We start from the raw sequence: 112,161 nt of genomic DNA, 5'->3' as shown, positions 1-112,161 counted from the left end.
GGACGGTAAAACGGCCGAAGATCTTCATCGACATGCTCGCCGGCCTGCAGGATTGCTGTGGTTCGCCGGGCACCGGCAACTTCGGGGAAATGATCAAGCTCGCGGGTGGCCGGAACATCGCCGACGGGCGCATTCCCGGCCCGATCGGCACATTGAACGTCGAATACATTCTGTCCAGCGATCCGGATGTGTACGTCGCCACCGGCGTATTCGGCCACGGCCAGGGCGGTGTGACCCTCGGCTATTCGGCCACGCCGCAGCAGGCCAACGACAGCCTCAAGCAAGTGTCCCAGCGCGCGCCGCTGAATGAACTGCGGGCGGTACGTGAAGGCAACGTGCATGGCCTCTGGCATATTTTCTATGACTCGCCGGAACACTTGATCGCAGTGCAGGCCCTGGCCAAGTGGCTGCATCCTGAGTTGTTCGCCGACCTGGATCCGGAACAGACCCGAGCCGAATTGTACCGGCGCTTTATGCCAATTCCGGCCAGCGGCGTATTCACCACGAGCCTTGTGCCGTGACGCAGGTGCAAGCCTGTGCGAGCGCCGATGGCGCAGGTGAGCGCTATCGCCACCGCCATGGACGACGGGTATTGCTGTTGTCGGCGCTGGCGTTGGCATTGGTGGTTTCCCTGGCGGTGGACATCACCACCGGGCCTTCCGGCATGAGCCTGACGCGCCTGTTGCAAGTGCTGTGGGACCCGGCTTCGATGCCGCGGGTGGAGGCGGTGATCGTATGGAATGTGCGCCTGCCTTACGCGTTGATGGCGGTACTGGTGGGCGCGGCACTGGCCCTGGCCGGCGCCGAAATGCAGACGGTGCTGGATAACCCGCTGGCCAGCCCGTTCACCCTCGGCGTTTCCGCCGCCGCCGCCTTCGGTGCAGCCCTGGCCATTGTGCTCGGGATGGGCATTCCTGGCGTGCCGGCGCAGTACCTGATTTCGGCCAACGCCTTTCTGTTCGCACTGGCATCGGTGGCATTGCTGTATCTGTTGGCACGCTGGCGTGGGTTTGGTGTGGAGAGCCTGGTGCTGTTCGGGATTGCCCTGGTGTTTGCGTTCAATGCGCTGGTGGCACTGCTGCAGTTTGTGGCGAGCCAGGACAGCCTTCAGCAACTGGTGTTCTGGACCCTGGGCAGCCTGGCCCGGGCGTCCTGGGAAAAGCTCGCGATCCTCGCTGCGGCGTTGCTGCTGTGCCTGCCGTTTTCCCTGCGTCAGAGTTGGGCGTTGACTGCCCTGACCCTGGGCGAGGAACGCGCCCGCAGTTTCGGGATTGATGTCGGCCGCCTGCGGGTGCTGTCGTTGCTGCGCATCAGCCTGCTGTCGGCGCTGGCGGTTTCGTTTGTCGGCACTATCGGTTTTATCGGGCTGATTGCTCCGCATATCGCGCGGCTGTTGGTGGGTGAAGATCACCGCTTGTTCCTGCCAGCGAGCGTGCTCAGCGGTGGCTTGATCCTGTCGATGGCGTCGATTGCCAGCAAGGCATTGATGCCCGGCGTGTTGATTCCGGTGGGGATTGTCACCGCACTGGTGGGAATTCCGTTTTTCATGGCGATTGTGATGCGTAACCGCCGAGGTGCTCTGTGACCGGATTAAGCACACAAGCATTGAGCATGCACTACGGCAGTCGCAGCGTGCTGCAGGACATTCATCTGCCGGCGTTGCTGCCCGGCACCATCACCGCGCTGATCGGCCCCAACGCTGCCGGCAAGTCGACCTTGTTGCGTGGCATCGCCGGACTGCACAAGGCGCACGGCCAGATCTGGCTGGAGGGTGTCGATCTCAATCGCCTGCCGCAAGTCGAGCGCGCGCAACAAGTGGTGTACCTGCCTCAGAGCCTGCCGGAGCGTACGCGCCTGTGCGCCTTCGAAGCGGTACTGAGTGCGGCCATGGCCGGCCATCGCGGCGCGGGTTTTGCGCCTGGGCGGCCGAGCCCGACGGTGCTCAAGGGCGTGGAAAAAATCCTCGCCGACCTCGACCTGACCGCCCTCGCCGACCGCCCGATCGATGCACTTTCCGGTGGCCAGCGCCAACTGGTGGGCCTGGCCCAGGCCCTGGTGCGCCAGCCTCGGGTGTTGCTGCTGGACGAACCCACCAGCGCCCTGGACCTGTATCACCAGTGCCAGGTGGTGGAAGCCATCACCCAGGCCACCCGCGAACGCAACCTGATCACCCTGGTGGTGGTGCACGACATCAACCTCGCCCTGGGCTTCAGTGATCAGGTGGTGGTGTTGCACAACGGTCAGTTGGCCGCTGCCGGGCCACCGCAAGTGGTGATCAATCAGGCGTTGCTGAAAAACGTCTATGGTGTGAGTGGCCGCCTGGAACAGGTGCATGGCCGCCCGCTGGTGATGGTGGATGCACGACTGCCCTTTTCTCCTGCCCTTGGATAACCGATGAACAGCTCCCAAGACGCTGCACTCGCGACTTTGCACACTGACCGCCCATTCAACCTGAGGCCGCTGCTGTTGGCCAACATGGCCTGCACCATGGCGATGATGGCATTTGTCTCGCTGATTGGCCCGATCGCTCGGGTGCTTGGCCTGGCCACCTGGCAGGCAGGTGCGGCGGTCACCGTGTCCGGGGTGATCTGGATGCTTCTGGCTCGTCCATGGGGCCAGGCCAGTGACCGACTGGGCCGGCGCCGTGTGCTGCTGCTGGGCACCGGTGGTTTCACCCTGGCCTACTGGGCGCTGTGCGTGTTTATCGATGCGTCCCTGCAACTGCTGCCATCGGCCATGTTGGCGTTTATCGGGCTGATTCTGGGTCGTGGCCTGATCGGCGTGTTCTACGCTGCGATACCGGTGGGCGGCTATGCGCTGGTGGCCGACAACATTGAGCCTGAGCACCGCGCCAAGGCCATGGCTTCCCTGGGCGCCGCCAACGCCTGCGGCCTGGTGCTGGGCCCGGCGATTGCTGCGCTGTTGGCGCGTCACAGCCTGAGCCTGCCGTTTTATGCGATGGCGGTGTTACCGCTGTTGGGATTCTTGTTGCTGCTGGCCAAATTGCCGCGCCAGGAGCTGCACCTCAAGCAGCCGCCCAAGCCGGTCAACCTCTCGGACCCACGCCTGCGTCGACCGTTGGTGGTGGCGTTTGTCGCGATGCTGTGTGTGTCGATCGCGCAGATAACCGTGGGGTTTTTCGCGTTGGATCGCTTGAAGATGAACCCGGCCGATGCGGCACAAACTGCCGGTATCGCCCTGACCATGGTCGGGCTGGCGTTGATCTGTTCGCAACTGGTAGTGCGCAAACTGGAGTGGCCGCCGCTGCGGATGATTCGCATCGGTGCGGTGGTGTCAGCCCTGGGATTTGCCGGCAGCATGTTCGCTGATACGGCCTGGATCCTGTGGCTGTGCTTTTTTGTGTCCGCGGCCGGCATGGGCTGGATCTTCCCGTCTTTCGCGGCGCTGGCGGCGAATGCGGTGGATGCGTCGGAGCAAGGCGCCACGGCAGGTTCGGTGGGTGCGGCCCAAGGCCTGGGCGTGGTGGTCGGGCCGTTGGCCGGGACCTTGATCTACGCGATCGAACCTCGCCTGCCCTACTTGGTGGCGGCGGCGCTGCTGCTATTGATCGCGTGCTGGCCGGCGGCACGGCAACCAGGTAACACCCCAGGTTGAGCTACCTGTTATTTCTGACAGTAGACGTCCATCCCTGAAAAGCCTCTGATAAAGCGCGTGGCCACAGCATTAGCTGAGGCCACCTACCTTTTCTGGAGACAAGCACCATGAGCGACGACCTGAATGACTTGACGACATTTACTGACAGAAATTGGAATGGCTGGCACCCGGACCGCCCAGACACCGCAAAGCTTGAGCCACGGACGCCTGGGAACGATCACGAGTTCTACCTCACCAATGCATCCGATGCGGTTCATGAGATGGGTATCTCCAAGTCCTACTCATTCATAAAGGGCACTGAATACACAGTGATCTTTGAATACCGGACCCTATCGGAAACGGACATCATCGTGTTGGCGGGAGGCTTGGAGCAAGCATACGGGCCACATCCACCGTCTCCCGGCTGGACGCGCCTGACTGTCCCTCTTCCGTACGTGAAAGAGGACGGAGGCACTCACCCAATCTCAATCAGACTCTGGTCAAGAAGTGCAGGCAGCGAACCCCATCGCTACGACTTGGACAACATTCTTGTCAGGTCGATTCCGGATTAACCTGCAAGGTCACGGGCCCTACAAAATCCGATACAGCAAACGCTCGATCCGCACCCGGCTGACCCGGCGCAAGAACTTGCCGACGGCCGCCGGGTACTCCACCAGGGTTTCCAGCTGCTGGTAGCGCTCAATACGCGAGGTGTGCTGGAAAATCTCGGCAAGCTCGGTGCGCCGAGGCCCTACCCACTCCCCCTTCGGATCATCGATCAGCAAGGCGTTTTCCAGGTCGAGGCGAAACGCTCGTGGGTTGATGTTGTTGCCGGTCAGCAGGGTGTAGCGCTGGTCGACCCACATGCCCTTGAGGTGGTAGGTGTTGTCGCCGTCGCGCCACAGGTGCAGGTTCAGCTGGCCGCTGTCGATCATGCGCTGGTGGCGCTTGGCGAAGCGACGCAGGCTTATTTCGTAGAGATACGGTAGCGCGGCGATGACCTTGAACGGCTCGCTCGGCGGGATGTAGAAGTCGTTGGCAGTCTTGTCGCCAACAATGATGTCAATCTTCACCCCGCGGGCCAGGGCGCGGTTGATTTCCCGGGTCACCGGCAGCGGCAGGTTGAAGTACGGCGTACAGATAGTCAGCTGGTGCTGGGCGCTGGCAATCAGCTCGCAGATCACCCGGCTCAGGGGGTTGTTCTTGCACACGCCCAGCAACGGACTGACCGTCAGGTTGCCGTTGGGCAACTGCCCCGCCGAGGTGTCATACACCGCGTGTTTGAGGCGGCTGCGCAGGTCGCCGATGTCGTTGCGCAGGCTGCGGGTGGTAGGCGGGTTGGGCAGGTCCAGGCGATGCACCGCCTTGGCGGCCACCAGGCCGTGCTCCACCAGGTGCTGCATCGAGTCGGCCAGCGCCTTGTTGTGGATCAGGTGATAACGGTCATAGCGGTACTTGTCGAACTTGTGCAGGTACACGTTATTCAGGCTGGCGCCGCTGTACAGCACGCTGTCATCGATCACGAAGCCCTTGAGGTGCAGCACGCCGAACAGTTCGCGGGTTTGCACCGGCACCCCATACACCGGCACTTCGGTGCTGTGGGACTCGGTCATTGCCTGGTACCAGGCGCTGTTGCCCGGCTGCTTGCCGGCGCCGATCAAACCGCGCTGGGCCCGTAGCGAGTCGACCACCACCACGATATCCAGCCCGGGCCGGGCGGCCTTGGCAGCGTGCAACGCGTCGTAGATCTCTTGCCCCGCCTCATCCTGCTGCAGGTACAACGCTACGATGTAGATGCGCTGGGTGGCCTGGGAAATTTTCTCCAGCAGGCAACGGCGGTACTCGGCGGCGCCGGACAGCACCTCGATCGCGTCGGGCGTGAGGGGAAAACCGCGCAGCTTGGGCAACAGGGAGCGTTTGAATAACGACGGCATAGGGCTCGCAATGGGTCGAATCCGAAGGACTCCAGAGCTTACACCATGGGCTGGCTCAGGTCTTCCCGCCCAGGGTTAAAAATAATTAATTGACCAAGGAGAACGATCGTTCTACTGTAATCTCCATGAACGATATCACTCGCGACATTATCCTCGACGTTACCGAAAAGTTGATCTACCGAAATGGCATCGCTGCCACCGGCATGGATCTTCTGGTGAAAACCGCCGGCGTCTCCAGAAAGAGCGTCTACCGCTACTTCGCCAACAAGGACGAACTGGTGATTGCCGCCCTGCAACGCCGCGACGAGCGCTGGATGCAGTGGCTGCGCAACGAAGTTGAACACCACGCCACCACAGGCGAGCGCCTGCTGGGTGTGTTCAGCGCGTTGAAAACCTGGTTCGGCTCCGATGACTTTCGCGGCTGCGCCTTCATCAACACCAGCGGCGAGACCGGCGACCCGCACAACCCGGTGCGCCAACTGGCCAAGGCCCATAAACAGAAACTGTTCGAGTACGCCCTCGAACTGTGTCAAGCACATGGCACCCCCGACCCGGAACGCCAGGCCGCGCACCTGCTGATCCTGATTGATGGCGCCATTACCGTTGCCCTGGTGATGGGCGACACCACCGCTGCCGATAATGCGCAATCCATGGCGCGAACCCTATTGCAACTTTGACCTGACTTTTAAACCTGTTAAGGAGCCGTCCCATGTCATCCAACGCAGAAATACGCCCGCCGTTGCCGCCGTTTACCCGTGAGTCGGCGATTGAGAAAGTTCGCCTGGCCGAAGACGGCTGGAACTCCCGGGACCCGCAACGGGTGTCCCTGGCCTATACCCTGGATACCCAATGGCGCAACCGCGCCGAGTTCGCCCACAACCGCGAAGAGGCCAAGGCCTTCCTGACCCGCAAATGGGCCAAAGAGCTGGATTATCGGTTGATCAAGGAGTTGTGGGCGTTTACCGGCAACCGCATTGCGGTGCGCTATGCCTATGAATGGCATGACGACTCCGGCAACTGGTTCCGCTCCTACGGCAACGAGAACTGGGAGTTTGACGAGAACGGCTTGATGGCGAACCGGTTTGCCTGCATCAACGACATGCCGATCAAGGAAAGCGAGCGCAAGTTCCACTGGCCGCTGGGGCGGCGTCCGGATGAGCATCCGGGGTTGTCGGAGCTTGGGTTGTAGGCTCGACGCTACACAACTGTGGGAGCGGGCTTGCTCGCGAAGGCAATGGCTCAGCCAACATCTCCAGCGACTGACCCACCGCTTTCGCGAGCAAGCCCGCTCCCACATTGGTATTTGCCGTATCCGTCAGTCCTGGTTCAAACCCACCCGATACAACACGCCGTTATCTTCATCCGTGAGCACATACAGGTAACCATCCGGGCCCTGGCGCACATCGCGGATCCGCGCTTTCAGGCCGCCCAGCAGTCGCTCTTCGTGGATGACCTTGTCCCCATCGAACTGCAAGCGAATCAACTCCTGGCTGACCAATGCCCCGATAAACACGTTGTGCTGCCAGGCCTTGAACCGGTCGGCGTCGTAGAACGCCATGCCGCTCACACCCGGGGATTTTTCCCAGACGTGGTGGGGTGCAACGGTGCCTTCGACTGTCTTGCCCTTGGCCTCGGGAATCGGCGTCAGGGAATAGTTGATGCCATGGGTCGCCAGCGGCCAGCCGTAGTTTTTCCCTCGTTCAATGATATTGATCTCATCCCCGCCGCGCGGGCCGTGTTCGTTTTCCCAGAGTGTGCCGCTCCACGGGTTGAGTGCCGCACCCTGGGGGTTACGCTGGCCGTAGGACCAGATTTCCGGCCTCACGCCTTCCTGGCCGACAAAGGGGTTGTCTTCCGGTATACGACCATCCGGGAAGATCCGCACCACTTTGCCTTGCAGCTTGTCGAGGTCCTGGGCGGTGGGCCGGTCGTTGTTTTCCCCAAGGGTCACAAACAGGTAACCATCGCGGTCAAACACCAGCCGCGAGCCGAAGTGGTTGCCCGTGGACAGCTTGGGCTCCTGACGCAGGATCACCTTGAAGTCTTGCAGGCCGCTCAGGTCATCGCTCAAGCGCCCACGCCCGACTGCGGTGCCTGCGGTGCCATTCGTGCCGCCGCCCTCGGCGTAGGACAGGTACACCAGGCGGTCCTCCTTGAAGTCCGGCGACAGCACCACGTCCAGCAGGCCGCCCTGCCCTTTGGCAAACACCTTCGGCACGCCACTCAGGGGCGCGGACAGTTTGCCTTCCGGGCTGACAAACCGCAGGTTGCCGGGACGTTCGGTGACCAGGAAGCCTTGCTTGTCCGGCAGGAACGCCACCGCCCACGGGTGATCGAGACCCTTGGCAATCGGGGTGACGGTGATACTCCCTTGCTCGCTGGGAAACTGTTGGGGGGCGGCCGCCGAGACAGGCAGCGCCAGGGGCAGCAAGGCAGCGGCGCAGAAGGTCGCTAGAAGGGTTTTGCGTAACAGCATACGGTGGGTTTCCTTGTCGTCTTTACACACTCAATCGCCGCGATTGCCATTGGCGTCACGGGTGGGAGTCTTGGGCTGGATAGCCGGCGGGGTCTGCGCGCCGTCACGGCGCTGGACGCTGTTGCCGATACCGCCGTTTTGCAGGGTCGGCGGCCGCTGTGCCGGCGGAATATAGCTGCCTCGCGCTGCCGGCGCGTTGGGCTGGGTGCCCTGCATGCTGTTGGGGTTGGCCTGGTGGATGGGGCCGTTGTAGGGGTTGTTGCTGCTGCCGGGCAGGTTTTGCGCCTGTGCCAACGAACTCAAGGCCAGGCCCAACGCCAATACGGCAAGGTTGCGCAAACGGGTGTTCATGACAAAGCCTCTCTGGGCGCAAGTAATACGTGCTTTCGATAACACGCTACGCCTTGGGTTCGGCTTTGGTAACTAAATAGTTTCTCATCAGGTGTAACACGATCTGTCTGAAACCCTGGTGCCAGCCGGCTGGCCAGGGAAACTTTTGCCGAATCCGCCCTGTCACCTGAAGACCACACACTTCAGGAATACCGACATGCCACGGGCTATCTGGAAAGGCGCAATCAGTTTTGGCTTGGTGCACATCCCCGTGTCACTGGTCTCGGCCACGTCCTCCCAGGGCGTCGACTTCGACTGGCTGGACAAACGCAGCATGGACCCGGTGGGTTACAAGCGCATCAACAAGACCACCGGCAAGGAAGTCACCAAGGAGAATATCGTCAAGGGCGTGGCCTACGAGAAAGGTCGCTACGTGATCCTCAGCGAAGACGAAATCCGCTCGGCCCACCCCAAGTCCACCCAGACCATCGAAATCATCGCGTTTGTGGCCAGCGACCAGATCCCGTTGCAGAACATCGACACGCCCTACTTCCTGGCCCCCGACAAGCGCGGCGGCAAGGTCTATGCCCTGCTGCGCGAAACCCTGAAGAAAACCCGCAAGGTCGCCCTGGCCAACGTGGTGCTGCACACCAAGCAGCACCTGGCGGCACTGATGCCGCTGGAGTCGGCGCTGGTGCTGGTGATGCTGCGCTGGCCTGCCGAAGTGCGTGGCCTGGACGAGTTGGAATTGGGCAGCGACGTGACCAAACCGACATTGGCCAAGGGCGAACTCGACATGGCCAAGCGTCTGGTGGAAGACATGAGTGCCGACTGGCAGCCGGACGAATACCGCGACAGCTTCCAGGAAAAGATCATGGCGCTGGTGGCGAAGAAGGCCAAGGCCGGCAAGATCGAAGACGTGGAATCCAGCGAAGGTGTCGACGAGCGCAAATCTGCGGACGTGATCGACCTGACGGAGTTGCTCAAGCGCAGCCTGGCCGGCAAGCCCGCGACCAAGGCTGCAGCCAAGAAACCTGCCGCGAAAAAGACCAGCAAGGCTTCATGAGGTAGACCGCCATGGCCAAGCCCCTGAGTGAATACAACGCCAAGCGCGACTTCGACGTGACCGCCGAACCCGCCGGCAGTGCGCCTCGCGCCAGGAACCGGGCGCATGCCCTGTCGTTCGTGATTCAAAAGCACGATGCGCGCAACCTGCATTATGACTTTCGCCTGGAGCTCGACGGCGTCCTCAAAAGCTGGGCGGTGCCCAAGGGCCCAAGCCTCGACCCGAGCCAGAAGCGCCTCGCGGTGCATGTGGAAGATCATCCATTGGGCTACGGCAGTTTCGAGGGCAGCATTCCGGCAGGCCAATACGGCGCTGGCGATGTGATCGTGTGGGATCGCGGTGTATGGCAGCCCCACGATGACCCGCACAAGGCCTACGCGGCCGGCAAGCTGAAGTTCAGCCTGATCGGCGAAAAACTGGCAGGCGACTGGACGCTGGTGCGCACCCGACTCAAGGGCAGCGGCGACAAGGAGCAGTGGTTGTTGATCAAGGAGAACGATCAGGAGGCACGCCCGGTGGCTGACTACGATGTGGTCCAGGCTGAACCGAAAAGCGTGCTGAGCGACGCAACGGTAGGGGCTGCGAAAAAGCCCGCAGCGCCGAAGAAAGCCAGGCGCAAGCCCTCAACCGCCCTGCCCGATCAACTCGCGCCACAGCTGGCGACACTGGTGGACCGTGCACCGGAAGGCGATTGGGTGTACGAGATCAAATTCGACGGCTATCGCATCCTCGCACGGATTCGCGATGGCGAAGTTCGGCTGTTCACCCGCAATGGCCATGACTGGACCGATCGCCTGCCACGCCAGGCCAAGGCCCTGGAAGCCCTGAAGCTCAAGGACAGTTGGCTTGACGGTGAGGTGGTCAGCCTGAACGCCGACGGGCTGCCGGATTTCCAGGCGCTGCAGAACGCTTTTGATATCGGCCGCAGCCTGGACATTGTCTATTACCTGTTCGATGCGCCGTTCCTCGATGGCCGCGACCAGCGCGAAGCCGCTGTCGAAGAGCGCCGCACCGCGCTGAAGGACGCGGTTAGCCGCAGCAAGAGCAAGCTGCTGCGCTTCTCCGAGTCCTTTGCTGCCAACCAGCGGGATATCTTCGAAAGTGCCTGCGACCTGGCGCTGGAGGGCGTGATCGGCAAACGTGCCGGCAGCCCGTACGTTTCCAGGCGCAGCCCGGACTGGATCAAGCTCAAGTGCCGCCTGCGCCAGGAATTCGTGATCGTAGGGTTCACTCGCCCGCAAGGTTCGCGCAGCGGGTTTGGCGCGCTGTTGCTGGCGGTCAATGATGACAGCGACCTGGTGTATGCCGGGCGCGTAGGTACCGGATTCGATCAGGCCGCGCTGAAAAAGATCAGTGCACAGTTGAAGGCGCTGGAACGCCAGACTTCACCGCTGGCCAAGCCCCTGACCAGTGCCCAGGCACGCGGCGTGCACTGGGTCGAGCCGCAGCTGGTGGGCGAAGTGCAATTTGCCGAATGGACCCGCGAAGGTGTGGTGCGCCAGGCGGCGTTTGTCGGGCTGCGCACCGACAAGCCGGCGGAGCAGATTGTGCATGAGCAGCCGCGGACGGCCAAATCGCTGAAGGAAAAACCCCGCAAAAAGACGGCGGGCACCGGCGCCGTGGCTGGGGTCAGGATTACCCATCCGGACCGAGTCATCGATGCCCAGAGCGCTACACAGAAACTGCAACTGGCACAGTTCTATGAGGGCATCAGCGAATGGCTCCTGCCCTTTCTGCGCAACCGGCCGGTATCCTTGCTCAGGGCACCGGAAGGCATTGCCGGCGAACAGTTTTTCCAGAAGCACTCCGAGCGCCTGGCGATCCCGAATATCAAGCAACTGGACCAGGCCCTGGACCCGGGCCATGCGCGGCTGATGGAAATCGACAGCCCGGCTGCGCTCATCGGTGCCGTGCAGATGGGTACCGTCGAGTTGCATACCTGGGGCGCTACCGCTGACAAGATTGAAACCCCGGACCTGTTTGTGCTCGACCTCGACCCGGACCCGGCACTGCCGTGGAAAAGCATGCTTGAAGCGGCGCAACTGACCTTGTCGGTACTCGATGAACTGGGGCTTGAAGCGTTCGTCAAGACCAGCGGCGGCAAAGGCCTGCACCTGGTGGTGCCGCTGGCGCGCCGCGATGGCTGGGACTCGGTAAAAGCCTTCGCCAAGGCCATCGCCCAGTTCATGACGCTGCAGTTGCCTGAACGCTTTACCGCGACTTCGGGCCCGAAGAATCGCGTGGGCAAGATCTTCATCGACTACCTGCGCAACGCCCGGGGCGCCAGCACGGTAGCCGCCTACTCGGTGCGGGCGCGGCCCGGCCTGCCGGTATCGGTACCGGTGAGTCGTGATGAGTTGAAGAGTTTGCACAGCGCCCAACAATGGACGGTGGCTAACCTGCACGAGCGTTTGCAGGGTTTGAAGAAGGACCCGTGGGCGGGTTATGCCAATCGGCAGAAGATCAGCAAGAAGATGTGGGAGAAGCTGGGGGCGCATCCGCCAGGCTGATGCGCTCCGCTGCCCGGTTCAGATGAGGATGAAGATCGCGGCCAGGCCGGCAAAGATCGCCCATTTTTCCAGGTAGTAACGGGTGCGGTTGCGTTTCTTCAACTCCTTGCCCCGCAGGCGAATCTTGTACAGGCGGGTAAACGCACGGTTCAGGCCGCCGGTCTTGTCACCGGCATCGTTGGGCGAACCGGCCGCAGCCATCACGTTGCGGCTGAACCAACGGTTGAACGCGGCCGCCCAGCGGTACTTCATCGGGCGTTCGATATCGCAGAACAGAATGATCCGGTTCTGCTCGGTGGTGTTTTCGGCGTAGTGGATGAAGGTCTCGTCAAACATCACCGGCTCACCATCGCGCCAGTAGTAGTTTTCACCGTCCACGTTGATGTAGCAGCCCGGAGAGTTGGGCGTGTCCAGGCCCAGGTGGTAACGGTAGGAACCGGCATACGGGTCACGATGGCGTACCAGCTTTGAGCCCGGTGGCAGCTCGGCAAACATCGCGGCCTTGATCGAGCCGATGCTTTGCACCAGCTCGGTGGTGCGCGGGCACAGCTTCATCGCCGAAGGATGGCTGTCGCCGTACCACTTCAAATAGAAACGCTTCCAGCCCGACTTGAAGAACGAATTGAAACCCACGTCATTGTACTGGTCGGAGCGCTTGATCTCGCCTGCGCGCAGCAGGTTCTGGCCTTCCTCGCGGATCTCTTGCCAATGCTCCTGAAGCGGGCTCAGGTCGGGAAAGTCGCTGGGGGACAGGTACGGTCGGCTGGGCAGTTTGGAAAAGAGGTAGAGAAAGCAGTTCACCGGAGCCAGGAAGGTCGAGTGATCGCTGAGCTGGCGCCCCAGCTTGTGGCGCACCCGGCCACGCAGGTGGACATACGCAATAGAGGCAACGTAGAGAGCAACAATGATGAGTTTCAAGGTATTCGTCACAAGTCAGAAGAGAACAGGCTGCTCCCGCGTGCCCACAACGGCCGAGGATTGAAGATGCAGCACCTGAAATCACAATTCACAAAACCGGCAACACGAACGGCTGGGTGACAATCCGGTCGTGGCCATTGGCAGCTATTTTAGCCACACTTTGTAACCAAAGGTTAATCAAGATTTGTGAAAAGGTGTCCAGTGAGTGTGCCAGGAACAGCAGCAGCGGGCTTGCCGGGCGGCCTGCCCGCTGCTGAAGGCGTCAGCTTTTCGGTTCATCATCCTTGCGTGTACGCAGAGAAAGCCGATATTCATCCAACTCCGAGTAGGGTACGGCTTCGCGTCGTGCCAGCAGATGGCGGCCCAGCGCAATCAGTACGCCCACGGTCAACCCTGCCAGCAGGCTCAGTATCATAACCAGGGCTTTCTTGGGCTTGATCGGGCTCAGCGGCTCTTGGGCACGACGGTCAATGGTTACCAGCTTGAGGCCACTCATGTCGATATTGAGGCCTCGCAAACGCGCGACTTCCGCTCGTAACGGTTCAACATCCTGCAAGAAAATGTCTTCATTCCCGCGATTTTTCAGCACCTCCACTTCACGGTTGACCTCCAGCATCTGCAACTCTTTGCCAATCTGTGCAATGCGGCTGTTGGTAAAGTCGTCGCTGGTACGCGCCTGCAACGCGGCACGTTCCGCCTCAAGCGCCTCTGTACCGAGGAAGTACAGCGGGATTTTCTGGTTGTTGACCTCGGTGCGCATTACTTGATTCGAGCCGCTACGCGAGGCATCTGCCATGGAAGAAGGAGTGGTCGGGGTCTTGATGCCCATCGACTTGGCGATGGAAATGGCCTCCGCCAGCTCTGCCAGCCGGTCCGTGCGCTCCATTTTCATCTGTAAGCGCAGGGCACCCAGTTCGTCCTCCAGCTTGGCCCGTTTGAGCCTGTCGGCTTCAAGCAGCTTGGCAATCTTCGATTCCTTGTCGGTTTCGTAATTGGAGCGCGCCGCGTCGATTTTGCCCTTGAGTTCGTTCAAGCGGTTATTGACGATCACTTTAAGGTCAGCACCGACCTGGGCACGTTCCGAATCAATTGCGTAGTCTACAAAGCCGTTGAGAATCGCTACCCCGTCGATGTCTGCCGGGTATTCCAGCTCAAGCTTGATATAGCTGCTCAGGGAGTCGGACTTCTTGGGATCGGGCAGGCTCAGGTTGATGGAGTTTCGATTGAATTCTTCAAAACTCTGCTCGAGGCTTTGCCCGGTTTTCTGGAACGCCTTGAACAGGTCCTCATGGGACTTGAAAAACCCCAGGCGCGCTTCGTATGAGTCCAGTTGCGCCCCCACTTTGTTCAGGGCGTCGGCCGGCGGCAACTTATAGACTTCGGAGCGGTTCAGAGCATCCAGCTCATTGATGGCAGCCGGGCGCAGCACACTGCTGACCTGATACTCCCGCGGGGCCAGAAAAGCGTAGCCCGCCCCCAGCACCCCCGCCAGAATCGTACACCCCAGCACCAACTTCTTTTGCCGCCAGATACCATGACACAGTTCAAACAGATCAATTTCGTCCGATGCCGCATGAGCGTGGAGCCGAGGAGTTTTATTCAAAACTGATGCACCTTAAAAAGTCGACAGTCAGCGGTCACACATATTCATCAAATACTGAATGGCCGCTTGAAAATCAGGGACAACGCCCTGTACACAAGACACGAACGGTCTACCGATGGTCATCGGACCACCTCGGTCATGGAAAAATCCCACATCACCGTAGATTGTTTTCGTTCAGATTACGCAGGAGCCCCTACCCTGGTGCTGAGCGTAGACGAACTTGTAAAGAACCGTTTCCGAATCAACGCACAAAATGGCGCTAAATACCCGTGAATACTGGGAAAATTCGTACGCAACAAAGAGAAACCAGACAATTCTCACAAAATCGATTCAGCTTATCCGTCAGGCATCTACGCACCAAGGTATTGACTGCTCGTTTTTTAACCAAAAAGGAATTTATATGACACCTGCTTCAAATGCGGATTTCCAGGCGCTCCAGGGCGCATGGGAGCAAACGGCACTGGAAGACAATGGCGCGCTCAATCCCACGGATGAACACAGCGCGCCAGGCGCGATCACGACAATCTCGGGCGATCAATTCCAGGTGGTGACGGTCGACGGCGAGGTTTTACTGGCAGGCAGCTTCACGCTCGATGCCAGCACGGCACCCAAAAGCATTACCTGGGTTGACTCGATGGGAGAGGATGCCGGCAAGCAGTTACCCGCGAGTTACCGGCTGGAAGGTGATCACTTCGTGTTTATTGCGGCAGATGAAGGCATGCCCCGCCCTACCCGCTTCAGTACCGGCCCAGGGCAAACCATGCGCACGTTCGTGCGCAAACCCTGACACGGAGATACATCCGTTCCTGCGACATGGTTTTCACATGGCCTTCACGTGTTGACCTATAGGGTGAAGGCTACCTACTCCAGTGAACACCTTGGCCCGTCTACCCCACGGGCCTTTTTTTGCCTGCACAGCAGCCAATCAGCACGGGCGCTTGATGGCGGTGGGGGTGTAGCACGGGGCAGCTGAGCGGGCTGGTTTTGATACCTGGGCTGACAGCATGTCCATTGCGTCTCCAATATGTTCCGGTCATTGCGACAAAAGAAGTCCGCCCTACACCGAAAGCCTCGCCATCCTTGAACCGGTAAAGAGCCTTCACTGTAGGGCGAACGGACGGAAAATAAGCCAGGCTTATTGGATGTTCAACTGTTAACAATAAAAAGCCCTGAAAAAGCCTCGATCAGCGCTATTTTTCGATGCAAATGGCTCCACTTTGTAAATGTTTTTGCTTGTATTGCCATACGAGTGCAACGCCGCCTTCAGAAACTATACCTTCACGCCATGGGTCACTACTGCTACCGACCTCTTGCCTGAAGACCGTGCCATGGCTACTCGCTCTGACCTGCGCAACACCCTGTCCCTGGACAGCCTGAACTTCTTCCTGGCGGACGTGCGTGACGGACTGGGGCCGTACCTGGCGATTTATCTGCTGGCCGTGCACCACTGGGACCCCGCCAGCATCGGCGTGGTCATGACCCTGGCCGGCATCGCGGCCCTGCTCACCCAGACGCCGGCCGGCGCATTGATTGACCGAACCCGCAGCAAACGGGCAGTGATCGTGATCGCCGCGCTGCTGGTGACTGCCAGTTGCCTGCTCCTGCCCTTCGTCAGCTCCTTCAGCCTGGTGGCGCTGACCCAGGCGGCCAGTGCAGCGGCGGCCTCGGTGTTTGCGCCGGCCATCTCGGCGATTTCCCTCGGGATCACCGGGCCGCGCGCTTTTACCCGGCGCACCGGCCGCAATGAAACCTTCAACCACGCCGGCAACGCGGTGGCGGCCCTCCTCGCCGGTGGATTTGCCTACCTGTTCGGCCCGGTGGCGGTGTTCTATCTGATGGCAGTCATGGCTGCGGCGAGTGTCATCGCGGTCAGCTGCGTGTCAGCCCAGGCAATCGACCACGAAGTCGCACGGGGTTTCGACCCTGCGCATGGCACCGGCCATGAACAACCGTCGGGGTTGGCCGTGCTTCTGGCGAACAAGCCCTTGATGCTGTTTGCCATCTGCTGCGCGCTGTTTCACCTGGCCAATGCGGCCATGCTGCCGCTGGTCAGCCAGAAGCTGTCGCAGATCAACCTGCAGATGGCCACGCCGCTGACCTCGGCCTGCATCGTCGCGGCCCAGTTGGTGATGGTGCCGGTGGCCTGGCTGGTGGGCGTGAAGGCCGACGTGTGGGGGCGCAAGCCGTTGCTGCTCGCCGGTTTCATGATCCTGCCGCTGCGGGGCGTGTTGTATACGCTGTCCAGTGATCCTTATTGGCTGGTGGCGGTGCAGATGCTTGACGGGGTCGGTGCCGGGGTGTTCGGCGCGCTGTTTCCGGTGATCGTCAAAGACCTCACCCAGGGCACCGGACGCTTCAATGTCAGCCTGGGCGCGCTGTCCACGGCATTCGGCCTCGGGGCGGCCTTGAGCAGCAGCCTGGCAGGTTTTGTCGTGCAGTGGGCGGGTTACAACGCCGCGTTCCTGACCCTGGCCGGCGTGGCGGCCGTCGCATTGGGGCTGGTGTGGGTGGCAATGCCGGAGACTCGGGCGAATCCATCCGTGCAGCGCCATACAACTCCCGCCTGACATATGCGACAATGCGCGCCAAATTCCAACATGCACCCATTTTTCTGCTCAGCGACTGGGCCCCAAGCCTTGATGTCGCTGCCGACGTATGCCCGTTGGCCTGGGCCACAAAATGGGCCCGGCTCAAATTAGCGCACTCCAAGCTATTGATAGGTAAAGTAATTGATCTCCACAGCTAACATCACCATGCAGTTCGGCGCCAAGCCGCTATTTGAGAACGTTTCGGTCAAGTTCGGCGCAGGCAACCGTTATGGCCTGATCGGTGCCAACGGTTGCGGCAAGTCGACTTTCATGAAAATCCTCGGTGGCGACCTCGACCCGTCGGGCGGCCAGGTCATGCTGGAGCCGAACGTGCGCCTGGGTAAACTGCGCCAGGACCAGTTCGCCTACGAAGAATTCACCGTACTCGACACCGTGATCATGGGTCACGAAGAGCTGTGGAAGGTCAAGGCCGAGCGCGACCGCATCTACTCGCTGCCGGAAATGACCGAAGACGACGGCATGGCCGTGGCCGAGCTGGAAACCGACTTCGCCGAGATGGACGGCTACACCGCCGAATCCCGCGCCGGTGAGTTGCTGCTGGGCCTGGGTATCGGCATCGAGCAGCACAACGGCCCGATGAGTGAAGTGTCACCAGGCTGGAAGCTGCGTGTATTGCTGGCCCAGGCACTGTTTTCCGATCCGGAAGTGTTGCTGCTCGACGAGCCAACCAACCACCTGGACATCAACACCATCCGCTGGCTGGAAAACATCCTGACCCAGCGTAACAGCCTGATGATCATCATCTCTCACGACCGTCACTTCCTGAACAGCGTCTGCACCCACATGGCCGACCTGGACTACGGCGAGCTGCGCCTGTTCCCGGGCAACTACGACGAATACATGACCGTGGCGACCCAGTCCCGCGAGCAGTTGCTGTCGGACAACGCCAAGAAGAAAGCGCAGATCTCCGAGCTGCAATCCTTCGTCAGCCGCTTCTCGGCCAACGCCTCGAAAGCCAAGCAGGCCACTTCCCGTGCCAAGGCGATCGACAAGATCCAGCTGGCCGAAGTCAAGCCATCGAGCCGCGTCAGCCCGTTCATCCGCTTCGACCAGACCAAGAAGCTCCACCGTCAGGCGGTCATCGTCGATCGCATGGCCAAGGGCTTTGACGGCAAGACGCTGTTCAAGGACTTCAGCTTCCAGGTTGAAGCCGGCGAGCGCGTGGCGATCATTGGCCCGAACGGTATCGGCAAGACCACCCTGCTGCGTACCCTGGTCAACGAACTGACCCCGGATGCCGGTACGGTCAAGTGGACCGACGCGGCTGAACTGGGCTATTACGCCCAGGACCATGCTTCGGACTTCGAAGACGAGTCCAACCTGTTCGACTGGATGGGCCGCTGGACCAAGGAAGGCGAGCAAGTGGTTCGCGGTACCCTGGGCCGCATGCTGTTCTCCAACGACGAGATCCTGAAGTCGGTGAAGGTGATTTCCGGTGGCGAGCAAGGTCGCATGCTGTTCGGCAAGCTGATCCTGCAAAAGCCGAACGTGCTGATCATGGACGAGCCGACCAACCACTTGGACATGGAGTCCATCGAGGCGCTGAACCTGGCGTTGGAGAACTACCCGGGTACGCTGATCTTTGTCAGCCATGACCGGGAGTTTGTGTCGTCCCTGGCCACCCGCATCATCGAGCTGAGCCCGAGTGGGGTGATCGACTTCAGCGGGACTTATGACGATTACCTGCGTAGTCAGGGTGTGGTTTTCTAAGAGCCGCCGGTAGTTTGAAATGCGAAAGCCCCGTCCAGTGTGATGGGGCTTTTTTTTGGGATATGGCTCTGCTTTTCTGTGGGAGCCGTCGAGCTTTAGCGAGGCCGCGATAGCGGTGTGCCAGGCAACATCTTTATTGACCATGCCGCCGCCTTCGCAGCCTCGCTAAAGCTCGACAGCTCCCACACTTTACCGCGTCCGCTTTAGTCGTCCCGGGCCAGGGAGGCCCCATGGATCCAAAGCCGGATAGGCACGGGCCGCAATATCATCAAATATAGTTAGCCTGCTTCCTTTTACCCCAAGCCCTTGCCATGATGCCCTCACCGCCCGCCCGCGAACGAGTCCCCATGCCTGCCACACAGCCCGCCGCCCCCAGCTCCTTGTCGATCACCCTGCAGATCGTCTCCATCGTTTTCTACACGTTTATCGCGTTTATCTGTATCGGCCTGCCGATTGCCGTCATCCCCGGCTATGTCCACGGTGAGCTGGGTTTCAGCGCGGTGGTCGCCGGGATAACCATCGGCTCGCAATACCTGGCCACGCTGCTCAGCCGCCCCATGGCGGGGCGCATGTCGGACAACGTGGGCACCAAGCGCGCTATCGTGCTGGGCCTGAGCGGGATTCTGCTGAGCGGGGTGCTGACGTTCATCGCCACGCTGGTGCAAAGCTTGCCGTTGCTGAGCCTCGGCATATTGATTGTCGGCCGGCTGTTACTCGGCGTCGCGCAGGGCCTGATCGGCGTCGGCACCATCAGTTGGTGCATGGGCGCGGTCGGTGCCGAACATACGGCACGATCGATCTCGTGGAACGGCATCGCCTCCTACGGTGCGATTGCCATTGGTGCACCGCTTGGAGTGGTGATGGTTGCCGACTACGGCTACACCAGCCTCGGAATCGCCCTCACGGTGCTTTCCGCCCTGGGGCTGTTGCTGATCCGCAATAAACCTTCAGTGCCCGTAGTACGCGGCGAGCGGCTGCCATTCTGGGCCGTATTCGGACGCATTGCGCCGTTTGGCGCCAGCCTGTGCCTGGCGTCGATTGGCTACGGCACCCTCACCACCTTTATCACCCTCTACTACCTGAGCCGTGGCTGGACCGGCGCCGCCTGGTGCCTGACGGTATTTGGCGTGTGTTTCATCCTGTCACGGCTGGTGTTTATCTCTGCCATCAACCGCTTCGGCGGCTTCACCGCGGCGATTGCCTGCATGACCATCGAAACCCTGGGCCTGACGCTGCTGTGGCTGGCACCGTCCACCGGCGTGGCCTTGATCGGCGCCGGGCTGACCGGCTTTGGTTTGTCGCTGGTGTACCCGGCGCTGGGCGTGGAGGCGATCAAGCAGGTGCCCAACAGCAGCCGGGGCGCCGGGTTGAGTGCATATGCGGTGTTTTTTGACCTGGCGCTGGCCATTGCCGGGCCGGTGATGGGTGCGGTGGCGCTGAACCTGGGCTACTCGTGGATCTTCTTCTGCGCCGCCCTGCTCTCGGTCACCGGCCTGGGCCTGACGTTGCTGCTCAAGCGCCGCGCTTACTGATCAGCCGTCTGCAAGCCCGCCCGGGTGGATTGCCCGAGGGTGTGATTAAAGAACCGCCCGGCCTCGGAAATCAGGTCGCGGTGGATGCTTTCACGGTCAACCCCGTCAGCATCGGTGCACATGGCGGGCATCGCGGCCAGTTGGCTCTCGTCGCAAGGCGCCATGAACACAAAGTGCCCTGCCCCGGCCAGCAGCTTGAAGTCCGGCGGCTCCGGCAGTTTGCGCGCCAGGGCCTCGGCGTTCTTGTCCACGGCCACCAGCTTGTCGCCGTCGCCGCTGTAGAGCAGCACCGGTACATGCACGTCCGCCAGGGTGTGGCGGCCAAACATCAGGCTCAACGGCGCCATCAACATCAAGGCATGGATACGCGGGTCGGCCTGCGGTTGCAGGTCGTCGCGGTCGACGATCAACTCGCCCTTGGTGGTGCAGGCGTCGCGATCTTCCGGGCGCTGCTGGCAGTAGCGGCGCAGGCGGTCGAGGTCCGGCTTGGCGCCGGCGAGGATCAGCGCGGTTTCGCCACCGGCCGAATAACCGATGACGCCTACCTGGTCGACGTTGACGAATGGCGACAGCATCGGGTCGCCGAGGGTGGCGGTGATCGCTTCGGAAATCTGGATCGGGCGCCCGTACAGGTTGCTCAAGGTGCCCAGCCGGCTGTGATCCTTGTAGTTGTCGCCAGGGTGCAGCACCGCCACCACCACAAACCCCTTGCGCGCCAGGGAGGTGGCGAGGTCGTGCAGGGCCAGGGGCGTGCCGGTATTGCCGTGGGACAGCATCAGCATTGGAAAGCGGCCGATGGCGATTTTCGAGTCTTCAGTGGCGGCGATGTGATAAGCGCCCACCTGGGTGGTGTGTTCCAGGCCGGTGGACGGGTAGAACGCGACGGCTTTCATCGGCTGCAGATCCAGCGGGTCGAGAAAAGTCATGCGGTGGAAGCCCACACTCCAATGGGGGTGCGGCGCGGGCGCGGCTTGCACTGAAATCAGGCCGCCGAGCAGGGAGAGAACCAAGACTGCACAAAGACGCATCATGGGGATGTCCACCTTTGTTGCGTAAGCCCGCGTAGCTGTTGAAGTATCCATGGTTCAGGCGCTCGGACTGGCAGGGTTTACCCATGCGTGCATAACCTGGGCCAAAGTAGTGACAGCGGGTAAACGAAAAAACTCCGTACTCCGATCGCTTTTCAGGCGAGCAGAATACAGAGTTTAGGCGCCTCGAATCAGATTGATATCGAGGAACAGCAAAATTTACACAAGTCTTACGCTGCGGCAAACAATTGTTCGTTGATCACTGCGTTGGCGTCGCTGATCGCCTTGCTGCGCACTTCATCGCCATAGCCCAGGCCGTGAGCGCGGACGATTTCGATGTCGGTGATGCCGAGGAAGCCCAGCAGTACTTTCAGGTAGTCTTCGTGAGCCACACCGGTAGGCTGGCCAACGTGCAGGCCGCCGGAGGTCGACACGATGATGACTTTCTTGCCACCGGCCAGGCCTTCAGGACCGTTTTCGGTGTAGCGGAATGTCTGGCCGGCGACGGCGATACGGTCGATCCAGGCCTTGAGTTGGGTCGGGATGGTGAAGTTGTACATCGGCGCAGCCAGGACGATGGCGTCGGCCGCGAGGAATTCGGCGAGGGTGTTGGCGCTCAGCTCGGCTTCATGTTTCTGTACGGCATCACGCAGCTCGGCAGCGGTGCCCAGTGCACCCAGGGTCACGCCGGAAAAGTGGTTGATGCCTTCGCTGGCCAGGTCACGGTAGGTCACTTCAACGTCTGGCTCGGCCGCCTGCCAGGTCTTGACGACACCTGCGCTCAACTGACGGGAAACCGAGTTGTCGCCGAGGATGCTGGAATCGATATGCAACAGTTTCATGGTTAATCTCCAAGTAAGCATCGCCAAGGGCGACGGAATGGAAATAAGCCTACAGATGAAACCAATCAGCGATTAGTCAGGCAATGTGCGATTATTCGTCCCACTGACAGGACAATAGGCCCACCATGCAAGATCTGAATGACCTCTACTACTTCGCCAAGGTGGTGGAAGCCGGCGGTTTCGCCGCTGCCGGGCGACTGCTGGGGATTCCCAAGTCGCGGCTGTCGCGGCGCATTGCCGAGCTGGAAGAACGCCTCGGCGCCCGCTTGCTGCAACGTACCACCCGCCAACTGACCCTCACCGCCGTGGGTGAACGCTACCTGCGCCACTGCCAGGCAATGCTGCTGGAGGCGGAAATGGCCGATGAGGCAGTGGCCAGCATGTCCAGCGAACCCCGCGGTCGGCTGCGGGTCAGCAGCCCCGTGGGCCTGGCTCACCAATTCCTGCAGACCGTGGTGGCGGAGTTTCTCACCGCCAACCCGCTGGTGCAGTTGGAGATGAACCTGGTCAACCGCCGCGTCGACCTGGTGGCCGAAGGCATTGATGTGGCCTTGCGCGTGCGCGAGCTTGGGGATGAAGACCCGCTCCTGGTGACCAAACGCCTGCGCCAGGCCCAGACCGCGATTGTCGCCAGCCCCGACTTTGTGCGTGAGCGGCAGATCGACACCCTGGAAGACCTCAAGCAACTGCCGGTGCTGGGCGCCCTGGAAGCAGACCGCATGGTGCACTTCCGCATGCTCAGCCCGGAAGGCAGCAGCCACGACCTGGTGATGGAAGCACGGCTGGGGATCGATGATTTCCTGGTACGCAAGGCCTGCGCCCTCGCCGGCCTGGGGTTTACCGTGCTGCCGATGATGTATTGCGAGGAGGAATTGGCCAACGGCCAATTGGTGCAGCTCTTGCCGCAATGGTCATTGCCGGGTGGCTGGTTGCAGGCGGTGTACCCACATCGGCGCGGCGTGTTGCCGGCCGTGCGGGCCTGGATCGACCACCTGGATAACGCCTTCAAAGGTTGCGGAGACCGTTTGCTATGAGAATGACCGAAGAACAAGTCGCCACGTTTTGCCTGGGCTTGCCCGGCGCGCGGGAAGATTACAAATGGGGCGGCGTACGGGTGTTTTCGATTGCCGGCAACAAGATGTTTGCCTTGCAGAACCTGCGGGGCGACTCGCTGGCCTTCAAGGTCGACAAGGAGCTGTTCCTGGGCCATGTGGATCGCCCCGGCATCCACCCGGCGCCGTACCTGGCGCGGGCGCAGTGGATCATCATGGAAACGCCCTACCCGCTGGGCGCCGAGGAACTGCGTGGCCTGTTGCAGCGTTCCCACCAGTTGGTGGTGAGCAAGCTGCCCAAGCGCACGCAGGTCGGCTTGTTGCTAGAAGATCGAGAGTAGCGTGCCACCCAGGAACAGCTGATCAATCCAGAACACCTGGTGCAGCAACACGATCAGCCAGAACACCACCTGATAAGACACCTTGCGCGTCTTGTGGCGGAACACCTGCTGGGCAATCAACGCCCCCGGCCAACCGCCTGCCAGCTCCACCGCGTGCAGGACGTTTTCCGGGGTGCGCCAGCTGTCTTCGCGAGCCTTGCGCTTGTCGCTCCAGTACAGCAGGAACGCCACCACGCTGACCACGCCATAGGCCACCAGCGGGATCAGCGAAACCCCGCGGTACCCCAGCAGCGCCGCACCAAACAGCGGCGCGGCGCACAACAGTGCAAACACCAACGCCTTGAAGCGCGGATGCTGGATGATCATGGCTTGACGGCCGACCAGTCGATCCAGCCGAACTGCCAGGTGGCCAGGATCACCAGGCCGAAGGCGATCCGGTACCAGGCGAACGCCGCGTAGCTGTGGCTGGCGATGAACTTGAGCAGCGCCTTGACCGCGATCATCGCGAAGATGAACGAGGTGACAAAGCCGATGGCAAACACCGGCAGGTCATCCGGCTGGAACAGGTGACGGTATTTGTAGCCCGAATACACCGCTGCGCCGACCATGGTCGGCATCGCCAGGAAGAACGAGAACTCGGTGGCGGTCTTGCGTGACAGGCCGAACAACAGGCCGCCAATGATGGTAGCGCCCGAGCGCGAGGTGCCCGGGATCATCGCCAGGCACTGGGCAAAGCCGACTTTGATCGCGTCCTTCCAGGTGATGTCGTCGACGGTTTCGGCGTGCACTTCATGCTGGCGGCGCTCGGCCCACAACATGATGACGCCGCCCACCACCAACGCCGCCGCAACGGTGATCGGGTTGAACAGGTAGTGTTTGATCAGGTCGGCGAAAATCACCCCCAGCACCACCGCCGGCAATACGGCAATGATCAGGTTGACGGTGAAACGCTGGGCATTGCGCTGGGTCGGCAAGCCAATGACCACGTCGAGGATCTTGCGTCGAAACTCCCACACCACCGCCAGGATCGCGCCCAGCTGAATGATGATATTGAACGCTTCAAAGCGTTCGCCACCGAAGTTGATCAAGTCGGCCACGATAATCTGGTGCCCGGTACTGGAGATCGGCAAAAACTCCGTCAGCCCCTCTACAACGCCGAGTATCAGTGCCTGTACGGCGGTCCAAAGATCCATCGATTCCCCCAAAGGTCATGCCCACGGCATGCCTCGTTGATATTTTTTAGACGTTCACTAACGAAGAGTGCGCTGCAAGCACAGCGCAAATAATCAAGGCCGAACTGCGAAAATTCCGTGAAAAATCAGGCAGGACTCAGGTTTTTTGATTCTGGGCCGAAAGCCTATCAGACAAGCCGGAAATGTCGATGCAGCACCCAAAATTATAAGAACACGGAGTGACAGGACCATGAACAGTTTGCGCAATATGTCTATCAGCCGGCGCCTCTGGCTGATCCTGATCGTCGCCGTGCTGATGCTGCTAACCCTCGGCCTGCTTATGCTCAAGCAGATTCATGGCGACCTGTACCAGGCCAAGAGTGAGCAGACCCAGCGCGTGGTGCAAACCGCCAGCGGGATCCTGACTTATTATCACAGCCTCGAAACCAGCGGCGTCCTGAGCCGTGAAGCGGCGCAGAAGCAAGCCTTGAGCGCGGTACGTGGCCTGCGTTACGGAAAGGACGACTACTTCTGGATCAACGACCTCACCCCCGTGATGATCATGCACGCGGCCAACCCCAAGCTCGACGGCCAGAACCTGTCGGCCATCCGTGATCCGGACGGCTTTGCGGTGTTCAACGAGTTCGTGATCCTGGCCAAGGCCAAGGGCGCGGGGATGGTGAATTACCGCTGGCCCAAGCCCGGCGCCGATGCGCCGGTGGCCAAGACCTCCTATATCCAGCTGTTCGAACCCTGGGGCTGGATCATCGGTTCCGGCGTGTATGTCGATGACGTGCAAGGCGAGTTCCGCGGCCAGGTGTGGAAAGCCTCGGTGGTTGGCCTGGTGATCGCGCTGATCATGGCCCTGCTGGTGGTGCTGATCGCCCGCAGCATCGTGCGCCCGTTGCAGCAGGCAGTGAATGCGATGGCCAATATCGCCAGTGGCGAAAGCGACCTGACCCGCACCCTCGACACCCATGGCCAGGATGAAGTCACTCAATTGTCGCGGCACTTCAACAGCTTTACCGCCAAGCTGCGGCAGGTGGTGGGCCAGTTGCAGACCTGCGCCAACGCCTTGGGCCATTCGTCCACCGAGCTGGGCAGCAACGCCAGCGATGCCCATGACCGCAGCCAACAGCAATCGCAGCAGATGGAACTGGTGGCGACGGCGATCAATGAAGTCACCTATGGCGTACAGGACGTGGCCAAAAATGCCGAGCATGCCGCCAGCGAAATGCGCGATGCCCAGGTGCAGGCCGAACAGGGCCAGCTCAATATCGATGGCAGCCTGCAACGGATCGACCAGCTCTCCGGCACCATCAGCCAGGCCGTGGAGGTGATCCGGACGCTGTCGACTGAAAGCACGCAGATTGGCGGCGTGCTGGAAGTGATCCGCTCGATTGCCGACCAGACCAACTTGCTGGCCCTCAACGCCGCCATCGAAGCGGCCCGCGCCGGGGAGCAAGGCCGTGGTTTTGCGGTGGTGGCCGACGAAGTACGGCTGCTGGCCCAGCGCACGCAAAAATCCACGGCAGAGATCCAGGCGATGATCGAGCGCCTGCAAGGCCATTCGGAGGCAGCGGTCAAGGTCATCAGCGACAGCCACCAGGCCTCGCAACTGACTATCGAACAAGCAGGCCAGGCGGGCGCGAGCCTGACTGCCATCGGCCAGGCGCTGCGTAATCTCAACGGGCTGAACGCCTCGATTGCCAGCGCCACGTTGCAGCAGGCGCATGTGGTGGAAGACATCAACCAGAACGTCACCCAGGCAGCCGGCTTGTCCCACAGCACGGCACTGGCGGCGCAGCAGTCAAGCGTCGCGAGTGCGCACTTGAAAGGCCTGAGCGAACAACTCGACAGCCTTCTGCGCCAGTTCAAGGTCTGACGCCGATGATCGTTCCCACGCTCTGCGTGGGAACGCATCCTGTGACGCTCTGCGTCACCGTTGCGCAGAGCCGGGACGCGGAGCGTCCGGAACTGCATTCCCACGCAGAGCGTGGGAACGATCTATCGTCGCACCGCCGCTCCCACATTGGTTACAATCAGCGCCCTCTTCGACTCCCCCAAGGAACCGCCATGTCCGGGCTTGAACTGTTTGCCGCCGCCCTGGGGGTGATCGCTGTCTGGTTGACGGTTAAACAGAACCCGTGGTGCTGGCCCATCGGCCTGGTGATGGTGCTGCTGTACACCTGGATCTTCTTCGATGTGAAGCTCTACTCCGACATGCTCCTGCAAGTGATCTACGCCGCCCTGCAACTCTACGGCTGGTGGCAGTGGACCCGCGCCGGTGAGGTCAAGCAAGGCCGGCAAGTCACCAGCCTGGGCCTGCAACCGATCCTGCAAGGCCTGGCTGTGGGTGCTGTGGGCAGCCTGTTGCTGGGCGCAGCCATGGCCCACTGGACCGACGCCGCCCAACCCTGGCTGGACGCGACCCTGACCGGCTTCAGCCTGGTGGCGCAGATGTGGATGGCGCAAAAACGCGTGCAGTGCTGGCCGTTGTGGATCACCGTGGATGTGATCTTCGTCGGGCTGTTCCTCTACAAAGGCCTGTACCTCACCGCCGCGCTCTACGCCTTGTTCACCGTGATCGCGGTGCAGGGCTGGCGTGAATGGCGCGCCGACCCGGCGTTGCACGCATGAAGGTGGTGGTACTGGCCGGCCCGGAATCCAGCGGTAAAAGCTGGCTGGCCGCCCAGTTGCAGGCACATTTTGACGGGGTGATGGTGGGCGAATACGTGCGTCATTTCATCGACCACCACCAGCGCGATACCACCCTGGCGGATATCCCGGAGATCGCCCGGGGCCAGTTGGCCTGGGAAGATGCCGCCCGCGCCGCGCAGCCGGCGTTGCTGATCCTCGACACCAACCTGCTGACCAACAAGCTGTGGAGCCAGACCCTGTTTGGCGACTACCCGGCGTGGCTCGACAGCGAACTGCTCGCCCGCCACTACGACCTGCACCTGCTGCTGTCTCCGGAAGACGTGGAGTGGACCGCCGATGGCCAGCGCTGCCAGCCGGAGTTTGCCGATCGCCTGGCGTTTTTCCAGGCCAGTCGTGACTGGCTGGAGCAACATCATCTACCGCTACGGGTCATCCGTGGGGATTGGCAAGCACGCCAGGACCAGGCCTTTTCAGCTGTGGAACAACTGCTGGATTGACCGGCGGGGACGATTTTCATGCACCGCTCGTTACGCATGGCCCACTTTCAACGTTCTGGCGCGCAGGGCTGAAGACCGGTTATCGGGTCAACGCAGTCCTCTACCCGGGGCACCGGTCAATCCTTAAAAGGAGATTGGCCTATGAACATGCGCATCGTTGCCCGCTTGATCAACTTGCCCGAAGACCGTGGCGTTCGTGTTGAAACCGCCGCCCATCACATCCTGCTGGTGCGTTCGGGTAGCGAGGTCCGTGCCTATCAGGCGGATTGCCCCCACGCCGGGGCGCCCCTGGAGCAAGGCGTGGTCTGTGACGGGAGGATCATTTGCCCGTGGCACAAGGCGGCCTTCCGGGTGGATGACGGCCAGGTCTGCGAGCCGCCCGCGCTGTTGCAGCTCAAGCAGTACCCGGTGGAGATTCACGACGGCGTGGTCAGTGTGGGCGACGAGGCACTGCCCTCGCCCGCTGCCCCGCACACCAACGATTCGCGCTGCTTTATCGTGATTGGCGCCGGTGCAGCCGGTTCGGCGGCCGTGGCCACGCTGCGCCGCAAGGGTTTCAGCGGCCGGTTGTTGTGGATCGACCAGGAACAGGACCCCGCCTACGACCGCACCGCCCTGAGCAAATTCGTCATCTGCGGCGAGATGCCGCCGCAGGAAACACCGCCCTTGCTGGACGAGGCCACCTGCCACGCGTCGCGGATCCACGGCGAAGTGCGCCATCTCGACCCTCAAGCCAAGCGCCTCGAGCTTGCGGACGGTCGCCATTTCGACTACGACGCCGCACTGCTGGCCACCGGCGGCGAAGCCAGGCCGCTGGATGTTCCGGGCACCGTACTCAACAACGTGTTCGTGTTGCGCTCCCGGGACGATGCGGCGCGTATCGTCAAGGCGGCTCAACCGGGCACATGTGCAGTGATCATCGGCGACAGTTTTATCGGCCTGGAAGCCGCGTCCGCCTTACGCAAGCGCGGGTTGACGGTGCAGGTGGTGGGCCGTCACGAGATTCCGCTGGCGGCCCAACTGGGCAAGCGCATCGGTGCCTCACTGCGCCAATTGCATGAAGCCAACGGCGTGATATTCCACACCGCCAGCGAGCCTGCACGCCTGGAAGGCCACATGGACGTGACGACGGTGGTGCTGAAAAACGGCCACAGATTGGCCGCAGACCTGGTACTGATAGGCGTCGGCGTCACGCCTGCCACGGGGTTTGTCGAGGGGCTGGAAAAAGCCGAGGACCAGTCGCTCAAAACCGATGCCGGTTTGTCCGTCGCGCCCGGACTATGGGCGGCGGGCGATATGGTGACCTTTCCATGGAACGGCCAACCCGTGCGCATCGAACACTGGCGTGTGGCGCAGCAACTCGGGGTGCTGGCGGCGCGCAATATGCTGGGCGCACAACAGGTGTTTGCCGATGTGCCGTTCTTCTGGACGTATCACTTCGGCAAGACCTTTGAACTGCTGGGCCACCCCCGCCACTGGAATCAGCTCCACGTGGAAGGCGACCTGCAGCGCCACGACTTCATCGCCCTGCTCTGCCAGGGCGACGAAGTGGAAGCGGTAGTTGCCTGTGAACATCAGCGGGCCATGGCGCTGCTCTCGCAACGCCTGAAGCACCCGCTGAAGAAGGCCGAGGTGCTGGAGCTGATCCGCGGGCTTTAGTAGCCCAGGGACAACCCGGTATTGCGCCGAGGGTCGTTGGCCCCATAGAAACGGTTATTGCCGACCGGCTTGCCGTCCAGGGACGGCGCGCCTACCAGGATCGCCGCCAGGTGGTTGGCGTCCTGCGGGCCGGCAAACTTGTGGCCCCAGCCTTCGAGGATTTTCTGGGTGTCGGGGCTCAGGGCAAAGCGTTCGATATTGGTCGCCTCAGGCAGCCATTGCTGGTGGAAACGCGGGGCGTCCACGGCTTCCTGGATGTTCATCTTGTAATCGATCACGTTGAGAATGGTCAGCAAGGTGGCCGTGATGATACGGCTGCCACCCGGCGTACCCACCACCATCACCGCCTTGCCATCCTTGGTGACGATGGTCGGGCTCATGGACGACAGCGGCGTCTTGCCCGGAGCAATGGCGTTGGCTTCGCCCTGCACCAGGCCGTACATGTTCGGCACGCCGATCTTGGAGGTGAAGTCGTCCATTTCGTCGTTGAGGATCACCCCGGTCTTGCTCGCCATCACGCCCGCGCCGAACCAGTCGTTGAGGGTGTAGGTCACCGAGACCGCGTTGCCCCACTTGTCGACGATGGAGTAGTGGGTGGTGTTATTGCCTTCGTGGGGCGAAACGCCCGGCTTGATGTCCTGGGAGATCCCGGCTTTCTGCGGGTCGATGGCAGCGCGCAGTTTGGCGGCGTAATCCTTGTCCAGCAGGTGCTCGACCGGGTTCTGCACGAAGTCCGGGTCGCCGAGGTAGCTGTTGCGGTCGACGTATGCGTGGCGCATGGCTTCGATCTGGTAGTGCAGGCCCTGGGCCGAGTGATAGCCGAGGTCGGCCATCGGGTAGCCTTCGAGGATGTTCATGATTTCGCAAATGACCACCCCGCCCGAGCTCGGTGGTGGCGCGGACACCACGTGGTAGCCACGGTAGTCACACTCGATGGGCGCCAGTTCGCGGGTCTTGTATTTGTCCAGGTCGGCTTGGGTGATGATGCCTTTGCCCGATTGGCTGGAATCCACAATCGCCTTGGCTACCCAGCCTTTGTAGAAGCCATCGGTGCCCTTGGCGGAGATTTCCCGCAGGGTTTTCGCCAGGTCTTTCTGCACCAGCTTCTGGCCCACCAGCATCGGCTCGCCGCCGTGCAGGAAGATGCCGCGCAGGTCTTTGTCTTTCTTGAATTCGTCAGTAGCGGTGTGCAGCAGGTCGACATCGCCCTGCTCCAGGGCAAAGCCGTCTTCGGCCAGCTTGATCGCCGGGGCGATGACCTGGGCGCGCTTGAGGGTGCCGTATTTGCTCAGCGCCAGTTCCATGCCCGACACAGTGCCGGGAACGCCGACCGCCAGGTGGCCCTTGGAGCTGAGGTCCGGGACCACGTTGCCGTCCTTGTCCAGGTACATGTCGGCGGTCGCGGCCAGCGGAGCTTTTTCGCGGAAATCGAGGAAGGTCTTGCGGCCGTCGGCCAGTTGCACGGTCATGAACCCACCGCCGCCCAGGTTGCCGGCCGCCGGGTACACCACGGCCAGGGCGTAGCCCACCGCCACCGCCGCATCAACGGCGTTGCCGCCGGCCTTGAGCACGTCCACGCCCACATGGGTCGCCAGATGCTGGGCGGTGACCACCATGCCATTTTCGCCAGCCACCGGGGCCTGGGAGGCCGCCTGCACGCCGCTGACAGTCAGCACCAGCGCGGTGGCAATCAAAGTTCGGGTAAACGGTTGGTATTTCATCCCTGCATACTCTGTTTATTAGAAGAACTAGAAAGTAATACGTTTCCGATCCAAGCCCCAGCGTTATGCCGCGTTTGTGACAGAGCCTGTCGGTAACGGAATAATGCCCATGCTATATTCCGGGCCTTTACGCCGCGCAGCAGAGGCTTTTCGATGGTGATCAAGAAGACCGGTATCCGCGCCCAGCAAGCCGACCAGACCCGCGCGCGGATTCTCCAGGCGGCGGTCAAGGTCTTCACCCGCGACGGCTATTCCGGCGGGCGTGTGGAAAGCATTTCCCGCGAGGCCGACTCCAACGACCGCATGTTGTATTACTACTTCGGCAGCAAGGAGCACCTGTTTGTGTGTGTGCTGGAGCACACCTATGAACAGTTCAACAAGGCCGAAAGCAAGCTCAAGCTCGACCTGACTGCACCGGTGCAAGCGTTGCAGGCGCTGGTGGGGTTTATCTGGAATTACTACGTCAAGCATCCCGAGTTTGTGGCGATCCTGAGCATCGAGAACCTGCACCAGGGCAAGCATGCGAAGCAGTCGGGTGAACTGCGGCGGTTGTCCGGGGAGGCAGTTGGGGTGTTGCGGCCGATCATTGAAGCGGGCCAGGCCCAGGGGCTGTTTCGTGAAGATGTGGACATCAAGCATGTGTACTTGATGATTGCTTCGTTGTGCTACTTCTATAACTCCAACCAGCACACGCTGAGTTCGTTTTTGGGGGAGGATTTGGCGGATAAGACCCAGCAGCGGGATTGGCTGGGGTTTATCAGTGATCTGGTGTTGCGCGGGGTATGCGTGACACCGCCCATCCAACGGTAGAACCTGGATCTAAATGTGGGAGCGGGCTTGCTCGCGAATGCGGTGTATCAGTCAATATATTTGGCGACTGACGAACCGCTTTCGCGAGCAAGCCCGCTCCCACATTTTTTGACCGTGTGAATCAATGGGTACCGGGATTGGCTCGCAGGTGTGCCACGGTTTGCTCCAGGCCTTCCCACTGCGGTGCATGGGGTGCGAAGCGCCCGCGCAGGTAGGCGGCCAACTCCGCCACTTGGGTGTTCGACAAACTGTCCTTGAACGCCGGCATGTAACCCAGATCCTTGGTCGCCGGAGTGCTGATCCCTTGCAAAATCACCTTGATCAGGTTGTCCGGTTGATCGCTGTGCACATTGGTATTGGTCGCCAGTGATGGGCTGACGCCGAACAGCTTCGGGCCCTGCCCGTCGGCATGGCAGGCCTTGCATGAACCTTCGAATACCCGTCGCCCATTGGCATTGGGCACCGTCGCAGCTGCCACCACCTGCGCTTCGGCGGCGCCGCTGTCGTTCAGCGAAGCCAGGTATACCGCCATCGCGCGGATGTCGGTCTTGGGCAGTTTCGCCAGTTCAGTCACGACCGGTCCCATCGGCCCCGTTGCCACGCCATGGGCATCGGAATAACCAGTGCTCAGGTAGCTGAACAATTGGTCTTCGGTCCACGGCGTCGGCGCCTTGGACAAGCCATTCAAGGCCGGCGCTTCCCAACCGTCCACCCTGCCGCCCGCGAGGAACGCCTTGCCGCCCTTCTCCGCCCCCATCAGGTTGCGCGGCGAATGGCACGCCGCGCAGTGCCCCAAACCGTTGACCAGGTAAGCGCCACGATTCCATTGCTCGCTGCGCTGGGGCTGCACGCTGATTTCCCCACGGCGCAGGAACAGCGCATTCCAGCCGGCCATCAACGGCCGGATATTGAACGGAAACTTCATCGCATTCGGCACCGGTGCCTGGCTCACCGGCGCCTGGGACATCAGGTAGGCATACAGTGCCTGCATGTCGGCATCGTTGATATTGCGAAACGCCGTATAGGGAAACGCCGGGTACAGGTTGCGCCCGTCGCGGCCAATGCCGTCGCGCATCGCCCGCTCGAACGCCGGGTAGGACCAGTTGCCAATCCCGGTTTTCTCATCCGGGGTGATGTTGCTGCTGTAAAGGGTGCCGAACGGCGTATGCATCGCCAGCCCGCCGGCATTGGTGGCACCGCCCGGTGCCGTGTGGCACACCGCGCAATCCCCCACGGCAGCCAGCAAGCGCCCGCGCTCCAGGGTGGCCTTGGACCAGGTGCCTGCACTGGGCGGTGCAATCGGGGCAATTTCGCTGTGAAACGGCCACGCGGTAGCAGCCATGCCCAGCACCGCGCCAAAGGCGGCGAACAATGAGCCGAACAACCATTTGCGGCGCTTTTCCGGGGACTTCGCCGGCTCGCCCAGGGTGCCTGCATTCAGCGCCGCCAATACCCGCTCGGGGGTAATCGGCAGCTCGCGAAAACGGATGCCGGTGGCGTCATAGATCGCATTGGCAATCGCCGCCGCGCTGGGCACCGAGGCCGACTCACCGGCGCCCATCGGGGGCTGGTCCTGGCGCGGCATCATCAGTACGTCGATCTGCGGCACTTCCGGGAAGGTCAGGATCGGATAACCGCCCCACTCCTTGCTCGCCACGGTCGACTCTTCAAAGGTCACGCGTTCCTTGAGCACACGGCTGGTGGACTGGATCACATTGCCGTGGATCTGATGCTGCACCCCTGCGGGGTTGATCATCATCCCCGAGTCATGCCCGATCACCACCCGCGTCACCGAGACATCGCCGGTCTGCTTGTCGATGGCCACGTCCGCGACCCACGCCGCCCACGCCGCGCCGAAGCCGGGAAACTTGCTGTGGATGTAGCGCGCGTAGGCAAAGCCCCGACCACGCAGCAGGTGGTCCTCATTCGCGGTTTGCATCGGCGCGGTACGCGGTGCCCAGTTGGCGCGTTCGGCGGTGGATTTCACCAGGTCGATGGCGCGCTCGTCCTTCAGGTAACGCAGGCGGTACTCCACCGGGTCGACCCCGGCGGCAAACGCCAGTTCGTCGATATAGGATTCATGGGCGAAGGTGTTGGGCAACGCCGACACACCGCGCATCCACGAGGCGCGAACGATCGGCGCCATGTCGTTGATGGTGACGCGCATGTTCGCGATGTCGTAGGGCGGGATCGAGGTGCGGTCGCCCATCTCGAACATCGCGGCCACCGGCTCGACCCGGCCGGTCAACAGCAGCGCCAGGGTGGGCGCGCCGTTGGACGGGTAGCTGGTTTCAAAGTCATAGGCGGCGATGCTGCCGTCGGCGTTCAGGCCGCCGTCGACATCCATCAATTGCGCGGTGCCCTTGGGCTCCCACAGGTGCTCCTGTTCGCGGGTCAGTTGCACCCGCACCGGCTTGCCCACCGCACGCGACAGCAGCAAGGCGTCGGCGCATACATCATCGGCGCAGTTGCGGCCGTAGCAGCCGGCGGCCTCCATGCGAATCACGTCGATGGACGCTTCCGGGCATTCCAGCAACCAGGCCAGGTCGGCCCGCAGCAGGTGCGGGTTCTGGCTGCCCGACCAGATGCGGCTGCCACCGGGCTGATAATCCGCCACGCCACAGGACGGGCCGATGGAGCCGTGCATCTGGTATGGCCACAGGTAGGTGCGCGGCATGCGCTGGCTGGCGGCGGCCAGGGCTGCGTCGACGTTGCCCTGGTCGAGCACGGTGCGGCGTACCCGCGGGTTGTCGCGGATTGCCTGCTCCACATCGCTCATGTCCGGCAGTGGGTGGTTCCAGGGTTTCCAGTGCACCTGCAGTTCCTGGGCGGCCTTGATTGCCTGCTCTTCGCGCAAGGCCACCACGCCGACAAAATCACGGATCACCACCACCGCAACAATGCCCGGGATATGGGCGATGGAAGACTCGTCGACCTTCAGCAGGCTGTTGCCGACAAAGTCACCGCAATCCAGGCCCGCATACGGTGGGCGGATCACCCGACCGTGGAGCATGTCCGACACGCGCATGTCGTGCACGTACGTCAGTTCGCCGGTGGCCTTGCCCGGGATATCCACCCGGGCTGCGCCCTTGCCCACCAGGCGGTAATCAGCGGTGGCCTTGAGCGGTGCATCGCCGCTGATGCGCAGTTGGTCATGCTCGTCCGTCACCAGTTCGCCATAAGTGATGGTGCGCCCGTCTTCGCCGCGGATAACGCCTGCGTCGACCTTGAGACTTTGAGCATTTACGGACCAGCGTTGCGCCGCCCGCGCCAGCAGGAAACGCCGGGCTTCGGCGGCGGCATTGCGCAGCGGAATCGCGGAGATCTGCAAGGTTGCGCTGGCAATGGTCGCGCCCTGGTTCGGCGCACGCTCGGTGTCGCCCAGCACCATGCGCACCTGGTCCATGGTCAGGTCCAGTTCTTCAGCGACGATCTGCGCCAGGGAGGTGCGAATGCCGGTGCCCAGGTCCACGTGCCCGTTGAAGGCGTACACCAGCCCGTCATCGTTCACTGCGATAAACAGCCCCAGCTCCTTGGGCTTGACCGTCGGTGTGCCGCCTTTGGCCACCGGCCCCGAAGGTGGCAGCACATCGTCGACGATCAGCAGGACGCCGGCCTTGGCCAGCCATTGGTCGCGGGAAGGGATTGCGTCAGTCATGGTCATCGATCCACGTTCAAGGCGTTTGGCGGGCGGCACGCAGCACCGCGCGGAGGATTTCGATATGGGTGCCACAGCGGCAGAGGTTGCCAGACAGTTCGCTGCGCACCTCGGCTTCGCTGGGGTTGGGATTGCGGTCGAGCAAGGCCTTGGCGGTCATGATCATGCCGTTGAGGCAGTAGCCGCACTGGGCGGCCTGTTCATCGATGAAGGCCTGCTGCACCGGGTGCGGGGTCTGGCGGGTGCCGAGGCCTTCGAGGGTGACGATGTTGCGTCCCACGGCACCCGACAGGGGGAAGACGCAGGAGCGTGCAGCCACGCCGTCGATGATCACCGTGCAGGCGCCGCACTCCCCCAGGCCGCAGCCGTATTTGGGGCCGTTGAGTTGCAGGTCATTGCGCAGGATCAACAACAGCGGGGTGTCGGCCATTGCGCTGACTTCGCTGGTGTGGCCGTTGACCTCAAGCGTTACCGTGATGTTCTGGCTGGTCATTCGCTTCGCCCGTTGGATTTGGTGAAGTGTCCACTACATCAAACAGTCAAAAAAAAGCGTCGCGTACCTGGGGTCTCGCGACACACTTGACGGGTGAAGTGGTTACTACATCAACGTAGAGCAAAAACGGTGCCAGAAGATGGATGAATACCTGTGGCGAGGGAGCTTGCTCCCGCTGGGTTGCGAAGCGACCCCAAAAGATGGGCCTGCTGCGCAGTCCAGCGGGAGCAAGCTTCCTCACCACAGGGATCGGGGTCAGGTTTGGGGGTCTTCGATCATTTTGCGTAGCAGGAAGAGTACGGCGACGCGTTCGGCGGGGTTGAGGTTGCTCAGGGTCAGTTCGGTGATGGTGGCGGCGCAGGGCACGGTTTGCTGCACCAGGGCGGCGCCGGAGTCGGATAGGTTGACCACGACTTTGCGTTTGTCCTGCGGGTCGGGTTCGAGGGTGATCAGTTCGCGGGCCTTGAGGCGTTCGACGATGCCACGGATGGTCGCCTGGTCGACGGCGGTGGCCTTGACCAGTTCGGTGAGCGAACTTGCACCGTGATCGCGCAGGGCGCACAGGGTGACGAACTGCACGGCGGTGAGCTGGGAGTCGCCGACGTTCTGCTGGAAGATCGCCAGGTGACGCTGGTAGGCCTTGCGCAGCAGGTGGCCGACTTGTTCGGAGAAAACGTAGGAATCAGGCACGGCGGGCTCGGGAAGGCGGTGGTCGATGGGGTGGCATGATGGCGGGGTTGTGGAAATGACTCAAGGATCTCATTGCCGGAACGCGGTTGAAATGTGGGAGCGGGCTTGCTCGCGAATGCGGTGTGTCAGGTGGCGCATGTGTGACTGACGTACCGCATTCGCGAGCAAGCCCGCTCCCACATTGGATGTTTAGTGGGCCAGGGAGGCTTGAGGGGCTACGACGTCGCCGGCGATGACTACGGCCTCATCATCGAGGTAGACGTCGCAATTGCGCAGCGGGATGTCCATGTGGCACGGCGTCTTGCGGGTGCCGCCGACTTCGGTGTTGGGGCCGGTGGAGAACAGGAAGTTGCCGTAGAACGCGCGGGCGTCCATGCACATGCCGTCGTTCTTGTCGTGCAGGCCCATGGCCGTCCATTGCGCCCGTGGCTGCAGGCCCCAGCCGATGTGGGAGATGCCATATACCTCGGGGTCGTTGAAGTATTTCATGTAGTCGCGCAGGTATTCGGCCTCGAAACCACCGTGGATTCTGGTGATGAAGCCCTTCTCGATCTCCAGGGTGATTTTCTCCCGGGTGTAGGTCTTGAACGGCAGCAGGATGTCGCCGATATCCAGCACCAGCACGCCCTCTGCAGTTTCCTCATTGGGCCAGGAGAACAGGAAGCCGCTCGGCCAGTGGTCCCAGCGCCCCGGTTCGTCGGCAAAGCCGTATTCGGTGACGGACGGGTATTGCCCCAGCGCCGCCCGGAAATCACTGCCGGCGCGGGATTTGACGTGGATCGAGCGGGCTTTTTTCAGCAGTTCTTCAGCGGCCAGCACGCGCACTTTGTCCTCTTCGGTCGGCAGCATGCGCGCCAGCACTTCCGGGGGTTCCACCGCCAGCAGGATGCGCGTGCCGGTCTTGAGGATCTGTTCCTGCTCCGGCGAGTGCAACAGCATCATGGTGTCGACGATCAGGTCTGCCGCTTCCAGCGCCCGCTGCGCCGCGATATTGCCGGTCAGGGCAGTGTCGCCACAGTAGGCGGTCATGTCATTGCCCATCGCCCGGGGATGGTTGAACGACGGCAACTCCACCGCATACACCTTGGCCCCCAGGCGCTGCGCAGCGTCCATCGCGGCGCGCACGGTGCGCGGGTCGGAGTAATGGCTCTTGAGCACGGCGACGCTCTGGGTCGGGTCGACCTTCGAGAGCTTCAACACATGCTCAAACATCTGGGTCAGTTCGCAATCACTTACCGGCATTTCCTGTCTCCTCAGCTGCTGCACCAAGATCTTGCAGGGCGCTTCACTCTAGTGCGTTTTTATAGCGTATACGCCAATTAATCACGATAAGAACTGATTTCATCATGGACTGCAAGCACCACGCCAAAACGTTACGAATCCACACAAGCCCATTGATATATGGAGATAACCGGTTACAGGGGATCGATATGGCCAAAAAAACAATTTTTCAGGCGTGGGCTTTTCATTTGAAAAAATGAGCGTATACACTTTAAAAACCTTGCGGACAGACCCCGCCGGCCATTATTCGAAAAAGAGGACCACGCCCCATGGGAAGCACACAAAAAATCGCAATCGTCGGCGCCGGCCTTGGCGGTGCCGCCGCTGCCACCCTGCTGCAACAGGCAGGGTTCGACGTGGACATCTACGAGCAGGCGCCGGAGTTTTCCCGCCTGGGTGCCGGGATCCACATGGGCCCCAACATCATGAAAATCTTCCGCCGCATGGGCATCGAAAAACAGCTGGACCTGATGGGGTCGCACCCCGAGCACTGGTTCAGCCGCGATGGTGAAACCGGCGACTACCTGTCACGCATTCCCCTGACTGGCTACGGCGCGTCCTACATCACCGTGCATCGCGGCGATCTGCACGCGCTGCAGATGTCCACTCTCAAGCCCGGCACCCTGCACTTCAACAAGCGCCTGGAAACCCTTGAAGAAACCGATACCCAGGTGCGCCTGACTTTCGCCGACGGCGAGGTAACCTACGCCGACATCGTGATCGGTGCCGACGGCATCAACTCGCGCATTCGTGAAGAGCTGCTGGGTGCCGAAAAACCGCTGTACAGCGGCTGGGTCGCGCACCGTGCGCTGATCCGTGGCGACCAGTTGGCCAAGTACGACCTGAAGTTCGAAGACTGCATCAAGTGGTGGACCGAGGACCGGCACATGATGGTCTACTACACCACCGGCAAGCGCGACGAGTACTACTACGTCACCGGCGTGCCGCACCCGGAATGGGACTTCCAGGGCGCCTTCGTCGACAGCAGCCGGGAGGAGATGTTCGACGCCTTCAAGGGCTACCACCCGACCGTCCAGGCCCTGATCGAATCCACCGAAAGCGTGACCAAATGGCCGTTGCGCAACCGCAACCCGCTGCCGTTATGGAGCCGTGGTCGCCTGGTATTGCTGGGCGATGCCTGCCACCCGATGAAACCCCATATGGCCCAGGGCGCCGGCATGGCCATCGAAGACGCCGCGATGCTGACGCGCTGCCTGCAGGAAACAGGGATCGGCGACTACCGCACCGCGTTCGAGCTGTATGAAGCCAACCGCAAGGAACGCGCGTCCCGGGTGCAGGCCGTGTCCAACGCCAACACCTGGCTGCGCACCCAGGAAGATCCGGACTGGGTCTACGGCTATGACCTCTACGCCCAGCAACTGAAATCGGGGGTGGCGGCGTGAGCAGCTTTCTCTATGGCGGCAACGTCCAGGCCAATGGTATCCGCCAGCATTACCTGCGTTACGGCGGCAAGGGCCCGGCACTGATCCTGATTCCCGGCATCACCAGCCCGGCGATTACCTGGGGTTTTGTCGCCGAACGCCTGGGTTTGCACTTCGACACCTACGTGCTGGACGTGCGCGGTCGCGGCCTGTCGTCCACCGGACCGGAGCTGGACTACAGCGCCGACACCTGCGCCGATGACATTGGCGCGTTTGCCGACGCCCTGAAGCTCGACAGTTATCACCTGGTCGGCCATTCCATGGGCGCGCGGTTTGCCGTACGCAGTGCGGTGCGCCATCCACAAGGTGTCAACCGCGTGGTGTTGATCGACCCGCCGATGTCCGGCCCGGGTCGCCGCGAATACCCAAGCAAACTGCCGTGGTACGTCGATTCGATTCGTCAATCCCAGGTCGGCATGGATGCGGAGGCGATGCGCGCCTTCTGCGCCACCTGGACCGACGAACAACTGCAACTGCGCGCCGAATGGCTGCACACCTGCTACGAGCCGGCGATCGTGCGTGCGTTCAATGACTTCCATACCGTCGACTTTCATCAGGACCTGCCGCACCTGGGGGCTCCTGCCCTGCTGATTGTTGCCGGACGCGGCGGTGTAATTCAGGCCGAAGATGTCGCGGAAGTCCGACAGTTACAGCCGACCCTACAGGTCGCCCATGTGCCAAATGCAGGACACATGATCCCCTGGGATGACCTTGAAGGCTTTTTCGCTGCCTTCGGCGACTTCCTCGGCCAGCCCCTAACTGCATAACGGAGACCATCATGCTCAAGTCTTATCGCATCGGCCAGATTGTGCCGAGCTCCAACACCACCATGGAAACCGAGATCCCGGCGATGCTTAACGCGCGCCAGGCGATCCGCCCGGAACGTTTCACCTTTCACTCCAGCCGCATGCGCATGAAGCAAGTGCGCAAGGAAGAACTGGCGGCCATGGACGGTGAGTCCGACCGTTGCGCCATCGAACTGTCCGACGCCAAGGTCGACGTGCTGGGCTACGCCTGCCTGGTAGCGATCATGGCCATGGGGCTGGGTTACCACCGCAAGTCCGAGCAACGCCTGCGCAAGGCCACCGCCGACAACGACGCCAACGCCCCGGTGATCACCAGTGCCGGCGCCCTGATCGAAGGCCTTAAAGTCATGGGCGCCAAACGCATCGCCATTGTTGCGCCGTACATGAAACCGCTGACCGAACTGGTGGTGAACTACATCCGCGAAGAAGGCTTTGAAGTGGTGGACTGGCGCGCCCTGGAAATCCCCGACAACCTCGAAGTGGCCCGCCACGACCCGGCCAACCTGCCGGCGATTGTTGCCGGGATGAACCTGGAAGGTGTCGACGTAATCGTACTGTCGGCCTGCGTACAAATGCAGTCGCTGCCCGTGGTCGCGAAGGTCGAAGCCCAGACCGGCCTGCCGGTACTCACCGCCGCCATCGCCACCACCTACGCCATGCTCAAGGCCCTGGACCTGGAACCCATCGTCCCCGGCGCCGGCGCCCTCCTGTCGGGAGCCTACTAAAAACGCTTTTGTGGCGAGGGAGCTTGCTCCCGCTGGGGTGCGAAGCGCCCCCAAAAAAAACAGGCCTGCTACGCAGCCCAACGGGAGCAAGCTCCCTCGCCACAAGGTTATGTGCACTGTCCATTACCGAGGACTGAAAGATGAGCGAACAATCCGCCGACGCCAACTACCAGGGCGTCTGGGGTAACCGAATCGGCTTCGGCAAAAAATCCGCCCTGCTGATGATCGACTTCATGCAAGGCTATACCACCGAAGGCGCGCCACTGTTTGCCCCCGAAGTGCGCATCGCCGTGGCCGAAAGCGTCGAGCTGCTGGCCTGCGCCAGACGTCACGGGATCAGCGTGGTGCACACCAATATCCGCTACCATCCGGGCCATTTCGCCGACGGCGGTATCTGGGTAAAAAAGGCCCCGGTGATGAAAGACATGGTCGAGGGTAACCCCCTCGCAGCCTTCTGCACCGAAGTGCTGCCCCTGGCCAATGAAGTGGTCATCACCAAACAATACGCCAGCGCGTTTTTCGGCAGCAGCCTGGCCCCGATGCTGCACGCCCAGGGCATCGACACCGTGGTGCTCGCCGGCTGTTCCACCAGCGGCTGCATCCGGGCCACCGCAGTGGATGCGGTGCAACACGGGTTTCGTACCATCGTCGTGCGCGAATGCGTCGGCGACCGCCACCCGGCGCCCCATGAAGCCAACTTGTTCGATATCGACAGCAAGTACGGCGACGTGGTGAGCAAGCAGGAGGCGATGAGCAAGTTCAAGGAGCAATAACGCGTCAACAGGAACCACGACAAAGAGCGTGGTCCGGAAAAAACTGAGCGCCCACGCTGGAATGCAGTCGAATGTGGGAGCAAGCCCGCTCCCACACTTGATCACCTCCAACAGGGCCACCTCAGTCTTCTGTCACTGCCTTTGGAAGTCGCTTTCACAGCACTCCGAAGTGCTGAAAAAGCGGCCGTATAAAAACCATAAGTCACCGCCAGGAGACACCCCAATGCCCATTGCGAATGCAGCGCCCGCGACTACGGTCGCCGATCCGGTCCACACGCTCTACCACAAGATCACCTGGAAGCTGATTCCGTTCCTGTGTTTCTGCTACCTCGCGGCTTACCTGGACCGCATCAACATCGGCTTCGCCAAACTGCAGATGCTCGACCAGTTGCACTTCAGCGAAACCGCGTTCGGCCTCGGTGCCGGGCTGTTTTTTGTCGGCTATATCATCTTCGAAGTCCCCAGCAACCTGATCCTGGAAAAGGTCGGGGCGAAGATCTGGATCGCCCGCATCATGATCACCTGGGGCCTGCTTTCGGCCTGCACCATGCTGGTCACCTCCACCACCCAGTTCTACATCCTGCGGTTCCTGCTGGGTGCGGCCGAAGCCGGGTTTCTACCGGGCGTGCTGTATTACCTGACCACCTGGTTTCCCACCCATCGCCGGGGGCGGATCATCGCCCTGTTCATGATCGGCCTGCCGCTGTCCAGCGTGATCGGCGGCCCGTTGTCGGGCTGGATCATGGGCCACTTCGACAACATGGCCGGCCTGCGCGGCTGGCAGTGGCTGTTTCTGATCGAAGCGGTGCCCAGCGTGCTGCTCGGTGTGTGGACCTTCTGGGCGCTGCCCAATACCTATCAGCAAGCCAAGTGGCTGTCGCCGGAAGAAAAAAACCTGCTGGAAAGCGAACTGCGCAAGGACGACGCCGACGGTGCCGCCAGCAAACACAGCTTCCGCGACGGCTTCTTCAACCTCAAGGTGTGGATGCTCGGCGGTATCGACTTCTCGATCCTGCTCAGTGCCTATGCCATGGGGTTCTGGATGCCCACATTCATCCGCAACGCCGGGATTACCGACACTTTCCACATCGGCATCCTCACGGCCCTGCCCAGCGTGGCGGCCCTCTTGGGCATGCTGCTGATCGGCGCCAGCTCCGACAAACACCGCGAACGCCGCTGGCACATCATCGTGCCGTTCTTCATCGGCGCGGCGGCGATGGCTACCAGCACGTTCTTCACCCATAACGTGGTCGCCACCGTGGCGCTGTTTGCGATTGCCTCGGCGGCGATCATCGGTGCGGTGCCGGTGTTTTTCAGCCTGCCGGCGACCTTCCTGAAAGGCACCGCAGCGGCCACCGGCTTTGCCCTGGCCTGCTCGCTGGCGAACATCGCGGGCCTGGTGAGCAACTCGTTGATGGGCGTGGCGATTGACGTCACCGGCAGCAGCGCAGGGGCCTTGTGGTTTTTTGCCGGCTGCCTGATTCTCAGCAGCTTCCTGGTGATCGCCTTGCCGGCGAAGCTGGTAAACCGCTAACAACAACAATTTTTCGGGTGAGTCTCCATGCAAGGTTTCATCAAGCGCTGTGCCCTGCTTGTCGCCGTGGGCCTGTGTGCCGGTACGGCGCAGGCCGCAGAAAAGGTCATCTTCGACACCGACTTCAACGTGCTCAACGATGACGGCCAGGCCTTTATCATGCTCGCCCAGCTGCACGGGCAAAAACGCATCGACCTGCTGGGCATGACCCTGGTCAGCGGCAACGCCTGGGTCGACCAGGAACAGGTCGACGCCCTCAAGGCGGTGGAACGCATGGGTGTGGAGAAGGAAGTCGGCGTGTATTCCGGCGCCGCCTACCCGCTGCTGCATGACTACGCCACCTATGAGGCGGAAAAAGCCCTGTTCGGTTCCGGCTGGCCGGGTGCGTTCAAGAACCCGCGGCCAACCAGTGCCTCACAACTGGTCGCGCCACCGGACGGCCTGGCGACCCACACCAGGCTGCGCAAGGAAACCGCCGCCCAGTTCATCGTCGACAGCGTACGGGCCAACCCCCACGAGGTAACGATCCTGGCGGTCGGCCCGCTGACCAACATTGCCCTGGCGATTCGCTCGGCGCCGGACATCGTGCCGCTGATCAAGCGCATCGTGTACATGGGCGGCGCGCTGGAGATCCCGGGCAACACCACGCCGGCGGCGGAGTTCAACTGGTGGTTCGACCCGGAGGCCGCGAAGATCGTGTTGCGCTCGCCCATCGAACACGTGATTTTTCCCAACGATGTCTGTGAGAAAGTCACCTTCGACAAGTCGGTGTATGAGCGGGTGATCGCACACAAAGGCCCGATTGCCGACCTGTACAAGCACGAGTTCGGGCCACTGTTCGCCAAGGACCCGGCTTACCACAGCTTCACCTGGGACAGCCTGCCGGCACTGTTTCTCGTGAACCCCGGGATCGTCACCGAATCCCGCGAGCTGTGGGTGGACGTGGATGCCACCTTCGGCGCCGACTATGGCCGGGCACTGGGCTACAAGAAAGGCGCGCCGGTCGGCACGCAAAAGGCCAAGGTGGTCTTCGCGGTGGACCAGAAGCAGTTCTGGGACGGTTATGTAGGGTTGGTGACGCTGCCGACGCCGGTCAACATCTTCCGCTGAGTACGCCGGAACTTGAGGGGCTGTGGTTTAATTGCGCGCCTTTGCCCAGCCCTTCAAGGAATCCGTTGTCGATGAATCAGCCCGCCACCAAAGTCCTGGTCATTGGCTACGTCTGGCCAGAGCCTCGCTCCTCGGCCGCCAGCGGGCACATGATGCAGATTCTGGAGAGTTTCCTGGCCCAAGGCTGGGACATCACCTTCAGCAGCCCGGCGGTCACCGGCGAACACAAGGCCGACCTGCCCGCCCTGGGCATTCGCGAATGCGCGATCGAGTTGAATAACAGCAGTTTCGACGCGTTTATCCAGCAATTGGCTCCGGATATCGTGCTGTTCGACCGTTTCATGATGGAAGAACAGTTCGGCTGGCGCGTGGAAAAATCCTGCCCGAATGCTCTACGGGTGCTGGAAGCATCCGACCTGCAAAGCCTGCGGGACGCCCGCCACCAGCGCCTCAAGGACTTCCTGAAGGCGCACCCCGAAGCTGATGACTTCGACGCGCTGTTCAGCCGGGACCTGGCCGCCGAATTCGATGACATGGCCGATACCGACCTGGCCAAGCGCGAGATCGCTGCGATCTACCGCTGCGACATCAGCCTGATGATCTCCGATGTGGAAATCCAGTTGCTGACCGAACACTTCAAGGTGCCCGCTGCCCTGCTCCACTGGTGCCCGCTGATGCTGGTGCCGCCCACCGAAGCCTTTGCCCCCTTTGAGGACCGTGCCCACTTCCTGAGCATCGGCAATTTCCGCCATGCGCCGAACTGGGATGCGGTGTTGTGGATGAAGAACAGTGTGTGGCCGCTGATCCGCCAGCAACTGCCCGGCGCTCAACTCCACGTGTACGGCGCCTATACGCCACCCAAGGCCACCGCGCTGCACAACCCGGCCCAGGGCTTCCACGTGATGAATTGGGCCGAGGATGCATTGCAGGTCATGAGCGCTGCGCGTATCTGCCTGGCGCCACTGCGCTTCGGTGCCGGGATCAAGGGCAAGCTGGCCGACGCGATGCTCTGCGGCACACCCAGCGTTACCACACCGATTGGCGCCGAAGCCATGGGCGAACCGTGGCCCGGCGTGGTCGAACACAGCGCCAGTGCACTGGCTGCTGCGGCGGTTGCGTTGTATCAAGACCAGCCACGCTGGACCCAGGCCCAGGAAGATGGCCGGCAGTTACTGGCCCGCCGTTACGCCCACGACCTCCACGGCCCGGCCCTGGTGGAGCGCCTGGAGCAGTGCCGCCGCCAGTTGGCCGAGCACCGTCGGAACAATTTCACCGGCAGCATGCTGCGCCACCACCTGCACAAAAGTACCCAGTACATGGCGCAGTGGATCGAGGCGAAAAACCGTACGCTGTAGACACAGACGCTGGCGAGGTGGCGCGCAAGGGGGCATTATCCTTTTCGCAACCACAATAAAGCGACTGCAGCATGACCCGAGCAGCGAGAATCACCGATCCTTCCTACGAGCTGATGGACGATCACAACGGTCTGTCCATCATCTATCGCCAACACGGCTTCCCGTGCCCGTTGGTGCGCTGGCATTTCCACAAGGAATACGAGCTGCACCTGATCGTTGCCAGCTCCGGCAAGGTGTTTATCGGCGACTACATCGGCAACTTCTACCCGGAAAGCCTTTTCCTCACCGGCCCCAACCTGCCCCACAACTGGATCAGCCAGGTGGCCGAGGACGAAGTGGTGCCCAAGCGCGACATGCTGGTGAACTTCACCGACGAGCTGTTCGACGGCGGCAGCCATGTCTTTGCCGAGCTCAAGACCCTGGCGCCACTGCTGGAACGGGCGCAATACGGCATCGAATTTCGCTGCAAGAAAACCATCGCCCAGGCCATGACCCTGATGCAGCGCATCGAGGACGCCCAAGGCATGGCGCGCCTGGGGCACTTCTTCATCCTGATGGAAGTGCTCAGTGCCTGCGAGGACTACCAACTGCTCTCCGGCGTGACCACGCCGCAACTGGCGGATGAACACAGCATCGACCGCACCAACCGCGCGGTGGACTACATTTTTGCCCACTACGCGCGGGAGTTGTCCCTCGAAGAAGTCGCCGAATACCTCGGCATGAAACCCACCTACTTCTCCCGCGTATTCAAACAAGCCACCGGCCGCACCTTCATCGAATTCGTCAACCGCCTGCGTATCAGCAAGTCCTGCGAGCTGCTGGCCGATGGTGACAAAGCCGTGACCGATGTGTGCTTCGAGTCAGGCTTCAACAACATCTCCAATTTCAACCGCCGCTTCCAGCAGCTCAAGGGCATGACCCCCTCGCACTACCGGCGCCTGGCGGTGCAGCGGTTAACCGAGCAGAACCTGGCCTGAACACCGAAACGCAGGGCTGCTTTACTGTGGGAGCTGGCTTGCCTGCGATAGCGGCGGATCAGCAATGGCTGAATTGACTGGCACACCGCTATCGCAGGCAAGCCAGCTCCCACATTGAACCGCGTTCCCGGGAAACCCAACCCGCCTGGTAAACCGTTTCATCAATTTTCCGCTGCAGTGCAAAAAAGTATCAGTAAAAGTGCTCCCAAGGATTTGTCAGCACGTCAATTGAAGGCTGTAATCAACGCACACTCTTCCAGCTGTCGTGGAAGACACAACAACAATAACTGTCCTTCTGCAGCCCCTGGGCGCAGAAATGGAGTGCGCGATGAAGTTCACAGCCAAAGCTCTGCTTGCCTGCACCTGCATGACCCTCAGCGCCGTCAGTCTTGGCGCGCAAACCCTGACCATTGCCACCGTCAACAACAGCGACATGATCCGCATGCAAAAGCTCTCGAAAACCTTCGAGACCCAGCATCCGGAGATCAAGCTGAACTGGGTGGTACTCGAAGAAAACGTCCTGCGCCAGCGCCTCACCACCGACATCGCCACCCAGGGCGGACAGTTCGACGTGTTGACCATCGGCATGTACGAAGCTGCACTCTGGGGCGCCAAAGGCTGGCTGGAACCGATGAAGGACCTGCCTGCTTCCTACGACCTGGACGACGTTTTCCCTTCCGTGCGTGACGGTCTTTCCGTCAAGGGCTCGCTGTATGCCCTGCCGTTCTACGCCGAAAGCTCCATCACCTACTATCGCACCGACCTGTTCAAGGACGCCGGGCTGACCATGCCCGAGCACCCGACCTGGACCCAGATCGGCGAATTCGCCGCCAAACTCACCAACAAGGACAAAGAGCAGTACGGCCTGTGCCTGCGGGGCAAAGCCGGTTGGGGCGAGAACATGGCGCTGATCACCACCCTGGCCAACGGCTACGGTGCACGCTGGTTCGATGAGAAGTGGCAACCGGAATTCAACGGGCCAGAGTGGAAAGACGCACTGAACTTCTACGTCGACAACATGAAGAAATCCGGCCCGCCGGGGGCTTCCAGCAACGGTTTCAACGAAAACCTGGCGCTGTTCAACAGCGGCAAGTGCGCGATCTGGGTTGACGCCAGCGTCGCCGGCTCGTTCGTGACCGACAAGACCCAAAGCAAAGTGGCTGACCACGTCGGCTTCACCTTTGCCCCCCACGAGAAGACCGACAAAGGTACTTCGTGGCTGTACTCCTGGTCCCTGGGGATTCCAACCAGTTCCAAAGCCAAGGACGCTGCCAAGGTGTTCACCACCTGGGCCACTTCCAAGGAATACAGCCAGTTGGTCGCCAAGACCGACGGGATTGCGAACGTACCGCCAGGTACCCGTAAATCGACCTACAGCGACGAATACATGAAGGCCGCGCCGTTTGCCAAGGTCACGCTGGAATCGCTGAAAGTCGCCGACCCGAAAGACCCGTCGGCCAAGCCGGTGCCGTATGTGGGCATCCAGCTGGTGACCATTCCTGAATTCCAGGCGATTGGTACCCAGGTCGGCAAGTTCTTCTCCAGCGCACTGACCGGTGGCTCCACTGCCGAAAAAGCCCTGGCGGATGCACAGACCTTCACCGAACGCGAAATGAAGCGGGCCGGTTATCCCAAGTAAAGCGGTCTCACCACACTGAATGTGGGAACCCGCTTTATGTAGGAGCCGGGCTTGCCCGCGATGCAGACAACTCGGTCTGTCAGTTTCACCGAGGCGCTCTCATCGCAGGCAAGCCAGCTCCCACATTTGACCGCACTCCGACCCGCATTCCGCATGTACCTGACTGGTCCTGATCACCATGAATACCACCACTGCCCAAGTGCAAACCGCTACGCCGGACAAGCCGCGTAAAAGCCGCCTGATCAACCCCGGCTGGTTCCTCGTCAGCCCCTCGGTGGCCTTGTTGCTGCTGTGGATGATCGTGCCGCTGGGCATGACCCTGTACTTCTCGCTGATTCGCTACAACCTGCTCTACCCCGGCGAAAACCAATTCGTGGGCCTGGAGAACTTCACCTACTTCATCACCGACTCGGGCTTCCTGCCCGGCGCCACCAACACCCTGTTGCTGGTGGGCAGCGTGTTGCTGATCAGCGTGGTGTTTGGCGTATTGATCAGCGCCCTGCTGGAAGCCAGCGAGTTCTTCGGTCGCGGCCTGGTGCGGGTGTTGCTGATTTCACCGTTCTTCATCATGCCCACCGTCGGTGCGCTGATCTGGAAGAACCTGATTTTCCATCCGGTGTCGGGGATCCTCGCCTACGTGTGGAAGCTGTTCGGCGCCCAGCCGGTGGACTGGCTGGCCCATTACCCGTTGCTGTCGATCATTATCATCGTGTCCTGGCAGTGGCTGCCCTTCGCGATCCTGCTGCTGATGACCGCCATGCAGTCCCTCGACCAGGAACAGAAGGAAGCCGCCCGCCTCGACGGTGCCGGCGCCATCGCGATCTTCTGGCACCTGACCCTGCCGCACCTGGCACGTCCGATTGCCGTGGTGGTGATGATCGAAACGATCTTCCTGCTCTCGGTGTTCGCCGAAATCTTCACCACCACCAACGGTGGCCCCGGCTACGCCTCGACCAACCTCGCCTACCTGATCTACAACCAGGCGCTGGTGCAGTTCGACGTGGGCATGGCCTCGGCCGGCGGCTTGATTGCCGTGGTCATCGCCAATATCGCGGCGATCATCCTGGTGCGGATGATCGGCAAAAACCTGACTGACAAGCCTTGAGGGCCGCGCCATGACGCTTCAACAATCCCGCCGCCTGCAAAGCGTGCTGCTCGGCACCCTGGCCTGGGCCATCGCGATCCTGATTTTCTTCCCGATCTTCTGGATGGTGCTGACCAGCTTCAAGACCGAAATCGACGCGTTCGCCACGCCGCCGCAGTTCATCTTCACGCCGACGCTGGAGAACTACCTGCACATCAACGAGCGCAGCAACTACTTCAGCTACGCCTGGAACTCGGTACTGATTTCCTTCAGCGCCACCGCCCTGTGCCTGCTGATCTCGGTACCGGCCGCCTACTCCATGGCGTTCTACGAGACCAAGCGCACCAAGGGCACGCTGCTGTGGATGCTCTCCACCAAGATGCTGCCGCCGGTGGGCGTACTGATGCCGATCTACCTGCTGGCCAAGAGCTTCGGCCTGCTGGATACGCGCATTGCGCTGATCATCATCTACACCCTGATCAACCTGCCGATCGTGGTCTGGATGGTTTACACCTACTTCAAGGACATCCCCAAGGACATCCTCGAAGCCGCCCGCCTGGACGGCGCCACCCTGTGGCAGGAAATGGTCCGGGTGCTGCTGCCGATCGCCAAGGGCGGCCTGGCTTCCACGGTGCTGCTGTCGCTGATCCTGTGCTGGAACGAGGCGTTCTGGTCGCTGAACCTGACCTCGTCCAACGCCGCGCCGCTCACTGCATTGATCGCCTCCTACTCCAGCCCCGAAGGCTTGTTCTGGGCCAAATTGTCTGCCGTGTCGACCCTGGCCTGTGCGCCGATCCTGATCTTTGGCTGGATCAGCCAGAAACAGCTGGTCCGCGGTCTGTCCTTCGGCGCCGTGAAGTAACGGCTCCTTCAAGAATATTTAGAAGCGGAGGCCCATCATGGCCAACCTGAAAATCAAGAATCTGCAAAAAGGCTTCGAAGGCTTCTCCATCATCAAGGGCATCGACCTTGAGGTGAACGACAAGGAATTCGTGGTGTTCGTCGGCCCGTCGGGCTGCGGCAAATCCACCCTGCTGCGCTTGATTGCCGGCCTTGAAGAAGTCACCGAAGGCACCATCGAGCTGGATGGCCGCGACATCACCGAGGTCACCCCGGCCAAGCGCGACCTGGCAATGGTGTTCCAGACCTACGCCCTGTACCCGCACATGAGCGTGCGCAAGAACATGTCGTTTGCCCTGGACCTGGCCGGCGTCGACAAGAAGATTGTCGAGAGCAAGGTCAACGAAGCAGCACGTATCCTGGAGCTGGGCCCTTTGCTTGAGCGCAAGCCAAAGCAGTTGTCCGGCGGCCAGCGCCAGCGTGTCGCCATTGGCCGTGCGATTGTGCGTAACCCGAAGATCTTCCTGTTCGACGAACCCCTGTCCAACCTCGATGCCGCCCTGCGGGTGCAGATGCGCCTGGAGCTGTCGCGCCTGCATAAAGAGCTGCAAGCCACGATGATCTACGTGACCCACGACCAGGTCGAAGCCATGACCCTGGCCGACAAGGTTGTCGTACTCAACAGCGGCCGCGTGGAACAGGTGGGCTCGCCGCTGGAGCTGTATCACCAGCCGGCCAACCTGTTTGTCGCAGGCTTTTTGGGCACGCCGAAAATGGGTTTCCTCAAGGGCAAGGTCACTCGCGTTGACCCACAGAGCTGCGAAGTCGAACTGGACGCCGGCGGCCGCATCAGCCTGCCCCTGAGCAGCGCGAGCTTGAGCGTCGGCAGCGCCGTGACCCTGGGCATTCGCCCGGAGCACCTGGAAATCGCCGCGCCGGGGCAAGCCACCCTGACCGTCACCGCCGACGTCGGCGAGCGCCTCGGCAGCGACACCTTCTGCCACGTGATTACCGCCAGCAAGGAGCCGTTGACCCTGCGGATCCGTGGCGACATGGCCAGCCAGTATGGCGAGACCCTGCAGCTGTACCTGGACCCGACCCAATGCCATCTGTTCGACGCTGAGGGTGTTGCCGTGGCCCGCCCACTGCGCGCCGCCGCCTGATTTCGCGAGAATTTCCCGATGAAACTGAACAAGCAAAACCTCACGCAACTGGCGCCCGAAGTGCAACTGCCGGCCTATGCGATTGCCAATACCAGCCAGGGCATCGCGCACATCGGCGTTGGCGGGTTCCACCGCGCCCACCAGGCGTATTACACCGATGCCTTGATGAATACCGGCACAGGCCTGGACTGGAGCATTTGTGGTGTGGGCCTGCGCAGCGAGGACCGCAAGGCGCGGGACGACCTGGCCGGCCAGGACTACCTGTTCACCCTGTATGAACTGGGCGACACCGACGACACCGAAGTGCGCGTGATCGGCTCCATCAGCGACATGCTGCTGGCCGAAGACGGCGCCCAGGCGTTGATCGACAAGCTGGCCAGCCCGCAGATTCGCATCGTCTCGCTGACCATCACCGAAGGCGGCTACTGCATCGACGACAGCAACGGCGAGTTCATGGCCCACCTGCCGCAGATCCAGCATGACCTGGCCAACCCGGGCTCGCCGAAAACCGTGTTCGGGTTTATCTGCGCGGCGTTGACCCAGCGCCGGGCGGCCGGGGTGCCGGCGTTTACCGTGATGTCCTGCGATAACCTGCCCCACAACGGCGCCGTGACCCGCAAGGCGTTGCTGGCCTTCGCCGCGCTGCATGACGCCGACCTGCACGAGTGGATCAAGGCCAACGTGAGCTTCCCGAATGCGATGGTCGACCGCATCACGCCAATGACCAGTACCGCGCACCGCCTGCAATTGCATGACGATCACGGCATCGACGACGCCTGGCCGGTGGTCTGCGAGCCGTTTGTGCAATGGGTGCTGGAAGACAAGTTCGTCAACGGCCGCCCGGCGTGGGAGACGGTGGGCGTGCAGTTCACCGACGACGTGACACCGTATGAAGAGATGAAGATCGGCCTGCTCAACGGCAGCCACCTGGCATTGACGTACCTGGGCTTCCTGAAGGGCTATCGCTTCGTCCACGAGACCATGAACGACCCGTTGTTCGTGGCCTACATGCGCGCCTACATGGACCTGGACGTCACGCCCAACCTGGCGCCGGTACCGGGTATCGACCTGACCGAATACAAGCAGACCCTGGTGGACCGCTTTTCCAACCAGGCGATTGCCGACCAGCTGGAGCGCGTGTGTTCCGATGGTTCGTCGAAGTTTCCCAAGTTCACCGTACCCACCATCAACCGCCTGATTGCCGATGGTCGCGAGACCGAGCGTGCTGCGCTGGTGGTGGCGGCCTGGGCGTTGTACTTGAAAGGCGTGGATGAGAATGGGGTGATCTACCGCATTCCAGACCCTCGCGCCGAGTTTTGCCAGGGGCTGGTGACGGAAGATGCGTTGATCAGCAAGCGGCTGCTGGGGGTGGAAGAGATTTTTGGTACGGCTATTCCCAACTCGCCCGAGTTTGTGGCAGCGTTTGAGCGGTGTTTCGAGAGCCTGCAGGATGTGGGTGTGAGCAAAACGCTGGAGCGGCTGCTCGCCAATCTCAACTGACGGAACCGAATCAAAGTGTGGGAGCGGGCTTGCTCGCGAAAGCGGTGGATCAGTCAATATTTGCATAACTGACACACCCTATTCGCGAGCAAGCCCGCTCCCACATTGACCGAGTTCTCCATAACAATAGGCTGAGCGACCTACCATGACCCAGCAAAACCTCTACCTCGGCATCGACTGCGGCACCCAGGGCACCAAGGCCATCGTGCTGGACGCCAGCAGCGGCAAAGTCCTGGGCCTGGGCGCCGCCAGCCACACGCTGATCAGCGGTGCCAATGGCCGCCGCGAACAGCACACCCAGGAGTGGCTGGACGCGTTTACCGAAGCCACTCACCGCGCCTTGCAACAGGCCGGGGTGGACGGCCAGGACATCCTCGCCATCGGCGTTTCCGGCCAGCAACACGGCCTGGTGTTGCTGGATGACCAAGGCCAGGTGCTGCGCCCCGCCAAGCTGTGGTGCGACACCGAAACCGCGCCGGAAAATGATCGCCTGCTGCAACACCTGGGCGGTGAAAGCGGCTCCCTGGAACGCCTCGGCGTGGCCATCGCGCCGGGCTACACCGTGTCCAAGCTGCTGTGGACCCGCGAACAGCACCCGGAGGTGTTCGCACGCATCGCGCATATCCTGCTGCCCCACGACTACCTCAACTACTGGCTCACCGGCCGCGCCTGCGCCGAATACGGCGATGCCTCCGGCACCGGTTATTTCAACGTGCGCACCCGTGAATGGGACCTGGCACTGTTGCGCCACATCGATCCCGACGGGCGCCTGGAAGCTGCGCTGCCCGAGTTGATCGAGGCCAACCAGCCAGTGGGCACCATCCTGCCAGCCATCGCCGAGCGCCTGGGCATCAACCCGAACGCCCGGGTGTCCAGCGGCGGCGGCGACAACATGATGGGCGCCATCGGCACCGGCAATATCGCCCCCGGCGTGATCACCATGAGCCTGGGCTCATCCGGTACCGTGTACGCCTTTGCCGATCAGGCCAATGTCAGCCCGCAGGCGTCGGTGGCGACTTTCTGTTCATCCAGCGGCGGCTGGCTGCCGTTGATCTGCACCATGAACCTGACCAACGCCACCGGGGTCATCCGCGAGCTGTTCGACCTGGACCTGGCGGCGTTCAACGCGCTGGTGGCCCAGGCACCGATCGGCGCCGACGGCGTGAGCATGCTGCCGTTCCTCAATGGCGAGCGGGTGCCCGCCCTGCCCCACGCCACCGGCAGCCTGCACGGCCTGACCATGACCAATCTGACCCGCGCCAACCTGTGCCGCGCCGTGGTCGAAGGCACGACCTTCGGCTTGCGCTATGGCCTGGACCTGCTGCGCCAGACCGGCCTGCAGAGCCAGAGCATCCGCCTGATCGGCGGCGGCTCGAAAAGCCCGGTGTGGCGGCAGATGGTCGCGGATATCATGAACACCGAAGTGGTCTGCACCGAACAAAGCGAAGCGGCGGCCCTGGGTGCGGCAATCCAGGCCGCGTGGTGCCAGTCCGGTGAAAGCCTGGCGCAGTTGTGCCAGCGCTGCGTGAGCGTCGACGCAGCCAGCCGCACACTGCCGGATGCCGGCAGCGTCAGCGCCTACCAGCAAGCTTATGAGCGTTATCAACAGCACGTGGCATCCCTTTAAGAGCGAACGAATATGTATTTGGTATGTGGCGAAGCGCTGTTTGATTTTTTCAGCGAGGACGATGCCAGCGGCAAGGCATCCAGGGTCAATTACAAGGCGATTGCCGGCGGCTCGCCGTTCAACGTCGCGGTAGGCTTGCGTCGACTGGGAATCGACGCGGGCTTTTTCGCCGGGATCTCCGACGACTACCTGGGCCGACGCCTGTTGCAGGTGCTCAAGGACGAAGGCGTGGGCGAGGATTACCTCGTGGAATTCTCAGCGCCCACCACCCTGGCAATGGTCGCAGTGGGTGCCAATGGCTCACCGCAATACAGCTTTCGCGGTGAAGGCTGCGCTGACCGCCAGTTGCAACTTGAGCATCTGCCCGTGTTGGGTGACGAAGTGCGTGGCGTACACGTCGGCTCGTTCTCATTGGTGGTGCAGCCGATTGCCGACACGTTGCTGGCCCTGGTACGCCGGGAAAGCGGCAAGCGCCTGATCAGCCTCGACCCCAACGTACGCCTGAACCCGGAGCCGAACATCGAGCTGTGGCGCGCCCGCGTGGCCGAGCTGGTCAAGCATGCCGACCTGATCAAGGTCAGTGACGAAGACCTGCACCTGCTCTACCCCGGCCAAACCCCGGAAAGTGTCCTGCAAGGCTGGTTGCAGCACCGTTGCCAGCTGGTGTTCCTGACCCGCGGCGGCGACGGCGCCACGGTGTTCAGCCGCCAGCACGGCAGCTGGTCGGCGCCAGCGGTCAAGGTGGTCATGGCGGACACGGTTGGGGCTGGCGATACCTTCCAGGCCGCGTTGATTGCCTGGCTGACCGAGCAGCAACTGGACTCGGTGGAGGGCCTGCAACAGCTGACCCGGGAGCAGATCAGCAGCATGCTCACCTTCGCTATCCGCGCCGCGGCACTCACCTGCAGCAAGACCGGTCCGGACCTGCCCTACCGCCAGCAATTGAACTAGCCCCGCCTGCCCCCGCGCGCTGCGGGGGCAACTCATTTACTCCTTTCTCCTTTCCTCCACAACCTGTCAACTTTGACAGTTGTCAGTCGTGGTTTTCGGGTCAAGACTCCGGTTACGCCTCGTGCGCAAGGAAGTGGCGCTGACGTCATTGTGTTGCCGGGAGATTTTATGAAAAACATCAAGATTGGCTTGTTCGTAGGGATAGTGTTGGCCACGTCGGTTGCTCGCGCAACGCCACTGGATACCACGACAGACCTGAAGTCTATTGCATGGGAATATGTGTCCATTGAGTCTGTAGCACCCTATGCCCCATTGAAAACTTTGAGCCCAGAAAAGAGCGCCACTCAACCCGGATTCCCTGCGGGTTTCTGTAACGGCACCTCTGCAAATGGAATCAGTTGCCGCACGGGAGCGAGAAAAGCTGTCGGACATACACGCATAGGGGTGAATTTGCACTATTGAAGTGGCCAGCATGAGCCGGATACTTGGTTTGCGCAGCACGGGATCGTGTTGGCCACGTTGGTTCCAGGCGCAACGCCCGTCGATACAAAGGCAATTCTGGAAGATGTGAGGAGACCCAGTTGGACAGCTATACGCTGGAGGGTTTCAGCGGTAATGCGCAGGTACGCATGAGCTGGTAGGCTCACGCTTCCCTAGCGCGGGTAACCGCCCGGGCAACGATGGCGCCCACCACCGCACCCGCTATCGGTGCCGCCCAGAATAGCCACAACTGCATCAGGTATTCCCCGCCGGCAAACAATGCCGGCCCGGTGCTGCGCGCCGGGTTGACCGAGGTGTTGGTGACGGGGATGGCCACCAGGTGAATCAGCGTCAGGGTCAGGCCAATGGCAATCGGCGCAAACCCGACAGCCGAACCCGGGCCGGTGACACGCATGATGATGAACACAAAAAAGAACGTCGCCACCGCCTCGACCACCAACGCGGCCAGCAGGCTGTAATGCCCGGGGCTCAATTGGCCATAGCCGTTGGCGGCGAAAGCGCCCACTTCAAACCCCGGACGACCACTGGCGATCAGCGCCAACACGGCGGCGGCGACAATCGCACCGGCGACTTGGGCAATGATGTACGGCACCACGTCAACGCCCGGCATCCGGCGCCCCACCCATAGGCCGATGGTCACCGCCGGGTTGAAGTGTGCACCAGAAATACTGCCCACCGCGTAGGCCATCGTCAGCACCGTCAAGCCAAAGGCCAGGGCGACACCGGCGAAGCCGATCCCGAGTTCCGGAAACGCCGCGGCCAGTATCGCGCTGCCGCACCCGCAGAAGGTCAACCAGAACGTCCCTAGAAACTCTGCTGCGATTTTCTTTTGCAAACCAACTCCACCCAATGCCAACGCCATCCGATTGATGGGCCTGGCGGCGACGGTAGCAAAAGCGATTAACTTGGCTGTATCAGACTTGTCCGGTAAACCGGTGAGCCTTTTTCTATGGCAGCGTTGCAACGACTGCATCGTCGGTGCCCGTGCTGTCTTCAGCACCGCCTGCCACATAAGTGCCGTTCGGGGATATCGCCGTCAGACCGCTTTCCTGACCGCCGCCGAACTGTGGAATGGCCACGGTTCCCGCCGCAGAAGTCCAGGTGGCGGCCTGGTGATACTCGCCGGCATTTTCGCTGGTCAGTGCCACGACGTCGTTATCACTCAAATCCACGAAGCCTATATGTGTGCCGCCTGCCAACGGCGGGATCAACTGAGTGCTGCCCGACGAAGGCGTCCAGAAGGCCAACAGATGATGGCCATTGCTGTCCTGGTACGACACAACGGCATGCCCGTTATTGTTCAACCGCAAACCGGTGATTCGAGGTGCCCCCGATACACCGCTGATGCTGCTCAACTGAACCGGCGTGGCGCTTGGATTGGGCCAGTAGACGGCTTGGGGCACATCCGGCGCCGAGAAGTGGCAAGTGCCCAGCAACTGCACTGCATTGTTTACGCTGCTTACGCTGCAGCCCGTGCTACCGGCAGGTGTGGTCAAGGGCGTCGTGACCAAGGTGCCCAGTAGCCCGGTTTTCTGCACGACTTTGGCGACGGTGTTGCCAGACGCAGGATTCGGGCAGTCGAGCGCAACGGTGGGCACACCGTTTATAGGCGTGTTGTTGATGTCGGCGGGAAAGCAGTTGTCGTGCAGGGCGGACACTTGAAGCGGGGCTGTACTCCCGGAAAACCACAACACTGCCGTTGCGTCACCGGTACCGCTTAAGCTCGCCCCGGCCAATACATCGCTCTGGTTGAAGGCACTAATGACAGTGCGCGCCTCAGGCAGTAATCCAGTGCCCAATACCGAGACGGCTTGCAACGCCACCGGCGCAGCGCCCGGCGTAGCGCTGTTCCAGATGACGGCGGTGGCTCGATTGTCTGCCATTTTGCATGAGCCCGCTATTTGTCCGTTATTGTCTATAGCCACGGCGGTGCAGCCTTGGCCACTCACCAATGGCGGTAGCGGAACTTCAGTGCCTGCCGTGGACGCGACCCACGCCACGGATGGCCCCGAAGTAGTGCCCGGGGTACAGGTACCCACCACAACGCCCGAGTTGTTGACCGCCAAGGAAACACATTGCTTCCCGGCAGCCGTGCCTTCACCGACGAATGTTGCTGCGCTGACAGCGCCTGTATAGGCAGTTGCACCCGCCATCGCGAGAACCAGCGTGCGGTTGATCAAATTGTTCATGGCTATTCTTTCCTTGGAGGCCAGTTTGATGGCCGGCGGGTGAGACGTTTCAAGCGCCGGGGCAACCTAGTTATGGCACAGTTCCCAGGACAGACAACTGTCAGAGTTGACAGGTTGTGAGGTGATAAAAAAAGGCGTAATAGATGCTTCCCTCACGCAGCCCACGCCCCCATGAAGATGAAGCTTTTGTCAGTAAAGCCTCACTTAATCGATGGTTAATCCCCCGGGAAGACAGTTGATTCGACCGCACTCGCACGGCTCCAACCGTTGCCCAGGGCGGCCGCGGCTCATCACGTTGTTGAGCCTGCGAACGACTTGCGGAGAAACACCATGAAACTGCGTACGTTAATGCTCGGTGCTGCACTGGCCCTGACGGCTGTAACGGGGATGGCGCAGGCTGACACCGCACCCGTCGTCACGCCTTATCACTACGGCGAGAAGATGGATGTGCAGAAGGTGCTTGCCATGCATGAAACCGATACCAATGAATGCAAGGTGATCAAGGCCGATATCAAGTTCGTGGACAGTCAAGGGAAAGTCCAGGACGTGGGCTATCGCAAACTGTCGGAAGCCTGTGATTTCCAGAATTGAACCGATCGGCTTTTTTGTAGGAGCGAGCTTGCTCGCGAAAGACTCCAGCGAAACGCGGGCATCCTGAATGTACGCGGGCCTTGCGTTCTTCGCGAGCAAGCTCGCTCCTACAGGGGTATCCTTGAGCGCTCGTTACGGCTGAAAGGATTCGCCATGCAAGTGCACTTCCGTCCCCTCGCTACCTTCACTGCCCTGCTGTGCTTTGCCCTCGCGCTGATCTGGGGTTTGCGCCCGGACCTGCTCCTGTGGGTGTGGAGTGTTGAATACTCCAGTGCCACCGGCCTGGTCGCCCGACGCAACGCCGCGCTGTTCCTGGCCATTGGCATCATGTTTTACCGCGCCCGCCATTCCCCACCTGATGCGACACGGCATGCCATGACCTCCGGCTTTGCGATCGGCTGTTTTGTGCTGGCGATGTTGGGGATCAGCGAATGGATCAGCGGCCATGCGGGCCCGGGGATTTTGCTGGCGGTGATCACGGAAACGGCGTTGGGCCTGGCGTTTCTCCAGGCCCGCAAGTCTTCACTGATTGAAGCTCAACCGTCCGTTTAATAGACGTCCGTTTAATAGAAAGGACGCGCACCGGCTCGTTTGAGGGCCGGGGCATGGGTGTGGGTGTGCTTGAGGTCTTCACGCAACTCGGTAATCAAATTGCAGATCGCCCGACTGCTGTCGAGCTTGTTCGCGCAAATGCCGGTGACCACCAAGTCGACCCGGTCATGGTCGATCTCGTGATAAACCTTCACCGTCAGCGAGGCGTCTGGCGCCTTGGTGACTTCACAGCGCTTAGGCAGAAAACTTCCTTCAATAATGCCGCGTAATTCCAGATCCGAAAGCATGGCCGACCTCTCCTTTTATGAGATTGCCAATCGATTGTTATCAATATTCTTTATTCGTACGGCTGGCGAACGCGGTGACACGCTCGCCGTTTGCGCCTGACCAGCCCTGGCAGACGGCTTTGCTTACCCAGCGTACTAGGCTCGCTCGAAATGCGTTGGATCCTTTCCTCATAAGCGACGACATTACTTATATAAGTTACGTGGCAGACCGCCATCAACCCTCCCGTTTGAGGTATGAACCGTCGTGCTTGTAGCTCATTCAGAGTTGTAACAGGATCTTATAAAGCATTAAACGTGCCGCCATACGCACTGCCCTGCGCCCCAGACAAATCGGGGCTTTCGGACAAAATTACGTGCCGTCGATTCATGCGTCTTGCAATGAGCCTCCCTTGGCATCATGCAAATTGAAAGACCGCTCGCTATAAGTGCCCGCAACAAACTTTTTTACGCCTTCATAACCACTATCCAAACGGATGAATGTAACTAAATTAAACAGTCTTTAGGTTAAACGTTTAACCTGTCTGAGCAGCCACTCGTTCAGCAACATGCCGCAAACTATCGAAGTTGATATTGGCCCCGGAGTTGATCGCCACCCATGTTTGCCCCTGGAGGCCAGTCTTCCCGACATACTTGCGGATACCGGCGACAGCCAGGGCACCTGAAGGCTCAGTGATCGAGCGCGTATCGTCGTAGATCAGCTTGATGGCACTGCACAGTTCGTCATTGCTGACGGTGATCACTTCATCCACATGGTGCCGGCAGATTTCAAAACCATAGGCGCCGATCTGGGCCACGGCCGTGCCATCGGCAAAGCTGTCGACACTCGGCAACACCACCCGGCTCCCTGCGCGCAAGGCTGCCAGCAGGCAACTGGAGCCTTCGGGCTCGACGCCGATGATGCGCACTTCGGGGCGCAGGTATTTGACGTAGGCCGCGATACCGGCGATCAACCCGCCGCCGCCCACGGGGACAAAGATCGCGTCCAGCGGGCCCTGCTGTTGGCGCAGCACTTCCATGCCCACGGTGCCCTGCCCGGCAATCACGTCCGGGTCGTCGAACGGCGAGACAAAGGTGCTGCCGGTGGCCTCGGCCAGTTGCAACGCGTGGGCCAGGGCAAACGGAAAGCTGGCCCCGTGCAACACCGCCTCGCCGCCTCGGGAGCGCACGCCCAACACTTTCAACTCCGGGGTGCTGCACGGCATGACAATCGTCGCCTTGATCCCCAACTCCCGCGCCGCCAATGCCACGCCCTGGGCATGATTACCCGCAGAAGCAGTGATCACGCCCCGCGCCTTTTGCTCGGCACTGAGCTGCATCAGTTTGTTGTAGGCGCCACGAATCTTGAAGGAAAAGGTCGGTTGCAGGTCTTCGCGCTTGAGCAGGATCTGATTGCCCAGCAATGCCGACAGCGCCGGCGCCACCTGCAACGGCGTACGCACCGCCAGGTCGTAGACCGGGGCGGCCAGGATCTTCTTCACATAGTGCTCAAGCAATCCCGAATCCTGGGGCTGGCTCGCGGGGCGGGTACTCATGGATGTCTCCTGGGTGTTTGCAGGGCCCTGGAGACGGAAAAACAAAACCCGCCTCTAGGGCGGGTTTGGGTACAGCCGAGCGCTATCCCGCCAAATGAGGAATGGCGGTAATAATGCTTGGCTGGCAACGAACGGTTTGAAATGTCATGAATCAAAATTAACCGGCGCCACCGGGCAAGTCAATGGCGAAACGCCAGGCTTTACGTAGAGCATACGAAACGTATACGCTTTGTATATCAACTCTGCACAGTGAAGCTCATGGGCATCGTCAAGATCACCGACCAATTGCACGAACAACTCCGTCTGGCCAGCGCCACCATGGACCGTTCCATCAACGCCCAGGCCGAGTTCTGGATCAAGATCGGCCTGCTCGCCGAACTCAATCCACACCTGGCCTATAACGACCTGATCAACAAACTGTTGCTGGACAAGCCCGACCTGATCCGGGGGCGCAGCGAATGATCAAGACCACCGAACAACTTGCCGTGATGCGCGAATCCGGCCGCCTGTTGGCCCAGGTGTTTACCATGCTCGATGGTTTTGTCGCCGCCGGCCAGTCGACCCTGGAGATCGACAGCGCGGTGGAAGCCTTCATCCGCAATGACCTGCAATCGCGACCGGCGAGCCTGGGCCAGTACGACTACCCCTTCTGCATCAATACCTCGATCAACGAGGTGGTGTGCCATGGCATGCCCAGCGCCAAGGTCGTGCTCAAGGACGGCGACATCGTCAACATCGACATCACCCTGGAGAAAGGCGGCTATATCGCCGACTCCAGCAAGATGTACATGATCGGCAATGTCTCGCCCAAGGCCCGGCGCCTGGTGGAAATGACCTTTGAAGCGATGTGGGCCGGCATCCGCCAGGTCAAGCCCGGCGCACGCCTGGGGGATATCGGCTACGCCATCCAGAACCATGCCCAGAGCAACGGCTACAGCGTGGTGCGTGAATATTGCGGGCATGGCATTGGCCGCGAGATGCACGAGGACCCGCAGATCCTGCACTTCGGCCGCCCCGGTACCGGGCTCGAACTGCGTGAAGGCATGGTGTTTACCATTGAGCCGATGCTCAACCAGGGCAGCGCCAAGGTGCGCAGCTTGAAGGATGGCTGGACGGTGGTGACGCGGGACAACAGCTTGTCGGCGCAGTGGGAACATACCGTGGCGGTGACGCGGGATGGGTTTGAGGTGCTGACGTTGCAGCCGGACGTCTGAATGGCGCACATCCCCTGTGGGAGCGGGCTTGCTCGCGAAAGCGGTGTGACAGTCGCCATCTACAGTGACTGATCCACCGCTTTCGCGAGCAAGCCCGCTCCCACATTTAGACCTCAGTGATATTCAGGATTTTAGTCATACTGCCTTGTCACCACTCCCCGCAATCCGCTTCAACCCCAGCACCATCAACCCCGCCCCGAGTCCCATCGCGGCCATGAACAACGGGTACGAAATCCACCACGGCGTGCCCGCCGTCATCATGCTGAACTCCGACATCCCGCCCACGCTGGCGATCAGGTTCAGCGGCAGGAACACCACGTTGATCAACGTCAGCTTGCGCAGCAGGTTGTTCATGCTGTTGTTCATCAGGTTGCCCCGGGCGTCGATCAGCCCGGAGAACACGTTGGAGTAAATCTCCGCCTGCTTGTAGCACTGGTTGTTCTCGATGATCAGGTCATCGATCAGGCCCAGTGTTTCGGCGCTGAAATGTTCCTTTTCCCCATGGTTGCGCAGGCGCGTCAGCACCGCGCCGTTGCTGTGCAGGGCGTTGATGTAATAGATCAGGCTTTCGCTGAGGTTGAACATCTGCATCAGGTGGCGATTGCTCATCGATGCATTGAACTGCTGCTGCAGTTCCCGGGCGACCATCTTGATCACCTTGAGGTGGCCCAGGTAGTGATGGATGTTGTTGAGCAGCAAGTCCAGCAACACATCCAGCGGCGTGCGCAATGGCCGGCGCGCACCCAGCCCGGAGAGCTGGCTGTCGTCGGTGGCGATCACCAGGAGTTGGTCCCCGGAAAACAGCAGGCCGCAGGACGCCACTTCAAACACCAGGTTGCCGCCGCCCGAATAGTTCTCCGGGCGCTTCCAGATCAGGAACAGGTTATCGGGGTGGAACTCGATGCGCGACACTTCGTCCGGGTCCAGCGCCGAGGCCAGGGCATGTTCATCGAGCTTGTAGCAGTCGCGCAGGTACTTGCGCTCGTGGGGGTCAGGATTGCTGAACAGCAAGACATCCCCGCCGTCCCCCAGGCTGTTGTACAACTTGCCATCGGTTAATTCAAAGCGCTGGATCATCGCGCGTCACCACACCTGGCCTTGACGCTTCAACTCCAGGCGTCGCACGAACTCTTCCAGTACCAGGGAATACAAGTCGTCTTGCAGGTAGGCATCTTCGATGCCGGCGTCCATGTTGGGGTTGTCGTTGACCTCGATCACCACCACCTTGTCGCCGGACTGCTTGAGGTCGACGCCGTACAGGCCGTCGCCGATCAGGTTGGCGGTTTTTACCGCCAGTTCCACCACCGCCTTGGGGGCTTCGTGAACCGCCAGGGTGCGGCACTCGCCGTTAATGTCCTGGCCGATGGCCTTGTGGTTGTAGATCTGCCAATGCCCCTTGGACATGAAGTACTGGCAGGCAAAGATCGGTTTGCGGTTGAGGACGCCGATGCGCCAGTCGTACTCGGTGTAGAAAAATTCCTGGGCCAGCAGCAACACGGAATGCTCGAACAGTTCGGCGGTGGCGGTCAGCAGCGCTTGCTGGCTTTCGACCTTGATCACGCCGCGGGAGAAACACCCGTCGGGGATCTTCAGCACCAGCGGGAAGCCGAGGCGCTCACCCACCCTTTCGAAATCTTCGGGTCGCTCCTTGTAGAGAATTTCGGTGGCGGGCATGCCCAGTTGATGGCTTTTCAGCAGGTCCGTGAGGTAGACCTTGTTGGTACAGCGCAGGATCGAGGCCGGGTCGTCCATCACCACCAGCCCTTCGCTTTCGGCCTTTTTCGCGAAGCGATAGGTGTGGTTGTCGACACTGGTGGTCTCGCGGATCAGCAGGGCGTCGTATTCGGCCAGGCGGGCGTAGTCCTTGCGTTCGATCAGTTCCACGTCGATGCCGAGCCCCTTGCCGACCCGGACGAAATTTTCCAGGGCGCGGGCGTTGGACGGCGGCAGTTGTTCCTGCGGGTCGTGCAGGATCGCCAGGTCATAGCGGGCCAGACGGCGGGAGCGCGGTTGACGCCAGATCTTGCGGCTGAAGTTGTCCAGGGCATTCGCGAATTGGTCTTCCTGGTCATCACGCAACTTGTGCAATACGCCAGACTTGATGCCTTCGATGTGCCAGCCGTTATTCTTGCGAAACTCAACTAACAGGATCGGGCAGGGAAACGCTTCAAACAATTGGCGGGCCAGATCCTGCAAGGGTTCAATATTGGTCCGGCCAAAGTAAAGTGTCAGGGTAAAGCCTTCGGTGTTGCTGTAGAGATGATGACTCAAGGCTTTATCGAGGGTTTTATCCAGGTCATCCAGGGCCAGGCCGTACAGGGACTTTTTCGTCAGTTCGCTGATGGTGCGCACCGACGGAATCACCTTGTGCCCCCGCGCCTCGGCCAGCAGCGAGCAGTAATAGCCGTGCCCCAGGTACTTGTAGCTGCGGCACAGGTTGATCACCTGCACGCGCTTGCCCGTCTCGTTTTCCCGGGTTTGCTCAAGGTATTCCTGGGCGGTGACGATGTCTTCGCTGGGGAAGTACGAGGCCCAGTCTTCCTTGCGCTCGACAATGATCACGACTTGACTTGCACTCTTGGGAGGGCTGGAAAAATAACCGTTGGAAGTTATTGTCGCCGCCACTGTTTGCTCGGATACTTCACGCCAATGACCTTGTACCGCTGACATATTGATTGATCCGCTTTAGAGAACTAGACCTTTTCTATTAAGCACGATCTTTTAGAGAAGTCCCGTTTCGTTACGCAACTTTTACGGCGGTCATATGGCTCTTTCCTTTCGCGTTGCAACACCCGATGACGTGCCTGCATTGGTGGCATTGGAACAGCACTGTTTCACCACGGACCGGCTCTCCACCCGTAGCTTCCAGTGGATGGTCAGTCGCGCCCACGGGCAACTGCTGGTGGCAGAAAAACACGGCGAATTGCTGGGCTACGCCCTGGTGTTGTTCCACCGTGGCACCTCGCTGGCGCGCCTGTACTCCATCGCCATCGCCGAGTCTTCCCGGGGCCTGGGCCTGGGCAAACAACTGCTGACGCGCATCGAAGCCTGTGCGGTGGAGCATGACTGCGCCTACCTGCGCCTGGAAGTGCGTACCGACAACCCCGGCGCCATCGCCCTGTATGAGCGCAACGGCTACCGGCGCTTTGCCCTGGTCAACGACTACTACGAAGACCACGCCCCGGCCCTGCGCCTGGAGAAACGCATCCTCCAGCACCAGGACGCGCGCGCCTTGAGCGTGCCCTACTACCAGCAAACCACCGACTTCACCTGCGGCGCCGCCAGCCTGCTGATGGCCATGGGTGCCCTGGAACCTGCGCGGGTGGCCCAGCGCCGGGAAGAACTGCAGATCTGGCGCGAGGCAACCACCGTGTTCATGACCGCCGGCCATGGCGGCTGCAGCCCCCAGGGTTTGGCGCTGGCCGCCTGGCGCCGGGGCTTTCGGGTGCGCATGCAGGTCAATGTCAGCGGGCCGTTGTTTCTCGACGGGGTGCGTGATCAGCATAAAAAAGACGTCATGCGTTTGGTGCATGACGCCTTCGAGGAAGAGTTGGCCTTGAGCGACGTTGAGCAAGTGCTCGGCGGCCCGCTGGATTTACCCCAGGTGCTGCGCGAAGGCGGCCAGCCGCTGGTGTTGATCAGCAGCTACCGGCTGACCCGCTCCAAGTCACCCCACTGGGTAATCGTCACCGACTGCGACGAAGACTTCGTGTACCTGCACGACCCGGACGTGGACCACAGCCAGCATCGCCAGCCCATGGACTGCCAGCACCTGCCGGTCAGCCATGGGGAGTTCGAGCGAATGTGCCGGTTCGGCAATAACAAATTGCGGGCAGCGGTGGTGGTGTTCAGGCGACTTGCTTGATCCCGGCCTTGGCTTCCAGTTCGCGCACCAGCGGTAATACACGCTTGCCGAAGTATTCCACTTCTTCCTGAAAGTGCAGGAAGCCGGCCAGTACCAGGTCCACGCCGACCGCCTTCAAGGCGACGATGCGCTCGGCAATCTGCTGCGGGGTGCCGATCAGGTTGGTCTTGAAGCCGTCGTTGTATTGCACCAGATCCTCGAAGGTCGACTTGGCCCAGTTGCCCTCACCTTCCGGTGACGCCTTGCCCGCCTGTTTCGCCGCATCGCCAAACGCGTTGACGGCTTCCGGGTCGGCCTGCTCGATGATTTGCGCGAGCACGGCGCGGGCTTCTTCCTCGGTGTCGCGAGCGATCACAAACGCATTCACACCGACTTTCACCGAATGGTTATTGGCCGCCGCCTTGGCGCGAATGTCATCGACCTGGGCCTTGATGCCTTCCGGGGTATTGCCGTTGGTGAAGTACCAGTCCGACACCCGTGCCGCCATGTCCCGCGCGGCCCGCGAACTGCCACCCTGGAAGATTTCCGGGTGGGGCTCGCCCAGTGGCTTGGGCTTGAGGCTGTAGTTGTCGAAGCGGTAGAAATCACCCCGGAAGGTGAAGTTGTCCTGGGTCCAGATGCCTTTCAGGGCGCGGATGAATTCCTCGGAACGGCGATAACGCTCGTCATGCTCCAGCCAGTGTTCGCCGATGGCCTGGAACTCGCCCTTGAACCAGCCGCTGACGATATTGACGGCAACGCGGCCGTTAGTGAGTTGGTCGATGGTTGCCAGTTGCTTGGCCGCCAGCGCAGGTTGCCAGGGGCCCGGCAGGATTGCCGCGATCACCTTGAGCTTGGTGGTGGCCGCCAGCAACGCATGGCTGAACGCGACCGACTCATGCTGGTATTCGGCGCCATAACCGGCGGTGAAACGAATCTGTGTCAGGGCGTATTCAAAGCCGGCTTCTTCAGCCAACTGCGCCAGCTTGCGGTTGTAGTCGATGCCCCAGTGGGTGCGCTGTTCGATCTTGCTGACCACCAGCCCCCCGCTGACGTTGGGCACCCAGTAGGCAAATTTGACGGCTTGCTGACTCATTGGACTGTACCTCGCGGATTGGCATGTACGAGGTGTGGAGCAGCAACTGTGCCAGTGGGCGTGAGAGGCCCGCACTACCGGCCTTCGAGCGCGGAAACAGGCGAAAAGCAGCCTGTTCCGAGCTGTCATGGATTGCAGCGGTTTGTCGTTTTGCTGTTGCAGGAACAACAGTTGAATCGGCACCCGTCCCGTAAATACGTGCCTTCGCGCCCGGCATGGACCGTGCAATAGCTCACCTATCTCACTGCCCAGGAACCGTCCCCATGACCGAACATCACGTGATCAATCCACTGTCCACCGGCGTCGATTATCACGCCCTGGCCGAACGCTTCCGGCCGATTTTCCAGCGCATCGCCGAGGGTGCCCTAGAGCGCGAACAAACCCGCGCCCTGCCCTACGAGCCGATCCAATGGCTCAAGCAAGCCGGCTTTGGCGCCGTGCGCGTCCCGGTGGAATACGGCGGTGGCGGCGCCTCCCTGCCTCAGCTATTCGAACTGCTGATCGAACTGGCCGAAGCCGACTCCAACGTGCCCCAGGCCCTGCGCGGGCACTTCGCGTTTGCCGAAGACCGCCTGAATGCCGCCCCCGGCGCGGCGCGAGACCTCTGGTTCAAACGCTTTGTCGACGGTGACATCGTGGGCTGCGCCTGGACCGAAATCGGCAGCGTGGCCATCGGCGATGTCGTCACTAAAGTCAGCCCCGACGGCGACAAATGGAAACTCAACGGTGAAAAGTTCTACAGCACCGGCAGCCTGTTTTCCGACTGGATCGACGTCTACGCCCAACGCAGCGACACCGGCGGCGATGTGATTGCCGCCACCCGCACCCGCCAGCCCGGCGTGGCGCAAAGCGATGACTGGGACGGCTTTGGCCAACGTACCACCGGCAGCGGCACCTCGCGTTTTACCGATGCGGTGGTGGAGGCGGAAAACGTCATCGACTTTGCCACGCGCTTCAAATATCAGACTGCGTTCTATCAGTTGGTGCTGCTCGCCACCCTCGCCGGCATCGGCCGCGCGGCCCTCAAGGATGTGGCGCATCAGGTGCGCAGCCGCAAACGGATCTACAGCCATGGCAATGCCGCCCATGTGAGCCAGGACTCGCAGATTCAGCAGGTGGTGGGTGAAGTTGCAGCACTGGTATACGCCGCCGAAGCCAGCGCATTGAAAGCCGCAGTTCCAGCGCAGCGGGCTTATGTGGCGCGGTTCGGTGGGGACGATGCCGTGGAGCACGAAGCCAATGTGGCCGCCGAAATCGAATCAGCCACGGCGCAGGTGGTAGTCTCGGAACTGATCCAGCGCGCCACCACTGAACTGTTCAACGCACTGGGGGCTTCGGATGTGCGCCAGGGCAAAGCTCTCGACCGGCACTGGCGCAACGCCCGCACCGTGTCGTCCCACAACCCGGTGATCTACAAGGCGCGGATTGTCGGCGACTGGGTGATCAACCGCACCGAGCCGCCGTTTGTGTGGCAGATCGGCAATGGGCCGGCGCGTTAAAACGCCAGCTTGAAGCCGATCATCACCAGCATGAACGCCAGGCAAGGACGCAATATCCCGTCCGGGACCTTGCCGGCCATGTGGCTGCCGACATAAATCCCCGGCAGCGAGCCCAGCAACAGGAAGCCCAGCAGGGTCCAGTCCATGTTGCCCATGCTGGCGTGGCCGAGGCCGGCGACCAGGGTCAGCGGCACGGCGTGGGCGATTTCGGTACCCACCAGGCGCTTGGTGGCCAGGAACGGGTACAGGATAAACAGCGCCACCGTGCCCAGGGCACCGGCGCCGATGGAGGTCAGGGCCACCATGGTACCGAGGACAGCGCCGGTGATGATGGTCAGCGCATTGAGGTTGCGCGGCGCCATCTTGTAGTCGTCGCCGGCATGCCGCTGGGCAAAGGCCAGCAGCTTGTTCTTGAACAGGATCGCCGTGGCCGTCAGCAGCAAGACCACGCCCAGGGACTGCTTGATCACCGCGTTCAAGGCGGCGGGGTCGGTGTCCAGGCTCTTGAGAAACCACAAGGTCAGCAACACGGCGGGCACGCTGCCCAGGGTCAGCCAGCCGGTGATGGTCCAGTCGATGTTGCGATTCTTGCTGTGAACCAGCACCCCGCCGGACTTGGTGATGGCGGCGTACAACAGGTCGGTGCCCACGGCGGTGGCCGGGTTGATGCCGAACCAGAGCAGGATCGGCGTCATCAACGAGCCCCCGCCTACACCGGTCATTCCCACGATAAATCCAACAATCAGGCCAGCAATCGAGAAACCAAAATTACCTACATCCATTACCACTACCTGCGGCCTTATAAAATTCTGGCCGCAGCATAGCGATTTTTCTTATAACTACTTATATCAAAACGATCTGACTTTATGCCTTTCTGGTCAGCCGCTGGCTGCGGTAAGCCTGGGTCTGGTACGGAAACGCAACCGTCTCACGGCCGCGCAAGGCCGGATGCGTGTTGATCAGCGACTGCAACTGCTCAGTGACCTGCGCCTTTTCTGCCGGTGGCAATGCGGCGATAAAGCTCACGGAAAGGAAGCGGTCCATGATCACTTCCTGGGGGCTGCCGACATGGCTGTAGGGGAAGCAGGTCATTTCGGGGGCGGAAAAATACTCGCCGGTAAAGGCCTCGCGCCAACGCCCGGTATGAAAGCGCGGTGTGTCGCCCTCGTAGGGCGTGATGATTTCGGTGATGGCCGCGACCCAGTCCACCGACTCATCCCGCACATTCCAGATCAACCCCAGGCGACCGTCCGGCTTGAGCACCCGGTGAATTTCCGCCAGGGCCGCTTCCGTGGAAAACCAATGGAACGCCTGGGCACACACCAGGGCATCAGCGGTGGCCGCCTCCAGGGGGATGGCTTCAGCGGTGCCCGACAGCAGGCGCACCTGGGGCAGCAGTTTGTGCAACTGCGCGCCCATTGCCTCCACCGGCTCCACTGCGATCAACGTCGGCGCCACGGTGCTGAGCAAGCGGGTGAACTTGCCGGTGCCGGCGCCCAGGTCGATGACCGTGGAGTGGGGATTGATCTGCAGGGCGTCGGTGAGCCAACCCGTAAGTTGCCGTGGATAGTCCGGCCGGCCTTGGGCGTACGTGACGGCCTGAGTAGAGAAACCCTGTTGAGCAGACTTGTGAACACCGGTCATCGTCAATCTCTCCTCTGGTAGTGCGGGGGCCCACAGTGTGCGCCCTTGAAGATTTATTTTCTAATCGCTGCATCCGTTTGCGCGTGCCGTGGGTAGTACAGGTAGCAGCGCCTTGCTGCCCTTATGGAGAGATACCGATGAACGCCAAAGCCCTGTTCTGCGTGACCTGCCTGTTCGCCACTGCACCGACTGCCTTTGCCCAGACCGGTTTACCCGACAGCATCAAGGTGCCGGACGGCCACAAGGTGACCATAGAAACCACCGGAGTCGGCGAAATCACCTACGAATGCCGGGACAAGGCCAATGCTGCCGGCCAGACCGAATGGTTTTTCGTCGGTCCCAAGGCGGTGCTCAATGACCGCAGCGGCCAGCAGGTCGGTAGCTACTTCGGCCCGCCGGCCACCTGGCAGGCCAAGGACGGTTCGAAAGTCACCGGCACCCAGTTGGCCGTGGCGCCGTCCAGCCCTGGCAACCTGCCTTATCAACTGGTCAAGGCCAACCCCGCCGAAGGCAAGGGCGCGATGAGTGGCGTCGCGTATATCCAGCGGGTGGCCCTCAAGGGCGGCGTTGCGCCAGGCACGGAATGCACGGCGGCCAACAAGGGCAAGCAGGAAGTGGTCAAGTACCAGGCCGACTACATCTTCTGGGCGGCCAACTGACCAGATTCGTCTACGCTGCTGCGAAAGCGCCCCGGGCTCACCGCCGGGGCCTCCACCTGGAAACCTGTCTTTGCCTGAAGCCGATTTTGACTATCAAGCCTGCCTGCTGGCCTGCGCCCGTGGCGAACAACCGGCCTTGCGCCGGCTGTATCAACAGGAAAGCAGCCGGCTGCTGGGGGTCGCGTTGCGCATCGTGCGTGACAAGGCGGTGGCCGAAGATATCGTGCATGACGCCTTCATCAAGGTCTGGAACGGCGCGGCCAGTTTTGACCCGCACAGAGGCTCGGCCCGCGGCTGGGTATACAGCGTGACCCGGCACCTGGCGCTAAATGCCGTGCGCAGCAATGGACGCGAAGTGCCCCTCAGCGAAGAGCATGAAAGCGCAGAGCGCGCTGACACCTTCGACTATCAGGCGCACTCGGCGCGGATCTACAGCTGCCTCGAACAACTCGACCCGGCCCGCCGCAACTGCATCCTGCATGCGTATGTAGACGGTTATTCCCACAGCGAAATCGCGCACAAACTCGGCACCCCGCTGGGTACCGTGAAAGCGTGGATCAAACGCAGCCTCGCGGCATTGCGTGAGTGCATGGCATGAACAGCATCGACGAACTGGCCAGCGAATATGTGCTGGGCACCTTGCCCACCGAGCAACGCACCGAGGTGGAACAGCGCCTGGCCACCGATGCCGACTTGCGTGCGGCAGTGGACGCCTGGGAACAGCGCCTGCTGCCACTGACTGGACAGGCCGCCCCGGCAACGCCTTCGATGTATTTATGGCGACGCATCGAGCGCAGCCTGGGGCATTCAGCCACCCGGGACTCGCCGGTCTCATGGTGGAACAGGCTGGCGTTGTGGCGCGGACTGGCCGGCGCCGGCATCGCGGCGAGCCTGGTATTGGCGACACTGCTGTTGACCCGTACGGCCGCCATCAACCCGACCGCGTATGTGGTGGTGCTGGTAGCCCCGCAAAACCAGGCCCCGGGCTGGGTAATCCAGGCGAGCAATACCCAGGAAATCCAGCTGATTCCACTGGGCATCATGGAAGTACCGGCAGACAAGACGCTGCAGTTCTGGACCAAGGGCGAAGACTGGCAAGGCCCGGTGTCGCTGGGATTGGTCAAGCCTGGACAGACGTTATCTGTGCCCCTGGACAAACTCCCGCCACTGGCGCCGAACCAGCTGTTTGAGCTGACCCTGGAAAATCCCGGCGGGTCGAAAACCGGCAAGCCGACAGGTCCGATTCAGGCAATTGGCCGGGCCGTTAAAGTAATCTGAACGTAATGCAATGTTGTGGAAGGCCAGTTCGCGCATGTGCATTACATCTCGGGGCTATGGCGTCACCATTGCGCTATAGAATCGGGCTCGGAAACCCGGCTCCCTGGACCCTTCATGCCCTCAAAAACCCGTTCGCTGCTGATTCTCGCACTTGTCGTCATCTTCACCGGCATCGGCGCCGGCCTGGGCGGCATGCTCCTCGCCTTGCTGCTGCACGGCATCCAGCATCTGGCCTACGGCTACAGCCTCGACAGCCTGATCAGCCATGAAACCTTTTTGCTCGGCGTCACCGCCGCCGCGCCCGAACGCCGGGTGCTGGTGCTGATCACCTGTGGCCTGGTGGCCGGTGTGGGTTGGTGGTTGATCTACCGCTATGGCCGCCCGTTGGTTAGCATCAAGCAAGCGGTCTCCGCCCAGGCACCGATCATGCCGCCCAAGACCACCCTCGCCCACGCCGTGCTGCAAATCATCACTGTGGCCCTCGGCTCGCCATTGGGCCGTGAAGTGGCGCCACGGGAAGTCGGCGCGCTGGCCGCCACCTGGTTGTCACAGCGGGCGCGACTGGCGCCGGACATGCACCGACTGATCGTCGCCTGCGGTGCGGGCGCCGGGCTGGCGGCGGTGTACAACGTGCCGTTGGGCGGCGCGGTGTTTGTGCTCGAAGTGTTGGTGGGTGTGTTCAGTTGGCCGGCGGCAGTGATTGCGTTGGCCACCTCGGCCATCGGCGCGTCGGTGGCCTGGATTGGCTTGGGCGCAGAGGCGCAATACGTGGTGCCGCACTTTGTGCTCAGCCCTGGCTTGATCGCCTGGGCGCTGGCCTGCGGGCCGGTGTTTGGCCTGGCCGCCTACGGATTCAACCGGCTGACCGGCGCGGCCCGCAGCAACGCCGCCCGTGGCTGGCGGTTGCCGGTACTGTCGTTGATCAACTTCACGATCATCGGGGGCCTGGCGATTTTCCTGCCGCAGATCCTCGGCAACGGCAAGGGCCCGGCGCAACTGGGCTTTGACAATGAGCTGACCATCGGCCTTGCCGCGGTGCTGCTGGTGGTCAAGGTACTGATCACGGCGAGCAGCCTGCGCGCCGGTGCCGAAGGCGGTTTGCTGACCCCGGCGCTGGCCAACGGCGCCCTGCTCGCCATCATCCTCGGCGGCGCCTGGAGCCTGCTGTGGCCCGGCGTGCCGCTGGGGGCGTTCGCGATCATCGGTGCGGCGGCGTTCCTGGCATCGAGCATGAGCATGCCGTTGACGGCAATCGTGCTGGTGGCGGAATTCACCCGCATCGACCATGACTTCCTGGTGCCGATCATTCTCGCGGTGGCAGGTTCGATGTGCATGAGCAAGCTGTGCGTCCTGTGGGAAAAGCGTTGAAGAAGCTGGATTAAAACCCCGACACGCGCCATCCTCCGCGCTTTAAGCCGCCCCATCAGCGGCGTTCCACGCACAAAGGATATGCCCATGCACGACCAACCCCTCGCCCCCGCCGATTTCGAGTTCATCGACGACACCCTGCTCAAGTACGGCGACGACCACTCGGTGCTGAACCTGGCCGAGCTCGACGGTTACTTCACCGCCCTGGTTTCAAGCCCCGCGCAGGTGGAGGTTGCCGAATGGTTTCCCGGTATCTTTGGTGGGCAGAACCCGGATTGGGAAAGCCCGGAAGAAGCCGGGCAGTTCCTTGAACTGTGCGTGCGCCATATGAACGCCATTGCCACGCAACTGGCGACCGACGCCCAGGGTTTCAAGGCACGTTTCGAGGAAACCGAGCATCAGGACCAGCCACTGACCCTGGCGGAAGAATGGTGCTTTGGTTATATCCGTGGCGCCGCTATCGGCAACTGGCCAGAGCTGCCTGCCGAACAGGCCGGGCAACTGGAAAAGATTTCCTGGTGCGCCGAGCAGGACAACTTTGAACTGCCGGCAGACCTGGATGTAAATGCCCATCAGCAACGGGTAGCCGCTATCGAACCGGCCGCCCGTGCGTTGCACGACTACTGGTTGGCCCAGCGCTGAACGCAACACCTGTGGCGAGGGAGCTTGCTCCCGCTGGGGTGCGAAGCGCCCCCGATTTTTAGGGCTGCTTCGCAGCCCAGCGGGAGCAAGCTCCCTCGCCACATTTTGTTTTGCCTCCAGGTTCAGTTGCGGCTAGTTGAAATCGACGTCAAACGCCTGATAGAACGCATTGCCGGTGTTGGCCACGATCCACATCAACACCAGCACATGCCGGCCCTTCTTGCCCTTGGGCAATGTCACTTGATGTTCAACCTTGGCCTTCAATTCTGCCGAGTGCTGGTAATACGGCACCTGGGTGTAGAAATCCTCGAAGAAAGGCTTGGCCTCCAGTTGAGCACGGCTGATGCGCTGCTTGGGGTCCCAACCGTCCTTGGTGATCAACCAGCGATAGCCACGGGTCACGTGCGCGGCGGTGTAAGCCCACTGCACCTTGAATACCTGGCCGGCTTCAACATTCAACAACGGCCAGTTAAACGGGGTGTTGAGCTTCTTACCCATTTCTTCGTCGGTGAAGTTCACACAGTCGCGGGCATCGGTCTTGCCGCCGCTGAGGATGTGCCCGTCGGCGGGGGGCGTGACGCTCTGATCGTCAGTTTCGTAAGGTGCCGGAAACGGCCCGGCGTTGAGGGCCGGGAAGTTCTTGCCGCCTTCCATTTCGTTGACTTGCCAGTTTTCCAGCAGGCCACGCTCTACCGCCACCGAGCCACGGCTGGCGGGTGTCACAACGCGACCATGCCTGAGTTGAGTCTGGGGTTTGTTCATTTCAGTCACTCCTTGATTGAAGACTTCCCCTCATGGGAAGCGCTTGAACTTAGCCCACCTCACCGGGTTGTCTACCCGACGGTTCTGTCAGACAAATCGCGTCATGTCCTTGTTTTTGCGTAGCTTTCGCACTGGTCTTGCACCAGAGTTATCGTCGGTCCTACCCTGCGACAGGCGATCGGACTACAGCCGCCGTCCATGAACGCCTGGCCTCAGGTGTTCAGGATCATCTCAAACCCGCCATAGATCATCCGTTGCCCATCAAACGGCATCGGATTGACGTCCGCCTTCAGGCGCGGGTCTTCCATCACCTTGCTCATCCCGGCGTCACGCACCTGCCGCGACGGCCAGACGATCCAGGAAAACACCACGGTTTCATCCTCCTTGAGCTTGACCGCCATGGGAAACGAGGTCACCTGCCCCTGGGGCACGTCATCGCCCCAGCACTCGATGATATTCAGCGCGCCATGGTCCTTGAACACCACGGCGGCGGCCTTGGCATGCTGGATGAATTGTTCGCGGTTTGCGGTGGGCACCGCGATGACACAGCCATCTACGTAAGACATGATCACTCTCCTGATTCGACGGGTTGTTTTGCCTGTAGTCGATCCATCAGGCGCTCAATCGACATCAACGTGGGAAATGTCGACCAGTGGTGTGTTATCGATTGCGATGCCGGGCCGATTCTTGATATGACAGGCGCCTTCAACAACAAAGCCCACTCAAAGGACTGACCCGCCATGACCGCCCACGCTACCGCCTTCCACGCCCTGCACCATGCTCAACTGTTTATCCTGCCCAACGTCGCCGATGCCGGCGGCGCGCGCCTGGTGGCGCAACTGGGCAGCCAGGCCGTCGCCACCAGCAGCGCGGCCGTTGCCTGGACCCACGGCTACAAGGACGGCAATCAGCTGCCGCTGCCGCTGCTGGTCAGCACCGTGCAATCCATCGCCCGGGTGATTGACGTGCCGCTGAGCGTGGACATCGAGGCCGGTTATTCCGACGACCCGGAGCACGTGGGCCGGGTGATCAAGGCCGTAATCGACGCGGGCGCCATCGGCGTCAATATCGAGGACGGTGCCGGCACGCCTGAACTGCTGGCCCGCAAGATCGAAGTCGCCCGTCGTGTGGCGGACAACTGTGGCGTGAAGCTGTTTATCAATGCCCGCAGCGACGTGTATTTGAAAGGATTGGCCCCGGAGCCACAGCGCCTTGAAGAACTCCTCAAGCGCGCCGCGTTGTACCAGGGCGCAGGCGCCAACGGGCTGTTTGCCGCCGGCATCCACCTGGAGCACGAAATCCAGCAGCTCTGCCAGGCGACCAACTTGCCGGTCAACGTGCTGGCCTGGGCCGGCCTGCCCGCGCCCGAGACGCTGCAAGCCTTGGGCGTACGCCGCCTCACGGCCGGCTCGAGCATCGCCGAATTCCTGTATGGCGCCATGCACAGCCTCGCCGAAGGCTTCCTGCGTACCGGGCAACTGGATACGCACGCGCTCAAGGCGTTCACCTATGGCGACATGAATGGCCGCATGGCGCCATAACCCGCGACTCTGAACGATCCCCGCTCGACAACGGTAGCGTGTTTGGCCGATTATTCGTGTCCGCCAAACGCCACCCACCTTGAAGCAGGAGCCTTGTACCTTGAGTTCGCAGAAAACCGTGACCGTTACACCGCCCAACTTTCCTCTGAACGGCAAGGTAGCGCCCCCCGGCTCCAAATCCATTACCAACCGTGCCCTGCTGTTGGCGGCCCTGGCCAAGGGCACCAGCCGCCTGAGCGGCGCGTTGAAAAGCGATGACACCCGCCACATGTCGGTGGCCCTGCGGCAGATGGGCGTGGTGATCGATGAACCGGACGACACCACCTTCGTCGTCACCAGCATTGGCAAGCTGCAATTGCCGGGGCAGCCGTTGTTTCTCGGCAACGCCGGCACCGCGATGCGCTTTCTCACCGCCGCCGTGGCCACCGTGCAAGGCACCGTGGTGCTGGATGGCGACGCCTACATGCAAAAGCGTCCGATAGGCCCGCTGCTCGCGACCCTCGGCCAGAATGGCATCCAGGTCGACAGCCCTACCGGTTGCCCCCCCGTGACCGTCCATGGCACTGGCCGCGTGCAAGCCAAGCGTTTCGAGATCGACGGCGGCCTGTCGAGCCAGTATGTGTCGGCGCTGCTGATGCTGGCGGCGTGCGGCGAAGCGCCGATTGAAGTAGCGCTGACCGGCAAGGACATCGGCGCCCGTGGCTATGTCGACCTGACCCTGGACTGCATGCGCGCCTTCGGTGCCCAGGTGGACATCGTCGATGAAAGCACCTGGCGCGTGGCCCCGACCGGCTACACCGCACACGACTACCTGATCGAGCCTGACGCTTCCGCCGCCACCTATCTGTGGGCTGCCGAAGTGCTGACCGGTGGCCGCATCGACCTCGGTGTCGCCCCACAGGATTTCACCCAGCCCGACGCCAAGGCCCAGGCAGTAATCGCGCAATTTCCGCAGATGCAGCCGGTGGTCATTGGCTCGCAGATGCAGGATGCCATTCCAACCCTCGCCGTACTGGCCGCGTTCAACAACACGCCGGTACGCTTCACCGAACTGGCCAACCTGCGGGTCAAGGAATGTGACCGGGTGCAGGCCCTGCATGACGGTCTGAATGAAATCCGCCCAGGCCTGGCGACCATTGAAGGTGATGATTTGCTGGTGGCCAGCGATCCGGCCCTGGCGGGCACCACGTGCAACGCGCTGATCGACACCCACGCCGACCACCGCATCGCGATGTGCTTTGCCTTGGCGGGCTTGAAGGTCTCGGGGATCAGGATTCAGGACCCGGACTGCGTCGGTAAGACCTATCCTGAGTACTGGAAAGAGCTGGAAAGCCTTGGGGTCCATCTGACCTGGTAAGCCGCCGGCGCCGGTAACGGGAGGGAGACTGCATGACGATTCGCCAACCCTGCCCACCCGGCGTCTGCGACTGCAATCGTGAGCAACTGCTCGACCTTCTCGGCGCCGATGCACGCATCCTGCACCTAACGCGCCAGGAAGAAAAACGCCTGCTCGAACGCCTCGAAAACCTGCAAAGCCTGCCCGATCTTGAGCGCATGCAACAGCTGATGTACCAGCAACTGGGCATTCGCGTGCATATCGCGCCGGGTCATACGGAAGTGAAGACGATGCGCGGGATTCAGATCGTTATCGATGACTTGCCGGGGTTGTGTCGCAAGACCCGGCAGTCGATTCCGGCGGCGATTCGCAAGGGCATGGAGAAGCGGCCGGAGATTGCGTATCGGTTGCTGGATGCTCATGACTTGTTTCGCGAGGGCTGAGGGCCGCCTTCCATTTGCGGCGATTTTCTCGCTTGAGCCTGCGGGCCGTTTTGTATTCGAGGCGAGCCTGGGCCATCTCCTGAGTACGCGGGGGCCGAAAACCGGCTTTGTAACGCTTGCGTTCGTGGCGAAGTAGAACGAGTTCTGCGCGCATTTGGCGGTGGCGTTTAGTGTTCAGGAGGTAGAGGCCTAGAAGCGAGAACAAAAGCCCTGTCGAGAAAGTAAAAAGATCTGGTGTGTAGCTGATAGTGAACATCACCGCAGAAAAGCTCAGCACACAACAGCCAACCATTATCCAGACTCCCCACGCTCGCCCTCGCACAACAAGAGCATTTCCCACCGACAAGATCACTGACATTACGCCCATATCAAGACCCGAGTAATTGCGGTAACCAGAAATCCGATGTAGATAGGTGCTGCCCAAAAGCGCGCTCGCCATAACAAGCGCAAGAAGCGCGCAAAAAAAAGCACCAATAAAAACCGGGCCATACCGAGCCAGAAAGGCCTGACGTGAATGCCTCAATTCCATCATTCAAACTCTTCGTATAGGCCGATAGCGACGGTTCTAATATTCCCGGACAAACCGCTGCCGGTAATACTCATAGACGCGCCAATCGCATCCTTTATTTGCGTGACCGTCGCTTGATTGATTTGTGTAGCCGTGTAGCTTTTTGGCAGAGTCCCCATGCGTTGCTGAAGTTTCCGTAGTGCGCTGCCCATATTAGGGGCTCGAAGCGTCAACAGCTCCCTGGTCAACGCTTTTCTCTGTTGCCTACTCAGGTCCTTGGACAACTCCAACCAATTCCTGCCAGTTGATACCTTCCTGGCCCGCATGAGTTTCAGCGTCGTCAAACCGGACGTGCCAGCTCCTAGAAGCGATACGCCATCCAGTACCGGCATTACGTAGCGATACCACTCAGCTTCATTTAGATCATCGTTGATCGCAGGGTCTTTCATCTCATTACGAGTCCTGTACAGACCCGCGCCGCATTGAAAAGAGCTTGCCACGGCTGCTGTGAAAGCCATACCTGCCACAGCAGTACTTACGCCAGCCGTAAACGGTGTAGCAACTGAGCCACCCGAGAAAACCAGCCAACCCAATACGGCAGCACCACAGGATAACCCTGCGCCGAGCGCCTCAAAAACCACCTGCGACTCCCTCGGCTCCTGCTGCAGCTCCCGTATAAAATCCAGCCGCGCCATGTACCTCGGCGCTTCACGCAAAACCACCCGTTTGGGCAACACACTGCAAATCGGCTGAAACTCACGCAACGTCACCGGCCACAGTTGATCATCGAGGTACACCACTCCTGCCCCCGCAATCGCCGGATCGGCATCGATCGCGGCAAACAATCGGCCGAGGTCGATACTGCCTTCGATCCGTTCGCGGGTGGTGCGATGGGCCGCGGGAAAACCGTCTTTCAAGACGCTGGAAGTCATTCCTTTACTCCTGGATTGCACAAGAACGCAGAGAGTAAGAGTGATCTGCTTAAAAAATTGTCGGAAAACTCCTCTTTTCCAGACAGGCACTTCCCGATCACATCTCAGCGTCTTGTGGGCAATCATTCCAATTGGAAAAGTACGCCCCGCGCCACTACCGGCGACAGTGAGGACAAGGAGCAACAATGGCGACTGATATGTTTTTGAAGCTGGGCGATATCAAGGGTGAGTCCAACGACCAGGCACACCGTGATGAAATCGAGATCAGTAGTTGGGGCTGGGGAATGAAACAATCAGGATCGATGCATTCTGGTACGGGTGGCGGTGCTGGCAAGGTCAATATAAGAAACCTGTCGATTACCAAGACTCTGGACAAGTCCACGCCCAACCTGATGATGGCGTGTTCCACCGGCAAACATTATCCCGAAGCCCGGCTGGTGGTTCGTAAAGCGGGCGGTGCCAGCGCCGTGGAGTACCTGGTCATTACGCTCAAGGAAGTCATGGTGACGTCCTACGAAACCGGGGCAGTGACAACCAGCGATGTGCTGACCGAAGAAGTCGGCCTGAACTTCGCCAAAGTCGAGGTCAGTTACCAGCCGCAAAAAGCCGATGGTGGCAAGGATGGCGGAGCGCTCAAGTACGGTTGGAATATCCGCGAGAACGTTAAAATTTAACGATTAAAACGGGCGCAAACTCGGTCGGCTTGACGGCGCGCCCACACCTCTAATTCCCTCTTCCCCCCGCAAACGACCACTCATCTGCCGCCGTCGTCGTAATCACCACCATCACATCCTCAGGGCTCAGCCCAATCGTAGCCTCCAGCCGCTCCACCAACACCTGGTAAAACCGCCGTTTGGTCTCGGTATCACGAGGTTTACCGCCCGTGATCGCGATGAGTACATAGTCGTGGCTGCGCGGGCCGCCCAAATAGTTGGGGTCGATGATCATCTCGCCAATTTCGTGCTGGTGGATCACGTGGAAGCGATCCGCGTCAGGAATCTTGAAGCTCTCAACCAGGGCGTCATGCAATTCCTGTGAAAGCGTTTGCAGATACTCAGGGGATTTCCCGCGGTGCAAGGAGATTCGGGCGTAAGGCATGGTGGTTACTCCGCAGGATGGATGGCTGCCAACAGGTTCAGCGCCGACGCCGCTGTCGGCCAGCCGGAGTAAAACGCCAGGTGAGTGATGACTTCACCCAGTTCCTCGACGCTCAAGCCATTGCCAACCGCCCGCTGCAAGTGAAACGGTAGTTGCTCCAGACGGTACATCGCCACCAATGCCGCCACGGTGATCAGGCTGCGCTCCCTGGGCGACAGGCCCTCGCGCTCCCAGATATCGGCGAACAGCACGTCGCGGGTCAGCTCGGTAAATTTGTTGCTCATGGACGCTCGCTCCGACAATTCAGTTGACGGGCAAAAACTAGCAAGCCAGGATCATTCCGAATATCAGATTTAATAGCATCCACCATCCCGTTTTAATGGACCATTCAATGCGCCGCCCCACCTTCGACCTTGATGTACTGCGCACCTTCGTCACCGGCGTCGAGCTGAACAGCTTTGCCAAGGCGGCGGATCGCCTGGGCCGTTCGACCTCAGCCGTCAGCGCGCAATTAAAGAAACTCGAAGAACAGGTCGGCACGCCGGTGCTGAGCAAATCCGGGCGCGGGCTGGTGCTGACGCCGGTGGGTGAAGCGCTGCTCGGCCACGCCAGGCGGTTGCTGGACCTCAATGACACTGTCTTCAGCAGCCTTAACGAAACCCAAACCGCAGGCACTTTGCGCCTCGGTTTGCAGGAGGATTTCGGCGAGCATGTGCTCAGTGACATCCTGCGGCGCTTCGCCAGGCTTTATCCGATGATCAGCCTTGAAGTGCGGATAGGCCGCAATGCCGAGCTGTTGACCCTGATCGACAGCGCGAGCCTGGACCTGGCGCTGACCTGGGAAACCGGTCAGACATCGTCCTGCCGCACCCGCCTGGGGCAAACACCCATGCACTGGATCGGGCCCCGGGACAAACCCCAACTACCGCGCGCCGAGGACGCGCCGCTGCCGCTGGTGATGTTCGAGGCACCCTGCGTATTGCGCAGCGCCGCCACCGAAGCCCTGGACCGCGCCGGCATTGCCTGGCGCATTGCCTTGACCAGCCCCAGCGTGGGTGGGATCTGGGCGGCGGTCGATGCCGGGTTGGGTGTGACCTTGCGCACCCGTATCGGTTTGCCTGCGCACCTGCGTGTACTCGACGGTCTGCCGCCGGTGCCGTCCCTTGGCTATGAATTGCATTGCAGCCATCCAGCGCCAGGCGCTGCGGTCGCACAGCTGGCAGCGCTCGTACAGAGCAGCCTGGTTTAGGCGGTTTCGCAGGGTTGCAGGGTGACGAACAGTTGTCGCCCCAACTTCGCCGCCGTCTCCAGATGCTGTTCGGCAGCGCCGCTTTCCGAGTCCAGCAGCAGCTCGGATGTCAGCACTTTCGCACCGCAGTAATCAAAGATCCCATGGTCGATTTGCGTGCGCATGGCGTCGGCATAGCCGTGGCGTTCAAACACCCCTTCGTCCGCCCCGCCAACGCCCAGTAAGTGCACCTGCAAGTGGCCGAGTTTTTTCACCACCTTCGTCTCAAGGCTGTAGTCGATCGCCCAACCGTTGACGAATACCCGGTCGATCCAGCCCTTGAGCAAGGCCGGCATCGACCACCAGAAGATCGGGAACACCAGCACCAAGGCGTCGGCGCGGTCGAGTCGGGCCTGTTCGGCCAGTACGTCGGCCGGCGGCGTGGCGCGGGTGCGATGCACTTTATGGTCGGCGGCGTTGTAACGCGGGTCGAAACCTTCAGCGGCGAGGTCGGCGATTTCAAAGGTGTGGCCGGCGGCGGTTATGCCGGCAGCCGCCTGTTTGGCGAGGCTGTGGGTCAGGGAGTGTGAGTCGTGGTGAGCAACAACGATCAGCGCGTGCATGGCAGTGACTCCGTCGGGGTAGCGATGAGAAGGCAAATTGAGTAGGCTTGAGCTAAGTTACCGTTGGTAAGTTACTTTTGGTATATAAGCATGTCAAGCGATCAATCCCCTGCCCCTCGCCGCCGCTTGTCCCGGGATGACCGGTTGCGCCAGCTGCTCGACGTGGCCTGGCAACTGGTGCGAGAAGAAGGCACCGATGCCCTGACCCTGGGGCATCTGGCTGAGTTGGCCGGCGTTACAAAGCCGGTGGTGTATGACCATTTTGGCGATCGCGCGGGGCTGTTGGCCGCGCTGTATGAAGATTTCGACGCCCGTCAGAACCAGGTATTTGCCGCCGCAATCGAGGCCAGCGAACCCACCCTGGACGACCGCGCGTGGGTCATCGCCTCGTGCTACGTCGATTGTGTGTTGCTACAAGGGCGTGAAATTCCGGGGGTGATTGCTGCTTTGGCCGGCAGCCCGGAACTGGAGACCATCAAGCGTGAGTACGACGCAATTTTCCTTGGCAAGTGTCGCGATGCCCTCTCCCCCTTTGCCGTGGACGGTGTGATTGGCCAGCCCGGTTTACGCGCAATGCTGGGCGCGGCGGACGCCTTGTCCCATGCTGCGGCCAGCGGGGAGATCAGCCCGCTGGAGGCGCAAGAGGAGCTGTTTGCGAGCATCAAGTCGATGGTGAGTCGAGGAGCGCGTTAGCCCAGCCTTGCGTGCACGAACATCCGAGCCTTGTGGGTCATCTGGTCGAAGTGACGATCACGCTGTTTTTCGGCATCGACCATCGCCCGCTTGCCGTGCTTTTGCAGGAGGTAGGTGTGGATCTGCCGCACCTCCAGCGAGCTGTAGATCGACGCCACATCCAGCAACCCCATCAAGCCGTCAGTGCTGTAGTCGCGGGTGTTCATCAACACCTGGGTACCGCGCACACCGCGCAGTTGAAAGCCCATGGACTCGAACGCCGGGACCTTCTCCACTGCGCAGGTCAGTTCGGCATGGGGGTAGCGAGCGAGCATGTCCTGCATCATCGCCCGCGCCACGCCTTTGCGCCGATGGCTGGCGTGCACCGCCATGTAAGCCACGCCGCACGCCTCGGGATCGTCCTTCACCGGCAGGTACAGCAGGAAGCCGATCACCTGCTCCTGCGCGTCCAGCGCGATGATCAATTCCACCGCAATGCCCTTGGACCCGTCCAGCGCTTCCAGATACAGGTGCACCTCGTAGCCGATGGCGTACTGGTAGACGTTGTACAGCAGGTTGCTTGGCGGGATGGCGACCATGCTGATGTCCGTCAGGTAGTCGACCACCATCTGCAGGATCTGCGCATTGATCGGCTCGGGGCATGGGGTTTCGTAATGGGTAAGGCTGAACATTTGAATTCCTGGTGTTTCATTTTAAGGCCCGGCGGATTGTACCTGCTGAAGGGCCGCCGTGGACCCGCAAGCCCCCATTGTGGCGAGGGAGCTTGCTCCCGCTGGGCTGCGTAGCAGCCCCATTAAGCGCGCCGCGTTCTTTTCGCGGGAAACAGGATGCAGGTTTTGGGGCTGCTTCGCAGCCCAGCGGGAGCAAGCTCCCTCGCCACAAGGGGGCTGCTCGGCTCATTGCGCACATACCTCCCGCAGGCAACCGCGCAGCCAGCGATGGGCCAGGTCGGCGTCCAGGCGCGGGTGCCAGAGCATCGATACGGTGAAGTCCGGGAACACGAACGGCAGCGCAAAGCGGTAGAGGTCGCTGTGCAGGTTGGCGGTATGCCGCTCCGGCACGCTGGCGATCAGGTCGGTGCTGCGGGCCAGGGCCATGGCGGTCGAGAAGCCGGCGACGATGGTCACCACGTCCCGGGTCAGCCCGAGCGCTTCAAGGGCTTGATGGATCTGGCCTTGATCACGGCCACGCCGGGACACGTAGATGTGCTGGCCTTCGGCGAAGCGCTGCGGCGTGACTTCGCCCTGGCTGAGCGGATGGCCCTTGCGCACCACGCCGATAAACCGGTCGCGGAACAGCGCCTGGGTCAGCACCTCGGGGCTGGCGCTGCTGTCGACCACGCCGGTTTCCAGGTCGACACTGCCATCGCGCAGCGGCGTACTGCCTTTGTCCGGCTTGTGCACGAAGCGCAACCGCACGCCAGGCGCTTCCCGGGCGATCCGCGTCAACAGCGCCGGGCCGAAGTTTTCAACAAATCCGTCGCTGGTGCGCAAGGTGAAGGTGCGTACCAGTTGGCTCACATCCAGCGTCGCAGCGGGTCGCAACACCGCTTCGGCGTCCTGCACCAACTGGCTGACCTGTTCGCGCAACGCCAAAGCGCGCGGCGTGGGTACCAGGCCGCGGCCGGCACGGACCAATAACGGATCGCCGGTGGTTTCCCGAAGTCGCGCCAGCGCCCGGCTCATCGCCGACGGGCTCAGGCGCAAGCGTTGAGCGGCACGGGCGACGCTGCCTTCGGCGAGCAACACATCCAGGGTGACCAGCAGATTGAAATCAGGTGTCGACACGGCAAACCTCATAGGGCGTTTGGCGCACGTATAAAGTGCAAATGCTGCGCCTTCCGCCATGTTAGGTGACGGCGTAGATTTCTGACAGCGGTCAAACCCAGGAGCCTCTTGATGAAATCACCTGCACCCCGTGGCGCTCTCGTCGCCCTGTCACTGTCCATGTTGCTGGCGTCCTTGGGCACCAGCATCGCCAACGTCGGCCTGCCGAGCCTGGTGCAGGCGTTTGATGCATCGTTCCAGGCGGCGCAGTGGGTGGTGCTCGCCTACTTGCTGGCGATTACCGCGGTGATCGTCAGCGTCGGGCGACTGGGCGACCTGATGGGCCGCAGCCGCCTGCTCTTGGCCGGGTTGTTGCTTTTCACCGTTGCCTCGGCCCTGTGCGGCATGGCTCCGTCCCTCGGGCTGTTGATTGCGGCCCGCGCCCTGCAAGGCCTGGGCGCGGCGATCATGATGGCGATGACCATGGCGCTGGTGGGCGGCACCGTGACCAAGGAACGCACCGGCCGCGCCATGGGGTTGCTGGGCACGATGTCGGCCATGGGTACCGCGCTGGGGCCAAGCCTTGGCGGGGTGTTGATCGCGGGGTTTGGCTGGCGCGCGCTGTTTTTCATCACCGTGCCGCTGGGTTTGCTGACATTTGCCCTCGCCCGGCGCTATCTGCGCGTCGACCGCCATGGGCTACAGCCCGCGCAATCCGGGTTCAGTTTCTTGTCGACTTTACGGGATTCAACGCTAAGCGCTGGCCTGGCCATGAGCGCCCTGGTATCGGCGGTGATGATGGCGACCTTGGTGGTCGGGCCCTTCTACCTGACCCACGGTGCAGGCCTCAACCCCGCCTGGATGGGCCTGACAATGGCAGTCGGGCCCTGCGTTTCGGCATTGATGGGCATCCCTGCGGGACGTTTGACCGACCGTTTCGGCAGCGGCCCGATGACCATCGCCGGGCTGCTGGCGATGCTGGCGGGCTGCCTGCTGCTCTCCCTGGCGCCGCTGAACCTTGGGGTTGCCGGGTACATCGCCCCGCTGATCATCCTCACCCTCGGCTACGCCCAGTTTCAAGCCGCCAACAACACCGCCGTGATGAGCGACGTACTGGCAGACCGCCGTGGCGTGATCGCCGGCTTGCTTAATCTGTCGCGCAATCTGGGCCTGATCGCCGGGGCTTCGGCCTTGGGCGCAGTGTTTTCGCAGGTTTCAGGTGACCTCGCCATAGCCACTCCCGGCGATGTGGGAAGTGGGATGCAAGCCACGTTCGGCGTGGCATTGGCACTGATTGGTGTAGGTCTTTTCCTGGCCCTACGCGCCCGGTTCCGCGTAACACCTGTCTTGACAAGGTAAAATCGTAACGACTATTGTCTGACAACCTGATTAACAAGGTTTTCCCATGCTTGAGCTCCAGCGCCCTGATTCGCTCGTTATGCGCGTTGTCAGCGCCATTCGTGCAGAAATCGATTCCGGCCAACTGGCGCCCGAAGCGCGCCTGCCCACCGAACAGCAACTGGCTGAACAACTCAATGTCAGCCGTTCGGTGGTGCGCGAAGCGATTGCCCAGCTCAAGGCCGATGGCGTACTGACTGCGCGGCGTGGCCTGGGCTCATTTATCTCGCAAACCCCGGCCGGCACCGTGTTCCGCTTCCCGGAAAAAAACGGTCGCCGCCCGGACCTGGCGCAAATGTTCGAAGTGCGCCTGTGGATCGAAACCCAGGCCGCCTCGATTGCCGCCCAACGCCGCGACGCCGCCGACCTGCAGCGCATGAAGACCGCCCTGCAGGAAATGCACGACAAGCGCGCCGACTTCGACGCCGCCGCCCTGGCCGATGTGGAATTCCATCGCGCCATCGCCGAGGCCAGCAAGAACGACTATTTCGTGGCCTTCCATGACTTCCTCAGAAGCCAACTGGCCAGCGCCCGCAAGACCGCCTGGGAAAACTCCGCCACCCGCTTTGTCAGCGGCTCGGCCGATGCCACCCAGGAACACACCGCGCTCTACCAGGCCATCGTCGACGGTGATGCCCAAGGCGCTGCCGCCTGTGCCGAGGCTCACTTGCGCGCCGCAGCAAGGCGCCTGCATCTGGAACTGCCCGCTATCAATTGACCGATCCGAACCCGTTTAAAGCGTGCCGATGGCGCGCTGTTTTTTTAACAAAACCATTAGTCTGACAACCTGATAAGCAGACTGAAATGCGTAGGTACCCAAAACAATGATTTATGACTTTTGCATCATCGGCGGCGGCATCGTCGGTTTGGCCACCGCGATGGAGTTGCTCAAGCGCCAGCCCAACGCCTCGCTGGTGATCCTGGAGAAGGAAAGCCTGTTGGCCAAACACCAGACCGGCCATAACAGCGGCGTGATCCATGCCGGCATCTACTACGCGCCGGGCAGCCTCAAGGCCGACTTGTGCAAGCGCGGCGCCGAAGCCACCAAGCAGTTCTGCACCGAGCACGGGATCAAGTTCGAGGTGTGCGGCAAGTTGCTGGTGGCTTCGACTGATCTGGAAGTACAACGGATGGAAGCGCTGTACGCCCGCTCGCAGCTCAACGGCATGAAAGTCGAACGCCTGGACGCCGACCAGTTGCGCCAGCGCGAACCGAACATCGTCGGGCTGGGCGGGCTGTTTCTCGACGCCACCGGCATTGTCGATTACCGCGAAGTCTGCGAAACCATGGCCCGGGTGATTCGTCGCGCCGGCGGGGAAATCTGCCTGGAACGCACCGTCACTGCGATCGTCGAGGACACCGACAAAGTCACCGTCAGCACCCGGGGCGAAAGCTGGCAGGCCAGGCATCTGGTGGTGTGTGCAGGTTTGCAATCGGACCGCCTGGCCGTGATGGCCGGCGTCAAGATCGACCACCAGATCATCCCGTTCCGTGGCGAATACTTCCGCTTGCCGGAATCGAAGAACACCATCGTCAACCACCTGATCTACCCGATTCCCGACCCGGAGCTGCCCTTCCTCGGCGTGCACCTGACCCGCATGATCGACGGCAGCGTCACCGTTGGCCCGAATGCCGTACTCGGCCTGGGTCGCGAGAACTACCGCAAATTCTCGGTGAACTGGCGCGACGTGGCGCAGTACGCGAGCTTCCCGGGCTTCTGGAAAACCATCTGGCAGAACCTCGGTTCGGGCAGCGTCGAGATGAAGAACTCGCTGTTCAAGTCCGGCTACCTGGAGCAGTGCCGCAAGTACTGCCCATCGCTCAACATCGAAGACCTGCTGCCTTATGAAGCCGGCATCCGCGCCCAGGCCGTGATGCGCGACGGCACCCTGGTGCACGACTTCCTGTTCGCCCAGACCCCGCGAATGCTCCACGTGTGCAATGCACCCTCACCCGCTGCCACCTCCGCGATTCCCATCGGCTCGATGATCGCCGACCGCATGTTCAAGCCCCACTGACGCACCGCACCACGCCTCACTTTGACAATAAATATAATGACTCATAAGGAAGTACAGAATGACGGCTACAGCCCGCACCCCGGACGTTGAAACCCCCGAGCAAACCAGGAAACGCCTGCGCAAAGTCGCGGCCGCGACGATCTTCGGTTCGATGCTGGAGTGGTATGACTTTTACCTGTACGCCACCATGGCGGCGATTGTGTTCTCGAAGATTTTCTTCGATAACAGCGACCCGAAAGCCGCTACGCTGATGGCGTTTTCCACCTTTGCCATCGGCTTCATCGCGCGCCCGTTCGGCGGCATTCTGTTTGGCTACCTGGGCGACAAGTTCGGGCGTAAACAAGTGCTGGTGCTGACCTTCTGCATGATGGGCGTGTGCACCACGTTGATCGGGCTGATCCCCAGCTACGCCTCCATCGGCATCTGGGCGCCGATCGTGCTGGTGTTTATCCGCATCATCCAGGGCCTGGGGGCCGGTGCCGAACTGTCCGGCGCGGCGGTTACCTCCTACGAGCACGCCTCAGAAGGCAAGCGCGGCAGCCAGGGTGCATGGCCGGCGCTCGGGCTGAACCTGGGCTTGCTGCTGTCTTCGCTGACCGTGTACCTGCTGACCATCAACGGCAATGAATTCCTGCTGGCCGGCGGCTGGCGGATTCCGTTCATTTGCAGCATCGCGCTGGTGGGTGTGGGCCTGTGGGTGCGCAACAGCATCCCGGAAACCCCGGAATTCAAGGAACTGAGCAAGGAAACCGCAAAGGCCAAGGCGTCGCCGCTCAAGGCGCTGTTCAAGAACGACCTCAAGGGCCTGGCCGTGGTGTTCTTCGTGGCGATTGGCTACAACGCGTTGAGCTACATCTTCAAGACCTTTTCCCTGGCTTACCTCACCCAGTTCAAGGGTGTCGATGTGCACGTCACGTCGCTGTCGGTGACCATTGCCAGCCTGATCGCCATCGTCGCCGTGCCATGCTTCGGCTGGTTGTGCGACAAGTGGAGCAGCAAGACCGTGCTGATGCTCGGCGGCCTGCTGTCGCTGCTGTTTGCCTACCCGTTCCTTGCGCTGCTCAATACCGGTGAAAGCCTGATGATCTACGTCGCCATTGGCGTGGGCACCGGCATCCTCGCGCCGATGATGTTTGCGCCGCAGGGTTCGTTCCTGAGCCGCCAGTTCCCGACCCAGACCCGCTCCTCGGGCTTTGGCACCGGGCGGGAAATCGGCACCGCGATCGCAGGTGGCCTGGCGCCATTAGGGGCGTTGTCGATGGTGGCGGCGTCGGCCACTCACTCCACTGATGGCGTTGTGATAATCCTCGCGATCTCGTCCCTGCTGGTGGTGGTGTTCGCCTTGTGCGATCAGGGCCGTAAACACTCGGCATTCAAGAACTGAGGCAAAAAGTTCGGACCAACGGGTGCATGGATGCCCCTTCATCGCGCATCATGGGCACTTTCAAGCTCAAGGGAAACGTCCATGCGCGTTCTGTCATTGATGATGGGTCTTACGACGCTGGCCGCCAGTCTGGTGTTTACCGCCCAGGCGCAGGCGGGTGAAGAAAGCCTGTTGGTCGACTCGATCAATCAATACCGCAGCCAGGTCCAGCGCTGCGGCAACCAGGGTTCCCAGGAATTGCCACCGCTGGCCAGCGACACGCGGCTGGTGTTGCCGGTCAACAGTGTCGGCGACTTGCAGCAGGCGCTGGCGAGGGCGGCGTACCCGATGGTCAACGTCCAGGCCATCAGCCTGTCCGGGCCCAGGAACGCCGAAGCCGCGATGAAAGCCGTGCGCGAAAGTTTTTGCCGGGTGGTGCTCGACCCGCAGTTCATTGATATCGGCGTGAGCAACAGCGGCCAGGACTGGCGCATCGTGCTGGCCCGCCCGCTGCTGACCAGCGGCCTGGGCGAGACCCAGACCGAAGGCAAGAAGGTGCTCGACCTGATCAACACCGCCCGCCAGCAACCACGCCAATGTGGCGCCCAGGCCTTTGCCGCCACCACACCCCTGAGCTGGAACGAAGCACTCGCCAACGCCGCCGCCGGCCACGCGCGCAACATGGCCAACGGCAACTTCTTCGATCACCTGGACCACGATGGCCGCACCCCGGGTGACCGGGCTGAACTGGCAGGCTACATCGGCCAGCAGATCGGCGAGAACATCGCCGCCGGCATGGACACCCCACGCAAGGTGGTCGACGGCTGGCTGGCCAGCCCCGGGCACTGTGCCAACCTGATGAACCCGCAGTTCCGCGAAATGGGCGCCGCCTACGCCATGGACCCGAAAAGTGATGCCGGCATCTACTGGACCGGGTTGTTTGGCGTGCAGCAGCAATAACGGTTTGTATCCCAACGTATCTTCCCGGCGAGGCGACACACTGCGAGGTGCAGGCCCCCGGCGATGACACATTGCGGATACGCCGGCGCGGTTTCCTGTGCACACCGGCCCACCCCGGGCCACTTGCGAGGAAACCGTCATGTCCCAGAACAGCACCGTGCTCTACACCGGCAGAACCCACACCACCGGCGGGCGTGAAGGCGCGTCCCACAGCGATGACCTGCACCTGGACATCAAGCTGTCGCCGCCCGGCTCCAAGGCTCCCGGCACCAACCCCGAGCAACTGTTTGGTGCCGGCTGGTCCGCCTGCTTTATCGGCGCAATGGGCAAAGCCGCACAAACCCTTCACATCCGCCTGCCCGCCGACACGGCAGTGAGTGCCGAAGTGGACCTGGTGAACAGCCCGGAAGATGGCTATTACCTGCAGGCGCGCCTGCGGGTCAGCCTGCCGGGTATCGAACACTCGGCCGCCCAGGCACTGGTGGACCGTGCCCACCAGACGTGCCCGTATTCCAAGGCCACCCGCGGCAATATCGCGGTAACGATTACGGTGGCCTGAAGGGAGCTCAGCAAAGCATTATCCGGCCGAGACACTAAAGTGCCATCTAGTGGATAATCCCGCTGAACTGGCTGAGTCCCGGGATGTCTGTAGCTTGGCATCCCTACCTCAGCGAACCGTGGCAAGAAGGCGTTCACCGAATGACAAACTGGCTGCAAGGCGGCGGCGAAATGGCCGAACGGGTCCGGCATCACGACTGGGCCAATACGCCATTGGGGCCTTTGGAACACTGGCCGGACGTACTGAAGACCACCGTCGCCCTGTGCCTTGCCTCCAGTTTCCCCCAGGCGATCGTCTGGGGGCCTGCGCTGATCACGCTTTACAACGACGGGTTTATCCCGATTCTCGGCGACAAGCCTGATGCCCTCGGGCGGCCATTCAACGAGATCTGGCAGGAAGCCTGGCCCCAGATCAGTCCGATCGCGGATGCCGCCTTCGCAGGTGAAGCCACCTTTATCGAAAACTTCCCGCTGACGATCGAACGCGGCGGCGCGCCGGAGCAGGCGTACTTCACCTTCTGCTACAGCCCGATCCGCGACGTACAGGGCAAGGTGGTCGGCATGCTCGACACCGTGACCGAAACCACCGCCACCGTGGTTTTGTCCCAGCGCCTGGCCGAGCTGAATGCAAGCCTGGAGCAGCGCGTCACCGAAAGGACCACCCTGCTGACCCAGACCGAAGCCGCCTTGCGTCAATCGCAAAAGCTTGAAGCCATCGGCCAGTTGACCGGTGGCGTGGCCCACGACTTCAACAACCTGCTGACCATCATTCGCTCATCCGTCGACTTCCTGCGGATGCCGAGCCTGTCCGAAGAGCGTCGCCAGCGCTACATGAGCGCGGTCACCGACACCGTGGACCGGGCCGGCAAATTGACCAGCCAGTTGCTCGCATTTGCCCGGCGCCAGCCGCTGAACCCGGAAGTGTTCGATGCAGGCCTGCGGGTGAAAAACATCGGCGAGATGCTCGAGACGGTGACTGGCGCGCGGATTCATGTGCACGTCGAACTGCCCGGGCAGCCATGCTACATCCGCGCCGACTCCAGCCAGTTTGAAACCGCCCTGATCAACATCGCCCTCAACGCCCGGGACGCGATGAACGGCCAGGGCAGCCTGACCCTGCGACTGGACGCCGATCAAGCACTGCCGAGCATCCGTGGTGACGCCGGTTCACGCCAGGCGTTCATCGCCATTTCACTCACCGACACCGGCAGCGGGATTCCCGGGGAGACGTTCGAGCGCATCTTCGAACCCTTCTTCACCACCAAGGAAGTCGGCAAGGGCACCGGCCTGGGACTGTCCCAGGTGTTCGGCTTCGCCAAGCAATCGGGCGGCAACGTCGATGTGGCCAGCCAGGTCGGCCAGGGCACGGTGTTTACCCTGTACTTGCCGCAAGTGGTACCTGAAGAGAGCTTCCAACGAGACACCCCGGACACCTGCGGGTTGATCACCGAATGCGCCCAGCGCCATATCCTGGTGGTGGAAGACAACCTGGAAGTGGGCCGCTTTGCCAATCAGATCCTCCAGGACCTCGGCTACCGGACCACCTGGGCAACCAATGCCGAACAGGCGCTGGAACTGGCCGGCGCAGACGCGTTGGGGTTCGATGCAGTGTTTTCAGATGTGGTGATGCCCGGCATCACCGGGGTGGCCCTGGCCAGGGAAATGCGACGGCGCCGGCCCGGCCTGCCGGTGGTACTGACCTCGGGCTACAGCGAGGAGCTGGCGGAAAGCGGCTATGAAGGCCTGGTGTTCCTGCCCAAGCCCTACTCGGCCGACCAGGTCTCACAGGTGCTGGCCAAGGCGCTGCTCAAGGGCTGAGGCCTATTCCGCGACGGCCACCTGGTTACGCCCGAGGGCCTTGGCGCGGTACAGCGCCTTGTCTGCGGTGTTCATCAGGCCGTGCAGGTCCTGGTCCACCGCGCGGGCCCAGGCCACGCCGAGGCTGGCGGTCAACCCCTGGACCGGCTCGCTGGTCAGCCCGGCGATGGCCTTGATCAACTGCTCGGCGATGTCCCGCCCGGTCTCCAGCGACGTATCCGGCAGCAGCACCGCAAACTCCTCGCCCCCCAGCCGCCCATACACATCGGCCTGGCGAAACGACGCGCTGATCACCCCGCCGATCTGACGCAGCACCTGGTCCCCGGCCTGGTGCCCGTAGGTGTCATTGATGGCCTTGAAGTGGTCCATGTCCATCATCAGCGCGCACAACGGCTGCTGGTTATGCCGGCACTGTTCGTAGAGCAACTGCGCGTGCTCGAAAAACGCCCGGCGGTTCATCAGGCCGGTGAGTTCGTCGGTTTGTGCGGCGCGGGTGGAGATGTTGTGGGCACGCTCCATTTGCCGGGTCAGGCGAAAGGCTTTTTCCAGGGCATCCGACAGCTTGCGCGTGGCGCCACCGACAAACGAAGAGAACACCAGCACCGCCAGGGCCATGCCGACTTGCATCGACGACGGTTGAAACAGCAGCCACAGGGTGCACGGCAGCAGTACCAGGCCCATGGAGACCAGGGTCATGTAGCGATAGGCCGAATAACACGAGACTGCGCTGACCGACATGCCCACGGTGAACAACATCACCAGGGCCTGGGACAGGCGGTCGTCGGTGGGCATCAGGACGAATGCGCCGATGCCCCAGACCCCGGCCGACAACATCAACGTTACCCAATAGCGCCGCTCCCAGCGCGCGGGGGTGCGTTCACTGTTGGGGCAGCGAAACCAGTCCATGAACATCCACACCCGCAGCAACGACGTCCCGGCCAATACCACCAGCCAGACCAGCATTACCCGGTGATCAAAACGTTCCCAGCACAGCCAGCACAGCATGGCGGCCGCCATATAACTGCCGAACACTGCAGAGAATGACTGGCGAAACAGCTGGTGCAATCGATCTGTTCGTACCTGCTCCTCGATGAAGCAATCCTGGTCCTGCCCACGCCCAAGGCCATTCATTTGGTCCGCCTGATCTTACTGCCGCGACAAAGTGCCATTGTGGCATCCTGCCAGTAGCCCTAACAACTGAATCAAGCGTGCTAGAGCGCCGAAAGCAGGATAAATATAGGTGAACACCTTCTCGCTCGCTCCAAGGATCAGAGTCCACCCATGAATACCCACCCGATTACCACCGAACGCCTGATTCTCAGGCCCGCAGCGGCCGACGATGTGGCCAGTGTATTTGCCATTTATGGCGATCCCGAGACCAACCGCTACAACCCGGCAGGCCCCTTTACCGATCTGGGCCAAGCCGAGGCCGCCCTGGCTCGCTGGCTGCTGCACTGGGCAGAACATGGTTTTGGCCAATGGGCGATTGCCACACAAGAGGCGCCGGGCTGCGTGATCGGCTTTGGTGGCATCACCTTGTACCCCTACAACGACGTTGAGCGGATCAACCTCGGCTACCGCTATGCGGTCAGCGCCTGGGGACAGGGCTTTGCAACCGAGCTTGCCAGGGCGGCGTTGCAGTTTGCCTTTGTCGCGCTGGACCAGCCGCAGGTGTACGGCGTGGTGCGTCCGGGGCATACAGCGTCGATCAAGGTGCTGGAGAAAATCGGCATGCAGTACATCGATGAGCTGGACGATGTACCCGGTCAGGCGCCGAGCCTGGTGTATGTGGCCCGGCGGGCCCTCTGACCTTTGTATCGCAGTGTGTCCAAACACCCCTGCGATACAAAACCTTTAACCCAACCGCTTTCTCGAAACAGACGGGATACACAACTACGTTCAACTGTGAGCCAGGCACACCACCCGCCGCCGGAGACTCACCATGCACACACAGTTGAACACCCCACCCCGCCGCCTGATGGGCGCGTCGCTGCTGGCCTTTGCGCTGTTGCAGTTCGGTGCCCTCGGCGTCGCCAGTGCACAGGACGCGCAAGCACCGGCGGCTGCCAGCGCAACTGCCCACAGCGCGCTCGGCCCGTTGAAGCATGTGAAAGCCGGCTTGCTGGATGTGGCCTACGCCGAAGTCGGCCCGGCCGATGGCCCGGTGGTGATCCTGTTGCATGGCTGGCCCTACGACATTGACAGCTACTCCGAGGTAGCGCCGCTGCTGGCTGCCCAGGGCTACCGGGTGCTGGTGCCTTACGCCCGAGGCTATGGCGATACCCATTTCCTGTCGGCAAAGACCCTGCGCAACGGCCAGCCGGCCGCCCTCGCCGTCGACCTGATCGACTTCATGGACGCGCTGAAGATCAAGCAGGCCGTGCTCGGCGGCTATGACTGGGGGGCGCGCACCGCCGACATCGTCTCGGCGTTGTGGCCTGAGCGGGTCAAGGCGCTGGTATCGGTCAGCGGCTACCTGATCGGCAACCAGGCCGCGGGCAAGAACCCATTGCCGCCCAAGGCCGAGTTGCAATGGTGGTACCAGTTCTACTTCGCCACCGATCGCGGCGCCGCCGGCTATGCGAAAAACACCCACGACTTTGCCAAGTTGATCTGGCAGATCGCCTCGCCAAAATGGGCATTCGACGACGCCACCTTCGACCGCAGCGCCAAAGGCCTGGACAACCCCGACCACGTCGCCGTATCGATCTTCAACTACCGCTGGCGCCTGGGGCTGGTGCAGGGCGAGAAAAAATACGCTGCGCTGGAGCAGAAACTCGCCACCGCCCCGTCCATCAACGTGCCCACCATCACCATGGAAGGCGACGCCAACGGCGCGCCGCACCCGGCCGCAGAGGACTATGCCAAACGCTTTACCGGCAAGTACGAATACCGCCTGATCAGCGGCGGCATCGGCCACAACCTGCCGCAGGAAGCACCGCAAGCCTTTGCCAAGGCTGTGATCGATGCGGACCACCTGTGATGAAGCGCCTGCATCTTGCTGCACTCGTCTCTGCAACAGCTGCCGTGGTGGCCACCGCTACCGGGTTCGTCTTTGGCGGCCCGGCTACCAGCGAGCCTTCGCCGATCTACGGCGTGACCATTCCCGACGGCTACCGCCAATGGGAGCTGATCGCGCCGGCACAGGAAGCCGACCCGCTGAATGAACTGCGGGTGGTGCTGGGCAATAAAGTGGCGCTCAAGGCGTACCGCGACGGCACGCTGCCCTTCCCCGACGGCACCGTGCTGGCGAAACTGGCCTGGAAGCACGTGCAATCGCCGGAGTTCAAGACCGCGTCGATTCCCGGTGCGGCGACCACCGTGCAGTTCATGGTCAAGGACTCGAAGAAATACGCAGCGACCGGAGGCTGGGGCTTTGGACGGTTCATCAATGGCAAGCCGGTGGACCAGGCGCAGCATGAGACGTGCTTTGCCTGCCATCAGGCGCTGGTGAAGAACCATGATTATGTGTTCACCCGGCTGGCGCCTTAGCGCAATAGCCTTTTTCAACAACAAACGCCGCGGCAACCGGGCATCCCGTAGCAGCTGCCTCGCTTGGGCTCGACAGCTGCTACGTTGTGTGGGGTTTTATCAGGCCGGAACGCCCAGAATGATATGGGACGCCTTGATCACCGCCGTGGCGCTCACGCCCGGCTTCAACCCCAGCTCGGCCACCGCGTCGCGGGTCACGATGGAAAACACCTTCGAACCACCCGCCAACTCGATCACCACTTCCGCATTCACCGCGCCGTCATTCACGCTCAGCACCTTGCCTTCCAGGCAGTTGCGGGCCGACAGGCGGATGTCGCTGGATTCGGTCATCAACATCACCCACGGCGCCTTGATCAGCGCGACCGCTTCCTTGCCTACGGCAATGCCCAGGTTGCGGATGCTTTCCATGGTCACCACCGCCACCAACTGCTCGCCACCGGGCAGGGTCAACACCACTTCGGCGTTGACCGCGCCGTCCTGGACCTGGCTGACCTGGCCTTTGAATACGTTGCGTGCACTGACTTTCATGGGAACGGTCCTTTTCTTGACTTATAGGTTAGGAATTGCCGCGCATGATTAAACGTTGCGTTGTGTAAAAACAACTATAGCGCCCTGCTCTGCCTGGAACCCCACGCAAATAAAGAAGGCCGCCCAATGGGCGGCCTTCATCTGGAGCAGTTACCGACGACTGATTAAAACAGCGCGTAGGTGTAGTTGAAGATCAGGCGAGTCTGATCCTGGTCGGCGGTGCCGGTGTTATGGCCGTGGTAGCTGCCGGTACGGAACGTAGTACCGAAGCCTTTCAGCGGGCCTTCCTGCACGACGTAATCAAGACGGAAATCGGTTTCGCGTTCCGACTGATCGCTGCCACCGGCAACCTTGGCCTTGATGTCGCTGCCGTTGAGGTAGGCAATCGAGGCTTTCAGGCCCGGCACCAGGGTTCTGAAGTCATACAGGTACTGACCGAAATTGACCTGCTCGCCCGCACGGGAGAACTGGCCAACCACCGCGTCGGTGAACAGGTAGAAGTCGGAACCGGCCGCGCCTTGGGCGGTTGGATCGGCGATGCTGCCCTGGTTGACCCAGACGAAGCCACCGTCATCACTCACGCCGATATGGCCGAGCATCAACTGGCTGCCGCCCAACTGATAGGTGAAGGCAGCACTGTAGGTTTTGTTGTCGACTTCACCGGCGTGCTTGGCATAGCCGCCGTTGTTGTTGAACGCATAGCCGGCCGAACCGTTTTTGCCGTCGCTGGTGCTGTCGAAATAACGCAGGTCAGTCTTGAACGACTGGTCATTGCCCAACGGCAATACGTGGACCAGGCCGAAATAGTTCTGTTTGTAGAAGTCTTCCAGGTTGGCGTAGTAGTACTGCAACGTCAGGTTTTTAGCGATGACGTTGTCAGAAGAACCAAACGGCTGGTAGTCGACACCACCGAAACGGAAGCTGTCGCTGTCGCGAGTGGCACCGGCCACGCTCAAGCCCGTGGAGTTGCTCGATGCACGACCTTCAGCCTTGTTCAGCTCGCCGCCGGTGAAGGTGACGTTGGGAATGTCCTTGGAGGTCAGGATACCGCCGTCGAATGTTTGCGGAGCGGCACGGCTGTCGTTGGACACCAGGATCGGCAGGATCGGGGCCAGGCCACCGCCCACGTGCAATTCAGTCTGGGAAATACGGAATTTAACGTTGCCGGCTGCGCGACCGAAGCTGTCAGCAGGCTCGGTGCCATTGTTCTTCACCGGGAAGAAGCTGTTGCCGTTACCCGACAGGCCATTGCCCGCTGCGTGGCCATCGCCACCGTCCAGACGCAACGCGCCGAAAGCCATCACGTCGAAACCTACGCCGACGGTGCCCTGGGTGTAACCGGATTTATAGTCGAAACGCAGTACTTGAGCCGCTTCCCGCAGGTCGTTCGCCGTGCCGGAGTGAACGTCGGCGTTGTAGTACATGGTGCGCGAACTGATCGAAGAATGACTGTCTTCGAGGAAGCCGCTATGGCCGTCACCCGTGCCGAGTGAGCCAAGACCAAAGCCGTCCGCGCTGGCGTGTTGTGCAAGGACAGCCGCCGTGATGGCCAACGCTAATGTAGAGAGTTTCATTTACTGCGCCCCTGTGAACATTATTTTTTTACTGTCCTTCGAGCGAATACCGTTGCGGCCCTGCAAACGCTGCGGATTGTGGCATGGGGCCGATGGCGCAGATTGTGAAATTTTTGTCATGTACCGATGAAAAAACCGTCATGAAAAGGCCGTACAAGCCGGCCTTTTTCGAGGGTTGAATGGCCTGCGGTTGTACGACAACCGCTACTGCGCCGTGCGCTGATCAGGCTGGAATCGGTGGCGAAAATGCGAGAAATGGTAGGCAACCGCCAGCCACATAAACCATGCAGGCATCACGCAAAGGGCCAGGCGGGTATCTGGGCGAAGTGCCAGCAGGCAAAGTACGAACGCCATGAAGCCAAGTGAAACCCACGCCAACGGCACGCCACCGGGCATTTTGTAGAGGGATTTTTCATGTAGCTCCGGGCACTTTTTCCGATAGGCGATGTAGGACGCCAGGATGGTCGACCAGGTAAAGATCACCAGGATCGCCGAAACGGTGGAGACGATGGTAAAGGCCGTCATCACTTCCGGGACTATAAACAGCAGCAACAAGCCCAGCAGCATCAGGAAAGTGGTAAACGCCAGGCTGATAAACGGCACGCTGTTTTTCGACAGTCGTCGGAATATCCCGGGTGCGTCTCCCAGGTCCGCCAGGCCGAACAACATGCGACTCGCCGAAAACACCCCGCTGTTGGCTGAAGAAGCCGCTGAGGTCAGCACCACGAAATTCACAATCCCGGCGGCGGCGGGAAAGCCGGCTACCAGGAACAGCTCGACAAAGGGGCTCTTGCTGGGGGACACCTGCTCCCAGGATGTCACCGCAATGATGCAGGCCAAGGCCAGCACGTAGAATAGGATGATCCGCAGCGGAATCGAGTTGATTGCCTTGGGCAGTGTCTTCTCCGGCGAACGGGTTTCGGCCGCCGCCGTGCCGATCAACTCGGTACCGGCAAACGAGAAGATCGCCATCTGGAACCCGGCAAAGAAGCCGAACACGCCATTGGGAAGCGCCGCCTGCTTATCCAGCAAATGATTCAGGGAAGCCGTGACGCCGGTGGGCGACACAAACGAGCTGGCAATCAACACCACGCTCACACTGATCAGGGTCACCACGGCGATGATCTTGATGATCGCAAACCAGAACTCCACCTCGCCGAACAGCCGCACCGTCAGCACATTCAAGGCAAACAGGGTCAGCAGCATTGCAATCGCCGGTATCCAGGCCGGCACGTGCGGGAACCAGTACTGGAAAAAGCCCCCGACCACCACCGCATCCCCCACCACCGCCACGCTCCAGCTCAGCCAGTACGACCAGCCAAGAAAAAACGCCGCACGCGGCCCCAGGTAGGCACCGGCAAAGTCGGCGAAGCTCTTGAAGTTCAGGTTGGACAGCAGCAGCTCACCCATGGCGCGCATCACGAAATACACAAACAGCCCGATGATCATGTAGATCAGGATGATCGAGGTGCCGGACAGCGCGATGATCTTGCCCGAGCCCATGAACAGGCCGGTGCCGATCGCACCGCCCATGGCCATCAGTTGGATATGGCGGTTGTTGAGGGTGCGTTGCAAAGCGGGCTTTTCAATCAGCCCGGGCACGGTTGTTTTCATCACAAAACCTCTTGTTATGTTTTTGAGTTTTGGCAGAAAAAAGTCAGGCGTTGTTTATTGTTGGAATGGCATCGGGATCAGGCGTGTTTGTTCTCGAAACCGTGCAGCACGTTGACCGCGTTGATGCCGATTTCATCGACCATGTAGCCGCCTTCCATCACAAACAGCGTGGGTACGCCGACGCTGGCGATGATCTCGCCGATGCCGAGGAAGTCGCGGCTTTCCAGCAGGAAATGGCTGATGGGGTCGTCCTTGAAGGTGTCGACGCCGAGGGAAATCACCAGCACTTGCGGCGAGAACGTTCTGAGTTGATTGCAGGCGTCGAGCAACGCTTCTTTGTAGGTGGCCCAACCGGTGTTTTTCGCCAGCGGGTAGTTCAGGTTGAACCCCTCGCCCGCCCCGGCACCGCGCTCGGCACTGAAGCCCGAATAGTAGGGATACGACACGGACGGATCGCCATGCAGCGAGACGAACATCACGTCGCTGCGGTCGTAGAAAATGTTCTGCGTGCCGTTGCCGTGATGGAAATCCACGTCCAGCACCGCGACCCGTTTGGCGCCTTGGGTGATCGCCTGTTGCGCGGCAATGGCTGCGTTATTCAGGTAGCAATAACCGCCCATGTATTCCCGCGCCGCATGGTGGCCCGGTGGCCGGCACAGGGCGAAGGCGCTGTTGTGGCCTTCATCAATCAACGCAAGGCCGGTGAGCGCGATATCGGCGCTGGTCTTCACCGCTTCCCAGGTGGTGCTGGTGATCGGTGAACCGGCATCCATCGCGAAAAACCCGAGCTTGCCGTCGATGAATTCCGGCACCTGCTCATTGGCCAGGTCCCGCACCGGCCACACCAGCGGCAAGGCGTCATGGGCACGGCCAATCGCCGTCCATTCGGCCCAGGCGGTTTCCAGGAAGGACACGTAGCGTTCGCTGTGGGCATTGACGTAACAGGCCCGGTCGAACGTGCGCGGCACGATGATATCGCCCAGCCCAACGTGCTTGACCCGATCACGCACCGTGTCGGCGCGGCTGGGTTGTTCGAAGGACGGCTTGAGCACGCCATCCTTGAGTTCGGTGCCATGGTGCAAACGATGAGAGTCGCTGAAAACAGTCAACATGAAAGACATCCACCCGTGAAAGACAGGTGATTATTTTGTTCTGGCTGCGGTGGGCTTTCTTTGCTTTTACGTGCGCCGATGCTAGCGTAATCGGGAATTTTTACCCCAAAGAGCCGCCATGAAGAAAAATAAAACCAGACAGGTCGCACTTGACGACACCGATCTCGCCATCCTCGCCTTGCTGCAGGAAGACGCGAGTATTTCCAACGCCGAACTCAGCGAGCGGCTGTCACTGAGCCTCACTCCATGCTGGCGACGGCGCAAGCGGCTGGAGGAAGAAGGCGTGATCAAGGACTACCAGGCCAACCTCGATCGCAAGATGCTGGGCCTGGAGATCATGGCGTTTGTGCATGTGCGGTTTGCCGTGCATTCCGACCATACGCCGGAAGATTTTGAGGCGGTGATCAAGGAACTGGCGCAGGTGCAGGCGTGCCACAAGATCACCGGGGATGCGGATTATCTGCTGCAGGTGCTGGCGGAGGATCTGGATGCCTACAGCGATTTTGTAGAGAGCGTGTTGCGGCGGCAATTGGGGATTGCGTCGATTCAGTCGAGCCTGGCGTTGCGGGAGGTGAAGGCGACAAGTCGGGTGGCCATTCCGGGGCGGGTGGGGAAGTGATCCAATGCAAATACCATTGTGGCGAGGGAGCTTGCTCCCGTTGGACTGCGTAGCGGTCCCGTCGTTGGAGGCGCTTCGCACCCCAGCGGGAGCAAGCTCCCTCGCCACGGGTTAGTGGTTTTCTGACAGAGCAGTGGCGTTTGGCGGATTGCCGGGGCTGCTGCGCAGCCCAGCGGGAGCAAGCTCCCTCGCCACAGGCTGTGTGTTGTCCGAGGACATCTGACGGCTAGCGCAGTGACTGCTGCAGAAACTCACTGATCAAGCTGAGGACCTGCTGCTGGATCTGCGGCTTGGGACGAGCACCCTTGGCATCCAGGCAGATAAAGCCTTCGCCGGGGTCGCTCTGTTCAATCCGCTCCACCGCGCCCGGCTTGCAGATGGGCAGGAAGCTGAAGTGCGTGGCGTCGCTGATTTCCACGTAGCGCGAAGTCTTCTGCGGCAGGCGCTTGGCCAAGTCGGCCGACTCGAGTGCGGCGGGCAATTCCGGCGACGGTGTGCCCGCCGCAATCACCAGCGTGGGGCGGTTCAGCGCCGCGAGGCTGGCATCGCTGAAGCCGCGGGCGAATCCCAGGTCCAGGGAAACAATGGCCGCCACGCGCGGGTCGCTCAAGTCACCGGCCAGTCGCTGCCTCGCCTGCTCGGTGCGACCAACCTCAAGTTGTTCGTAGGCCTTGCAAGGGGCAATTTCCGGATGCAACTTGCAGTCCTCGGTAAAGCGCTGCGGATCAAAGCGGGCACCGCCGACTTCGAGTGCGGTCCAGCCACCGAGGGAGTGGCCGACGACGGCGATCTTGCGTTGGGCCACCGCGCCGAAGCGTTTCGGCTGGGCAATCACGGCATCAATCACCCGATGGATATCGAGGGGCCGTTTCCACAGCTCGGAAGCGGCCGGCTGTGTGCGGTCCTTGCTGGTGGTGCCGGGGTGGTTGGGCGAGGCGACGATGTAACCCTGCCCGGCCAACGCACTGGCGAGCCACGATTGGTTGATCCAGTTGCCAAAGATGCCGTGGGAGATCACCACCAACGGATGCTCACCGGCAGCCGGCGCGGCGTCCTTCAAGGCCGGCGCGCCGACAAACACCGGATTGTCAGCAATCAGTTCTGGTGTGCCGGAAGCATGGGTCGGGTACCACACCGCCACCTGCAACGGCCTGCCGTGCTCCGCGTCGGGAATCACTATTTCCTGGAAGCCGATCCGAACCTCATTGGCCTGGGCCAGACCGGTTACAACCGTCAACAATAGCGCAGCACACAGCGTTTTCATCCTTGAGTTCCCTAAGTGGCTAAGCGCCATATTCTGGCATGGCCGTCATGGGAAAGCAGGTGGGAAATCAATGCGCGTATAAATCATCAGGCTATGGCAACTATCCGAATGGTACGTCTACCATGTAGTCACACTCCTTTCAGATAGTCCCCAATGATCAAAGCCAGCCTGCGTAGTCACCTGACCCTCTGGTTTGCCGGTTTGTCGCTGCTCACCCTGGTGAGCGTAGGGTTCTACGTTGGGCACATCGCTACCGAGCAACTGAAACTGGCCAGTGGCAATGCCTTGTTGAGCACTGCCCGCTCCACCGCCGCGCTATTGGCGGTGCAGCTGCGTGAACGCCAGCTCGAAGTGTCGCTGCTCAGCCGCGCACCGCTGTTCAGACGGGGCAACCTGGACGATCCGGACATACTGACCTCCATGGAACAACGCACCCAGTCCCGCGCCGAGTACGCGTGGATGGGCGTCGCCGACACAGACGGGCGTGTGCGCCAGGCGGTGAATGGGCTGCTGGTCGACCAATCCGTAACGGCACGGCCCTGGTTCCAGGCCGGTTTGCAGGGCAACTACACCGGCGATCCCCACGAGGCGGTACTGCTTGCCAAGCTGCTGCCGGGCTCCAACGGTGAGCCCTGGCGCTTCATCGACTTTGCCGCACCGATTCGCAATGCCGGGGGCCAGGTGATCGGCGTACTGGGGGCTCACGCCCATTGGACGTGGGTGACACAAATTGTCGAAGCGGCCAAAGGCAATACGCCGGACATCGAGGCGCTGATCATCGACAACGACGGCAAGGTGCTCTACCCGGAACAACTGGCCGGCCAGCAACTGCCCCAGGACCGCCTGGCCAATGACACCGGCTGGTCGGTCGACAACGGCTACGTGACCAGCGCCGTGGCGGTGCCCAGCCCGTCGAATTCCAGCCTGACCTGGTACATCGTGATGCGCCAGCCGCTGGAAATCGCCCTGCACCCTGCCCGCGTATTGCTCTACAAACTGCTGCTGTTGGGCGTCATTGCCGCGGTGATTTTCGGCTTCGTGGCGTATTACTTGGCGTCGTACCTCAGCCGGCCCATCGAAGAACTCGCGCGTTCAGCCAAGCAGGTCCAAAACCAACAGCCTGGCGCGTATTTCCCTCAAGACCATTTCGTACTGGAAATCGCCCAGCTCGGGCGCTCCATCAAGGGCATGACCCAATCGCTGCTTGGCAAAGAGCGCGAACTGCAGGACACCAATGCGTCCCTGGAAGCCACCGTCGCCCAGCGTACTGCCGCCCTCACCCAGGCCAATGCCGAGCTGTTGAACCTGGCCAGCCATGACGCCCTGACCGGCGTCTACAACCGTCGGCGCTTCGATGAAAAACTGGCGGAGTACAGCCTGCTGTTCCAGCGCAGCGGGCGCGCATTTGCCTTGCTGCTGATCGACGTTGATCATTTCAAGCGGATCAACGATACCCATGGGCATGCCGTCGGGGACGATGTACTGCGCCAGCTCGCGCAGTTGATTCAGGACGCCACCCGCGCCACTGACTTCGTCGCCCGTTACGGCGGTGAAGAGTTTGCGGTGCTGTTGCCGGAAATCGAAGCGCCGGACAGCCCGGATGTGGTGGCCGAGAAGATTCGCGCGGCAATTGCCGGAGCGTATTTCGAGACCGCTGGGCAGGTCACGGTGAGTATTGGCGTCGGGCTCGTTGAAGCGTCGGACAGCGACACCACAGTGCTGATCAAGCGTGCGGATCAGCAGTTGTATCGGGCCAAGTCGTCGGGGCGCAATCGCGTGGCGTGACGGTGTAGTGCGTCATGAGCCTTTCCAGAAAGCCACAACGCTCTTGATTAAATATCGACAGCCGCGCGCCCATGACCGTAATCTGCCCCACGAACGATGAACACAACGTATGCAGGTCATCAATGGCTGAGGTGCTGGACCGTTTCGACCAATGGCTGGCTCGGTGCGGCAAGCGTTAGGTTCATCTGGACTCGGGAGATGACGATTTCCAGGGCTTTATCATCGATGCTGAACAGGTCGCGGCAACCATCGAGCTGGCGCGTTTCGCCGGTATCAACGCCAGTCTTGAGAGTTTCTGATTTCAGGTAAATATCCATGTCCATCACCGACAACCTGCTCGCCTTCACCTTCGCCGCCACGTTGCTCACGTTGACGCCCGGACTGGACACGGCCCTGGTATTGCGCACTGCAACGGTGGAGGGCAAGCAACAAGCCTTGCGCGCCACCCTGGGTATCAATGCCGGCTGCCTGCTGTGGGGTGCAGCGGTGGCCTTTGGGCTGGGCGCGTTGATTGCCGTGTCCGAGGTGGCCTTTAACGTCTTGAAGTACTGCGGCGCGGCTTACCTGGCGTGGCTGGGCTTGAACATGCTGGTGCGCCCGCGCAGTTCGCTGGCGTCCGTCGAGGCCGATGGAAAACCCGGTGCCATCTGGTTCCTGAAGGGCATGATGGGCAACGTGCTCAACCCCAAGATCGGGATTTTCTACGTGTCTTTCCTGCCGCAGTTCATTCCCCAGGGGCATCCGCTGGTGGCGTGGACGTTCGGGCTGGTGAGCATCCACGTGGTGATCAGCCTGGCCTGGGCACTGATACTGATCGGTGCCACGCAGCCATTGGCCGGTGTGCTGCGGCGTGAAAAGGTGATCAAGTGGATGGACCGCACCACCGGCATGATATTCGTGCTGTTCGCGGCCCGGCTGGCCTTCAGCAAGCGCTGAAGTCAGCGCCGGTCCCGATGCCGTACCAGGCCTTCGAGGGTAAACCGCGCCTGCATCAGCACCACATCCCGCACCAGTTCCATTTCCTTCTGGCTCACTTCGGTCCAGTTCAAGGCGGAGAGCAGCTTGGGTTTCTGTACCCGAAACGCCAGGCCCTGGGTGAACAGCGCCATCGAGTGGATCACCGTGCGTTCGTCGTCAACGGCAAGGCCGGCAACGCGCGCGATCAGCAGGCGGATCACGTTGGCGATGCGCGCCTTGAAGCGTTCCTCGAACGCCATGGTCGCGCTTTCAGGGCAGAGCCCGGCCTGATGGCGATCAAGAAACGCCCGCCACGCGGTGGTCTGGGGACTGTCCTGGATCGTTGAAACCACCGCGCCGAGAATGCCCAGTGAGGCGTCGATCAACCTCTGATCGTCGACCCCGGGATCGGCCAGCGCACCTTCCGCGGCTTCAACGGTGGGCGCCATCTTCTGCCACAACAGCGCGATCAAGTGCTCGACGCATTCCAGGTACACGCCTTCCTTGCCATCGAAGTAGTACTGGATCGCGGGCGCATTGACGCCGGCAGCATTCGCGATGTCTCGCGTGGACGCGCCGTCGTAGCCACGCTCGCCAAATACCTCGACAGCCGCCTCGATAATGCGTGCGCGGGTTTCTTCACCCCGCTGATAACCCCCTTCGGCGGCCGGTTTGTGTCGTGCCATGTGCCACTCCATTTTTTTAACGTAACCAAAATATACCAGTTGACAAAAATTCGCGAAAAAACGAATTTATTCCAACTGATATAAAACTGGAGTGACTTGATGTCCGCTGCACCTCCCTCTCCTCAGGTCATTCCTGAAACCACCGTCAACGGCCAACGTGGCAAAGCCCGACGGATTCTACTGTCACTCGCCGGCGTGGCGCTGTTGGCCGGGCTGGCGTGGGGCGCCTGGTGGTGGCTCACCGGGCGCTTTATCGAGACCACCGACGACGCCTATCTGCAAGCCGACAGTATCAGCGTGGCGCCGAAAATCAACGGCTACGTCGCCGAGGTGCTGGTGGCCGACAACCAGAACGTGAAGCGTGGCGACGTGCTGGTGCGCCTGGATGCGCGCAAATACCAGGCAGTCAGTGACGAAGCCTCGGCGACGATTGCGGCCCGCGAGGCCGACTTTGCCAAGGCCCAGGCCGACCTGGTCCAACAGGACTCGACCATCGCCGAAGCCCGCGCCCAACTGCAAGGCGCCCAGGCCGACGCCCAGCACGCGCAAACCGAAGTCGCACGTTATGCGCCGCTGGCGCGTTCCGGGGCCGAGCCGGAAGAACGCCTGGCGCAGCTCAACAACCAGCTCGCCCAGGCCCGCAGCACCGTGGCCGCCAAGCAGGCCGCGTTGCGCTCCAGCCAGACCCGCTACGGCACCCTCGAAGCCCAGCTCAAGCAAGCCCAGGCGCAACTCGGCGTGGCCAAGGCCAGCGAAGCCCAGAGCCAGCTGGACGTGGACGACGCGGTGATTCGCAGCCCGCTCGATGGCCGCGTCGCTGATCGCGGTGTACGCGTCGGCCAATACGTGCAGCCGGGCACACGCTTGTTGACCGTGGTGCCGGTGAGCGCGATCTACCTGACCGCCAACTACAAGGAAACCCAGATCGGCGAGATGCGCGCCGGGCAGGCCGTCACCGTGCATGTGGACGCACTGCCAGGCCATGATATTCAGGGCCATATCGACAGCCTGTCCCCAGGCACCGGCGCACAGTTCGCGTTGCTGCCGCCGTCCAACGCCACCGGCAACTTCACCAAGATCGTGCAGCGGGTGCCGGTGCGGATTTCCCTGGATGTACCGGATAACGACGTGCGCCAGGCACTGGTGCCCGGCTTGTCCGCCACCGTGGAAGTCGACACCCGCACCCACAAGGCAGACGCCAACCATGGCTGAAGCCATCTTGACGGAAGTGCCCGCGGACAAACCGCGCAACGCTTCGCTGACCGACTGGATCGCAGTCGCCGCCGGCTCGCTGGGCGCCTTGCTGGCGACCCTGGACATCTCGATCACCAACTCGGCGCTGCCGCAGATCCAGGGCCAGATCGGCGCGACCGGTACCGAAGGCACGTGGATCGCCACCGGTTACCTGATGTCGGAAATCGTCATGATTCCCCTCGCCGCCTGGCTGACCCGGGTATTCGGCCTGCGCCGGTTCCTGATCGGCACCGCGTTGATGTTCACGTTTTTCTCGATGTTCTGCGGGCTCTCCTCAAGCCTCGGCGCGATGATCGCCGGGCGTATCGGCCAGGGTTTTGCCGGCGGCGCGATGATCCCGACCGCGCAGACCATCGTGCGCACCCGCCTGCCTGCCCATCAGTTGGCAATCGGCACCACGATGTTCGGCATGACGGTGATCCTCGGTCCGCTGCTGGGCCCGGTGATTGGCGGATGGCTCACGGAAAATATCAACTGGCGCTGGTGCTTCTTCATCAACCTGCCCGTCAGCATCACCTTGATCACCTTGCTGATCACCGGCCTGCCCAGCGACCGCATGAACCTCCAGCAATTCATCAAGGCCGACTGGCTGGGCATCATTGGCCTGGCCATGGGCCTGAGTTCGCTCACCGTGGTGCTGGAAGAAGGCCAGCGCGAACACTGGTTCGACTCGAAGTTGATCATCTGGTTGAGCATCACGATGGTCATCGGCTTTTTCCTGATTGCCGTCGGGCAAGTCCGCTCGAGTACGCCGATCCTGCGCCTGCAACTGGTGCTCAACCGCAGCTTTGGCAGCGTGCTGCTGATCGCCACGGCGGTCGGCGCCGGGCTGTATGGCACGGCGTACCTGGTGCCGCAGTTCCTCGGCATCCTGTCGGGCTATAACGCGCAACAGTCGGGTTCGATCATGTTGCTGTCGGGGATCCCGGCGTTCCTGCTGATGCCGATCCTGCCGCGAATGCTTGGCCGCCTGGACCTGCGGATGATGGTCGGCGTGGGTTTGTTGATGTACTGGGCCAGCTGTTTTCTCGACACCCAACTCACCGCCCAGAGCGTCGGCCATGATTTCTACTGGTCGCAGATCCTGCGGGGCTTCGGGCAGATCCTGGTGATGATGCCCCTCAGCCAACTGTCGATGCGCTCGGTGGAAACCCGCGATGCGGGTGACGCGGCCGGGCTCTACAACATGTCACGCAACCTCGGCGGTACTTTGGGGCTTGCGCTGCTCGGCGTACTGATGGACCGGCGCAGCCACTTCCACGACGACATGTTGCGCGAAGGCATCCAGGCCAACACCCAGTTGACCCAGGATCAAATGGCGAGCGATACCGCCAGCTACCTGGCGCAAACCGGCGACCCGTCCACGGCCTCGCTGCAGGCCCTCAGTCATCTGGCCAACGACATCGCCCAACAAGCGGCGGTGATGGCCTACAACGACGCGTTCTACGTGCTGGGACTCGCCATGCTGGCGTGCCTTCCCCTGATCTTCATCCTGAAAAAGCGCGCGGCGCAGGCAGGCCAACGAACATGATTTATCGCTCACTTCCCTTGCTCTTCACCGTCGGTCTGCTGACGGCGTGTACCGTGGGGCCGGACTACCAGGGCGCGCCGGATGCCGCGCCAAAGACCCTCGCGGCCGGGCGCTTGCCCCACGCCAACATAGGCCTGCCGCGTACGCCCGCGGTCGCCCAGTGGTGGCAAGCCCTGGGCGATCCGCAGCTCAACCAATTGGTGGCCCAGGCCCTGCAAAACAGTCCGGACATGGCGACCGCCCAGGCGCGCCTCAAGCAATCGCGAGCCAGTCTGAGTGGCGCCAACGCCAACGCCCTGCCCAAGATCACCGGCGATGCAGCGATGCTGAAGCTGCGCTCCCCCGACACCTCGGCGCTGGGTGGCAGCAGTGGCGGTGGTCGCGGGCCATTGAGCCTTTACCTCGCCGGCTTTGATGCCAGCTGGGAGGCCGACCTGTTCGGCGGTACCCGGCGTGCAATCGAGGCGGCCCAGGCGGAAAACGACGCCTCGCAGGCGCAACTGGCCGATGCCCAGGTGCAACTGGCAGCCGAGGTGGTGCAGACCTATGCCGACGTGCGTGACCAGCAGGCGCGACTGGCGCTGGTGGACGCCAGTGTCGAGATTGAGGAACAGGCGCTGGACCTGACCCAGCAGCGACGCAGCCGTGGCGTGGCCTCGCAGTTACAGCTGGAGCAGGTCCTGACACAGGCCGAAAACACCCGGGCCCAACGCCTGCCGCTGCAAGCGTCAATCGTCGAGGCGATTGACCAGTTGAACCTGCTCTGCGGCCTGGAACCGGGCGAGCTGGACGCGAGCCTCAACACTCCCCGCGCCCTGCCCGCTATCCCTAGCCAGGTACCCTTTGCCGACCCGGCGGCGATCCTGAAAGCACGCCCGGATATCCGGGTGGCCGAGCGCCAACTGGCTTCCAGCAACGCGCAGATCGGCGAGAAAACCGCCGACTGGTTTCCCAAGCTCAGCCTGATGGGCGACTTGTCGTTCTCGGCGGCCGATCCCGGGCACCTGGCGCGCAAGGACAGCGGCACCTGGCTGCTGTTGCCGCGGCTGACCTGGAACGCATTGGATTTCGGCCGGGTGGCGGCCAGTGTCAAAGGTGCGCAAGCCGGGCGCGACGAGGCCCTGGCCCATTACAAAAGCGTGGTGTTGAGTGCGTTGCGTGATGCGGATGTGGCCCTGGCGCGGTATGGCAACCAGCGGCAGAACGTGGTGCTGCTGCGTAACGTGGAATCTTCGGCAGTACGGGCCGCGGACCTGACGCGCCAGCGTTATAAGGCAGGTACGGCGAGCACGCTGGATTGGCTGGACGCGGAACGTACGCGGTACCAGGCGCAGGAAAGCCGGATTTCCGGGGATGCGCTGTTGCTCAAGGACTTTGCGTCATTGCACAAGGCGCTGGGGTTGGGATGGACGTTGTGACAAATAACCCGAGTGACCACTGACCTGTGGCGAGGGGGCTTGTCCCCCGTTGGGCTGCGCAGCGGCCCCAAAAAAGAGGGACTGCTACGCAGTCCAACGGGGGACAAGCCCCCTCGCCACAACAAGCCCTCTCACCACAGGTACGGTGTCAGCTTTTAATTGGCCGTATTGGCCCGCGCCGCGTGCAGCTTCTTGTAGCTGTCGATCAACCGCAGGTGCCGGTCCAGCCCTTCCAGCTTCATGCTCGTCGGCGTCAAACCATAGAACCGCACACTGCCATTCACCGACCCAATCGCCGCGTCCATCCGCTCGTTGCCAAACATCCGGCGGAAGTTCACTTCGTAGTCCGCCAGTTCCAGGTCTTCGTCCAGCTCCATCTCCAGCACCGCATTCACGGCCTGATAGAACAAGCCGCGCTCGACGGTGTTGTCGTTGTACTGCTGGAACATCTCCACCAGTTCCTTGGCTTCTTCGAACTGCTGCAGGGCCAGATAAATCAGCAGCTTCAATTCCAGGATGGTCAGTTGACCCCACGCCGTATTGTCATCGAACTCGATGCCGATCAAGGTGGTGATGTCGGTGTAGTCGTCCAGTTCGCTTTCAACCAGGCGCTCAACCAACCCCTTCAATTCCGCTTCGTCGAGGCGATGCAGGTTCAGGATGTCCTCGCGGA

The 112,161-nt window shown here is 61.5% G+C and carries 108 protein-coding genes (2 of these 108 running past the window's edge); 68 read left to right on the top strand and 40 right to left on the bottom strand.

The window, feature by feature from the left end:
* From ACIOMR_RS08835 to ACIOMR_RS08815, 5 genes are all read left to right on the top strand, one after another.
* Window positions 1-521: the end of an ABC transporter substrate-binding protein gene (locus ACIOMR_RS08835; RefSeq protein WP_003218435.1), read on the top strand. Its footprint begins 595 nt before the window's first position; 521 of the gene's 1,116 nt are visible here — the last part of the coding sequence; its start codon lies off the left edge, out of view; it ends in the stop codon at window positions 519-521.
* Window positions 518-1,585 (top strand): iron ABC transporter permease, encoded by a 1,068-nt coding sequence (locus tag ACIOMR_RS08830; RefSeq protein ID WP_023658859.1) that lies wholly within the window; start codon window positions 518-520, stop codon window positions 1,583-1,585. Before ACIOMR_RS08835 ends, ACIOMR_RS08830 begins: the two co-directional genes overlap by 4 nt.
* Window positions 1,586-1,611: 26 nt before the next feature.
* Window positions 1,612-2,391 carry an ABC transporter ATP-binding protein gene (locus tag ACIOMR_RS08825; protein ID WP_003218440.1) on the top strand — a complete coding sequence of 260 codons (780 nt, stop codon included), beginning with the start codon at window positions 1,612-1,614 and terminating at the stop codon, window positions 2,389-2,391.
* A 3-nt stretch (window positions 2,392-2,394) separates the two neighbouring features.
* On the top strand, window positions 2,395-3,615 hold the full coding sequence (locus ACIOMR_RS08820) for an MFS transporter (protein WP_003218442.1): 1,221 nt from the start codon (window positions 2,395-2,397) through the stop codon (window positions 3,613-3,615).
* A gap of 107 nt (window positions 3,616-3,722) precedes the next feature.
* Window positions 3,723-4,166 carry a hypothetical protein gene (locus ACIOMR_RS08815; protein WP_008436193.1) on the top strand — a complete coding sequence of 148 codons (444 nt, stop codon included), beginning with the start codon at window positions 3,723-3,725 and terminating at the stop codon, window positions 4,164-4,166.
* 18 nt (window positions 4,167-4,184) lie between these two features.
* Here ACIOMR_RS08815 and pssA read toward each other — a convergent pair whose 3' ends face one another.
* On the bottom strand, window positions 4,185-5,528 hold the full coding sequence (gene pssA, locus ACIOMR_RS08810; RefSeq protein ID WP_102369150.1) for a CDP-diacylglycerol--serine O-phosphatidyltransferase: 1,344 nt from the start codon (window positions 5,526-5,528) through the stop codon (window positions 4,185-4,187).
* A gap of 125 nt (window positions 5,529-5,653) precedes the next feature.
* On the opposite strand from pssA, the gene ACIOMR_RS08805 reads away from it, so the two are divergent.
* Window positions 5,654-6,205: a TetR/AcrR family transcriptional regulator gene (locus ACIOMR_RS08805; protein ID WP_178913045.1), complete on the top strand. Its 552-nt coding sequence runs from the start codon at window positions 5,654-5,656 to the stop codon at window positions 6,203-6,205.
* 32 nt (window positions 6,206-6,237) lie between these two features.
* Window positions 6,238-6,717 (top strand): nuclear transport factor 2 family protein, encoded by a 480-nt coding sequence (locus ACIOMR_RS08800; RefSeq protein ID WP_008436190.1) that lies wholly within the window; start codon window positions 6,238-6,240, stop codon window positions 6,715-6,717.
* Between the two features lie 126 nt (window positions 6,718-6,843).
* Here the strand turns inward: ACIOMR_RS08800 and ACIOMR_RS08795 are convergent, their stop codons facing one another.
* Window positions 6,844-8,004, bottom strand: coding sequence for a PQQ-dependent sugar dehydrogenase (locus tag ACIOMR_RS08795; protein WP_401193511.1), 1,161 nt, complete (start codon window positions 8,002-8,004; stop codon window positions 6,844-6,846).
* Window positions 8,005-8,034: 30 nt separating this feature from the next.
* Complete coding sequence (locus tag ACIOMR_RS08790) at window positions 8,035-8,355, bottom strand: hypothetical protein (protein ID WP_177019840.1); 321 nt, start codon at window positions 8,353-8,355, stop codon at window positions 8,035-8,037.
* Window positions 8,356-8,551: 196 nt separating this feature from the next.
* Between ACIOMR_RS08790 and ACIOMR_RS08785 the strand changes: the two genes are divergently transcribed.
* Both ACIOMR_RS08785 and ligD read left to right on the top strand, forming a co-directional pair.
* A complete protein-coding gene (locus ACIOMR_RS08785; RefSeq protein ID WP_003218456.1) occupies window positions 8,552-9,400 on the top strand; it encodes a Ku protein in 849 nt (282 codons plus the stop codon).
* Between the two features lie 11 nt (window positions 9,401-9,411).
* Window positions 9,412-11,910 (top strand): DNA ligase D, encoded by a 2,499-nt coding sequence (ligD, locus tag ACIOMR_RS08780; RefSeq protein WP_401193507.1) that lies wholly within the window; start codon window positions 9,412-9,414, stop codon window positions 11,908-11,910.
* Window positions 11,911-11,928: 18 nt separating this feature from the next.
* Here the strand turns inward: ligD and lpxO are convergent, their stop codons facing one another.
* Together lpxO and ACIOMR_RS08770 are read right to left on the bottom strand one after the other, a co-directional pair.
* Window positions 11,929-12,828 carry a lipid A hydroxylase LpxO gene (gene lpxO, locus ACIOMR_RS08775; RefSeq protein ID WP_008436177.1) on the bottom strand — a complete coding sequence of 300 codons (900 nt, stop codon included), beginning with the start codon at window positions 12,826-12,828 and terminating at the stop codon, window positions 11,929-11,931.
* Between the two features lie 262 nt (window positions 12,829-13,090).
* Window positions 13,091-14,431 (bottom strand): LPS O-antigen chain length determinant protein WzzB, encoded by a 1,341-nt coding sequence (locus ACIOMR_RS08770; protein WP_087692674.1) that lies wholly within the window; start codon window positions 14,429-14,431, stop codon window positions 13,091-13,093.
* 400 nt (window positions 14,432-14,831) lie between these two features.
* Here ACIOMR_RS08770 and ACIOMR_RS08765 point away from each other — a divergent pair, with 400 nt between their 5' ends.
* The 4 genes from ACIOMR_RS08765 (at window position 14,832) to ACIOMR_RS08750 (ending at window position 20,282) form a co-directional block, all read left to right on the top strand.
* Complete coding sequence (locus tag ACIOMR_RS08765) at window positions 14,832-15,218, top strand: TIGR03067 domain-containing protein (RefSeq protein ID WP_087692675.1); 387 nt, start codon at window positions 14,832-14,834, stop codon at window positions 15,216-15,218.
* 541 nt (window positions 15,219-15,759) lie between these two features.
* Window positions 15,760-16,998 carry an MFS transporter gene (locus tag ACIOMR_RS08760; protein ID WP_003218461.1) on the top strand — a complete coding sequence of 413 codons (1,239 nt, stop codon included), beginning with the start codon at window positions 15,760-15,762 and terminating at the stop codon, window positions 16,996-16,998.
* 162 nt (window positions 16,999-17,160) lie between these two features.
* Window positions 17,161-18,750 (top strand): ABC-F family ATPase, encoded by a 1,590-nt coding sequence (locus ACIOMR_RS08755; RefSeq protein WP_008436174.1) that lies wholly within the window; start codon window positions 17,161-17,163, stop codon window positions 18,748-18,750.
* Between the two features lie 347 nt (window positions 18,751-19,097).
* Complete coding sequence (locus tag ACIOMR_RS08750) at window positions 19,098-20,282, top strand: MFS transporter (protein WP_177068074.1); 1,185 nt, start codon at window positions 19,098-19,100, stop codon at window positions 20,280-20,282.
* Here the strand turns inward: ACIOMR_RS08750 and ACIOMR_RS08745 are convergent.
* Entirely contained in the window at window positions 20,276-21,313 is a 1,038-nt protein-coding gene (locus ACIOMR_RS08745; RefSeq protein WP_008436172.1) for a dienelactone hydrolase, read from the bottom strand. The genes ACIOMR_RS08750 and ACIOMR_RS08745 overlap by 7 nt on opposite strands.
* A 227-nt stretch (window positions 21,314-21,540) precedes the next feature.
* Window positions 21,541-22,152, bottom strand: a complete 612-nt coding sequence (locus ACIOMR_RS08740) for an FMN-dependent NADH-azoreductase (RefSeq protein ID WP_087692678.1) — start codon at window positions 22,150-22,152, stop codon at window positions 21,541-21,543.
* A 125-nt stretch (window positions 22,153-22,277) separates the two neighbouring features.
* Between ACIOMR_RS08740 and ACIOMR_RS08735 the strand changes: the two genes are divergently transcribed.
* On the top strand, window positions 22,278-23,186 hold the full coding sequence (locus ACIOMR_RS08735; protein ID WP_003215364.1) for a LysR substrate-binding domain-containing protein: 909 nt from the start codon (window positions 22,278-22,280) through the stop codon (window positions 23,184-23,186).
* Window positions 23,183-23,545 carry an MmcQ/YjbR family DNA-binding protein gene (locus ACIOMR_RS08730; protein WP_032899493.1) on the top strand — a complete coding sequence of 121 codons (363 nt, stop codon included), beginning with the start codon at window positions 23,183-23,185 and terminating at the stop codon, window positions 23,543-23,545. Before ACIOMR_RS08735 ends, ACIOMR_RS08730 begins: the two co-directional genes overlap by 4 nt.
* Here ACIOMR_RS08730 and ACIOMR_RS08725 read toward each other — a convergent pair.
* Complete coding sequence (locus ACIOMR_RS08725) at window positions 23,528-23,911, bottom strand: DUF1294 domain-containing protein (RefSeq protein ID WP_003215359.1); 384 nt, start codon at window positions 23,909-23,911, stop codon at window positions 23,528-23,530. The genes ACIOMR_RS08730 and ACIOMR_RS08725 overlap by 18 nt on opposite strands.
* The gene (locus ACIOMR_RS08720; protein WP_003215357.1) at window positions 23,908-24,738 is read right to left on the bottom strand and encodes an undecaprenyl-diphosphate phosphatase; all 831 of its coding nucleotides are present in this window, start codon (window positions 24,736-24,738) and stop codon (window positions 23,908-23,910) included. The genes ACIOMR_RS08725 and ACIOMR_RS08720 overlap by 4 nt, the downstream gene beginning before the upstream one ends.
* 229 nt (window positions 24,739-24,967) lie before the next feature.
* On the opposite strand from ACIOMR_RS08720, the gene ACIOMR_RS08715 reads away from it, so the two are divergent.
* From ACIOMR_RS08715 to ACIOMR_RS08700, 4 genes are all read left to right on the top strand, one after another.
* Window positions 24,968-26,602, top strand: a complete 1,635-nt coding sequence (locus ACIOMR_RS08715; protein WP_087692679.1) for a methyl-accepting chemotaxis protein — start codon at window positions 24,968-24,970, stop codon at window positions 26,600-26,602.
* Window positions 26,603-26,793: 191 nt separating this feature from the next.
* A complete protein-coding gene (gene pnuC, locus ACIOMR_RS08710; protein ID WP_401193496.1) occupies window positions 26,794-27,357 on the top strand; it encodes a nicotinamide riboside transporter PnuC in 564 nt (187 codons plus the stop codon).
* A complete protein-coding gene (locus ACIOMR_RS08705) occupies window positions 27,354-27,875 on the top strand; it encodes an AAA family ATPase (RefSeq protein ID WP_401193547.1) in 522 nt (173 codons plus the stop codon). The genes pnuC and ACIOMR_RS08705 overlap by 4 nt, the downstream gene beginning before the upstream one ends.
* Before the next feature lie 141 nt (window positions 27,876-28,016).
* Window positions 28,017-29,534: an FAD-dependent oxidoreductase gene (locus ACIOMR_RS08700; protein WP_177009414.1), complete on the top strand. Its 1,518-nt coding sequence runs from the start codon at window positions 28,017-28,019 to the stop codon at window positions 29,532-29,534.
* Here ACIOMR_RS08700 and ggt read toward each other — a convergent pair.
* Complete coding sequence (ggt, locus tag ACIOMR_RS08695) at window positions 29,531-31,255, bottom strand: gamma-glutamyltransferase (protein ID WP_003215346.1); 1,725 nt, start codon at window positions 31,253-31,255, stop codon at window positions 29,531-29,533. The two genes, ACIOMR_RS08700 and ggt, sit on opposite strands and share 4 nt — an antisense overlap.
* A 153-nt stretch (window positions 31,256-31,408) precedes the next feature.
* Between ggt and ACIOMR_RS08690 the strand changes: the two genes are divergently transcribed.
* Complete coding sequence (locus ACIOMR_RS08690; RefSeq protein ID WP_003215344.1) at window positions 31,409-32,065, top strand: TetR/AcrR family transcriptional regulator; 657 nt, start codon at window positions 31,409-31,411, stop codon at window positions 32,063-32,065.
* Between the two features lie 121 nt (window positions 32,066-32,186).
* Here the strand turns inward: ACIOMR_RS08690 and ACIOMR_RS08685 are convergent, their stop codons facing one another.
* The 4 genes from ACIOMR_RS08685 to ACIOMR_RS08670 form a co-directional block, all read right to left on the bottom strand.
* Window positions 32,187-35,723 carry a molybdopterin cofactor-binding domain-containing protein gene (locus ACIOMR_RS08685; RefSeq protein ID WP_401193493.1) on the bottom strand — a complete coding sequence of 1,179 codons (3,537 nt, stop codon included), beginning with the start codon at window positions 35,721-35,723 and terminating at the stop codon, window positions 32,187-32,189.
* A 16-nt stretch (window positions 35,724-35,739) separates the two neighbouring features.
* Complete coding sequence (locus ACIOMR_RS08680; protein WP_008436149.1) at window positions 35,740-36,216, bottom strand: (2Fe-2S)-binding protein; 477 nt, start codon at window positions 36,214-36,216, stop codon at window positions 35,740-35,742.
* 255 nt (window positions 36,217-36,471) lie between these two features.
* Entirely contained in the window at window positions 36,472-36,906 is a 435-nt protein-coding gene (locus ACIOMR_RS08675) for a MarR family winged helix-turn-helix transcriptional regulator (protein WP_003215338.1), read from the bottom strand.
* A gap of 189 nt (window positions 36,907-37,095) precedes the next feature.
* Entirely contained in the window at window positions 37,096-38,148 is a 1,053-nt protein-coding gene (locus ACIOMR_RS08670) for a 2,5-dihydroxypyridine 5,6-dioxygenase (protein ID WP_177042246.1), read from the bottom strand.
* Between the two features lie 308 nt (window positions 38,149-38,456).
* On the opposite strand from ACIOMR_RS08670, the gene ACIOMR_RS08665 reads away from it, so the two are divergent.
* The 15 genes from ACIOMR_RS08665 to ACIOMR_RS08595 all read left to right on the top strand — a co-directional run bounded on the left by ACIOMR_RS08665 (window position 38,457) and on the right by ACIOMR_RS08595 (window position 55,713).
* The gene (locus ACIOMR_RS08665; RefSeq protein ID WP_003215332.1) at window positions 38,457-39,590 is read left to right on the top strand and encodes an FAD-dependent monooxygenase; all 1,134 of its coding nucleotides are present in this window, start codon (window positions 38,457-38,459) and stop codon (window positions 39,588-39,590) included.
* Complete coding sequence (locus ACIOMR_RS08660; RefSeq protein WP_177019833.1) at window positions 39,587-40,396, top strand: alpha/beta fold hydrolase; 810 nt, start codon at window positions 39,587-39,589, stop codon at window positions 40,394-40,396. The genes ACIOMR_RS08665 and ACIOMR_RS08660 overlap by 4 nt, the downstream gene beginning before the upstream one ends.
* Window positions 40,397-40,407: 11 nt before the next feature.
* Window positions 40,408-41,160, top strand: coding sequence for an Asp/Glu racemase (locus ACIOMR_RS08655; protein WP_401193486.1), 753 nt, complete (start codon window positions 40,408-40,410; stop codon window positions 41,158-41,160).
* Between the two features lie 140 nt (window positions 41,161-41,300).
* Window positions 41,301-41,933, top strand: a complete 633-nt coding sequence (locus ACIOMR_RS08650; protein ID WP_003215327.1) for an N-carbamoylsarcosine amidohydrolase — start codon at window positions 41,301-41,303, stop codon at window positions 41,931-41,933.
* 223 nt (window positions 41,934-42,156) lie between these two features.
* On the top strand, window positions 42,157-43,467 hold the full coding sequence (locus ACIOMR_RS08645) for an MFS transporter (RefSeq protein WP_008436141.1): 1,311 nt from the start codon (window positions 42,157-42,159) through the stop codon (window positions 43,465-43,467).
* A gap of 27 nt (window positions 43,468-43,494) precedes the next feature.
* On the top strand, window positions 43,495-44,577 hold the full coding sequence (locus ACIOMR_RS08640) for a nucleoside hydrolase (protein ID WP_008436139.1): 1,083 nt from the start codon (window positions 43,495-43,497) through the stop codon (window positions 44,575-44,577).
* Window positions 44,578-44,648: 71 nt separating this feature from the next.
* Window positions 44,649-45,932 carry a glycosyltransferase gene (locus tag ACIOMR_RS08635; protein WP_401193482.1) on the top strand — a complete coding sequence of 428 codons (1,284 nt, stop codon included), beginning with the start codon at window positions 44,649-44,651 and terminating at the stop codon, window positions 45,930-45,932.
* 71 nt (window positions 45,933-46,003) lie between these two features.
* Window positions 46,004-46,909 (top strand): AraC family transcriptional regulator, encoded by a 906-nt coding sequence (locus tag ACIOMR_RS08630; RefSeq protein ID WP_003215319.1) that lies wholly within the window; start codon window positions 46,004-46,006, stop codon window positions 46,907-46,909.
* A 328-nt stretch (window positions 46,910-47,237) separates the two neighbouring features.
* The gene (locus tag ACIOMR_RS08625; RefSeq protein ID WP_401193479.1) at window positions 47,238-48,548 is read left to right on the top strand and encodes an ABC transporter substrate-binding protein; all 1,311 of its coding nucleotides are present in this window, start codon (window positions 47,238-47,240) and stop codon (window positions 48,546-48,548) included.
* Between the two features lie 178 nt (window positions 48,549-48,726).
* On the top strand, window positions 48,727-49,653 hold the full coding sequence (locus tag ACIOMR_RS08620; protein ID WP_003215314.1) for a carbohydrate ABC transporter permease: 927 nt from the start codon (window positions 48,727-48,729) through the stop codon (window positions 49,651-49,653).
* 10 nt (window positions 49,654-49,663) lie between these two features.
* Window positions 49,664-50,494 (top strand): carbohydrate ABC transporter permease, encoded by an 831-nt coding sequence (locus ACIOMR_RS08615; protein WP_003215312.1) that lies wholly within the window; start codon window positions 49,664-49,666, stop codon window positions 50,492-50,494.
* A 37-nt stretch (window positions 50,495-50,531) separates the two neighbouring features.
* The gene (locus ACIOMR_RS08610) at window positions 50,532-51,635 is read left to right on the top strand and encodes an ABC transporter ATP-binding protein (RefSeq protein WP_102606106.1); all 1,104 of its coding nucleotides are present in this window, start codon (window positions 50,532-50,534) and stop codon (window positions 51,633-51,635) included.
* Between the two features lie 18 nt (window positions 51,636-51,653).
* Window positions 51,654-53,135 (top strand): mannitol dehydrogenase family protein, encoded by a 1,482-nt coding sequence (locus tag ACIOMR_RS08605; RefSeq protein WP_102606107.1) that lies wholly within the window; start codon window positions 51,654-51,656, stop codon window positions 53,133-53,135.
* Between the two features lie 145 nt (window positions 53,136-53,280).
* Window positions 53,281-54,762, top strand: coding sequence for a xylulokinase (gene xylB / locus ACIOMR_RS08600; protein ID WP_177070080.1), 1,482 nt, complete (start codon window positions 53,281-53,283; stop codon window positions 54,760-54,762).
* Window positions 54,763-54,774: 12 nt separating this feature from the next.
* Window positions 54,775-55,713 (top strand): carbohydrate kinase, encoded by a 939-nt coding sequence (locus ACIOMR_RS08595; protein ID WP_401193472.1) that lies wholly within the window; start codon window positions 54,775-54,777, stop codon window positions 55,711-55,713.
* Between the two features lie 643 nt (window positions 55,714-56,356).
* Here the strand turns inward: ACIOMR_RS08595 and aqpZ are convergent.
* Complete coding sequence (gene aqpZ / locus ACIOMR_RS08590) at window positions 56,357-57,049, bottom strand: aquaporin Z (RefSeq protein ID WP_177022555.1); 693 nt, start codon at window positions 57,047-57,049, stop codon at window positions 56,357-56,359.
* A gap of 112 nt (window positions 57,050-57,161) precedes the next feature.
* Window positions 57,162-58,403: a hypothetical protein gene (locus ACIOMR_RS08585; protein WP_401193469.1), complete on the bottom strand. Its 1,242-nt coding sequence runs from the start codon at window positions 58,401-58,403 to the stop codon at window positions 57,162-57,164.
* Window positions 58,404-58,733: 330 nt separating this feature from the next.
* Here ACIOMR_RS08585 and ACIOMR_RS08580 point away from each other — a divergent pair, with 330 nt between their 5' ends.
* Together ACIOMR_RS08580 and ACIOMR_RS08575 are read left to right on the top strand one after the other, a co-directional pair.
* The gene (locus ACIOMR_RS08580; protein ID WP_008436118.1) at window positions 58,734-58,994 is read left to right on the top strand and encodes a DUF2790 domain-containing protein; all 261 of its coding nucleotides are present in this window, start codon (window positions 58,734-58,736) and stop codon (window positions 58,992-58,994) included.
* Between the two features lie 153 nt (window positions 58,995-59,147).
* Window positions 59,148-59,546, top strand: coding sequence for a hypothetical protein (locus ACIOMR_RS08575; RefSeq protein ID WP_102369172.1), 399 nt, complete (start codon window positions 59,148-59,150; stop codon window positions 59,544-59,546).
* An 11-nt stretch (window positions 59,547-59,557) separates the two neighbouring features.
* On the opposite strand, the gene ACIOMR_RS08570 is transcribed toward ACIOMR_RS08575, so the two are convergent.
* Together ACIOMR_RS08570 and ilvA are read right to left on the bottom strand one after the other, a co-directional pair.
* Entirely contained in the window at window positions 59,558-59,833 is a 276-nt protein-coding gene (locus ACIOMR_RS08570) for a DUF1652 domain-containing protein (protein WP_063029815.1), read from the bottom strand.
* 512 nt (window positions 59,834-60,345) lie between these two features.
* Window positions 60,346-61,365 (bottom strand): threonine ammonia-lyase, biosynthetic, encoded by a 1,020-nt coding sequence (ilvA, locus tag ACIOMR_RS08565; RefSeq protein WP_102369173.1) that lies wholly within the window; start codon window positions 61,363-61,365, stop codon window positions 60,346-60,348.
* A 258-nt stretch (window positions 61,366-61,623) separates the two neighbouring features.
* On the opposite strand from ilvA, the gene ACIOMR_RS08560 reads away from it, so the two are divergent.
* Together ACIOMR_RS08560 and map are read left to right on the top strand one after the other, a co-directional pair.
* Window positions 61,624-61,827, top strand: a complete 204-nt coding sequence (locus ACIOMR_RS08560) for a ParD-like family protein (RefSeq protein ID WP_003215288.1) — start codon at window positions 61,624-61,626, stop codon at window positions 61,825-61,827.
* Window positions 61,824-62,579 carry a type I methionyl aminopeptidase gene (gene map / locus ACIOMR_RS08555; protein ID WP_401193464.1) on the top strand — a complete coding sequence of 252 codons (756 nt, stop codon included), beginning with the start codon at window positions 61,824-61,826 and terminating at the stop codon, window positions 62,577-62,579. Before ACIOMR_RS08560 ends, map begins: the two co-directional genes overlap by 4 nt.
* 135 nt (window positions 62,580-62,714) lie before the next feature.
* On the opposite strand, the gene ACIOMR_RS08550 is transcribed toward map, so the two are convergent.
* Together ACIOMR_RS08550 and ACIOMR_RS08545 are read right to left on the bottom strand one after the other, a co-directional pair.
* Window positions 62,715-63,656 (bottom strand): magnesium transporter CorA family protein, encoded by a 942-nt coding sequence (locus ACIOMR_RS08550; RefSeq protein WP_177022558.1) that lies wholly within the window; start codon window positions 63,654-63,656, stop codon window positions 62,715-62,717.
* Between the two features lie 6 nt (window positions 63,657-63,662).
* Complete coding sequence (locus tag ACIOMR_RS08545; protein ID WP_003215278.1) at window positions 63,663-65,249, bottom strand: RimK family protein; 1,587 nt, start codon at window positions 65,247-65,249, stop codon at window positions 63,663-63,665.
* A 94-nt stretch (window positions 65,250-65,343) separates the two neighbouring features.
* On the opposite strand from ACIOMR_RS08545, the gene ACIOMR_RS08540 reads away from it, so the two are divergent.
* Window positions 65,344-66,444, top strand: a complete 1,101-nt coding sequence (locus ACIOMR_RS08540; protein WP_003215276.1) for a GNAT family N-acetyltransferase/peptidase C39 family protein — start codon at window positions 65,344-65,346, stop codon at window positions 66,442-66,444.
* On the opposite strand, the gene sfnG is transcribed toward ACIOMR_RS08540, so the two are convergent.
* A complete protein-coding gene (gene sfnG, locus ACIOMR_RS08535; RefSeq protein ID WP_087692696.1) occupies window positions 66,428-67,519 on the bottom strand; it encodes a dimethylsulfone monooxygenase SfnG in 1,092 nt (363 codons plus the stop codon). The genes ACIOMR_RS08540 and sfnG overlap by 17 nt on opposite strands.
* Window positions 67,520-67,782: 263 nt before the next feature.
* On the opposite strand from sfnG, the gene ACIOMR_RS08530 reads away from it, so the two are divergent.
* On the top strand, window positions 67,783-69,018 hold the full coding sequence (locus ACIOMR_RS08530; RefSeq protein WP_134326709.1) for an acyl-CoA dehydrogenase family protein: 1,236 nt from the start codon (window positions 67,783-67,785) through the stop codon (window positions 69,016-69,018).
* On the opposite strand, the gene ACIOMR_RS08525 is transcribed toward ACIOMR_RS08530, so the two are convergent.
* Both ACIOMR_RS08525 and ACIOMR_RS08520 read right to left on the bottom strand, forming a co-directional pair.
* Complete coding sequence (locus tag ACIOMR_RS08525; protein ID WP_008430805.1) at window positions 69,015-69,800, bottom strand: sulfite exporter TauE/SafE family protein; 786 nt, start codon at window positions 69,798-69,800, stop codon at window positions 69,015-69,017. The two genes, ACIOMR_RS08530 and ACIOMR_RS08525, sit on opposite strands and share 4 nt — an antisense overlap.
* Before the next feature lie 82 nt (window positions 69,801-69,882).
* Entirely contained in the window at window positions 69,883-70,662 is a 780-nt protein-coding gene (locus ACIOMR_RS08520) for a class I SAM-dependent methyltransferase (RefSeq protein WP_087692698.1), read from the bottom strand.
* Between the two features lie 137 nt (window positions 70,663-70,799).
* Between ACIOMR_RS08520 and ACIOMR_RS08515 the strand changes: the two genes are divergently transcribed.
* The 5 genes from ACIOMR_RS08515 (at window position 70,800) to ACIOMR_RS08495 (ending at window position 74,609) form a co-directional block, all read left to right on the top strand.
* Window positions 70,800-71,321 (top strand): DUF3455 domain-containing protein, encoded by a 522-nt coding sequence (locus ACIOMR_RS08515; protein ID WP_401193456.1) that lies wholly within the window; start codon window positions 70,800-70,802, stop codon window positions 71,319-71,321.
* 70 nt (window positions 71,322-71,391) lie between these two features.
* Window positions 71,392-71,919 (top strand): sigma-70 family RNA polymerase sigma factor, encoded by a 528-nt coding sequence (locus ACIOMR_RS08510; protein ID WP_102369177.1) that lies wholly within the window; start codon window positions 71,392-71,394, stop codon window positions 71,917-71,919.
* Window positions 71,916-72,599, top strand: coding sequence for an anti-sigma factor domain-containing protein (locus tag ACIOMR_RS08505; protein WP_401193452.1), 684 nt, complete (start codon window positions 71,916-71,918; stop codon window positions 72,597-72,599). Before ACIOMR_RS08510 ends, ACIOMR_RS08505 begins: the two co-directional genes overlap by 4 nt.
* Window positions 72,600-72,713: 114 nt before the next feature.
* Window positions 72,714-73,967: a chloride channel protein gene (locus ACIOMR_RS08500; protein WP_087692701.1), complete on the top strand. Its 1,254-nt coding sequence runs from the start codon at window positions 72,714-72,716 to the stop codon at window positions 73,965-73,967.
* Between the two features lie 87 nt (window positions 73,968-74,054).
* The gene (locus tag ACIOMR_RS08495; protein WP_008430812.1) at window positions 74,055-74,609 is read left to right on the top strand and encodes a UPF0149 family protein; all 555 of its coding nucleotides are present in this window, start codon (window positions 74,055-74,057) and stop codon (window positions 74,607-74,609) included.
* 132 nt (window positions 74,610-74,741) lie between these two features.
* Here the strand turns inward: ACIOMR_RS08495 and ACIOMR_RS08490 are convergent, their stop codons facing one another.
* Window positions 74,742-75,371, bottom strand: a complete 630-nt coding sequence (locus ACIOMR_RS08490) for a lytic polysaccharide monooxygenase auxiliary activity family 9 protein (RefSeq protein ID WP_177117397.1) — start codon at window positions 75,369-75,371, stop codon at window positions 74,742-74,744.
* Between the two features lie 212 nt (window positions 75,372-75,583).
* Window positions 75,584-75,937: a DUF1428 domain-containing protein gene (locus ACIOMR_RS08485; protein WP_003215254.1), complete on the bottom strand. Its 354-nt coding sequence runs from the start codon at window positions 75,935-75,937 to the stop codon at window positions 75,584-75,586.
* Window positions 75,938-76,111: 174 nt separating this feature from the next.
* On the opposite strand from ACIOMR_RS08485, the gene ACIOMR_RS08480 reads away from it, so the two are divergent.
* From ACIOMR_RS08480 to ACIOMR_RS08470, 3 genes are all read left to right on the top strand, one after another.
* Entirely contained in the window at window positions 76,112-76,912 is an 801-nt protein-coding gene (locus ACIOMR_RS08480; RefSeq protein ID WP_401193447.1) for an isocitrate lyase/phosphoenolpyruvate mutase family protein, read from the top strand.
* A gap of 100 nt (window positions 76,913-77,012) precedes the next feature.
* The gene (gene aroA, locus ACIOMR_RS08475; RefSeq protein ID WP_401193444.1) at window positions 77,013-78,269 is read left to right on the top strand and encodes a 3-phosphoshikimate 1-carboxyvinyltransferase; all 1,257 of its coding nucleotides are present in this window, start codon (window positions 77,013-77,015) and stop codon (window positions 78,267-78,269) included.
* Window positions 78,270-78,301: 32 nt separating this feature from the next.
* Complete coding sequence (locus tag ACIOMR_RS08470) at window positions 78,302-78,691, top strand: hypothetical protein (RefSeq protein ID WP_003215239.1); 390 nt, start codon at window positions 78,302-78,304, stop codon at window positions 78,689-78,691.
* A gap of 528 nt (window positions 78,692-79,219) precedes the next feature.
* Here ACIOMR_RS08470 and ACIOMR_RS08465 read toward each other — a convergent pair.
* Window positions 79,220-80,131 (bottom strand): NAD synthetase, encoded by a 912-nt coding sequence (locus ACIOMR_RS08465; protein WP_401193441.1) that lies wholly within the window; start codon window positions 80,129-80,131, stop codon window positions 79,220-79,222.
* A gap of 185 nt (window positions 80,132-80,316) precedes the next feature.
* Between ACIOMR_RS08465 and ACIOMR_RS08460 the strand changes: the two genes are divergently transcribed.
* Window positions 80,317-80,805: a type VI secretion system tube protein Hcp gene (locus ACIOMR_RS08460; RefSeq protein ID WP_177047195.1), complete on the top strand. Its 489-nt coding sequence runs from the start codon at window positions 80,317-80,319 to the stop codon at window positions 80,803-80,805.
* A 49-nt stretch (window positions 80,806-80,854) separates the two neighbouring features.
* On the opposite strand, the gene ACIOMR_RS08455 is transcribed toward ACIOMR_RS08460, so the two are convergent.
* A complete protein-coding gene (locus ACIOMR_RS08455; RefSeq protein ID WP_401193438.1) occupies window positions 80,855-81,229 on the bottom strand; it encodes a tautomerase family protein in 375 nt (124 codons plus the stop codon).
* A gap of 5 nt (window positions 81,230-81,234) precedes the next feature.
* Window positions 81,235-81,513, bottom strand: coding sequence for a carboxymuconolactone decarboxylase family protein (locus tag ACIOMR_RS08450; protein ID WP_008436391.1), 279 nt, complete (start codon window positions 81,511-81,513; stop codon window positions 81,235-81,237).
* A gap of 107 nt (window positions 81,514-81,620) precedes the next feature.
* On the opposite strand from ACIOMR_RS08450, the gene ACIOMR_RS08445 reads away from it, so the two are divergent.
* A complete protein-coding gene (locus ACIOMR_RS08445; RefSeq protein WP_401193434.1) occupies window positions 81,621-82,478 on the top strand; it encodes a LysR substrate-binding domain-containing protein in 858 nt (285 codons plus the stop codon).
* Here ACIOMR_RS08445 and ACIOMR_RS08440 read toward each other — a convergent pair.
* The gene (locus ACIOMR_RS08440; RefSeq protein WP_307518916.1) at window positions 82,475-83,080 is read right to left on the bottom strand and encodes an NAD(P)H-dependent oxidoreductase; all 606 of its coding nucleotides are present in this window, start codon (window positions 83,078-83,080) and stop codon (window positions 82,475-82,477) included. The two genes, ACIOMR_RS08445 and ACIOMR_RS08440, sit on opposite strands and share 4 nt — an antisense overlap.
* 90 nt (window positions 83,081-83,170) lie before the next feature.
* On the opposite strand from ACIOMR_RS08440, the gene ACIOMR_RS08435 reads away from it, so the two are divergent.
* Window positions 83,171-83,773 carry a TetR/AcrR family transcriptional regulator gene (locus ACIOMR_RS08435; RefSeq protein WP_003215225.1) on the top strand — a complete coding sequence of 201 codons (603 nt, stop codon included), beginning with the start codon at window positions 83,171-83,173 and terminating at the stop codon, window positions 83,771-83,773.
* Here the strand turns inward: ACIOMR_RS08435 and ACIOMR_RS08430 are convergent.
* Both ACIOMR_RS08430 and ACIOMR_RS08425 read right to left on the bottom strand, forming a co-directional pair.
* Window positions 83,770-84,444 (bottom strand): GNAT family N-acetyltransferase, encoded by a 675-nt coding sequence (locus tag ACIOMR_RS08430; protein ID WP_401193429.1) that lies wholly within the window; start codon window positions 84,442-84,444, stop codon window positions 83,770-83,772. The genes ACIOMR_RS08435 and ACIOMR_RS08430 overlap by 4 nt on opposite strands.
* Before the next feature lie 225 nt (window positions 84,445-84,669).
* Entirely contained in the window at window positions 84,670-85,560 is an 891-nt protein-coding gene (locus tag ACIOMR_RS08425; RefSeq protein ID WP_401193427.1) for a LysR family transcriptional regulator, read from the bottom strand.
* Window positions 85,561-85,671: 111 nt separating this feature from the next.
* Between ACIOMR_RS08425 and ACIOMR_RS08420 the strand changes: the two genes are divergently transcribed.
* The 7 genes from ACIOMR_RS08420 (at window position 85,672) to ACIOMR_RS08390 (ending at window position 93,654) form a co-directional block, all read left to right on the top strand.
* Entirely contained in the window at window positions 85,672-86,898 is a 1,227-nt protein-coding gene (locus tag ACIOMR_RS08420; protein WP_401193424.1) for an MFS transporter, read from the top strand.
* Window positions 86,899-86,944: 46 nt separating this feature from the next.
* Window positions 86,945-87,655 carry a FadR/GntR family transcriptional regulator gene (locus ACIOMR_RS08415; protein WP_008436372.1) on the top strand — a complete coding sequence of 237 codons (711 nt, stop codon included), beginning with the start codon at window positions 86,945-86,947 and terminating at the stop codon, window positions 87,653-87,655.
* Between the two features lie 106 nt (window positions 87,656-87,761).
* Window positions 87,762-88,955 carry an L-2-hydroxyglutarate oxidase gene (gene lhgO, locus ACIOMR_RS08410; RefSeq protein WP_003215216.1) on the top strand — a complete coding sequence of 398 codons (1,194 nt, stop codon included), beginning with the start codon at window positions 87,762-87,764 and terminating at the stop codon, window positions 88,953-88,955.
* Between the two features lie 58 nt (window positions 88,956-89,013).
* Window positions 89,014-90,339: an MFS transporter gene (locus ACIOMR_RS08405; protein WP_008436370.1), complete on the top strand. Its 1,326-nt coding sequence runs from the start codon at window positions 89,014-89,016 to the stop codon at window positions 90,337-90,339.
* 81 nt (window positions 90,340-90,420) lie between these two features.
* Complete coding sequence (locus tag ACIOMR_RS08400) at window positions 90,421-91,278, top strand: CAP domain-containing protein (RefSeq protein ID WP_003215212.1); 858 nt, start codon at window positions 90,421-90,423, stop codon at window positions 91,276-91,278.
* Between the two features lie 139 nt (window positions 91,279-91,417).
* Window positions 91,418-91,837 carry an organic hydroperoxide resistance protein gene (locus ACIOMR_RS08395; protein WP_087695064.1) on the top strand — a complete coding sequence of 140 codons (420 nt, stop codon included), beginning with the start codon at window positions 91,418-91,420 and terminating at the stop codon, window positions 91,835-91,837.
* Window positions 91,838-91,977: 140 nt separating this feature from the next.
* Window positions 91,978-93,654: an ATP-binding protein gene (locus tag ACIOMR_RS08390; RefSeq protein ID WP_177022579.1), complete on the top strand. Its 1,677-nt coding sequence runs from the start codon at window positions 91,978-91,980 to the stop codon at window positions 93,652-93,654.
* A gap of 3 nt (window positions 93,655-93,657) precedes the next feature.
* Here the strand turns inward: ACIOMR_RS08390 and ACIOMR_RS08385 are convergent, their stop codons facing one another.
* The gene (locus ACIOMR_RS08385; RefSeq protein ID WP_177022580.1) at window positions 93,658-94,785 is read right to left on the bottom strand and encodes a sensor domain-containing diguanylate cyclase; all 1,128 of its coding nucleotides are present in this window, start codon (window positions 94,783-94,785) and stop codon (window positions 93,658-93,660) included.
* A 150-nt stretch (window positions 94,786-94,935) separates the two neighbouring features.
* On the opposite strand from ACIOMR_RS08385, the gene ACIOMR_RS08380 reads away from it, so the two are divergent.
* The 3 genes from ACIOMR_RS08380 to ACIOMR_RS08370 all read left to right on the top strand — a co-directional run bounded on the left by ACIOMR_RS08380 (window position 94,936) and on the right by ACIOMR_RS08370 (window position 97,146).
* On the top strand, window positions 94,936-95,463 hold the full coding sequence (locus tag ACIOMR_RS08380) for a GNAT family N-acetyltransferase (protein ID WP_177022581.1): 528 nt from the start codon (window positions 94,936-94,938) through the stop codon (window positions 95,461-95,463).
* A gap of 133 nt (window positions 95,464-95,596) precedes the next feature.
* Window positions 95,597-96,637 carry an alpha/beta fold hydrolase gene (locus ACIOMR_RS08375; protein ID WP_003215199.1) on the top strand — a complete coding sequence of 347 codons (1,041 nt, stop codon included), beginning with the start codon at window positions 95,597-95,599 and terminating at the stop codon, window positions 96,635-96,637.
* A complete protein-coding gene (locus ACIOMR_RS08370) occupies window positions 96,637-97,146 on the top strand; it encodes a cytochrome P460 family protein (RefSeq protein ID WP_401193415.1) in 510 nt (169 codons plus the stop codon). Before ACIOMR_RS08375 ends, ACIOMR_RS08370 begins: the two co-directional genes overlap by 1 nt.
* A gap of 99 nt (window positions 97,147-97,245) precedes the next feature.
* Here the strand turns inward: ACIOMR_RS08370 and ACIOMR_RS08365 are convergent, their stop codons facing one another.
* The 4 genes from ACIOMR_RS08365 to ACIOMR_RS08350 form a co-directional block, all read right to left on the bottom strand.
* The gene (locus ACIOMR_RS08365) at window positions 97,246-97,674 is read right to left on the bottom strand and encodes a molybdopterin-binding protein (RefSeq protein WP_134326728.1); all 429 of its coding nucleotides are present in this window, start codon (window positions 97,672-97,674) and stop codon (window positions 97,246-97,248) included.
* Window positions 97,675-97,838: 164 nt separating this feature from the next.
* The gene (locus ACIOMR_RS08360) at window positions 97,839-99,248 is read right to left on the bottom strand and encodes an OprD family outer membrane porin (RefSeq protein ID WP_023658889.1); all 1,410 of its coding nucleotides are present in this window, start codon (window positions 99,246-99,248) and stop codon (window positions 97,839-97,841) included.
* 204 nt (window positions 99,249-99,452) lie between these two features.
* Window positions 99,453-100,862 carry an amino acid permease gene (locus ACIOMR_RS08355; protein ID WP_401193411.1) on the bottom strand — a complete coding sequence of 470 codons (1,410 nt, stop codon included), beginning with the start codon at window positions 100,860-100,862 and terminating at the stop codon, window positions 99,453-99,455.
* Window positions 100,863-100,939: 77 nt separating this feature from the next.
* Window positions 100,940-101,974, bottom strand: a complete 1,035-nt coding sequence (locus ACIOMR_RS08350; RefSeq protein ID WP_401193408.1) for a histone deacetylase family protein — start codon at window positions 101,972-101,974, stop codon at window positions 100,940-100,942.
* A gap of 118 nt (window positions 101,975-102,092) precedes the next feature.
* Between ACIOMR_RS08350 and ACIOMR_RS08345 the strand changes: the two genes are divergently transcribed.
* On the top strand, window positions 102,093-102,593 hold the full coding sequence (locus ACIOMR_RS08345; protein WP_003215186.1) for an Lrp/AsnC family transcriptional regulator: 501 nt from the start codon (window positions 102,093-102,095) through the stop codon (window positions 102,591-102,593).
* Window positions 102,594-102,819: 226 nt separating this feature from the next.
* On the opposite strand, the gene ACIOMR_RS08340 is transcribed toward ACIOMR_RS08345, so the two are convergent.
* Complete coding sequence (locus ACIOMR_RS08340) at window positions 102,820-103,857, bottom strand: alpha/beta fold hydrolase (protein WP_003215174.1); 1,038 nt, start codon at window positions 103,855-103,857, stop codon at window positions 102,820-102,822.
* A gap of 153 nt (window positions 103,858-104,010) precedes the next feature.
* Between ACIOMR_RS08340 and ACIOMR_RS08335 the strand changes: the two genes are divergently transcribed.
* On the top strand, window positions 104,011-105,642 hold the full coding sequence (locus ACIOMR_RS08335; protein ID WP_003215172.1) for a sensor domain-containing diguanylate cyclase: 1,632 nt from the start codon (window positions 104,011-104,013) through the stop codon (window positions 105,640-105,642).
* A gap of 119 nt (window positions 105,643-105,761) precedes the next feature.
* On the opposite strand, the gene ACIOMR_RS08330 is transcribed toward ACIOMR_RS08335, so the two are convergent.
* Window positions 105,762-105,959 (bottom strand): hypothetical protein, encoded by a 198-nt coding sequence (locus ACIOMR_RS08330; RefSeq protein WP_177009444.1) that lies wholly within the window; start codon window positions 105,957-105,959, stop codon window positions 105,762-105,764.
* Between ACIOMR_RS08330 and ACIOMR_RS08325 the strand changes: the two genes are divergently transcribed.
* On the top strand, window positions 105,958-106,578 hold the full coding sequence (locus ACIOMR_RS08325; RefSeq protein WP_401193403.1) for a LysE family translocator: 621 nt from the start codon (window positions 105,958-105,960) through the stop codon (window positions 106,576-106,578). The genes ACIOMR_RS08330 and ACIOMR_RS08325 overlap by 2 nt on opposite strands.
* A gap of 2 nt (window positions 106,579-106,580) precedes the next feature.
* Here the strand turns inward: ACIOMR_RS08325 and ACIOMR_RS08320 are convergent, their stop codons facing one another.
* On the bottom strand, window positions 106,581-107,285 hold the full coding sequence (locus ACIOMR_RS08320) for a CerR family C-terminal domain-containing protein (protein WP_003215166.1): 705 nt from the start codon (window positions 107,283-107,285) through the stop codon (window positions 106,581-106,583).
* Window positions 107,286-107,384: 99 nt separating this feature from the next.
* Between ACIOMR_RS08320 and ACIOMR_RS08315 the strand changes: the two genes are divergently transcribed.
* The 3 genes from ACIOMR_RS08315 to ACIOMR_RS08305 are packed head-to-tail and all read left to right on the top strand — an operon-like array spanning window position 107,385 to window position 111,488.
* Window positions 107,385-108,497 carry an HlyD family secretion protein gene (locus tag ACIOMR_RS08315; RefSeq protein ID WP_102369198.1) on the top strand — a complete coding sequence of 371 codons (1,113 nt, stop codon included), beginning with the start codon at window positions 107,385-107,387 and terminating at the stop codon, window positions 108,495-108,497.
* Window positions 108,490-110,070, top strand: coding sequence for a DHA2 family efflux MFS transporter permease subunit (locus ACIOMR_RS08310; protein ID WP_178902914.1), 1,581 nt, complete (start codon window positions 108,490-108,492; stop codon window positions 110,068-110,070). Before ACIOMR_RS08315 ends, ACIOMR_RS08310 begins: the two co-directional genes overlap by 8 nt.
* Window positions 110,067-111,488 (top strand): efflux transporter outer membrane subunit, encoded by a 1,422-nt coding sequence (locus ACIOMR_RS08305; protein ID WP_401193398.1) that lies wholly within the window; start codon window positions 110,067-110,069, stop codon window positions 111,486-111,488. The genes ACIOMR_RS08310 and ACIOMR_RS08305 overlap by 4 nt, the downstream gene beginning before the upstream one ends.
* A gap of 155 nt (window positions 111,489-111,643) precedes the next feature.
* Here the strand turns inward: ACIOMR_RS08305 and ACIOMR_RS08300 are convergent, their stop codons facing one another.
* Window positions 111,644-112,161, bottom strand: the 3' portion of a protein-coding gene (locus tag ACIOMR_RS08300) for an OsmC domain/YcaO domain-containing protein (RefSeq protein ID WP_087695051.1). Its footprint extends 1,678 nt past the window's final position; only the last 518 of its 2,196 coding nucleotides appear in the window; its start codon lies off the right edge, out of view; its stop codon occupies window positions 111,644-111,646.

Source organism: Pseudomonas sp. NPDC087814, from assembly GCF_044742865.1.
Taxonomy (GTDB): domain Bacteria; phylum Pseudomonadota; class Gammaproteobacteria; order Pseudomonadales; family Pseudomonadaceae; genus Aquipseudomonas.
This window is presented reverse-complemented; position numbering and strand designations above follow the sequence as displayed.

Excerpts from the sequence above, each read along its gene's own strand:
- ACIOMR_RS08375 (WP_003215199.1), top strand. The coding sequence starts at position 95,597 with ATGCACACACAGTTGAACACCCCACCCCGCCGCCTGATGGGCGCGTCG.
- ACIOMR_RS08585 (WP_401193469.1), bottom strand. The coding sequence starts at position 58,403 with ATGAACAATTTGATCAACCGCACGCTGGTTCTCGCGATGGCGGGTGCA.
- ggt (WP_003215346.1), bottom strand. The coding sequence starts at position 31,255 with ATGAAATACCAACCGTTTACCCGAACTTTGATTGCCACCGCGCTGGTG.
- ACIOMR_RS08370 (WP_401193415.1), top strand. The coding sequence starts at position 96,637 with ATGAAGCGCCTGCATCTTGCTGCACTCGTCTCTGCAACAGCTGCCGTG.
- ACIOMR_RS08725 (WP_003215359.1), bottom strand. The coding sequence starts at position 23,911 with ATGATCATCCAGCATCCGCGCTTCAAGGCGTTGGTGTTTGCACTGTTG.
- ACIOMR_RS08445 (WP_401193434.1), top strand. The coding sequence starts at position 81,621 with ATGCGCCGCCCCACCTTCGACCTTGATGTACTGCGCACCTTCGTCACC.
- ACIOMR_RS08415 (WP_008436372.1), top strand. The coding sequence starts at position 86,945 with ATGCTTGAGCTCCAGCGCCCTGATTCGCTCGTTATGCGCGTTGTCAGC.
- xylB (WP_177070080.1), top strand. The coding sequence starts at position 53,281 with ATGACCCAGCAAAACCTCTACCTCGGCATCGACTGCGGCACCCAGGGC.
- ACIOMR_RS08465 (WP_401193441.1), bottom strand. The coding sequence starts at position 80,131 with ATGACTTCCAGCGTCTTGAAAGACGGTTTTCCCGCGGCCCATCGCACC.
- ACIOMR_RS08665 (WP_003215332.1), top strand. The coding sequence starts at position 38,457 with ATGGGAAGCACACAAAAAATCGCAATCGTCGGCGCCGGCCTTGGCGGT.
- map (WP_401193464.1), top strand. The coding sequence starts at position 61,824 with ATGATCAAGACCACCGAACAACTTGCCGTGATGCGCGAATCCGGCCGC.
- ACIOMR_RS08315 (WP_102369198.1), top strand. The coding sequence starts at position 107,385 with ATGTCCGCTGCACCTCCCTCTCCTCAGGTCATTCCTGAAACCACCGTC.
- ACIOMR_RS08580 (WP_008436118.1), top strand. The coding sequence starts at position 58,734 with ATGAAACTGCGTACGTTAATGCTCGGTGCTGCACTGGCCCTGACGGCT.
- ACIOMR_RS08430 (WP_401193429.1), bottom strand. The coding sequence starts at position 84,444 with ATGTTCAGCCTTACCCATTACGAAACCCCATGCCCCGAGCCGATCAAT.
- ACIOMR_RS08305 (WP_401193398.1), top strand. The coding sequence starts at position 110,067 with ATGATTTATCGCTCACTTCCCTTGCTCTTCACCGTCGGTCTGCTGACG.
- ACIOMR_RS08560 (WP_003215288.1), top strand. The coding sequence starts at position 61,624 with ATGGGCATCGTCAAGATCACCGACCAATTGCACGAACAACTCCGTCTG.
- ACIOMR_RS08355 (WP_401193411.1), bottom strand. The coding sequence starts at position 100,862 with ATGAAAACAACCGTGCCCGGGCTGATTGAAAAGCCCGCTTTGCAACGC.
- ACIOMR_RS08515 (WP_401193456.1), top strand. The coding sequence starts at position 70,800 with ATGAACGCCAAAGCCCTGTTCTGCGTGACCTGCCTGTTCGCCACTGCA.
- ACIOMR_RS08805 (WP_178913045.1), top strand. The coding sequence starts at position 5,654 with ATGAACGATATCACTCGCGACATTATCCTCGACGTTACCGAAAAGTTG.
- ACIOMR_RS08680 (WP_008436149.1), bottom strand. The coding sequence starts at position 36,216 with ATGACCAGCCAGAACATCACGGTAACGCTTGAGGTCAACGGCCACACC.
- ACIOMR_RS08785 (WP_003218456.1), top strand. The coding sequence starts at position 8,552 with ATGCCACGGGCTATCTGGAAAGGCGCAATCAGTTTTGGCTTGGTGCAC.
- lhgO (WP_003215216.1), top strand. The coding sequence starts at position 87,762 with ATGATTTATGACTTTTGCATCATCGGCGGCGGCATCGTCGGTTTGGCC.
- ACIOMR_RS08500 (WP_087692701.1), top strand. The coding sequence starts at position 72,714 with ATGCCCTCAAAAACCCGTTCGCTGCTGATTCTCGCACTTGTCGTCATC.
- ACIOMR_RS08350 (WP_401193408.1), bottom strand. The coding sequence starts at position 101,974 with ATGTTGACTGTTTTCAGCGACTCTCATCGTTTGCACCATGGCACCGAA.
- ACIOMR_RS08735 (WP_003215364.1), top strand. The coding sequence starts at position 22,278 with ATGCAAGATCTGAATGACCTCTACTACTTCGCCAAGGTGGTGGAAGCC.
- ACIOMR_RS08455 (WP_401193438.1), bottom strand. The coding sequence starts at position 81,229 with ATGCCTTACGCCCGAATCTCCTTGCACCGCGGGAAATCCCCTGAGTAT.
- ACIOMR_RS08320 (WP_003215166.1), bottom strand. The coding sequence starts at position 107,285 with ATGGCACGACACAAACCGGCCGCCGAAGGGGGTTATCAGCGGGGTGAA.
- ACIOMR_RS08620 (WP_003215314.1), top strand. The coding sequence starts at position 48,727 with ATGAATACCACCACTGCCCAAGTGCAAACCGCTACGCCGGACAAGCCG.
- ACIOMR_RS08540 (WP_003215276.1), top strand. The coding sequence starts at position 65,344 with ATGGCTCTTTCCTTTCGCGTTGCAACACCCGATGACGTGCCTGCATTG.
- ACIOMR_RS08405 (WP_008436370.1), top strand. The coding sequence starts at position 89,014 with ATGACGGCTACAGCCCGCACCCCGGACGTTGAAACCCCCGAGCAAACC.
- ACIOMR_RS08825 (WP_003218440.1), top strand. The coding sequence starts at position 1,612 with ATGCACTACGGCAGTCGCAGCGTGCTGCAGGACATTCATCTGCCGGCG.
- ACIOMR_RS08470 (WP_003215239.1), top strand. The coding sequence starts at position 78,302 with ATGACGATTCGCCAACCCTGCCCACCCGGCGTCTGCGACTGCAATCGT.
- ACIOMR_RS08705 (WP_401193547.1), top strand. The coding sequence starts at position 27,354 with ATGAAGGTGGTGGTACTGGCCGGCCCGGAATCCAGCGGTAAAAGCTGG.
- ACIOMR_RS08765 (WP_087692675.1), top strand. The coding sequence starts at position 14,832 with ATGACACCTGCTTCAAATGCGGATTTCCAGGCGCTCCAGGGCGCATGG.
- ACIOMR_RS08650 (WP_003215327.1), top strand. The coding sequence starts at position 41,301 with ATGAGCGAACAATCCGCCGACGCCAACTACCAGGGCGTCTGGGGTAAC.
- ACIOMR_RS08530 (WP_134326709.1), top strand. The coding sequence starts at position 67,783 with ATGACCGAACATCACGTGATCAATCCACTGTCCACCGGCGTCGATTAT.
- ACIOMR_RS08635 (WP_401193482.1), top strand. The coding sequence starts at position 44,649 with ATGAATCAGCCCGCCACCAAAGTCCTGGTCATTGGCTACGTCTGGCCA.
- ACIOMR_RS08685 (WP_401193493.1), bottom strand. The coding sequence starts at position 35,723 with ATGACTGACGCAATCCCTTCCCGCGACCAATGGCTGGCCAAGGCCGGC.
- ACIOMR_RS08700 (WP_177009414.1), top strand. The coding sequence starts at position 28,017 with ATGAACATGCGCATCGTTGCCCGCTTGATCAACTTGCCCGAAGACCGT.
- ACIOMR_RS08670 (WP_177042246.1), bottom strand. The coding sequence starts at position 38,148 with ATGCCGGTAAGTGATTGCGAACTGACCCAGATGTTTGAGCATGTGTTG.
- ACIOMR_RS08310 (WP_178902914.1), top strand. The coding sequence starts at position 108,490 with ATGGCTGAAGCCATCTTGACGGAAGTGCCCGCGGACAAACCGCGCAAC.
- ACIOMR_RS08750 (WP_177068074.1), top strand. The coding sequence starts at position 19,098 with ATGCCTGCCACACAGCCCGCCGCCCCCAGCTCCTTGTCGATCACCCTG.
- pnuC (WP_401193496.1), top strand. The coding sequence starts at position 26,794 with ATGTCCGGGCTTGAACTGTTTGCCGCCGCCCTGGGGGTGATCGCTGTC.
- ACIOMR_RS08400 (WP_003215212.1), top strand. The coding sequence starts at position 90,421 with ATGCGCGTTCTGTCATTGATGATGGGTCTTACGACGCTGGCCGCCAGT.
- ACIOMR_RS08335 (WP_003215172.1), top strand. The coding sequence starts at position 104,011 with ATGATCAAAGCCAGCCTGCGTAGTCACCTGACCCTCTGGTTTGCCGGT.
- ACIOMR_RS08745 (WP_008436172.1), bottom strand. The coding sequence starts at position 21,313 with ATGATGCGTCTTTGTGCAGTCTTGGTTCTCTCCCTGCTCGGCGGCCTG.
- ACIOMR_RS08460 (WP_177047195.1), top strand. The coding sequence starts at position 80,317 with ATGGCGACTGATATGTTTTTGAAGCTGGGCGATATCAAGGGTGAGTCC.
- ACIOMR_RS08550 (WP_177022558.1), bottom strand. The coding sequence starts at position 63,656 with ATGATCCAGCGCTTTGAATTAACCGATGGCAAGTTGTACAACAGCCTG.
- ACIOMR_RS08625 (WP_401193479.1), top strand. The coding sequence starts at position 47,238 with ATGAAGTTCACAGCCAAAGCTCTGCTTGCCTGCACCTGCATGACCCTC.
- ACIOMR_RS08615 (WP_003215312.1), top strand. The coding sequence starts at position 49,664 with ATGACGCTTCAACAATCCCGCCGCCTGCAAAGCGTGCTGCTCGGCACC.
- ACIOMR_RS08690 (WP_003215344.1), top strand. The coding sequence starts at position 31,409 with ATGGTGATCAAGAAGACCGGTATCCGCGCCCAGCAAGCCGACCAGACC.
- ACIOMR_RS08740 (WP_087692678.1), bottom strand. The coding sequence starts at position 22,152 with ATGAAACTGTTGCATATCGATTCCAGCATCCTCGGCGACAACTCGGTT.
- ACIOMR_RS08760 (WP_003218461.1), top strand. The coding sequence starts at position 15,760 with ATGGCTACTCGCTCTGACCTGCGCAACACCCTGTCCCTGGACAGCCTG.
- ACIOMR_RS08440 (WP_307518916.1), bottom strand. The coding sequence starts at position 83,080 with ATGCACGCGCTGATCGTTGTTGCTCACCACGACTCACACTCCCTGACC.
- ACIOMR_RS08595 (WP_401193472.1), top strand. The coding sequence starts at position 54,775 with ATGTATTTGGTATGTGGCGAAGCGCTGTTTGATTTTTTCAGCGAGGAC.
- ACIOMR_RS08360 (WP_023658889.1), bottom strand. The coding sequence starts at position 99,248 with ATGAAACTCTCTACATTAGCGTTGGCCATCACGGCGGCTGTCCTTGCA.
- ACIOMR_RS08395 (WP_087695064.1), top strand. The coding sequence starts at position 91,418 with ATGTCCCAGAACAGCACCGTGCTCTACACCGGCAGAACCCACACCACC.
- sfnG (WP_087692696.1), bottom strand. The coding sequence starts at position 67,519 with ATGAGTCAGCAAGCCGTCAAATTTGCCTACTGGGTGCCCAACGTCAGC.
- ACIOMR_RS08420 (WP_401193424.1), top strand. The coding sequence starts at position 85,672 with ATGAAATCACCTGCACCCCGTGGCGCTCTCGTCGCCCTGTCACTGTCC.
- ACIOMR_RS08640 (WP_008436139.1), top strand. The coding sequence starts at position 43,495 with ATGCAAGGTTTCATCAAGCGCTGTGCCCTGCTTGTCGCCGTGGGCCTG.
- ilvA (WP_102369173.1), bottom strand. The coding sequence starts at position 61,365 with ATGAGTACCCGCCCCGCGAGCCAGCCCCAGGATTCGGGATTGCTTGAG.
- ACIOMR_RS08815 (WP_008436193.1), top strand. The coding sequence starts at position 3,723 with ATGAGCGACGACCTGAATGACTTGACGACATTTACTGACAGAAATTGG.
- ACIOMR_RS08575 (WP_102369172.1), top strand. The coding sequence starts at position 59,148 with ATGCAAGTGCACTTCCGTCCCCTCGCTACCTTCACTGCCCTGCTGTGC.
- ACIOMR_RS08380 (WP_177022581.1), top strand. The coding sequence starts at position 94,936 with ATGAATACCCACCCGATTACCACCGAACGCCTGATTCTCAGGCCCGCA.
- ACIOMR_RS08385 (WP_177022580.1), bottom strand. The coding sequence starts at position 94,785 with ATGAATGGCCTTGGGCGTGGGCAGGACCAGGATTGCTTCATCGAGGAG.
- ACIOMR_RS08485 (WP_003215254.1), bottom strand. The coding sequence starts at position 75,937 with ATGTCTTACGTAGATGGCTGTGTCATCGCGGTGCCCACCGCAAACCGC.
- ACIOMR_RS08435 (WP_003215225.1), top strand. The coding sequence starts at position 83,171 with ATGTCAAGCGATCAATCCCCTGCCCCTCGCCGCCGCTTGTCCCGGGAT.
- ACIOMR_RS08720 (WP_003215357.1), bottom strand. The coding sequence starts at position 24,738 with ATGGATCTTTGGACCGCCGTACAGGCACTGATACTCGGCGTTGTAGAG.
- ACIOMR_RS08795 (WP_401193511.1), bottom strand. The coding sequence starts at position 8,004 with ATGCTGTTACGCAAAACCCTTCTAGCGACCTTCTGCGCCGCTGCCTTG.
- ACIOMR_RS08330 (WP_177009444.1), bottom strand. The coding sequence starts at position 105,959 with ATGGATATTTACCTGAAATCAGAAACTCTCAAGACTGGCGTTGATACC.
- ACIOMR_RS08545 (WP_003215278.1), bottom strand. The coding sequence starts at position 65,249 with ATGTCAGCGGTACAAGGTCATTGGCGTGAAGTATCCGAGCAAACAGTG.
- ACIOMR_RS08715 (WP_087692679.1), top strand. The coding sequence starts at position 24,968 with ATGAACAGTTTGCGCAATATGTCTATCAGCCGGCGCCTCTGGCTGATC.
- ACIOMR_RS08340 (WP_003215174.1), bottom strand. The coding sequence starts at position 103,857 with ATGAAAACGCTGTGTGCTGCGCTATTGTTGACGGTTGTAACCGGTCTG.
- ACIOMR_RS08655 (WP_401193486.1), top strand. The coding sequence starts at position 40,408 with ATGCTCAAGTCTTATCGCATCGGCCAGATTGTGCCGAGCTCCAACACC.
- ACIOMR_RS08505 (WP_401193452.1), top strand. The coding sequence starts at position 71,916 with ATGAACAGCATCGACGAACTGGCCAGCGAATATGTGCTGGGCACCTTG.
- ACIOMR_RS08800 (WP_008436190.1), top strand. The coding sequence starts at position 6,238 with ATGTCATCCAACGCAGAAATACGCCCGCCGTTGCCGCCGTTTACCCGT.
- ACIOMR_RS08730 (WP_032899493.1), top strand. The coding sequence starts at position 23,183 with ATGAGAATGACCGAAGAACAAGTCGCCACGTTTTGCCTGGGCTTGCCC.
- pssA (WP_102369150.1), bottom strand. The coding sequence starts at position 5,528 with ATGCCGTCGTTATTCAAACGCTCCCTGTTGCCCAAGCTGCGCGGTTTT.
- ACIOMR_RS08365 (WP_134326728.1), bottom strand. The coding sequence starts at position 97,674 with ATGAAAGTCAGTGCACGCAACGTATTCAAAGGCCAGGTCAGCCAGGTC.
- ACIOMR_RS08390 (WP_177022579.1), top strand. The coding sequence starts at position 91,978 with ATGACAAACTGGCTGCAAGGCGGCGGCGAAATGGCCGAACGGGTCCGG.
- ACIOMR_RS08610 (WP_102606106.1), top strand. The coding sequence starts at position 50,532 with ATGGCCAACCTGAAAATCAAGAATCTGCAAAAAGGCTTCGAAGGCTTC.
- ACIOMR_RS08820 (WP_003218442.1), top strand. The coding sequence starts at position 2,395 with ATGAACAGCTCCCAAGACGCTGCACTCGCGACTTTGCACACTGACCGC.
- ACIOMR_RS08570 (WP_063029815.1), bottom strand. The coding sequence starts at position 59,833 with ATGCTTTCGGATCTGGAATTACGCGGCATTATTGAAGGAAGTTTTCTG.
- ACIOMR_RS08630 (WP_003215319.1), top strand. The coding sequence starts at position 46,004 with ATGACCCGAGCAGCGAGAATCACCGATCCTTCCTACGAGCTGATGGAC.
- ACIOMR_RS08345 (WP_003215186.1), top strand. The coding sequence starts at position 102,093 with ATGAAGAAAAATAAAACCAGACAGGTCGCACTTGACGACACCGATCTC.
- ACIOMR_RS08525 (WP_008430805.1), bottom strand. The coding sequence starts at position 69,800 with ATGGATGTAGGTAATTTTGGTTTCTCGATTGCTGGCCTGATTGTTGGA.
- ACIOMR_RS08450 (WP_008436391.1), bottom strand. The coding sequence starts at position 81,513 with ATGAGCAACAAATTTACCGAGCTGACCCGCGACGTGCTGTTCGCCGAT.
- ACIOMR_RS08325 (WP_401193403.1), top strand. The coding sequence starts at position 105,958 with ATGTCCATCACCGACAACCTGCTCGCCTTCACCTTCGCCGCCACGTTG.
- ACIOMR_RS08790 (WP_177019840.1), bottom strand. The coding sequence starts at position 8,355 with ATGAACACCCGTTTGCGCAACCTTGCCGTATTGGCGTTGGGCCTGGCC.
- ACIOMR_RS08480 (WP_401193447.1), top strand. The coding sequence starts at position 76,112 with ATGACCGCCCACGCTACCGCCTTCCACGCCCTGCACCATGCTCAACTG.
- ACIOMR_RS08490 (WP_177117397.1), bottom strand. The coding sequence starts at position 75,371 with ATGAACAAACCCCAGACTCAACTCAGGCATGGTCGCGTTGTGACACCC.
- ACIOMR_RS08645 (WP_008436141.1), top strand. The coding sequence starts at position 42,157 with ATGCCCATTGCGAATGCAGCGCCCGCGACTACGGTCGCCGATCCGGTC.
- ligD (WP_401193507.1), top strand. The coding sequence starts at position 9,412 with ATGGCCAAGCCCCTGAGTGAATACAACGCCAAGCGCGACTTCGACGTG.
- ACIOMR_RS08605 (WP_102606107.1), top strand. The coding sequence starts at position 51,654 with ATGAAACTGAACAAGCAAAACCTCACGCAACTGGCGCCCGAAGTGCAA.
- ACIOMR_RS08520 (WP_087692698.1), bottom strand. The coding sequence starts at position 70,662 with ATGACCGGTGTTCACAAGTCTGCTCAACAGGGTTTCTCTACTCAGGCC.
- ACIOMR_RS08495 (WP_008430812.1), top strand. The coding sequence starts at position 74,055 with ATGCACGACCAACCCCTCGCCCCCGCCGATTTCGAGTTCATCGACGAC.